At 39.9% G+C, this 108,062-nt stretch carries 93 protein-coding genes; 44 read left to right on the top strand and 49 right to left on the bottom strand.

Annotated features, from left to right (window positions below):
• The first annotated feature begins 150 nt into the window (after nt 1–150).
• The 4 genes from TW85_RS19695 (at nt 151) to TW85_RS19680 (ending at nt 2,033) form a co-directional block, all read left to right on the top strand.
• Nucleotides 151–540 carry a VOC family protein gene (locus TW85_RS19695; RefSeq protein ID WP_046018848.1) on the top strand — a complete coding sequence of 130 codons (390 nt, stop codon included), beginning with the start codon at nt 151–153 and terminating at the stop codon, nt 538–540.
• 124 nt (nt 541–664) lie between these two features.
• Nucleotides 665–1,084: a hypothetical protein gene (locus tag TW85_RS19690; RefSeq protein WP_046018847.1), complete on the top strand. Its 420-nt coding sequence runs from the start codon at nt 665–667 to the stop codon at nt 1,082–1,084.
• A 67-nt stretch (nt 1,085–1,151) separates the two neighbouring features.
• A complete protein-coding gene (locus TW85_RS19685; RefSeq protein WP_046018846.1) occupies nt 1,152–1,649 on the top strand; it encodes a cupin domain-containing protein in 498 nt (165 codons plus the stop codon).
• Nucleotides 1,650–1,682: 33 nt separating this feature from the next.
• A complete protein-coding gene (locus TW85_RS19680) occupies nt 1,683–2,033 on the top strand; it encodes a DUF2956 domain-containing protein (RefSeq protein WP_084616441.1) in 351 nt (116 codons plus the stop codon).
• An 89-nt stretch (nt 2,034–2,122) separates the two neighbouring features.
• Here the strand turns inward: TW85_RS19680 and TW85_RS19675 are convergent, their stop codons facing one another.
• Complete coding sequence (locus TW85_RS19675) at nt 2,123–2,620, bottom strand: heme-binding protein (RefSeq protein ID WP_046018845.1); 498 nt, start codon at nt 2,618–2,620, stop codon at nt 2,123–2,125.
• Nucleotides 2,621–2,777: 157 nt separating this feature from the next.
• Here TW85_RS19675 and TW85_RS19670 point away from each other — a divergent pair, with 157 nt between their 5' ends.
• Both TW85_RS19670 and TW85_RS19665 read left to right on the top strand, forming a co-directional pair.
• Nucleotides 2,778–3,452: a response regulator transcription factor gene (locus tag TW85_RS19670; protein WP_046018844.1), complete on the top strand. Its 675-nt coding sequence runs from the start codon at nt 2,778–2,780 to the stop codon at nt 3,450–3,452.
• Nucleotides 3,433–4,980 (top strand): HAMP domain-containing sensor histidine kinase, encoded by a 1,548-nt coding sequence (locus TW85_RS19665; RefSeq protein ID WP_046018843.1) that lies wholly within the window; start codon nt 3,433–3,435, stop codon nt 4,978–4,980. The genes TW85_RS19670 and TW85_RS19665 overlap by 20 nt, the downstream gene beginning before the upstream one ends.
• Before the next feature lie 140 nt (nt 4,981–5,120).
• Here TW85_RS19665 and guaD read toward each other — a convergent pair whose 3' ends face one another.
• The 5 genes from guaD to dbpA all read right to left on the bottom strand — a co-directional run bounded on the left by guaD (nt 5,121) and on the right by dbpA (nt 12,410).
• Nucleotides 5,121–6,422 carry a guanine deaminase gene (guaD, locus tag TW85_RS19660; protein ID WP_046018842.1) on the bottom strand — a complete coding sequence of 434 codons (1,302 nt, stop codon included), beginning with the start codon at nt 6,420–6,422 and terminating at the stop codon, nt 5,121–5,123.
• A 4-nt stretch (nt 6,423–6,426) separates the two neighbouring features.
• On the bottom strand, nt 6,427–8,793 hold the full coding sequence (gene xdhB, locus TW85_RS19655) for a xanthine dehydrogenase molybdopterin binding subunit (RefSeq protein ID WP_046018841.1): 2,367 nt from the start codon (nt 8,791–8,793) through the stop codon (nt 6,427–6,429).
• A complete protein-coding gene (xdhA, locus tag TW85_RS19650) occupies nt 8,786–10,228 on the bottom strand; it encodes a xanthine dehydrogenase small subunit (RefSeq protein WP_046018840.1) in 1,443 nt (480 codons plus the stop codon). The genes xdhB and xdhA overlap by 8 nt, the downstream gene beginning before the upstream one ends.
• A gap of 356 nt (nt 10,229–10,584) precedes the next feature.
• Entirely contained in the window at nt 10,585–10,965 is a 381-nt protein-coding gene (locus TW85_RS19645) for a hypothetical protein (protein ID WP_046018839.1), read from the bottom strand.
• Between the two features lie 59 nt (nt 10,966–11,024).
• On the bottom strand, nt 11,025–12,410 hold the full coding sequence (gene dbpA / locus TW85_RS19640; RefSeq protein ID WP_046018838.1) for an ATP-dependent RNA helicase DbpA: 1,386 nt from the start codon (nt 12,408–12,410) through the stop codon (nt 11,025–11,027).
• Between the two features lie 182 nt (nt 12,411–12,592).
• Between dbpA and TW85_RS25660 the strand changes: the two genes are divergently transcribed.
• Nucleotides 12,593–14,926 carry an EAL domain-containing protein gene (locus TW85_RS25660; RefSeq protein ID WP_052702317.1) on the top strand — a complete coding sequence of 778 codons (2,334 nt, stop codon included), beginning with the start codon at nt 12,593–12,595 and terminating at the stop codon, nt 14,924–14,926.
• A gap of 51 nt (nt 14,927–14,977) precedes the next feature.
• Here TW85_RS25660 and TW85_RS19630 read toward each other — a convergent pair whose 3' ends face one another.
• The 6 genes from TW85_RS19630 to TW85_RS19605 form a co-directional block, all read right to left on the bottom strand.
• On the bottom strand, nt 14,978–15,913 hold the full coding sequence (locus TW85_RS19630; RefSeq protein WP_046018837.1) for a LysR family transcriptional regulator: 936 nt from the start codon (nt 15,911–15,913) through the stop codon (nt 14,978–14,980).
• A gap of 82 nt (nt 15,914–15,995) precedes the next feature.
• On the bottom strand, nt 15,996–17,009 hold the full coding sequence (locus TW85_RS19625) for an oligopeptide/dipeptide ABC transporter ATP-binding protein (RefSeq protein WP_046018836.1): 1,014 nt from the start codon (nt 17,007–17,009) through the stop codon (nt 15,996–15,998).
• Complete coding sequence (locus TW85_RS19620) at nt 17,006–17,998, bottom strand: ABC transporter ATP-binding protein (protein WP_046018835.1); 993 nt, start codon at nt 17,996–17,998, stop codon at nt 17,006–17,008. The genes TW85_RS19625 and TW85_RS19620 overlap by 4 nt, the downstream gene beginning before the upstream one ends.
• 2 nt (nt 17,999–18,000) lie before the next feature.
• Entirely contained in the window at nt 18,001–18,942 is a 942-nt protein-coding gene (locus tag TW85_RS19615; RefSeq protein ID WP_046018834.1) for an ABC transporter permease, read from the bottom strand.
• Nucleotides 18,939–19,919 carry an ABC transporter permease gene (locus TW85_RS19610; protein ID WP_046018833.1) on the bottom strand — a complete coding sequence of 327 codons (981 nt, stop codon included), beginning with the start codon at nt 19,917–19,919 and terminating at the stop codon, nt 18,939–18,941. The genes TW85_RS19615 and TW85_RS19610 overlap by 4 nt, the downstream gene beginning before the upstream one ends.
• Before the next feature lie 54 nt (nt 19,920–19,973).
• Nucleotides 19,974–21,500 (bottom strand): ABC transporter substrate-binding protein, encoded by a 1,527-nt coding sequence (locus TW85_RS19605; protein ID WP_046018832.1) that lies wholly within the window; start codon nt 21,498–21,500, stop codon nt 19,974–19,976.
• 439 nt (nt 21,501–21,939) lie between these two features.
• Here TW85_RS19605 and TW85_RS19600 point away from each other — a divergent pair, with 439 nt between their 5' ends.
• From TW85_RS19600 to TW85_RS19585, 4 genes are all read left to right on the top strand, one after another.
• Nucleotides 21,940–22,548 carry an ACP phosphodiesterase gene (locus TW85_RS19600; RefSeq protein ID WP_046018831.1) on the top strand — a complete coding sequence of 203 codons (609 nt, stop codon included), beginning with the start codon at nt 21,940–21,942 and terminating at the stop codon, nt 22,546–22,548.
• A gap of 356 nt (nt 22,549–22,904) precedes the next feature.
• Nucleotides 22,905–23,885 carry a ribosome biogenesis GTPase YlqF gene (ylqF, locus tag TW85_RS19595; protein WP_046018830.1) on the top strand — a complete coding sequence of 327 codons (981 nt, stop codon included), beginning with the start codon at nt 22,905–22,907 and terminating at the stop codon, nt 23,883–23,885.
• Nucleotides 23,886–23,959: 74 nt separating this feature from the next.
• The gene (locus TW85_RS19590) at nt 23,960–24,340 is read left to right on the top strand and encodes a YacL family protein (RefSeq protein ID WP_046018829.1); all 381 of its coding nucleotides are present in this window, start codon (nt 23,960–23,962) and stop codon (nt 24,338–24,340) included.
• A 128-nt stretch (nt 24,341–24,468) separates the two neighbouring features.
• The gene (locus TW85_RS19585) at nt 24,469–25,056 is read left to right on the top strand and encodes a hypothetical protein (protein ID WP_046018828.1); all 588 of its coding nucleotides are present in this window, start codon (nt 24,469–24,471) and stop codon (nt 25,054–25,056) included.
• 89 nt (nt 25,057–25,145) lie between these two features.
• On the opposite strand, the gene TW85_RS19580 is transcribed toward TW85_RS19585, so the two are convergent.
• Both TW85_RS19580 and TW85_RS19575 read right to left on the bottom strand, forming a co-directional pair.
• Nucleotides 25,146–26,069: a lysophospholipid acyltransferase family protein gene (locus TW85_RS19580; protein ID WP_046018827.1), complete on the bottom strand. Its 924-nt coding sequence runs from the start codon at nt 26,067–26,069 to the stop codon at nt 25,146–25,148.
• Nucleotides 26,062–26,775, bottom strand: coding sequence for a 3-deoxy-D-manno-octulosonic acid kinase (locus TW85_RS19575; RefSeq protein ID WP_052702316.1), 714 nt, complete (start codon nt 26,773–26,775; stop codon nt 26,062–26,064). The genes TW85_RS19580 and TW85_RS19575 overlap by 8 nt, the downstream gene beginning before the upstream one ends.
• Before the next feature lie 143 nt (nt 26,776–26,918).
• On the opposite strand from TW85_RS19575, the gene TW85_RS19570 reads away from it, so the two are divergent.
• Complete coding sequence (locus TW85_RS19570; RefSeq protein ID WP_046018826.1) at nt 26,919–27,935, top strand: glycosyltransferase family 9 protein; 1,017 nt, start codon at nt 26,919–26,921, stop codon at nt 27,933–27,935.
• 32 nt (nt 27,936–27,967) lie between these two features.
• Here the strand turns inward: TW85_RS19570 and TW85_RS19565 are convergent, their stop codons facing one another.
• From TW85_RS19565 to TW85_RS19555, 3 genes are all read right to left on the bottom strand, one after another.
• The gene (locus TW85_RS19565; RefSeq protein WP_046018825.1) at nt 27,968–28,414 is read right to left on the bottom strand and encodes an Rrf2 family transcriptional regulator; all 447 of its coding nucleotides are present in this window, start codon (nt 28,412–28,414) and stop codon (nt 27,968–27,970) included.
• Between the two features lie 20 nt (nt 28,415–28,434).
• Nucleotides 28,435–29,598, bottom strand: a complete 1,164-nt coding sequence (locus tag TW85_RS26605; protein WP_046018824.1) for a methyl-accepting chemotaxis protein — start codon at nt 29,596–29,598, stop codon at nt 28,435–28,437.
• Nucleotides 29,599–29,870: 272 nt separating this feature from the next.
• A complete protein-coding gene (locus TW85_RS19555) occupies nt 29,871–30,830 on the bottom strand; it encodes a hypothetical protein (RefSeq protein ID WP_046018823.1) in 960 nt (319 codons plus the stop codon).
• Between the two features lie 195 nt (nt 30,831–31,025).
• Here TW85_RS19555 and TW85_RS19550 point away from each other — a divergent pair, with 195 nt between their 5' ends.
• A complete protein-coding gene (locus TW85_RS19550; protein ID WP_046018822.1) occupies nt 31,026–31,571 on the top strand; it encodes a DUF1285 domain-containing protein in 546 nt (181 codons plus the stop codon).
• A 67-nt stretch (nt 31,572–31,638) separates the two neighbouring features.
• Nucleotides 31,639–32,976 carry a DEAD/DEAH box helicase gene (locus TW85_RS19545; RefSeq protein WP_046018821.1) on the top strand — a complete coding sequence of 446 codons (1,338 nt, stop codon included), beginning with the start codon at nt 31,639–31,641 and terminating at the stop codon, nt 32,974–32,976.
• 135 nt (nt 32,977–33,111) lie between these two features.
• On the opposite strand, the gene TW85_RS19540 is transcribed toward TW85_RS19545, so the two are convergent.
• On the bottom strand, nt 33,112–33,339 hold the full coding sequence (locus TW85_RS19540; protein ID WP_046018820.1) for a hypothetical protein: 228 nt from the start codon (nt 33,337–33,339) through the stop codon (nt 33,112–33,114).
• Nucleotides 33,340–33,643: 304 nt separating this feature from the next.
• Here TW85_RS19540 and gcvA point away from each other — a divergent pair, with 304 nt between their 5' ends.
• Nucleotides 33,644–34,549, top strand: a complete 906-nt coding sequence (gene gcvA, locus TW85_RS19535; protein ID WP_046018819.1) for a transcriptional regulator GcvA — start codon at nt 33,644–33,646, stop codon at nt 34,547–34,549.
• 132 nt (nt 34,550–34,681) lie between these two features.
• On the top strand, nt 34,682–34,969 hold the full coding sequence (locus TW85_RS19530; RefSeq protein WP_046018864.1) for a pyrimidine/purine nucleoside phosphorylase: 288 nt from the start codon (nt 34,682–34,684) through the stop codon (nt 34,967–34,969).
• Between the two features lie 97 nt (nt 34,970–35,066).
• Here TW85_RS19530 and TW85_RS19525 read toward each other — a convergent pair whose 3' ends face one another.
• Nucleotides 35,067–36,806 carry a LysM peptidoglycan-binding domain-containing protein gene (locus tag TW85_RS19525; RefSeq protein ID WP_046018818.1) on the bottom strand — a complete coding sequence of 580 codons (1,740 nt, stop codon included), beginning with the start codon at nt 36,804–36,806 and terminating at the stop codon, nt 35,067–35,069.
• A gap of 59 nt (nt 36,807–36,865) precedes the next feature.
• Entirely contained in the window at nt 36,866–37,639 is a 774-nt protein-coding gene (gene gloB / locus TW85_RS19520) for a hydroxyacylglutathione hydrolase (protein ID WP_238326266.1), read from the bottom strand.
• Between the two features lie 98 nt (nt 37,640–37,737).
• Here gloB and TW85_RS19515 point away from each other — a divergent pair, with 98 nt between their 5' ends.
• Genes TW85_RS19515 through dnaQ form a run of 3 tightly spaced genes read left to right on the top strand, consistent with a single transcriptional unit; the run spans nt 37,738 to nt 39,622 of the window.
• Nucleotides 37,738–38,478 carry a methyltransferase domain-containing protein gene (locus tag TW85_RS19515; protein WP_046018817.1) on the top strand — a complete coding sequence of 247 codons (741 nt, stop codon included), beginning with the start codon at nt 37,738–37,740 and terminating at the stop codon, nt 38,476–38,478.
• The gene (rnhA, locus tag TW85_RS19510; RefSeq protein WP_046018816.1) at nt 38,475–38,912 is read left to right on the top strand and encodes a ribonuclease HI; all 438 of its coding nucleotides are present in this window, start codon (nt 38,475–38,477) and stop codon (nt 38,910–38,912) included. Before TW85_RS19515 ends, rnhA begins: the two co-directional genes overlap by 4 nt.
• 2 nt (nt 38,913–38,914) lie before the next feature.
• Nucleotides 38,915–39,622, top strand: coding sequence for a DNA polymerase III subunit epsilon (gene dnaQ / locus TW85_RS19505; RefSeq protein ID WP_046018815.1), 708 nt, complete (start codon nt 38,915–38,917; stop codon nt 39,620–39,622).
• Nucleotides 39,623–39,668: 46 nt separating this feature from the next.
• Here dnaQ and TW85_RS19500 read toward each other — a convergent pair whose 3' ends face one another.
• The 6 genes from TW85_RS19500 to TW85_RS26205 all read right to left on the bottom strand — a co-directional run bounded on the left by TW85_RS19500 (nt 39,669) and on the right by TW85_RS26205 (nt 47,218).
• Entirely contained in the window at nt 39,669–40,907 is a 1,239-nt protein-coding gene (locus TW85_RS19500; protein WP_046018814.1) for a GGDEF domain-containing protein, read from the bottom strand.
• Between the two features lie 276 nt (nt 40,908–41,183).
• The gene (locus tag TW85_RS19495) at nt 41,184–42,440 is read right to left on the bottom strand and encodes a hypothetical protein (RefSeq protein ID WP_238326265.1); all 1,257 of its coding nucleotides are present in this window, start codon (nt 42,438–42,440) and stop codon (nt 41,184–41,186) included.
• A gap of 18 nt (nt 42,441–42,458) precedes the next feature.
• Entirely contained in the window at nt 42,459–43,280 is an 822-nt protein-coding gene (locus TW85_RS19490; RefSeq protein WP_046018861.1) for an outer membrane lipoprotein-sorting protein, read from the bottom strand.
• Between the two features lie 10 nt (nt 43,281–43,290).
• A complete protein-coding gene (locus tag TW85_RS19485; RefSeq protein ID WP_046018813.1) occupies nt 43,291–45,648 on the bottom strand; it encodes an MMPL family transporter in 2,358 nt (785 codons plus the stop codon).
• Between the two features lie 146 nt (nt 45,649–45,794).
• Complete coding sequence (locus TW85_RS25655; RefSeq protein ID WP_052702315.1) at nt 45,795–46,394, bottom strand: TetR/AcrR family transcriptional regulator; 600 nt, start codon at nt 46,392–46,394, stop codon at nt 45,795–45,797.
• Nucleotides 46,395–46,627: 233 nt separating this feature from the next.
• A complete protein-coding gene (locus TW85_RS26205; protein ID WP_046018812.1) occupies nt 46,628–47,218 on the bottom strand; it encodes a CGNR zinc finger domain-containing protein in 591 nt (196 codons plus the stop codon).
• A gap of 94 nt (nt 47,219–47,312) precedes the next feature.
• Between TW85_RS26205 and TW85_RS19470 the strand changes: the two genes are divergently transcribed.
• Nucleotides 47,313–48,113 carry an alpha/beta hydrolase gene (locus tag TW85_RS19470; protein WP_046018811.1) on the top strand — a complete coding sequence of 267 codons (801 nt, stop codon included), beginning with the start codon at nt 47,313–47,315 and terminating at the stop codon, nt 48,111–48,113.
• A 111-nt stretch (nt 48,114–48,224) separates the two neighbouring features.
• Here TW85_RS19470 and hydA read toward each other — a convergent pair whose 3' ends face one another.
• The 3 genes from hydA to TW85_RS19455 form a co-directional block, all read right to left on the bottom strand.
• A complete protein-coding gene (hydA, locus tag TW85_RS19465) occupies nt 48,225–49,664 on the bottom strand; it encodes a dihydropyrimidinase (protein ID WP_046018810.1) in 1,440 nt (479 codons plus the stop codon).
• 81 nt (nt 49,665–49,745) lie between these two features.
• Nucleotides 49,746–51,233, bottom strand: coding sequence for an NCS1 family nucleobase:cation symporter-1 (locus tag TW85_RS19460; protein ID WP_046018809.1), 1,488 nt, complete (start codon nt 51,231–51,233; stop codon nt 49,746–49,748).
• Nucleotides 51,234–51,376: 143 nt separating this feature from the next.
• Nucleotides 51,377–52,612 carry a Zn-dependent hydrolase gene (locus TW85_RS19455; protein ID WP_046018808.1) on the bottom strand — a complete coding sequence of 412 codons (1,236 nt, stop codon included), beginning with the start codon at nt 52,610–52,612 and terminating at the stop codon, nt 51,377–51,379.
• A 504-nt stretch (nt 52,613–53,116) separates the two neighbouring features.
• Between TW85_RS19455 and TW85_RS19450 the strand changes: the two genes are divergently transcribed.
• From TW85_RS19450 to TW85_RS19395, 11 genes are all read left to right on the top strand, one after another.
• On the top strand, nt 53,117–53,755 hold the full coding sequence (locus TW85_RS19450; RefSeq protein WP_238326264.1) for a TetR/AcrR family transcriptional regulator: 639 nt from the start codon (nt 53,117–53,119) through the stop codon (nt 53,753–53,755).
• A 384-nt stretch (nt 53,756–54,139) separates the two neighbouring features.
• Nucleotides 54,140–55,273, top strand: coding sequence for a 7,8-didemethyl-8-hydroxy-5-deazariboflavin synthase CofG (gene cofG, locus TW85_RS19445; RefSeq protein WP_046018807.1), 1,134 nt, complete (start codon nt 54,140–54,142; stop codon nt 55,271–55,273).
• A 24-nt stretch (nt 55,274–55,297) separates the two neighbouring features.
• A complete protein-coding gene (gene cofH, locus TW85_RS19440; RefSeq protein WP_238326263.1) occupies nt 55,298–56,677 on the top strand; it encodes a 5-amino-6-(D-ribitylamino)uracil--L-tyrosine 4-hydroxyphenyl transferase CofH in 1,380 nt (459 codons plus the stop codon).
• A gap of 2 nt (nt 56,678–56,679) precedes the next feature.
• Nucleotides 56,680–57,660: a 2-phospho-L-lactate transferase gene (gene cofD, locus TW85_RS19435; RefSeq protein ID WP_046018806.1), complete on the top strand. Its 981-nt coding sequence runs from the start codon at nt 56,680–56,682 to the stop codon at nt 57,658–57,660.
• Nucleotides 57,657–58,325 carry a 2-phospho-L-lactate guanylyltransferase gene (gene cofC, locus TW85_RS19430; RefSeq protein WP_052702314.1) on the top strand — a complete coding sequence of 223 codons (669 nt, stop codon included), beginning with the start codon at nt 57,657–57,659 and terminating at the stop codon, nt 58,323–58,325. Before cofD ends, cofC begins: the two co-directional genes overlap by 4 nt.
• Nucleotides 58,306–59,091: a coenzyme F420-0:L-glutamate ligase gene (gene cofE / locus TW85_RS19425; RefSeq protein WP_238326262.1), complete on the top strand. Its 786-nt coding sequence runs from the start codon at nt 58,306–58,308 to the stop codon at nt 59,089–59,091. The genes cofC and cofE overlap by 20 nt, the downstream gene beginning before the upstream one ends.
• A 50-nt stretch (nt 59,092–59,141) precedes the next feature.
• Complete coding sequence (gene npdG, locus TW85_RS19420) at nt 59,142–59,813, top strand: NADPH-dependent F420 reductase (RefSeq protein ID WP_046018805.1); 672 nt, start codon at nt 59,142–59,144, stop codon at nt 59,811–59,813.
• A 126-nt stretch (nt 59,814–59,939) separates the two neighbouring features.
• Nucleotides 59,940–60,947, top strand: coding sequence for a TIGR03842 family LLM class F420-dependent oxidoreductase (locus TW85_RS19415; RefSeq protein WP_046018804.1), 1,008 nt, complete (start codon nt 59,940–59,942; stop codon nt 60,945–60,947).
• 264 nt (nt 60,948–61,211) lie between these two features.
• Nucleotides 61,212–63,716 (top strand): CHASE domain-containing protein, encoded by a 2,505-nt coding sequence (locus TW85_RS25650; protein WP_052702313.1) that lies wholly within the window; start codon nt 61,212–61,214, stop codon nt 63,714–63,716.
• Nucleotides 63,717–63,736: 20 nt separating this feature from the next.
• Nucleotides 63,737–64,150 (top strand): response regulator, encoded by a 414-nt coding sequence (locus TW85_RS19400; RefSeq protein WP_046018803.1) that lies wholly within the window; start codon nt 63,737–63,739, stop codon nt 64,148–64,150.
• A 29-nt stretch (nt 64,151–64,179) separates the two neighbouring features.
• A complete protein-coding gene (locus TW85_RS19395) occupies nt 64,180–65,877 on the top strand; it encodes a GGDEF domain-containing response regulator (RefSeq protein WP_238326267.1) in 1,698 nt (565 codons plus the stop codon).
• 122 nt (nt 65,878–65,999) lie between these two features.
• Here TW85_RS19395 and TW85_RS19390 read toward each other — a convergent pair whose 3' ends face one another.
• From TW85_RS19390 to TW85_RS19380, 3 genes are all read right to left on the bottom strand, one after another.
• Nucleotides 66,000–66,932, bottom strand: a complete 933-nt coding sequence (locus tag TW85_RS19390; RefSeq protein WP_046018801.1) for an exopolyphosphatase — start codon at nt 66,930–66,932, stop codon at nt 66,000–66,002.
• Between the two features lie 160 nt (nt 66,933–67,092).
• The gene (locus TW85_RS19385; protein ID WP_046018800.1) at nt 67,093–69,711 is read right to left on the bottom strand and encodes a cyclic nucleotide-binding domain-containing protein; all 2,619 of its coding nucleotides are present in this window, start codon (nt 69,709–69,711) and stop codon (nt 67,093–67,095) included.
• A gap of 26 nt (nt 69,712–69,737) precedes the next feature.
• A complete protein-coding gene (locus tag TW85_RS19380; RefSeq protein ID WP_046018799.1) occupies nt 69,738–70,343 on the bottom strand; it encodes a flavin reductase family protein in 606 nt (201 codons plus the stop codon).
• Nucleotides 70,344–70,507: 164 nt separating this feature from the next.
• On the opposite strand from TW85_RS19380, the gene TW85_RS19375 reads away from it, so the two are divergent.
• The 5 genes from TW85_RS19375 to yegD all read left to right on the top strand — a co-directional run bounded on the left by TW85_RS19375 (nt 70,508) and on the right by yegD (nt 77,402).
• Nucleotides 70,508–72,430, top strand: coding sequence for a PrkA family serine protein kinase (locus TW85_RS19375; RefSeq protein WP_046018798.1), 1,923 nt, complete (start codon nt 70,508–70,510; stop codon nt 72,428–72,430).
• 103 nt (nt 72,431–72,533) lie between these two features.
• Complete coding sequence (locus TW85_RS19370) at nt 72,534–73,826, top strand: YeaH/YhbH family protein (RefSeq protein ID WP_046018797.1); 1,293 nt, start codon at nt 72,534–72,536, stop codon at nt 73,824–73,826.
• Nucleotides 73,807–75,324: a SpoVR family protein gene (locus TW85_RS19365; RefSeq protein WP_046018796.1), complete on the top strand. Its 1,518-nt coding sequence runs from the start codon at nt 73,807–73,809 to the stop codon at nt 75,322–75,324. Before TW85_RS19370 ends, TW85_RS19365 begins: the two co-directional genes overlap by 20 nt.
• A gap of 117 nt (nt 75,325–75,441) precedes the next feature.
• Entirely contained in the window at nt 75,442–75,924 is a 483-nt protein-coding gene (locus TW85_RS19360) for a hypothetical protein (protein WP_046018853.1), read from the top strand.
• A 107-nt stretch (nt 75,925–76,031) separates the two neighbouring features.
• Nucleotides 76,032–77,402 (top strand): molecular chaperone, encoded by a 1,371-nt coding sequence (gene yegD, locus TW85_RS19355; protein WP_046018795.1) that lies wholly within the window; start codon nt 76,032–76,034, stop codon nt 77,400–77,402.
• A 64-nt stretch (nt 77,403–77,466) separates the two neighbouring features.
• Here the strand turns inward: yegD and holA are convergent, their stop codons facing one another.
• The 3 genes from holA to leuS are packed head-to-tail and all read right to left on the bottom strand — an operon-like array spanning nt 77,467 to nt 81,584.
• The gene (gene holA / locus TW85_RS19350) at nt 77,467–78,498 is read right to left on the bottom strand and encodes a DNA polymerase III subunit delta (protein WP_046018794.1); all 1,032 of its coding nucleotides are present in this window, start codon (nt 78,496–78,498) and stop codon (nt 77,467–77,469) included.
• A 32-nt stretch (nt 78,499–78,530) separates the two neighbouring features.
• Nucleotides 78,531–79,067 carry an LPS assembly lipoprotein LptE gene (gene lptE / locus TW85_RS19345; protein ID WP_046018793.1) on the bottom strand — a complete coding sequence of 179 codons (537 nt, stop codon included), beginning with the start codon at nt 79,065–79,067 and terminating at the stop codon, nt 78,531–78,533.
• A 60-nt stretch (nt 79,068–79,127) separates the two neighbouring features.
• Nucleotides 79,128–81,584, bottom strand: a complete 2,457-nt coding sequence (gene leuS / locus TW85_RS19340) for a leucine--tRNA ligase (protein ID WP_046018792.1) — start codon at nt 81,582–81,584, stop codon at nt 79,128–79,130.
• A 137-nt stretch (nt 81,585–81,721) separates the two neighbouring features.
• Here leuS and TW85_RS19335 point away from each other — a divergent pair, with 137 nt between their 5' ends.
• Both TW85_RS19335 and TW85_RS19330 read left to right on the top strand, forming a co-directional pair.
• The gene (locus TW85_RS19335) at nt 81,722–82,153 is read left to right on the top strand and encodes a hypothetical protein (RefSeq protein WP_046018791.1); all 432 of its coding nucleotides are present in this window, start codon (nt 81,722–81,724) and stop codon (nt 82,151–82,153) included.
• Between the two features lie 313 nt (nt 82,154–82,466).
• Nucleotides 82,467–84,023: a BCCT family transporter gene (locus tag TW85_RS19330; protein ID WP_052702311.1), complete on the top strand. Its 1,557-nt coding sequence runs from the start codon at nt 82,467–82,469 to the stop codon at nt 84,021–84,023.
• 69 nt (nt 84,024–84,092) lie between these two features.
• Here TW85_RS19330 and lnt read toward each other — a convergent pair whose 3' ends face one another.
• The 5 genes from lnt to miaB are packed head-to-tail and all read right to left on the bottom strand — an operon-like array spanning nt 84,093 to nt 89,487.
• Nucleotides 84,093–85,691 (bottom strand): apolipoprotein N-acyltransferase, encoded by a 1,599-nt coding sequence (gene lnt, locus TW85_RS19325; protein ID WP_084616439.1) that lies wholly within the window; start codon nt 85,689–85,691, stop codon nt 84,093–84,095.
• A gap of 6 nt (nt 85,692–85,697) precedes the next feature.
• Nucleotides 85,698–86,567, bottom strand: coding sequence for a transporter associated domain-containing protein (locus tag TW85_RS19320; RefSeq protein ID WP_046018790.1), 870 nt, complete (start codon nt 86,565–86,567; stop codon nt 85,698–85,700).
• A 12-nt stretch (nt 86,568–86,579) separates the two neighbouring features.
• Nucleotides 86,580–87,044 (bottom strand): rRNA maturation RNase YbeY, encoded by a 465-nt coding sequence (ybeY, locus tag TW85_RS19315; RefSeq protein WP_046018789.1) that lies wholly within the window; start codon nt 87,042–87,044, stop codon nt 86,580–86,582.
• Nucleotide 87,045: 1 nt separating this feature from the next.
• Entirely contained in the window at nt 87,046–88,098 is a 1,053-nt protein-coding gene (locus tag TW85_RS19310; RefSeq protein ID WP_046018788.1) for a PhoH family protein, read from the bottom strand.
• A 33-nt stretch (nt 88,099–88,131) separates the two neighbouring features.
• Nucleotides 88,132–89,487: a tRNA (N6-isopentenyl adenosine(37)-C2)-methylthiotransferase MiaB gene (gene miaB, locus TW85_RS19305; protein ID WP_046018787.1), complete on the bottom strand. Its 1,356-nt coding sequence runs from the start codon at nt 89,485–89,487 to the stop codon at nt 88,132–88,134.
• Between the two features lie 331 nt (nt 89,488–89,818).
• On the opposite strand from miaB, the gene TW85_RS19300 reads away from it, so the two are divergent.
• On the top strand, nt 89,819–90,919 hold the full coding sequence (locus TW85_RS19300; protein ID WP_046018786.1) for an HD domain-containing phosphohydrolase: 1,101 nt from the start codon (nt 89,819–89,821) through the stop codon (nt 90,917–90,919).
• Nucleotides 90,920–90,970: 51 nt separating this feature from the next.
• Here TW85_RS19300 and TW85_RS19295 read toward each other — a convergent pair whose 3' ends face one another.
• Nucleotides 90,971–92,194 (bottom strand): hypothetical protein, encoded by a 1,224-nt coding sequence (locus tag TW85_RS19295; protein WP_052702310.1) that lies wholly within the window; start codon nt 92,192–92,194, stop codon nt 90,971–90,973.
• 301 nt (nt 92,195–92,495) lie between these two features.
• Between TW85_RS19295 and TW85_RS19290 the strand changes: the two genes are divergently transcribed.
• A complete protein-coding gene (locus tag TW85_RS19290; protein WP_046018785.1) occupies nt 92,496–94,196 on the top strand; it encodes a methyl-accepting chemotaxis protein in 1,701 nt (566 codons plus the stop codon).
• Nucleotides 94,197–94,268: 72 nt separating this feature from the next.
• On the opposite strand, the gene TW85_RS19285 is transcribed toward TW85_RS19290, so the two are convergent.
• The 3 genes from TW85_RS19285 to TW85_RS19275 are packed head-to-tail and all read right to left on the bottom strand — an operon-like array spanning nt 94,269 to nt 98,346.
• Nucleotides 94,269–94,901 (bottom strand): RluA family pseudouridine synthase, encoded by a 633-nt coding sequence (locus TW85_RS19285; protein WP_046018784.1) that lies wholly within the window; start codon nt 94,899–94,901, stop codon nt 94,269–94,271.
• Nucleotides 94,902–94,906: 5 nt separating this feature from the next.
• Nucleotides 94,907–97,726, bottom strand: coding sequence for an RNA polymerase-associated protein RapA (gene rapA / locus TW85_RS19280; protein ID WP_046018783.1), 2,820 nt, complete (start codon nt 97,724–97,726; stop codon nt 94,907–94,909).
• Between the two features lie 5 nt (nt 97,727–97,731).
• Nucleotides 97,732–98,346, bottom strand: a complete 615-nt coding sequence (locus tag TW85_RS19275) for a YigZ family protein (protein WP_046018782.1) — start codon at nt 98,344–98,346, stop codon at nt 97,732–97,734.
• A 62-nt stretch (nt 98,347–98,408) separates the two neighbouring features.
• Here TW85_RS19275 and TW85_RS19270 point away from each other — a divergent pair, with 62 nt between their 5' ends.
• Nucleotides 98,409–99,770, top strand: coding sequence for a DNA recombination protein RmuC (locus TW85_RS19270; RefSeq protein ID WP_046018781.1), 1,362 nt, complete (start codon nt 98,409–98,411; stop codon nt 99,768–99,770).
• Nucleotides 99,771–99,826: 56 nt separating this feature from the next.
• On the opposite strand, the gene TW85_RS19265 is transcribed toward TW85_RS19270, so the two are convergent.
• The 3 genes from TW85_RS19265 to TW85_RS19255 all read right to left on the bottom strand — a co-directional run bounded on the left by TW85_RS19265 (nt 99,827) and on the right by TW85_RS19255 (nt 102,698).
• The gene (locus TW85_RS19265) at nt 99,827–100,993 is read right to left on the bottom strand and encodes a cation diffusion facilitator family transporter (protein WP_046018780.1); all 1,167 of its coding nucleotides are present in this window, start codon (nt 100,991–100,993) and stop codon (nt 99,827–99,829) included.
• Nucleotides 100,994–101,214: 221 nt separating this feature from the next.
• Nucleotides 101,215–102,117, bottom strand: a complete 903-nt coding sequence (locus TW85_RS19260; protein WP_046018779.1) for a recombination-associated protein RdgC — start codon at nt 102,115–102,117, stop codon at nt 101,215–101,217.
• A 2-nt stretch (nt 102,118–102,119) separates the two neighbouring features.
• The gene (locus TW85_RS19255) at nt 102,120–102,698 is read right to left on the bottom strand and encodes a thymidine kinase (protein ID WP_046018778.1); all 579 of its coding nucleotides are present in this window, start codon (nt 102,696–102,698) and stop codon (nt 102,120–102,122) included.
• 73 nt (nt 102,699–102,771) lie between these two features.
• Here TW85_RS19255 and TW85_RS19250 point away from each other — a divergent pair, with 73 nt between their 5' ends.
• Entirely contained in the window at nt 102,772–103,845 is a 1,074-nt protein-coding gene (locus tag TW85_RS19250; RefSeq protein ID WP_052702309.1) for a methyl-accepting chemotaxis protein, read from the top strand.
• A 24-nt stretch (nt 103,846–103,869) separates the two neighbouring features.
• Here TW85_RS19250 and ybfE read toward each other — a convergent pair whose 3' ends face one another.
• A complete protein-coding gene (gene ybfE, locus TW85_RS19245) occupies nt 103,870–104,199 on the bottom strand; it encodes a LexA regulated protein (protein WP_046018777.1) in 330 nt (109 codons plus the stop codon).
• 32 nt (nt 104,200–104,231) lie between these two features.
• On the opposite strand from ybfE, the gene TW85_RS19240 reads away from it, so the two are divergent.
• Nucleotides 104,232–104,441 carry a DUF2788 domain-containing protein gene (locus TW85_RS19240; protein ID WP_046018776.1) on the top strand — a complete coding sequence of 70 codons (210 nt, stop codon included), beginning with the start codon at nt 104,232–104,234 and terminating at the stop codon, nt 104,439–104,441.
• A gap of 59 nt (nt 104,442–104,500) precedes the next feature.
• On the opposite strand, the gene TW85_RS19235 is transcribed toward TW85_RS19240, so the two are convergent.
• A complete protein-coding gene (locus tag TW85_RS19235; RefSeq protein WP_046018775.1) occupies nt 104,501–106,534 on the bottom strand; it encodes a carboxy terminal-processing peptidase in 2,034 nt (677 codons plus the stop codon).
• Nucleotides 106,535–106,653: 119 nt separating this feature from the next.
• On the opposite strand from TW85_RS19235, the gene TW85_RS19230 reads away from it, so the two are divergent.
• Nucleotides 106,654–107,952, top strand: a complete 1,299-nt coding sequence (locus TW85_RS19230) for a M18 family aminopeptidase (RefSeq protein ID WP_046018774.1) — start codon at nt 106,654–106,656, stop codon at nt 107,950–107,952.
• Nucleotides 107,953–108,062 lie beyond the last annotated feature (110 nt).

Raw genomic sequence — 108,062 nt, 5'->3', positions numbered from 1 at the left:
CGTTAATTCTTTCACAGCCTCAGAACATGGGAACAAGACTTTAGATTTCTCAATTTAGTAAGTGTTGCTATTAGCGCTAAATGCAACCTTATACGTAATAAAAATACTGCTATAGTATGGGTTCAGCTATCTAACATGGAGGCGGTTAAAATGAAGTCAAATGCGGTTTGTTGGTTTGAGATTTATGTTAATGATATGGCTAGGGCGAAGACGTTTTACGAAACTGTGCTTGGGCAAGCGCTTACCCGTTTGGATAATCCAGAGGTAAAATCAGATTTCCCTCAACCTGAAATGTGGGCTTTTCCTATGGAGGAAGAGGCGGGCGCCAGTGGCGCAATATGTAAAATGGAAGGGGTTGAAGCGGGAGGTAATAGTACACTTGTGTATTTCAATTGCGAAGATTGCTCAGTAGAGCAAAGCAGAATTGAAACTGCCGGTGGTAAGTTAATTGCGCCTAAAATGTCTATTGGCGAGCATGGTTTTATCGCAATAGCTCAAGACCCTGATGGCAATAATATCGGCTTTCACTCTCTGAAATAGTTAACCATTTTTGTGAAAGCAAAGATTTGAAAAAGTGAAGTTTTGAGAAAGTTAAGACGTATTAGAAATGTAACGAGAGTGGCTAGTACTAGCCCCTTTTTCTTAATTTCTTAAGGGATTATGAATGCCTATGAAGATGCACTACAAAGGTGCTTGCAGCTGCAACCACTGGCAGCTTGAAATAAAAGTAGATAAACCTCTTAGTAAATTTAATCCGCGGGTTTGTGATTGCGATTATTGTCTAAGCCATCCATCAAGAATTATCAGTGATCCAAATATGAGAATTGAATTAGTTGGTGCTGAGGTGTTTATTAGTCAAACTGGAGACCAGTTGGCTAACTTCTATTATTGTAATCAATGCCATGATTTGTTGGTTGTAGGGTGTCATTTAAATGGCCAACTACGAGGTGCCGTTAATTCTGATCTGCTTCATTGCTCTGATCAACTAGATGAACCCATACAAATTCAACCTAAGCTATTGAGCTCGTCAGAAAAGTTAGAACGTTGGGGAAGCTTGTGGGGCGTGTTACATGGCGTCTCTTGAACTCATCGTACTCAAGCCTTAATCTACTTTGCAAATACTTCTCTTTCACTAAAGGAATGGAATTTTCATGTCTGCTTCAAAAAAAGATACCTACCTAGTTAAAAAATCTGAGATTGATTCGATGGAAGGCTTAGATAAAACCCATTTTCTAAACGTAAAAGCTAAGCGTAAGAATAAATCCCTTGGCGACTTGGCTGGCTTAACAGGCTTTGGATTTCATATTATTGAAATTGAGCCTAGCTGTGAATCGACAGAGCAGCATTGTCATTATCATGAAGATGAGTGTGTTTATATTCTAGAAGGGGAAGGTACAGCGGTTATCGGCGAAGAGTGTTTTGAAGTTGGTGTTGGTGATTTTATTGGCTATAGAGCTGGCGGGCTATCTCATACACTACTTAATACGTCAGATAACATGCTTAAGTGTATTGTCATAGGGCAACGCCTTGATCATGATGTGGCCGATTATACAAAATTGAATAAACGTATTTATCGCCAAAAAGGCCTGCCTTGGAGTTTGGTAGATATCGAGAATATAGCTACCCCTGTGGCAGGGAAGAAAGCATAATTAACTCAGTTTAAGACAGAATAAGGTCAGTTTGTGTCGAAGAAAAATAAAGTATCAAATGAAGTGGTTGAAGACGCTATGAAAATGGCAAAAGCAACTCAGAAACCTGGTCAAACGAAAGAACAAACTAAGTTGATTGCTCAGGGTATTCAAAAGGGTATTGAAGAGTATAAAAAGCGCCATAAACAAAAGGCTCGCGCTTTAGACAAAGAGAAGAATAAGTTACAGAAAAAGGCTGAGTCTCAAGCTCAAGCCAATACTGAACTTCCTGAAGAAGCTAGAGAAGCTGAAGTGATAATACAGCAGAGTAAGCTGGCTTGGGGTTTATTAGGCTTAAGTTGGGTTGGTTTTATCGCTTATCTAATACAATCAGGCCGTTTTTAAAACGGGCCTTTTAGGATTCAATTAAAAAGTCTTAAAGCCTTTTAATTATAGATAGGAGGCCACGCTAGGGGCCTCCATTATCTTTCTTTCTATTTCATCACTCTTTTAATCGCCGCTTCTGCGCATGCTACATCTAGGTGACCACCTGGTGCACCGCCAATGCCAATACCACCTACAATTTGGTCATTAATTTTTAATGGAATACCGCCAGCTAGGAACAATAAGTTTTCATCCATATTTTGTAATGGTCTAAGGACTGGCTTATCTTGAATTAACTTCATTAGGTTAGCTGTCGGTTGCTTCATGCTAACTGCGGTAAAGGCTTTTTGACGAGAGCTTTCAAGTGTATGTGTAGTTGCATTATTGTTTCTAAGTTGTACCAGTACACGGCCTGCTAGATCGACTACTGTGGTTGTCACGTTGTAGTTATCTTTGGCGCATTCACTCACACCAGTAACAGCTAGAGACATGGCTGTCGAAGACGATAGCTGAGTGAAAGTATGAGTTTGTTCTGACTCTTGTGCTGTGGCTAGGCCTGACATTAGAACTAGAGACACGCCTGTAATTTTCTTGATGATTGATTTCATATGACACATTCCCTCTTAAAGTGAGTATTGCTTTGAAGTTGGTAGCCAGTCTATCTGGCCCAGCTTGCAACCACCTTGCGCTAAGATTACAGCTTTGTAATGCAGTGATAGGCTTGAGGCGTGCTAGTCTTACAGGTTGCTAAGAAAGAGAGAATCTATGCGAATTTTAGTAATTGAAGATGACCAACATATCAGTAATTTTCTACAACTCGGCTTTGAAGAGCTCAACTACCAAGTCACTGTTTGTGCTGACGGTTATGAAGGTTACCAGTTAGCAAATAGTGAAGAATATGATTTGCTCATTTTAGATTTAATGTTGCCAACTTGGAGTGGTGAGAAAGTGTTGTTGCACTTAAGAGGAGAAGGTCATGACATTCCTATTATCATTCTCAGCGCAAAACACACAGTTGAAGAGAGAGTAAAAGGTTTAGAGTCTGGTGCGGATGACTATCTAATCAAACCTTTTGCTTTTGCCGAATTAGCAGCACGCTGCCACATCTTATTTACACGACAAAAAAAAGGACAAGTGACTAATCAACTTGTTTACCAAGGGCTTAAGCTAGATCTTTTGAGTCGTAAATTATATCGAGATGATAAGGAAATTGTACTCAAGCAAAGAGAGTTTGCTTTGATGCAGTTATTTTTACAGCAACCTGAGCGAGTATTTTCTAAAACTGTGATTTTAGAAAGCATATGGGGCTATCAGTTTGACCCTCAAACAAATGTGGTAGATGTGCTAGTTTGTAGGCTCAGAGCTCAGTTAGACAAAGATTTTGACTCTTCTTTGATTCATACCATCAGAGGAGTGGGTTATGTCCTTAAAACAGACTAGAGGTGAGAGTGTAAGCCAAGGTGGTATTGAAACAACGACTCGTCTTGCCCAAGGGCAGTTATTTTCCCGTTTTGTTCTCACCTTGATGCTTTGCTTTGTTGCTATTCAATTAATAGTGACGGCACTACTAATCTATCAACAAGACTTCCAAGCTAAGCAAATGATGACAAGTCTTAAGAGTGAGTATCAAAGGCTTTTGATTTTTGAGTCCAGCGATAAACTTGAGCATGTCCTGTTAAGTTATCCGGAAAAGCTGCTCGATAATTCCATGAGTGTTATTAAGCAGACAGGTAAAGTTAACCAAGATTTTATTGCTGGTGTAGCTATTGATCAAACACCTATTTCTCTCGACGCATTTCTTTTAACTGATTCTAGCTGGTTAGACTTTTTGCTCGCTCAACCTTACTTATCGATTAAATTAAGCCCCGAGAAAGCGCCATTAGAGGAAGGCAAACAAAAGGTAAATGATGTTGAGTATTGGTTGGTTTTAAATGTACCCGCTAAGCTTTCAGCCTTAATTGAAAAGTGGGTGTTTGTCGGTTTGATACTAGCGTTACTATCAATTCTTATTAGCTTTATTGTATGGCGTTTGATTGGCGACACTTTACAGCCTCTACATGCTTTAGCCAAAGGCTTAGATAATCATAAAGTAGGGCAAGGTGTATCAGAGCAAGAAGCGCTTTTAGATATGTCAGCTCTTTCTGTTGAGGCTAAATTACAAGAGAAACAACGTCACCATGCGAGTAAAGGGTTGGAGGCGCTAAACCAAGGTGTAAATCAAGTTATGTACAGCTTAAAGGGGGCAAACTTAAGTATGTCTCATACTTTAGACGCGATCGCACATGACTTAAGGACACCACTTTCCAGGATATTGCTTAGTACGGAAAAAGCTTTAGCTTCTTCTCACTCAGATCTTTCAGATGAAACTGTGTATCACAAAAATGAGGTCTTACGGCTGGTTGCAGCTTTATCTGATTGCGCTGAATCGGCATCACAAGCAACGGGGTTATTAACGACTCTGATGAAAATTAACGATGAGGCAATCGGGCGGCATGAGATAGTAAAAGATAGCGTCTCCTTAAAAGAGCTAAGTTTAAATGTTATGTCTTGGTATGAAGAAATAGCAGAAGAAAAGGGGATTGGGTTAAGTGCTAATCAAGTACCTGATATTGTTTGTCAAACAGATCCAAAACGCTTAACGCAAATACTGGTTAACCTTGTCGATAATAGTATTAAGTACAGTGAAAGAGGTGATGAGATTCAATTGTGTTGGGGTATGAAAGGCCATGATTGTTTTATCAGTGTGAAAGATACTGGTATAGGTATTGAAGCCGACAAACAAGAAGCGATATTTGAGCGTTTGTATCGAGTGGATCATAGCCGTTCACAATCGGGTTATGGTCTTGGATTGGCTATGGTTAAGGTTATGCTGGATAGTTTAAATGCCAGTATTAGCGTCTCATCAGAGTTGGGGGTAGGGAGTGAGTTTTGTGTTTTGCTTAGTCAGCCTTCCTCTTCTACTCGCTAGCTTTTAGAAAGATAAAGAGAAAGATAAAAAACGGTCAAACCGGAGAAAGTTTGACCGTTTTTATAGTTAGCTGTAGAGCTCAGTTAACTATTTTATTTTCGTTCTTAGCGTTAACTTGGTGTAAAAGTCGTGAACTTTAATTAACGTTTATGAACGCATTCGCCAGCAACAATAGTGTGAGAGATTGCTCTGTCATCACCAATTGTCATTAATACGAATAGGGTTTCAGCTAGCGTTTTAGATTGGGCTAAACGGTAATCTAGCAAAGGAGTGCCTTTGTAGTCTAAAACTAGGAAATCCGCTTCTGTACCTACTTCTAAAGTACCTACCTTATCTTCTAGCCTCAATGCTTTCGCACCACCAAGTGTTGATAAGTAAAGTGATTTAAATGGGCTTAGTTTCTCGCCTTGCATTTGAATCACTTTGTAAGCTTCATTCATTGTTTCAAGCATAGAGAAACTTGTCCCCGCGCCTACATCAGTACCTAGACCAATATTGACGTTGAACTCTTCCGCCTTGCTTAAGTTGAAGAAACCACTTCCTAAGAAAAGGTTAGATGTAGGGCAAAATGCTATGGCAGAACCAGTTTCAGATAAGCGAGTATATTCGTGATCGCATAAATGAATACCATGAGCAAATACAGAGCGCTCGCTTAATAAATTATGTTTGTCGTAAACATCTAGGTAGTTCTTTGTATCTGGGAATAATGACTGAACCCATTCACATTCGTTTTTGTTTTCAGACAAATGAGTGTGCATGTAGAGGTTGTCGTATTCTTCTAAAAGCTGCCCCGCTTTATAAAGTTGTTCTGAGGTACTTGTTGGTGCAAATCTAGGGGTAACCGCATAATGGTTACGACCTTTTTCATGCCACTTTTCGATCAGTTCTTTGCTGTCCTCATAGCTTGATTCTGGTGTATCAGTTAGGTACTCAGGCGCATTTCTGTCCATCATTACCTTACCGCAGATCATGCGCAGGTTGTATTGCTCAGACGTTTCAAAGAAAGCATCAACAGACTCTTTATGAACCGTACCAAATACTAGGGCGGTTGTTGTACCGTTGCGAAGTAGTTCTTTTAAGAATACATCCGCTACTTCCAGGGCATGGCTCTTTTCTTGAAACTTGTTTTCCGCTGGGAAAGTGTAGTTATTTAGCCAATCCAGTAACTGTTCACCATAAGAGGCGATCATACCCGTTTGAGGGTAATGAATATGAGTATCAATGAAACCAGGAACAATTAAAGAGTCTTTATGTTCACTAAGCTGCGCATTTGGGAAGTCTGGTAATAGTGTTTCTGCATTACCAAGCGCGATAATTTTATCGCCCTCGGTAACCAAAAGACCATCTTCAAAATACTCATACGACGCTTCAATTCCCACCTCTGCAGGGTCAGCTATGGAGTGTAAAATGGCCGAACGCCATGCTTTTAATTGAGTCGTCATAATCTTATAGCCCTTTCGCTTTTTCACGAAGCTTTTGAATACCCATCAGAACACGCTCAGGTGTTGCTGGTGCGTCAACTTCTGGTTGATACTTGTAATCTGCAACGGATGCGATCGCATCTTTGATTGCACACCAAGCAGCAATACCTAACATAAATGGTGGTTCACCAACGGCTTTCGAGTGATAAACCGTATCTTCTGGGTTTTTGCGGCTTTCAACTAGATTAGTACGGAAGTCGATCGGCATATCAGCAATCGCAGGTACCTTGTAGCTTGCAGGTCCTGATGTCATCAGACGGCCTTTATCATTCCAAACTAGCTCTTCTGTGGTTAACCAACCCATACCTTGTACAAAAGCACCTTCAACTTGACCAATATCGATCGCAGGGTTTAATGATTCACCCACATCTTGTAGCAAGTCAGTACGTAGGAACTTGTATTCACCAGTATAGGTATCTACTAGTACCTCACAGCATGCGAGGCCGTATGCATAGTAGTAGAAAGGACGACCACTTGCGCTATCACGATCATAGTAGATTTTAGGAGTCTTATAGAAACCTGTACTAGAAAGAGATACTTGGTTGAAATAAGCCAACTGAATGATTTCTTCAAAGGCCATGTAGTTTTCACCCGCTCGCACATGACTGTTGTTGAACTCAACTTGAGACTCTTCAACATTAAAGTGCTTAGCTGCAAACTCTACAAGACGTTGCTTGATAGTCAGTGCCGCATTTTGAGCTGCCTTACCATTCAAATCTGTACCAGATGATGCGGCTGTTGGTGAGGTGTTTGGCACCTTGTCTGTATTGGTTGCTGTAATTTCAATACGCTCAGCTTCAACTTGGAACACTTCAGAGACAATTTGTCTTACTTTGGTGTTCAAGCCTTGGCCCATTTCTGTACCACCATGGTTAATACGGATGCTGCCATCTGTATAAACATGGATTAGAGCACCAGCTTGGTTCAAGAAAGTGGCTGTGAATGAGATACCGAACTTAACCGGTGTCATCGCCAGACCTTTTTTCAGGATGCGACTTTCGGCATTGAAGGCTTTAATCTCTTCACGTCTTTCATAATAATCACTGCTTGCTAAGATCTCTTCTGTAATTTCAGGAAGAATATTGTGCTCAACAGTTTGGTGATAAGCCGTTTCATTACGGTCGTCTTTACCATAGTAATTGGTACGACGAACATCTAATGGATCCTTATTTAGATTACGGGCAATGGAATCCATAATTTCTTCAATCGGAACCATACCTTGAGGGCCACCAAAACCACGGTAAGCCGTGTTAGATGCGGTATTCGTTTTACAACGATGGCCATTGATTGTGGCATTCTTAAGGAAGTAAGCGTTATCAATGTGGAACATAGCGCGGTCAACGATAGAGCCAGAAAGGTCTGGTGAATAACCACAGTTACCTGCTAGATCAACTTCGATGCCTTCAATCATGCCGTCATTGTCAAATGCGACATCGTATTTAACGAAGAATGGGTGACGTTTACCTGTCATCATCATGTCTTCCATACGAGGCACACGCATTTTAGTTGGACGATTTGTTAAGCGAGCAATAACAGCGGACATACAAGCAGGTAGTGCTGCTTGCGTTTCTTTACCACCAAAACCACCACCCATGCGGCGCATGTCGATAACGACTTTATGCATATCTACGCCTAGTACACTGGCAACCAGTTTTTGTACTTCTGTTGGGTTTTGAGTAGAGCTGAATACCATCATGCCACCGTCTTCAGTCGGCATAACAGAAGCAATTTGAGTCTCTAGGTAGAAGTGCTCTTGACCACCAATATGTAACTTACCTTGAATACGGTTCGTTGCATTCGCTAGGGCTGTTTTTGAGTCACCTAAAACGTGCTGGTGGCTATCAAGTACAAAGTGTTTTTTCTCTAGAGCTTCTTCAACACACAAAACAGGCTCTAGATCTTCATATTCAATGATGGCTGCCATAGCGGCTTTACGCGCTGTTTCATGATCGTTTGCGGCAACCGCCAATACTGCTTGGCCATAGTATTCGACAAGATCATCAGCAAGCAGAGGGTCACCAGAAACAACAGGACCAATATCTAGGTTACCAGGAACGTCTTTTGCTGTAATCGCAATGGCTACGCCATCAAACTCATAACATGGGCTTGTGTCTATGCTAAGAATTTTTGCATGGGCACGGTCACTCATACGAGCATAAACATGTAATTGGTTTGGAAACTCTAATTTATCATCGATATAAAGCGCTTCACCACTTACTTGCTTGTCAGCACTGTCATGTTTGATAGAACGGCCAACACCTGTTTTAAGGTCTTTTTTAAAGATGGATTCTAGTTCAGCTTGTGTTTTTGTTTGAATGAATTGACTAGACATGAGCGGTCACCCTTGTTTGCGTGTAAGTAGATTGAGCAGACTCGGTTTCAACGAAGTATTTGCGAAGTAGATTTTGCGCACTCAAGGTACGGTACTCTTTAGACGCTCTGAAATCGGTGAGAGGGGTGAAGTCAGTGGCCAGTGCGGTACAAGCCAATTCAATGTTCTCTTCTGTATAAGCTTGGCCGATCAAGGCTTTTTCAGCATTGTCAGCACGCTTAGGGATACCTGCCATGCCACCAAAGGCAATACGCGCATCAGTTACAACTTTGTTTTCTACAGTGATATTGATCGCTGCACAAACTGCAGAGATATCATCGTCAAGACGCTTAGATAATTTGTAAGCTTTAAACTGATTAAGCTTGGCTTTAGGCACAAATACTTTTTCAATAAATTCGCTAGATTGCTGAACGGTTTTCTTATAATCCAAGAAATACTCTTCAATCGGTAGGCGACGTGTTTTGTCTCCTTGACGCAATTGAATATCTGCATTTAACGCGATTAATAATGGTGGTGTATCACCAATTGGAGAAGCGTTACCTATGTTGCCACCAAGTGTGCCTTGGTTACGAATTTGTAGTGAAGCGAAACGATGTAGTAGTTCACCAAAATCAGGGTATTCAGCAGAAAGTGCTGTGTAGCAATCAGACAAGGATGCAGCCGCACCTAGGATGATTTCATCTTCGGTACTCGATACTTCTTGCATGTCTTTTACATTACCGACATAAATGAGTTTACCGATAGGACGGTGGAACTGAGTTACTTCAAGAGCCAAGTCTGTACCGCCAGCTAATAACTTAGCATCTGGGTGCTCTAGATACATTTGAGCAAGTTCAGCTGTTGTTGTAGGCACTAGGCTTACTTTTTCACCATCAGAAAGCGATGCGCCACCGGCTGGAATTTGTTTCAGACGGTCAACGGTAGACACTTCAGTCGCATCAAAGAAATCCACTTCCTTTGTATTACAAGCTTGTTCAGCGGCTTCATAAATAGGGCGGTAGCCAGTACAGCGACATAGGTTACCAGCAAGGGCTTCACTTGCTGTTTCTTTATCATAGCCGTCAGTGTTTTTCTGCATTGCAAACATAGACATGACAAAACCTGGTGTACAAAAGCCACACTGAGAACCATGGCAATCGGCCATTGCTTGTTGTGTGCTGTGAAGCTTGTCGTCTTGTTTTAGGTCTTCAACCGTGATCAGTTGCTTGCCGTGTAGAGCTGAAACGAAAGTTAAGCAAGCATTAAGTGTGCGGTAACGTAATGCATCACCATCCAGTTCTGCGACGACAACTGTGCATGCCCCACAATCGCCCGATGCGCATCCTTCCTTAGTGCCTGTTTTGGAAACCTGCTCACGCAGATAATTCAATACGGTTAAGTTTGGATCAAGATTCTGCTCGCTGCGCAATTCCTGATTAAGTAAAAACTGGATCAAGGTGTATCCTCCTGTGCCTTTTTATGAGGATTCATGACTGTTGAATCACTCATAAATTATGACGTACTTTAGTTATTATGTATTTTCATTCTAGCTAAACATTGTCCGATCGGTCAAAGATTTTTGAGACTTTCTTTTTTCCTTATGTGAAAAAAATTGGTGATTTTTCACTTGGTGACTGACATGACAGGGGTATCATCTTGAATTTATTTGATTTTGCTTGAGATATGTCAAAAATGAATTTTTATAAATTTCTTATAAAAAAGAATGGTAATTCAGTTTTTGTTTAAAAAACGAAGGTTAAAGTTAGGTTTTGTATCTAAGAAGGCAAAAGTGAGCCTTCCTAGATAACTCAATTAGGCTTGGTGAGGGCGCTTAATGAGAGGGTATTTTCTGATGAGAAGTACAAGAAGAAAGACAATGGTAACGCCAAGAAGGTCGCCAGCAAAATCTGCCCACTCTCCATAGCGGTTAACATAGGGTTGAATGACTTCGATAACCCCGCCCCAAAAGGCGATAAAGAGGCAAATGAAAGAGAAGCGTCTAAAATCACCCGCCGCAGGCATAATTGCCCAAGCCGCAAAACCTAAAACGTGATGAAGCTTATCTGATCCTGGTGCTGAAGGGAGTTGTTCTGCAGGAAGCAGAGTTGCTAGGCTAATGCCAATCCAGCCAATCAAAAAGAGAGGGATTTGCCAGCGAGCATACAAGTTAAACAAGAAGTGAAATGCAGCCATAGATCATCCTTTATAAAACAGAGGCCCAGTTAATAGTATTAACCGGACCTGTTTTGCTATTAGCGTACGATGCGTACTTTAATCGTACGGCCTTTAATTTTCTTCGTTTGTAGTTCGCTGACCACATACTTAGCTTGTTTATTTGCTATAGCAACATAAGCTCGGCGATCGAAAACATTGATTTTTCCGACTTCGTCCTTAGCAAGGCCTACACCTGCTGTTAATGCGCCAACAATATCGCCAGGTCTTAACTTGTCTTTACGACCAGCATCAAAACAAATCGTTGTCATGCTAGGTATTAGACGGAATTCAGCATCATACTTAGGGTCAAGATCTAAATAGTCAGCTTGAATTTCAAACCTTTCTTCTATGTCTTTCACTTTATATGAGTCTTTATCTGTTACTAGGTTAATTGCAACCCCTTTATTGCCTGCACGCCCAGTACGGCCAATTCTGTGGGTATGAACATCGATGTCGCGTGTTGTGTCATAGTTAATGACAGTATCAACTTCTTTTACATCAATACCACGGGCAGCCACATCGGTTGCGACTAGAATACGACAGCTAGCATTACTAAATTGCACTAAGACCTGATCTCTGTCTCTTTGCTCTAGGTCGCCGTGAATCGCCTTAGCGCTGATCTTATGATCGACTAAGAAATCTGCAATTGTTTGACATTCAAGCTTGGTATTACAAAAAACAATTGCTTGTTCTGGATTCTGGTAACGTACAGCACTCATAAGCGCATAAGGTTTATCATCCTTATTACTCTTTACAAAGAACTGCTTAATATCAGGTTTTGATTCTTGAGTTGCTTCAACCTTGATGGTTTTTGGGTTGCGTTGGAACTCTGCGCTAATTTCGCCAATAGTTTCAGGGTAGGTTGCTGAGAACATTAGAGTCTGACGTTTCTTAGGTGTGCTTTCGACTAAAGTACGAATGCTGTCGACAAACCCCATATCTAACATACGGTCTGCTTCATCTAGAACCAAGGTGTTAAGACTGTCTAATCTTAAAGTGCCTTTGCGTACGTGCTCTAATAGACGACCCGGAGTACCTACTACAATGTGAGCGCCATGTTCTAGAGAGCCTATTTGTGGTCCAAATGGCATACCGCCACACAAACTTAGCACTTTAATATTTTCTAGAAAGCGGGCTGTTTTGCGTATTTCCTTACAAACTTGATCTGCTAACTCCCTTGTTGGGCACATGACTAAGCCTTGTACCCCAAAATAACGAGGATTAAGCTTTAGCAACATACCAATTGCGAAAGCTAAAGTTTTACCACTACCTGTTTGAGCCTGCGCTAGAATGTCATTATCTGATAGAATACTCGGCAAAGTCTCTGCTTGGATGGGCGTGAAGCTTTCAAAACCTAAATCTGATAATAGAGATGTGAGTTTTGTTGGAAGTTGTATATCTAAGTTATGGGAGAAGTTAGCCACAAATTACCTGAAATTTAATAAATGAAGGGATATTTGGCCAAAATGATATCAGATACTGCTAAATGAGTGGTGTGATATTTTAATTATCTAGCTAAAGATTCGCTATTTAATAGTGGATAGATTCTTGAAGCTGGCTTAATGTGTTATTTGAGACATTCAATTTTTAATTAAGGTGCTAAATTTTGTTGAAAGGGCGATATCTAAAGCAAGCTCATCTTGTCGTTTTTTTATTTGTATCCCTTTGCGCTCTTATTGTTTTATTTAGTCTACTGCGTGAAGACAATAATCGTATTGCAGCTAACCAGGAACAAGCTGGTCAGCAACTTAATGAATCTATTATCAATGCTTTGAATGGTTATGAATTAGAGGTTGCGGGTTTAGCTGCCTTATTTCATTCTAGTCAGTTCGTCTCGGCTCTAGAGTTTGATACTTTTAGCCAAACCTTGATCAACCACAAAAGAATCCCTGTCTATAACAGCTTTTATGCTGAGTCTGTATTAGCGACACAAAAGCAAAATTTTATTGCCGATCGAACTCAAAGGTCCAATGGCCCATTTCGAATTTTGCCTGAAGGCGAGCGCCCGCTTTACTTGCCGATTACTTACGCCTTTCCTGATAAGCGCTTTATTGGCGTAGATACTTTAGAAAAAGGGGTTTTCTTTCTTTATGAGGGAACCCAAGACTGGAATACACGACAAGCAAAACTGATCAAACCAAAAACCGCTAATGATAATTTTATCGTTAAACCAAGCCAATCTTCTAGCCTTTATGTGCTAAGTAAAAATGTTTATAAAGATGAGGCAAATAGAAGTAGTAATAAAGAAAATTGGTTAGGAGTCGTTGCTGTCTCCTTCGATATGAGTTCTATGCTACAGGCGATTAGCCTCAAGTTTGATCATGATTTGTTATTTCGCTTATCAGATATTACTGATTCAATTGAGGCTAAAAACTACTTTTACCGTTCCCATTCTGCCGATATTCCTGAGTGGTCAAAGCGAGAATTTGATCAAACACAAATTATCTACGGAGGTAGGATTTGGCTACTGGAGAGTAGCTACCTAGATACCAGTATTGCCTTATATGACTGGGGTTCTATTCTATTACCTGTTGTCGCATTACTTATTTTGGCGGTGTTTTTAAGTATTTATATTCGCAGTTTAAATTCGTCGTTTTTAGGCATGATGAAACGGGTAAATCATCAGTTAGAAATCGATGATTTAACGAACCTATATTCCCGATATTTTATTCATGAAAAGCTAGATAAAGCCATTTTAAAGAGCAAACAAAAGCAAGGTGATCTTGCTGTTATCTTTATGGATTTAGATCACTTTAAAACAGTGAACGAAGCTTTTGGTCATGAAGTGGGTGACAAGTTACTTAATAAAGTTGCCCAAAGGTTAACGTCGGTTTGGCCTTCTGATGCTGTACTAGGCCGTCTAGGTGGTGATGAGTTTTTAGCCTTCATAGAACTTAATGGCAAGATGAGCCATGATGATTTAAAAATTCTTTGCCATGAAGTGATTACCCAAGTTAGTCACAGTTATTTAATTGATAATCGTACTCTAACGATAGGTTGTAGTATTGGTGTTGCTCTATATCCAAACTTTGGCGACGATGCTATGACCTTGGTGAAAAATGCCGATATGGCGATGTACAAGGCTAAAGCTCTGGGGCGTTCTACTTACCATTTTTATGATGGTGATATCGGGGCTCGTTTAGCTCGTAATGTGAAGATAGAAACCCGTTTACGTTTAGCTATGCAGAATAGCCAACTAAGACTTTATTTTCAGCCTAAGGTAAATTTAGACACACTTGAATGTGTGGGGTTAGAAGCTTTGTTACGTTGGAATGATGAAGAGTTAGGCCCAGTTTCACCGATGGAATTTATTCCGATCGCTGAACAGTCTGGCATTATTCTGCCTCTTGGTGAGTGGGTAATAGAGCAATCATGTCGACAAATAGCTGCTTGGCAGTCTCAAGGCTTAACCGTTCCTCCTATTGCGATGAATTGTTCCGCTGCTCAACTAAAACGAGATGACTTTTTCTCCATCTTGCTACAAAACTTGAATAGCTATGATATCTCTCCTGATCAAGTTGAGTTAGAAGTCACCGAGTCTATGTTAATTGAAGACTCAGAACGTTGCTCTAAGCTATTACAGCAGGTGAGCCGTTTAGGTGTAAAGATCACCATAGACGATTTTGGAACAGGCTACTCTAGCTTGAGCTACCTAAAAGACTTACCTTTCAATTGTATTAAAATTGATCAGGTCTTCATTCGCGATATGATTGAAGATGTGAACCACGCAGCGATCACAGCAGCCATTATTAAGATGAGCCAAACATTAAACTTACAGGTAGTCGCAGAGGGCATTACCAGTCATAAGCAATTAGACAGGCTGCGTGAGCTAGGTTGTACGATAGGCCAAGGTTTCTTATTTGGGGAAGCATTCCATGCCGATCATTTAGCGATTAATGATGAAAAAATTAAACAGTCATTATTAGCTGAAGATGGCTAGTGAATAACAGAGTTTCTAAAGAAAAAAGGTGCTATTTAGCACCTTTTTTTGTTAACGGATGGGAGAGGTTTTTAGCTCATTAACCAGTTGTTGCCAGAAGGCGATGAGATTCGGGTTCTGATTAAAACGTGATTTATATAATCTGATTTCTAATGGAATATGCCATTGCTTTTCACCCGCTTGTACTACCTTGCCATATTCTAGGTTATCCGACATAAGACGCTCTGGTAACCAACCTAAACCAAAACCTTCCTTAACCATGGCCTTTACACTGACTGAGTGTAGGTTTTCACTCAAGGTTTGTAGTTGAGCAACCTCACGCTGACGCTGCAAATGATGTTGGATAACAGGCTGTAAAAAAGTACTTTCTGTATAGCTAATAACAGGAAGTGGTTTACGCCTTGAGCCAGGTAAGCTGTATTTTGCCTGACCGTCTTCGTCTGTTGCGCTATAAGGCACTAGGGTTTCTTGGGCAATCACAAGGTATTCATAGTTTTCTTCATCTAGGCCACGAACAAAGTTGATGGCAGGATGCCAGAAACAAAGCATTAGGTCACATTGCTTCTCAACCAAAGCATTCACGAAGTCTGCCGCCGCCCAAGAACTGGACTTCATATTAACGTCCATATCTAGGTTGATGCTTTGGCAAAAGGGCTCTAACCAATCCTTATAAAAGCTTAAGAACAAGGTTTGAGTCGTAACAAAACTAACCTGTGACTCTTCTTGCTTACGGATCTCTTGGCAACGCTCTTTCGCATCTCTTAATTGTCGGGTGATGAGTTCGGCACTTTGTAGAAAGACATCCCCAGCTGGCGTTAAAGACAAAGGCAGGGTATTTCTATCAATGAGAGTTACCTTCATCTCATCTTCAAGTAGTTTTATGCGTCGGCTAAATGTAGGTTGAGTCACATGTTGTTCGTCTGCCGCACGGGAGAAATGTCTCGTTCTTGCTAATGCAATAAAATCTTCAAGCCACCTTATTTCCATAATGAGGCCTCCAAAGATAGTGTGTCTTTATCATTATTATTTTCATTTAAAATTGTTAAACAAAAGAGAGAAAATTTAGTCATTAAATTCGTCCCTCTTCCATGGCATGACAAGCAACAGAGCTTAAGTCATCATGCAGTACCATTTTAGGTTCTTCGTGTTTGCAGCGCTCATTTACATGTGCACACCTTGCTTGAAACACACAACCTTGTGGTTTGTTAAAAGGGGTGGGCACCTCACCAACTAGACGAATAGGTTGGATAGAGTTGTCATCTAGTCTAGGTATCGCAGATAACAGTGCTTGAGTATAAGGGTGTTTAGGGCTCTTAAATAGGGTTTTGGTGTCTGCGAGTTCGCATACTTTACCCAAGTACATAACCGCAACACGGTTGGAAAAGTGCTCTACCACGGTAAGGTCATGGGTTATGAAAAGATAGGTTAAGCCTCGTTCTTCTTGTTTATCCATCATCAGGTTGAGAACCTGTGCTTGCACAGACACATCGAGTGCTGCTAGTGGTTCGTCAGCCACAATAAAATCAGGGTCTACAGATAAAGCGCGAGCAATACTTATACGCTGTCTTTGACCGCCTGAAAATTCATGAGGGTAGTAATCACTCAAGTCAGGGCTTAGATCGACAGATTCCATCAGCTTTGCCACTTTATAATCCACATCGTCTTGAGAGAGTTGCGGGTTATGGAAAGACACTGGCTCAGATAATGTTTGGTAGATTGTCATTCTTGGATTTAATGAAGCATATGGATTTTGGAAAATCATCTGCATGCTACGTCTAAATAGCATTCGTTGGCGTTCATTAAGATTATCAATGCGCTGATCTTGATAATGAATTTGTCCAGCACTTAGCGAGTTAAGGCCCATAATGACCCGTGCTAAGGTAGATTTACCACAGCCAGTTTCGCCAACAACGCATAAGGATTCACCTTTTTGAATGGTGAGGTTTACGCCATTTAGTGCATGTACTTGTTCTTTTTTACGGCTAACCTTGCCTTTATTAAAGCGGATTTCGTTAAGCCAACTTTGCTCAATATCAAAGCGCTTTTCTACTCCACTTAACTGAATTAACGGCGATTGTTTCATACTTCGTCGTACTCCGAAAATTCACTTAACATATCCTCAACCATGTAACAGGCTACGGTTGAAATGCCTGAATAAATATACCCTGGCTGTTCTACACTGCATTTCTCTGTCGCGTATTTGCATCTAGGATGAAAAGCACAACCACTAGGGCGATTCATGAGAGAGGGCATACTGCCGGTAATTTGGTTAAGCCTTTGCCCTGGCAGTGCCATTTGCGGTAAAGCACTTAATAAGCCTTGAGTATAAGGATGCTGTGGATCATTGATTATTTCTAGGGTCGGGCCTTCTTCTACAATACGACCTGCATACATAACCATGGTACGTTCTGCCACACGAGAGACTACGCCTAAGTCATGGGTGATCAATATTAGGGCGACATTACAGACTTCGCACATGTGTTTTAGTAGTTCAAGAATCTCAGCTTGAATGGTCACATCTAAGGCTGTTGTTGGCTCATCGGCAATAATGATGTCAGGGTTGAGTATCATGGCAATCGCGATAATAACCCTTTGTCTCATACCTCCAGAAAGCTCATGAGGAAACTGATCAAACCTGAGTTCTGGTGATGGAATTTGTACCTGAGCAAGTCTATCTATGGCTATCTTCTTCGCATCTTTTTTACTCATGGTCGTATGGCTGCGAATCGCTTCAACCATTTGCACGCCAACACTGATAACAGGATTAAGCGTCATCATGGGGTCTTGGAATATCATGGCAATACGCTTGCCACGTACATGTCTCAATTGACGATGAGACAATTGTGTTAATTCTTTACCATCTAGCTTAATTGAGCCCGACTCAATAAAACCAGGTTTGCTGATAAGGTTCACAATCGAGAAACCTAGAATGGATTTTCCCGCACCAGACTCACCCACAAGAGCAACTCTTTCGCCTCTTTCTAAGCTAAAGCTCACATCATAAAGAGCTTGCATAACGCCTGACTTTAAACCAAAGCAGACATTTAAATTTCTTACGTCTAATAAGGTCATAATTAGTCTTTGTAAATCTTTGGATTTAAGTGGTCTCTTAACCAATCCCCTAATAGGTTCATGACTAAGATAAGAAGGATCAAGGTTGCGCTAGGAATGATGCATATCCACCAAGCGCCAGAAAATACGTAGCTAAAGCCAATGGAAATTAATGAGCCTAAAGAAGGCTCAGAAACAGGCATGCCTAAGCCTAAAAAGGATAAGGCAGCCTCAGCCACAATCGCGTTAGCAATTTGAATCGTAAAAATAACTAATAAAGGAGACATGGTATTTGGCAAGATATGTTTGAACATAATACGCATAGGGCCAATGCCCATAATTCTTGCAGCATCTACATATTCTTTTTGCTTTTCCGCCAATACGGAGGCACGTATAGTTCTTGCAAAAAGAGGCCATTCAGCCAAACCAATAACAAGTATGAGCATTATCATGGCAAGTTGTTGGTAATAGTCACTGCCAAACAAGGTCTGAAATATAGCGAGAAAAACGATCGCAATCATCATGGTGGAGAAAGACAGTTGAATATCCGCACAACGCATGAAAAAGTTATCGAGTCTGCCGCCAGCGTAACCTGCAGTTAAACCAATAAAAATGCCTAATCCTGCCTGAATAATAACGGCTAATAAACCTATGCTTAAAGATAGGCGTGTGCCATATAAAATGGTGGAGAGTAGGTCTCTACCTTGGGCGTCTGTGCCTAATAGAAAGCGTTCATCACCACTTATCCAATAGGGGGCAATTTCTGAATTCTCAAGATCCATAAATTGAGGATCATAAGGATCAAACGGTGCGATGAGTGGAGCCGCTAGTGCAACCACACAATAGAAAATAAAGATAACCAAAGATAGAACGGCAAGTTTATCACTTAGAAAGCCATTCCAAATATGTTTCCATCTTTGTTTACTAATGGGTAGAAGAGACAACTCTTTAACTGAATACTTCATAGGCCATGACTCGCCAGTTTAACAGTAGGGTTGATATAGCCGTAGATTAAATCAACTAGGGTGTTTGAAATAACGAAAATAGCGCCTACTACAATAAGGTAAGCGGAAATAAGCGGACTATCTACTCGGTTTACGGCATCCAGAAATAAGCTCCCCATGCCAGGCCATTGGAAAATGGTTTCGGTCAAAATGGTATAAGCAACCAAAGTGCCTACTTGAATGCCACCAATGGTTATAATTGGCAACATGGTGTTTTTAAAGGCGTGCACAAAGTAGATACGTGCAGGTGACAAGCCTTTTGCCCAAGCATACTTTACATATTCTGAGTGCAGCACTTCTAACATCTCAGAGCGAATCAGCCTGACAAACATAGGCAGCAGAGCAATGGCTAAAGAGAAGCTTGGTAAGATCAAATGACTAAGTCCATCTAAGGTTAGAAAGCCTGTCTCCCAAATACCAAAGACTAAGACGGTATCGCCTCGGCCAAAACTAGGTGTCCACTGTAATTCAATAGAAAAGGTATAAAGTAAAAAGATACCGACAATAAAAATCGGAACAGACAAGCCAATGGTACTGGAGAACATTAAAAATCTGGCGAGTATGTTTTTAGGCCGAATGGCAGCAAAAATACCACATGGAATAGAGACCATAATAATGATGATAATTGCGGAAAAAGCGAGTTCAAAAGTCGCAGGCAGCTTTTTCAAAATGACATCTAATGCGGGCTCCTTATAAAAATAAGAGGTGCCAAAGTCTCCTTGTAAGACGTTTTTTGCATAGCGTGTGTATTGTTCAAACTTGGTGTCATTAAAACCTTGCTCTTGGCGTATTTGCTCTATCTCAGCAGGAGAGACGCTTTGCCCAACCATTTGTCGAACTGGGTCGCCAAGGCTGTCTTGAATGACAAAGCTGATAATGCTGATAACTGTCATCACCACACAGGCTTGTAACAATCTTCGTAATAAAAATATTAACATCTAATAATCGTTCTTTTTGGAATCTGTGGTTTATTAATAGAAGAGGCTAACGACTTAGTCTATGACAAGGTCACCTAAATAAGGCCAATCTTGAGAATTAATCACGTCTTTAATATTAACGTTTTGCTTAGCACCCCAAGCAAGGTGTTCCCATGCAATTGGAACAATCACAGCATCTTGCGCTATGGTTGATTCGATTTGCTGTAATAAGCGAATACGCTTTTCAGGGTTTAATTCACGATTGGCAGACTTAATACGATTATCTAGGTTAGGGTTACAATAGCCGTTTGCATTGTAGACACCATACCCCGTTTTTGCGTCTGGGCAGGCAATGATAAATTCAAAAATATTATTAGAATCTAGGGTGTCAGACTGCCAACCTAGCATCATAATGTCGGCTGAACGCTTATCAAACTCCTGAAAATATTGAGCTTTAGGTAAGGTTTTTAGATCCACTCTGATTTTAATCTTCGCCAGCATTGCTGTGATTGCTTGCGCTATTTTCTCATCATGAATATAGCGATTATTCGGCGCCATCATGCTGATTTTAAAGCCTTCTTCATAGCCTGCTTCACGCATTAACTGGCGTGCTTTATCTAGTTCAAAACGTGGAGTCAGTGAATCTAGATGGCCTAAGAAGTCATCAGCACTCAGTTGTGCTGCTGCTGTTCCAAAGCCTTTTAGTATTTTATCAACAATGATTTCTTGGTTGATGGCAAGGTTAATCGCTTGGCGAACTTTAGTGTTTTTAAGCTCTTCTCGGCGGTTTTGGTTAAGCTGTAGGAACAAAATTCGAGTACTTGGTAACGTCACTAATTGAATATTGCGACTGCGCTTAACTCTTGGCATATCTAAAGGTGAGATAGGAAAGATAAAGTCAACATCGCCAGAAAGAAGAGCTGCAAGCCTTGTTGCATCAGACTTGATGGTCGAGAATTCAATGCGATCAACATTGCCTTTACTTTTTGTGTCCCAGTAATTGGCATTACGAACAAATTCAATACGAGTACCAGGCTCTCGACTGGTAATAATAAAAGGGCCGGTGCCCGATAAGTTGCGGGAGGCGAAACTATTACCGAATTTAACTATGTCATCACGGCCTTGATAAAAATCTTTATCCATAGGGAAAAGGTAGGCCATCAAGTTAAGCAATAAAGGGGTTTGCTTATGGGTAATAATATCAATGCTATGACTGTTTCGTTTTTCGATGTGTTTGATATTGTCGAATAATGCCCGAAACTCTACCGATGATTTAAGGCGCTTTACCGTATAAATAACATCATCAGCGTCAAATTCATTACCAGAGTGGAAGTAAACCTCTCTACGAAGTTCGAAGCGTGTCGTTAGTTTATCGATACTCTTCCAGCTGGTGGCAAGGCGTGGCTCGAAGGTATGATCTTGTCTCCAGCGAAGTAGAGGATCGAAGGCTAAGTGAGATAGTTGTAATGTGCCTTGAGAAAGTTGCTCATGAGGATCTAATGAAGACGGATCAGCGTCCGTAGCCATATGAAGTGTTGCCGCATAACTAGCTGAACAAATTAATAAACTCAAAAGAGTGATGAAGCGTGCCACAACCTTCATTTCTTATCCTTAAATTTTAAATGACCAAAGGCAGGGGATTAGCCTATCTAAGCAGAAGTCGCTAAGGCTTTTATTATTTAAAGTGTGGAATAAATCACGAAATACATAGTGTAACTGAATGTTATATCAAGGTTATTATTCTAATTTTTATATTTGGTTGTAAAAATCCATTTAAACCAAGTCGCTAAATATAAGGTTTTGCCTGCCCCGACACCTTATATGTTAGATGAATAACAATATCGTTTTTCGAAAGACTTGCCAAGCTTTGAGCAGTTTCCTATGTAAAACAAGGTAATAAACCGTGACTTTAAGCCGAGAAAAGCGCATAAAGTCTTACATCATGTTTTTTCTTGAGAGCCACTCAGGCCGTTATACGCGTTTTTTTATGTCGTATTAATCACTTTAAATTTACAGTTTTTTTGCGACAAATAGGTTATTTATGAACTATCTGGCACACCTACATCTAGCAAAATTATCTAACACCTCCTATTCGGGCAGTTTAATGGCAGACTTCTGTCATGCTAACCAAATTCAGCTTTTACCTGAAGCAGTTCAAGATGGCATTAAACTTCACCAGTTTGTTGATAAGACATTTGATAGCCACCCTTTAAGTATTGAATTTAGGGCAGAACAAAAGATCGGCAGAAGACGTTTTGCTGGCATAGTGCAAGATTTATTAATGGACTATTGGTTGGTGAATAAATGGGCAGAATATAATGATGCCCCATTGCATCAGTTTTATGATGAGTTTATTCCTGACCTATTAGTGCATAAAGATCAGGCTAAGCCTGAGTTCCAAAGACTTGTTTTATCACTTAATGAGAATCGTTGGTTGCAGAGTTTAGGGACTTTAAAAGGTATTGAAAGAGCCTTGATGTCCATTATCCGCCCTTGGCGTTATGGCGAGCATTTATTACCTTTTTATCAGGCGCTTCCTTATCTTCTAGAGCAGAGTGAAACCTTATTTGATGGCATTTATCCAAAGGTGATATCTGATGTTAAAAAGGAAGTTGCCCGAACTAATGGCATAAAAAAAGCTAACCAGTAACCCTTACTGATTAGCTAGAAAGACATACCTTTGACATTATGTCTGATCGAGAGAACGCTCAGACCAACAAGGCCTCTTGTTCAGGGATGCACCTGCTGATCTGAGTAAAGCGAGTATAAACTTAGGTTAAATTACTGCTTTGATTTACATCATAGCTAATGACTTTGAGTCGATAGTCTTTATCTTAATGTCGTTTTAAGCCAATTTGAGCCGTATTTATTGATGAGTATCATGTGGTTTTGCTGCTGAATGAAATTACCTAGAAGGCCTAATGACAAGTGTTAGCGGCTTACTTCGAGCGGTTAGTGTGTTAGAATCCTGCGCCTTATATGTTTAGAAGATAAAAGGTGAGTTTAGTGAGCGTCCAGTGGTTCCCAGGGCATATGAATAAAGCCCGTCGTGAAATTGAAGATGTCATGACGCAGGTGGATATTGTTATCGAAGTGCTCGATGCAAGAATTCCAGATTCAAGCCAGAATCCTATGTTAAGCCAGCTCAGAGGTGATGTGCCAGTATTGCGTCTTTTGAATAAAAAAGACTTAGCAGATAAAGATCGTATCAGCACTTGGCTGGATCATTGGCAAGAGCAAGAATCAATCACAGCAAAACCTTTTTCAACCTTAGATAAGCAAGATCTTGCGAATGTTAAAAACTGGGTAGCTAAGCTTGTGCCTCACAGGGGCACAGCAGAAAAGCCGATTCGCGCCATGATTGCAGGTATTCCTAATGTGGGTAAGTCTAGTCTGATGAACGCTTTACTAGGTAGGCGTGTCGCTAAGGTTGGGGATGAGCCTGCTGTTACTAAATCTCAGCAAAAGTTAAAAGTTACTCCAGGTTTTGTCTTGCTAGATACGCCTGGTATTTTATGGCCAAAGATTGAAAATCCTAAAGCCAGCTATCGTTTGGCTGTCACAGGTGCAGTTCGTGATACGGCTATTGATTATCAAGATGTTGCCTTGGTAGGGCTTGAATTTTTTATTGAGCATTACCCTGATTATATTATTAGTCGATATAAGTTTAAAACTGGGCTAGGTACGGCGGATGAGGTGCTTGGTATTATAGGTTCGAAACGTGGTGCATTAAGAGCGGGCGGTGTGATTGATATGCATAAAGCTGCTGAAGTCTTTTTGCATGATGTACGCAGTGGTGCCATAGGAACCTACGTGATGGAAACACCAGAGATGATCTTAGAAGAAGAGCGTCAGGTTGAGATAGTTAAAGCGGAGAAAGAAGCCAAGCGTCAAGCTAGGTTGGCAGCTGCAGTTCCGCAAAGGCAACAAAGCCAAAACCGTACAGAAAGAACACAGGATATTCCTCCGGAAAGTTTGAAAAAATAATCCTTTTTAGTGAATTAAAAATAGCAATGAAGTTGAATAGAATAAGCGTAAAGCAAGGTGTAAGAGGTTAGGTTATGGACTATGAAATAGCATTTGATGATACAGAGCAAACCTACCGTATAGCGACTGAATATGAGTTTTCAGCGATAGCAGATTGGGTAAGTGAAGAGTTAAAAGAAAGAGAAGATATCCAAAAAGTATTGCAAAGTATCCACTTGGTTGACGCAGATACAGAAACACAGATTACCCAGCAAGGTGTCTATATTGTCAGCATAGGTGCAGAAGGTGTGAGCGTAAATCGCCAAGTTGATATGAGTGATGTTGGCGAAGAGATTAGTGCCATGTTTGATACTCAGAGTGATTTTTATCAAGCTTCAGATGAAGGTATTAAGTCTGAATGTGGTTTGGAAGATATGGTGGGTTTGTTAGAAGATTGGCATAACTTACTGTATTAAATATTTTTGTCATGCAAATTGTATGTAATTAATATTGTTCATGATCCTAGCTAAGTTTACACTTAGACTAAGTGGTTAAGATTTGAATCTTAGCCACATCTTTCTATTTTACGTTTTAGGGATTCAACATGCTTATCGAACTAGAAAAGGCACAAACTCGAAATAACCTAGTACGGATTTTTCGAGAAGAACTTGATGGTCCGGATAACTGGAGTGATGGATTCATTATTGATGCCAATGAAGAAATGGTGCTTCTACAACTGGTAGATGACAGCATCCGTTTAAATGGTTATCAAATTTTATTTTTAGAAGATATTAGCGACTTTGTGCATCCAGCGCCTTTTAATGATTTCCAGAAAAAGGTGTTAGAGCTTCGTGAAGAAGAAGCACAAAACCCTGAAATTGAGCTAGGTGACCTTAGCCAGATATTACTTGATATCAGTGAAGACTTTGGTCTAGTGACATTACATCGTGAAGAGCTTGAAAGTGACAGTTGTGAGATTGGTCGCGTTGTCAAAGCTGACGAAGTGAGTTTTGAATTAGAAGAGATTGGTTCTGATGCTCGCTGGTTCGATGAAACGTATGAATACGATTTGTATGATATTACTCGTATTGAGTTTGGTGGCGCATACGAAGAAGCACTACTTTTGGTTAATGATGATCTTGGTGAAGACTCATACGAACTTAACACCAGTCTAGAAGAAAGCGAACTATAAATTAGTTCTATTTTTGCCTAGACATAAAAAAAGCCCATATGGGCTTTTTTTATGTCTAGCATTCTTACCAAATTGTTTTTTAGAGAAATCTAATAAGGTGATTTAGCCTCAGGATCTTTTTGAGTTTTAAAGCGTCTATGAGTCCAATAATATTGTTCTTTTTTAGGTGCAATCACAGCTTCCATTTGTTGATTCATAATACGAGCATTATCAACATCATCACCCGTTGGCAAAGTATCGATTCTTTCTACTCTCATTTTATAGCCTGTTTCTGTTCTTCCATAATCGTATAAAAGAACCGGTGCTTTGGTCATGCTACAAATGCGTCCAATGTGAGCGATAGTCGCGCTTTCTCTGTTAAAGAATGGAGCGAAGACTGAATGTTTACGTCCATAGTCCTGATCAACTGCATACCAGATGATTTTATTGGCTTTTAAGGATCTAAGTACTTCTCGCATATTGCTACGTTCTATTGTTTTCTCGAAAATGCGTGATCTTTGTCTTTCCATGATAAAGTTAAAAACAGCATTGTTTTGTTGCTTATAGATAGGGTGGACGACAGCATAGCGAGACATCAAGTTTCCGCAAATATCCAGTGAAGAGAAATGTCCGCTAATAAAGACACAACCCTTACCTTCTGATAGGGCAGCATCTAAAACCTCTTGTCCTTCAAATTCAGCTTCAACTTTCAGTTCATCTGTTTTATGGAACCAGCTACTAAAGGTTTCAAGAAAACCAAAGCCCATACTCTGAAAGTGCTGTTTGCTTAAGGCAAGCTTTTCATCTTGAGGCATTTCAGGATAACAAATGGTTAGATTCGTCATGCAAATATGGCGACGTCGCTTAGCAACCAAGAATAAGAATTTTCCGAGTAAATGACCTAACTTTTTCTGGGCACCAAAAGGAAGGTGGCCAAGAAGCCAAGCTAAGCCCATGAAAATCCATGTAGGCCAATGTTTAGGTGAAAGTAATTGAGTGAATGGAACTGACTTTTTTGAGTTCTTTTTAGCCATGATAGCCTTCTAATAATAATTGCCAGTGTGTCGGTTCGAAAAGAAACTTAGCATGTTTTCCTGCTTCCTTTTCAAACGAACGCTTTAGTCTTTGTAAATTGGCTTCTTGCCACTGTGAGTTGACACTTCGCTGTTGGCATTTATCAAAGTCGATAAGCCAAACTTTACCGCTTTTATCTAGCATAATGTTGTGACAGTTTAGATCAGTATGGTCTATGCCTTTTTCATGAAAGCGTTTAATCGTTTTGCCAATTAATGGCCAGTCTAGGGCCGCAGCTTGTTCCTTATCCATCAAGCATGAAAAGAGTTCGTCTGCGTCTGGGATAAGTTTGGTAATGATTTCTGCTTGATAGTGTAGACCAGAGCGCTGACAACGGCCTGCAATCGGCTCAGGGACAGGTAGGTTAGATTCCAGCATAAACTCTAAAAGGGCCAACTCTTGATAAGGGCGAGTTTTTTTGAAGCCGCTAAAGAAAAACTTAAACTGAGTTAATTTTGCAATTAAGCCACCGCGACGATAGCGCCTTAGAACAAAGTTTCCTTTTGCCGTATTTAAAAACCAAACGGTTCCTCTGCCTGACGCCGTGCCTTTAACTGCATCTTGAGACTGCCAATAATCCACTGAAAACCAGTCATCATTAACGGCTAAATCAGGGTTGCTGATAAATAAACGATCGGGCCCCGGTTTGGTTTGCTCTATTGGCATCTTTTCTACTCTGTTTCGATGAAGTCACACTTTTGTCGATAGCTATTCTATAATAAGCCACTTTTTAACGCAGCAAGACTTTGTTAAACAATAAGTTTTTTAGTTAAATGCTAGATAAAATTTGGATGGGGAAGCGAAAATAAATGAAATTATCTGAAAATGCCAAGATAGCCATAGTGCGTTTATCAGCATTAGGTGATGTCTGTCATGCTATGTCAGTTGTCACTGCGATTCGAAAACGCTACCCAAATGCTGAGATTACTTGGATAACAGGTAAGCTAGAAGCCGACTTAGTTAGTATGATGCCTGATATCAAAATAGTGACTTATCAGAAATCGTCTGGTTTAAAAGGCATGTTGGCTATTCGAAAGCAGTTTATTAATGAATCTTTTGATGTTTTGTTACACATGCAGTGGTCCTCTAGGGCCAGTTTGTTGACTCGCATGCTTAAAGCTAAAACACGCATTGGATTTGCTAAAAGTCATTCCCGTGAAAAACAGCATTGGTTTGTGAATACCTTAGCGCCTGAACCAAGAGGCAGACATGTACTGGATACCTTGATGAGCATGGCAGAGGCAATCGATGTTCCCCATGCAAAGCCCAGTTGGCAATTAGAGGTGCCAAAGCGCCAAACTGAGTTACCGAATGATTACATCATTATTAACCCTTGTGGTTCTAAGGTGACTAAGAACTGGACGTTAGAAGGTTATCGTAAACTGATTGAACACCTTATCTCAAAAGGGGAGAAGGTTGTTTTAACGGGTGGACCGACCAAAACGGAAATTGAATTTGTGAATGCTATTGCTCAAGGTTATGAGCTGGATAATCTAGTTGGTAAAACAAGTATTAAAGAGTTAACGGCTGTGATTCGAGATGCCAAGCTTATTATTAGTCCAGATACTGGGCCTGCGCATATTGCTACAGTTGTGAATACGCCTATGGTGGGTTTGTATGCCTTGTCTAACCCTGAAAGAACTGGCCCTTATTATGGGCAAGCATCTGTGGTGAGTGTGTATCAAATGCTAGCTGAGAAAGAGTATGGTAAACCTATATCAGACATTCCTTGGGCCTCTACTGTTCATGATCCAGAAGCTATGTCTTATATCTCTTATGAGGCTGTACTTGAAAAAGTAAACAATGCACTTGAAGATTTAAATTAAAGACTAACGTGCTAATTAACTAGGATAGAAGGCTAATTAAGGCCTTCATCTTGTTCAGCCTGCCATAGGGGGATGAGCTCAGGCTTATTCTGAACAATATCCGCTAGAGAATATTCTTCCATCTTGGTGAGAAATGCTTCCATAGCTAAGGCCAGAGCTTGTTTTAGCTCACAACAGCTGGCTATTTGGCAGGCTGGTTTAGAGCAATTAACCGCATCAAGGTGATTCTCTAGCTCTCTAATTACTTTGCCAATATTAATGTCTTCTGCCTTTTTGGCTAATCGAATGCCACCATTTTTACCTCTGATGGATTGTACATAACCTAGCTTAGTTAGCTGGCCTATCACCTTTACAAAATGGTTTTGAGAGGCATCATAAACTTTGGCTACCTCAGGCACACTGCTTAATTGCTCAGCTGGAATGCTGGTGAGATACATAAGAGTTCTCAAACCAAAATCTGTGAAGGCAGTTAGTCTCATTTAATTGAATTAGCTCTTAGTTAAAGTGTGAATGAACTCAGCTTACTGACTAACCCAGCACTGATCTCATTAAGCCTATGTCCTTGGTATTGGAGCTGCTCACAGTCTTTGCTGTTTGAATGAGATAGGTTCTGAAGCAAGTTAATATGTTGAGAAACCTCAGTTACCATCTTATGAACTTGCATTAGGTCAACGTCGTTATGCTGGTTTTGCTGACCAATGATAGCTAAAATACCATTTAAGTGCTTGCTTGCAATAGCGATTTGTTCTCGGCTACTCATAGAGGTTTGAGACAAATCAGTTAAGTTTGAAGACTGTCTTTGTATTTGTTCCCCTGCCTCTTTCACCGCTGTACTGATAGCTTGAACAATTAAGTTAATTTGATTCAGACTGTCTTGAGTAGAGAGAGCAAGCTGTCTAACTTCATCTGCCACCACGGCAAAACCACGACCATGTTCGCCTGCTCTCGCGGCTTCAATTGCAGCATTCAAAGCCAATAAATTGGTTTGGTCGGCCAGAGTATCTATTACGGAAACAACACTGCCTATGGATTTTGCTTGCTCAGAGAGGGACTCAAATTTATTACTTAATTGGTTGCTGCTCTCAATGTAATTATCAATTATGTTAGCCATTTCAGACATTGAGCTGGTGGACTCTTCTAAACCTCTTTGAGTGTTTTGTACTTCTCGCTCAGTCTGCTCCGCCCTGTGTTGTAACAAAAGAGATTGTTGGTCTAGTAATTCACATTTATCAGCGAGAGTTTGTACACTTTCGTCTTGGCTTTGGATACGATTGACTAGGTCTTGATTTCGGTTGGCGAGTTCATCCGCCACATCATCACAGGTATGAGCCTGCTTTTGAATATCGGTTAGGGTGTCTCTAACATTCAGCCTAAATGAATCAATCACTTTTAGTATTTTTCCCATCTCACTGTTGTATTGGCTATTAACACTACAAGCTTGGGATAAATCTTTTTTCTCGAATGCTTTCATGTATTGAGTTATGCCATGTAGTGCATCTACTCCCCAATACTTCTCATCGATATCATGAATTACCAAAAGTACCACAACGACGTATTGTAGTACTTGCGAGTAGGTTTCTTGGGTGAAGAAGAAAGCATTAATAAATAAACCAATGGCACCTAACCAATGAATAAAACGCATTCTAAAAAAGAGTGATTGCATAAAAATATCCTACTTTAAGTCTTTGCTTGCTTGCCTGATTAAAGTTTGAACAGGCATTGAATGATGCAAGAATATATAACATGCATTTCAAATGTAAGTTTAAAAATATAAGAAATAACCTTTCTTACTGGTTGAGTTAAAGGGTTATGTCGTTGAATTTTTAGAAGGGGGTGAGAGGTGAGCAAGAAAGAAAAAGGGCGGCTGCATAACCTGCAGCCGCCCTTAGGCAGACAAAGGAATTAAGTAATTAATCTCTATAATCTTTTAAAGGATTAAGCCTCTAATGATCTTTCTGCTAGCTTTAAGTCTAGTGTTGCTTTGAGTAATTTATAAAGGCGAATAGATGCATCAATTTCATCTTTACGGTTGGTTAAACTTTCTATGTTTAAACCAAGCGGTATGCCTAAAGGCAAGGCAGTTTCAATAATTTGTTCAAGAGCATTTCTGCACACTTTAACTGACTCAGCAAGAGGGTCTTTAGCATCCAAAATACGATGTTTGGTTGCCTCTGGAACAGAGATGCCTAACCATTCCATAAAGTCTAAGGTTTTAGCACTACCACATGGAGTGAAAGTTAAAATTAAACGCTTAGGCTTAATACCTCTTTCTTTACAAGTGCGTGCATAACGGCTGATTAGGTCAATGGTTGCCTGTGCATTATAAACCGCTTGAGAGATAAAAAAGTCACAGCCAGAAGCCGATTTATTGAAAATACGTAAATGCTCATCACCTTTAACAGCGTGACGTTCTGCTATCGTTACACCACCAAGATGATAAGGATGATTATGTTTTTCTAATGTTTTGTATGCCTGACTTAGGGGAAGTTTAATATCACCATCCGAAGAAGGTGAGCCAACAAGTACGATGTCTTTAATACCGTATTGAGTCCAAGAGTCGTCTAACCATTGGTTAAACTCTTGTTCTGATCGTGCTGAAACGCTTTTATAAGTGATAACAGGTAAGTCTGAACCTTCACGTAGGCGCTTAGACCAAGCTCTTGGGTCTTGAGTTGACATAAAAGGGAAAGGGCGCGGCTTGTCTGTTCTGCTACTCTCATCTTGAATATCGTACACAATTAAACCATCAACTTCGACTTCGCTAATACGCTGTAGCAACTTGGCAGAAATTTCAGCTAATTTGTCTTCTTCGACAGAAGATCTTGGCGGAGTTGTGCCGATTAAATACACGCCACGATTAGGGTCTTGAAATTTACTGCTTAACTTGGAATTCATTCAACTCACCTTTTGACCCTATCTAGTTGTTAATTTTTCTAAACAGGGTGATAAACTATTTAATAAGGCCATTTTATCAGTGAATTGAATTCAAGATCATCCCATTCTGTTTGAATAATATTGAAGTTGAGGTGAATGAGACTAATCCTTTCTGATTTAGCCTGAGTAATTTAATTAATTATAAAAGAGTAGAGCATGTTAGATGTTTCGCAATTAGCCGAATATGGCAATGATAATTTGCCACCTGTGCACCTTTGGAAGCCAGATGCATGTGGTGATATGGATATGTTGATCAAGGCTAATGGACAATGGTGGCATGAAGGTAGTCCAATAAAACGCCCTGCTATGGTAAAAATGTTTAGCCGTATTTTGTGGCAAGAAGAGGGTGAGCACTTTCTCGTCACACCTGTTGAGAAAGTGAGAATTCAGGTTGAAGATGCCCCATTTCTTATTACTCATATGAAAGTAGTTAAACGTGATGAAGGTGAGTCATTAGAGTTTATTACCTCAGTGGGAGACCTCCTAGTACTTGGAGAAGACGATATCAGCTTATGGATGGATGATTATCAGGGAGAAGCTCACCCTTATATTTCTGTACGCTATGGTATGAAAGCTTTGGTTCATAGAAATATTTTTTATGATTTGGTTGAGCTGGGAGAAGAAGTTGAAATTGATGGTGAGCTACATCTTTGTGTGAAAAGCAAAGAGCAATATTTTAGTTTAGGAAAGCTAGAGGATTAGGGCTTTTGACAATGGCTTAGGATATAATGCCTCAATTCATATTTAGGTTTTTATTGAGGTTCTGTCTTTGCAATTTTCTGATTTTGGTTTTGATGCCCGTATTCTACAATCACTTCGCCACTGGGGCTTTGACTCAGCGACACAAATCCAAGCCCAAGCGATTCCCGAAGCCATGGCTGGGCGTGATTTACTGGCATCTTCAAAAACAGGTTCAGGAAAAACACTGGCGTACCTAATACCTGCGTTACACCGTGTTTATCGTGTTAGAGCCTTGTCTAACAAAGATGCTCGTGTACTGATTCTCGTGCCAACCCGCGAATTGGCAAAGCAGGTATTTTCTCAATTAAGGCTATTAGTGGCCAGCAGTAAGTTGAAGACTGCCCTTATTCTTGGGGGTGAAAACTTTAACGATCAAATTAAAGATCTACAGAAAGATCCTCAATTTATTGTAGCCACACCTGGTCGTTTAGTAGATCACCTAAATCAAAGAAATATGTTCTTAGATGGGCTTGAGTTACTTATTCTTGATGAAGCAGATCGTATGTTGGATTTAGGTTTTGCAGATCAACTTAAACAAATTGATGATGCTGCTAGCCATCGTTTGCGCCAAACATTATTTTTCTCTGCAACCTTAGACAATACAGAAGTCAACGAAATTGCTCAAAGGCTGTTGAATGAGCCTTCGCGAGTAGCAGTAGGTGCAGGAACAGATGTCCATAGTGACATCAAACAGAAGTTTTATCTTTGTGATCACCTAGATCATAAAGAAGCGATTTTGACTCACACTTTAGAAAAGGAAACTATTAAACAAGCCATTGTTTTTACGGCGACTAAGTTAGACACAGTTCGCTTGGCGAGTCTATTAGAAGAAAATGGTTTTACTACTCAAGCGTTAAATGGTGATCTAACGCAATCTGCTCGTAATAAGGTTATGGACAGCTTTGCTCGTGGTCACTTTCAAATATTGGTGAGTACAGATTTAGCATCACGTGGTTTGGATATTGCCAATGTTTCTCATGTGATTAACTTTGATATACCCAAACACAGCGAAGAGTATGTTCATAGAACAGGCCGAACAGGTCGTGCTGGCTTTCAAGGCGACGCCTATTCATTGGTAGGGCCAAAAGATTGGCATAATTTTAAAGCGTTAGAAGCTTTCCTATCTCGCACTTTTAGCTTCAATACCATAGAAGGTTTAGAAGCAAGCTTTAAAGGCTTAGCACCTAAGAAGGTCTTTAAAAAGTCGAAAAAACCTCAAGAGAAGAAAGTGAAAGCAGAAACGAAAGCGCCAGTAAAACGTCGAGGTCCGAGTAAGACAAAACTTCATACTAATAGCCAAGATGGTTTTGAACCTTTCAAAGTACCTAAGAAAAGTAAAGGTATTGCCTTAGACGATAAGGAATAATAGAAAAGACAGCTAAAAGGATAAGTACAGACAGGATGTCTATTAAAAAGAAGTAGTAAAAGCAGAGAGTTTATTAAGGTAGGAAAATAGAGTATTAAAGTAAGAAGCTATAACTTGCTTAGGTCGCGACTGCCCCTAAGCAGTTTGGGTCTTGCTTAGGGATAGTGCTGGTAGTGCTTTGGTGAAAAGACTTTTAATTGCAGTTGCTGCGGCTTTAAAAGTGGCTTTAACTGCCATTGCACGCATTTGTCTTGCACGGTTTTCGTAGTAGATAAAATCTATGTTGTTATCTAATTTAGCGTAAGTTTCAGTTGTTTGGTTTAGGCTGAAAGGGGCTAAACTATCGTATGTTGCTTTGTCCATTGTGTGCTCCAAGTAGTATGTTTTGTTGACATGCATATAGTAAAAATTTTAGTCGAAATTAACAAAGTATCCTTTTTCACGTCATTGATGAATTAATTTCACCTATTTGTAGATAGGGCGTTTTTTTTAGTGAAAAGTGTGTTAAAAATGACCTATAACTAAAGTATAAAACGGCATTTAAACTAAGGAGCCTGCGAATAAGTCCTCCCGCCTCAGCGTGTGGGTAAACACCGCTAGATTTATGGCGAGGAGCGCAACTTAATCGCAGGTTCCCTAGATTCCTCATAACTATGGAGTTTGAGATATTAATCGTTTACCCCCTTTAAATACGCTACGTTGCTTTGAAGCAGCTGCCCGTCACGGTAGTTTTATTAAGGCTTCCCATGAACTTTCTGTTACGCCTTCTGCTGTGAGTCATCAAATCAAAGCGCTTGAAGAGTTTTTAGGGATAGAGTTATTTTTAAGGACAAAACGAAAAGTACTCTTGACTGAAGCAGGAGCTGATTACCTAGAGCCGATAGCCTCAATATTTCGGCAGCTTGATGAAGCCACGACTGACTTGATTAATAAGCAGTCTTTAGGGGGGATTTTACGTTTAAGTGTTGCTCCAGCCTTCCTCTCTCGTTGGCTCATGCCAAGAATGGAGAGTTTTCAAGATCAATATCCTGATGTACAACTTGAATTAAACGCTTCTTCCGGCCTTGTTGATTTCTCGGCGGGTGATATTGATATGGCTATCTATTTTGGTGATGGTGATTGGCCTGATGTTGAAAAGCAATTTTTAAGAAACTCTGCCTTAGCACCTGTTTGTAACCCTAATCTAATCAAACCTCATCAACCAATCCGTACGCCAGATGATATGCGCTTCTATCCATTGCTGCATGTGGCCAAACGCAAAGAAGAATGGCACAGCTGGCTTAAGCAGAACGGCCTACAACCAAAGTTATTCCGACGTGGTGTAATGTTCTCGAATGGTTCCTTAACGGCAGCAGCGGCGGCTCAGGGGTTAGGTATAGCCTTAGCTGATCCAAGTTTGGTCGCTCCAGAGATTCATGAGGGCACTTTGCAGGTATTGTTTGATCAACATCTTAAAACACAAAGTGCTTTTTATATCGTCAATCAGAAAGATCGTAAAATGGCCCAACCTATGGAGGCTTTTAGGTCTTGGGTCATTGAACAAATGACGGACGAAAGTGACAGTGAGTTTTAGATTTGAAAATTGTCAGAACTGTAGAATATCTTATTGATTTTGATGATGAATTTGGTTTAAAAAACCATGACCTTAAAGTCTAAAAACCGTATTCTTGATGACAGAAAATTTATCAATTCATGGGAGAAAAAAATGTCTGAGCTTTCAGTAAATAGCTATTTTGACAATCAGGTAAAATCCATTGCACTAGAGAATGCAGAAGGTGTGTCCACAGTCGGTGTTATGGCTGTTGGTGAATATGAGTTTGGCACGTCACAAAGAGAATACATGACAGTTGTATCTGGTCTGCTAACCGTTAAATTGCCTGGTGCTGAAGGTTGGGTTGAATTTAAAAAAGGTGAAACCTTCATTGTAGAAGCAAACCAAAGTTTTGGTGTTAAAGTGAGCGAACAAACTGCTTACCACTGTCGCTATGAATAAGCATTTATTGGCTTAGATTAGAAACAAAAAATGCGCCTTAGGGCGCATTTTTATTGGGTTGTAGCAGCTAAACTATTAAGTTAGCTTGACTAATGAATTAGCCAGCGACCACATTGATTAACAAGGTTAATCTGTCCCCAGGTTGAACATATTTCTGCCCAGTTACCTTTGGATTCCATTTCTTAATATCAGCCAGTTTTACTCTAAACTTACCAGCCACTTTCGCGAGTGAGTCACCTGGTCTAATGGTGTAGATAATTTTCTTAGTTACACTACGACCAGTGCTGTTGACACGCTTTTCACCTTTTAACCAAACAACCAGTTTTTGGCCTGCAAATAACGGGTCTTTTAAGCCCATGTTATTCCAGCGTGCAAGTTGCTTAGAAGTGGTTTTATACTTTTGCGAGATTTTCCAAAAACTGTCACCCGATTTAACTACATAGTTAATTTTTATGCGGTTTTGACTTGGTGAGCGATTTTGCTTCGCTAGTAATCTTTGGTGAGAGCTTAATGTGTAGCTTTCAATCTTGCTACCTGCAACAGGTATCATTAACTGCTGGCCAACACGAATAAGGGTAGAAGACATCTTATTCACGTCTTGTAGTACGTTTACCGTTGTATTGTGTTGTTTAGCGATTAAAGCCAAGTTATCGCCAGACTCAACAGTATAACGAACCCAGGTAACGCGTTCATCAGCAGGGATAGAAACCAGCTTGCTTCGGAATGTCTTAGCCTTATCTACTGGGATCAATAATCTGTGAGGGCCTGTTGGAGAAGTTGCCCATTGGTTGAAACCAGGGTTTAGAAGGTAAACTTCATCAATACTGATGCCAGCCATATTCGCCGCTTGTGCCAAGTCGATTTGGCCACCAATATTGACTATTTCAAAATATGGCTCATTTGGCATGTCTTTTAGCTGGTAGTTATATTTTTCAGGATTTTTGAAAAGTTTACCAAGAGCAAGTAATTTAGGTACGTAAGCTCGGGTTTCTTTTGGTAGCTTAAGTGACCAGAAGTCAGTTGGCTTACCCGCTTTTTTATTACGACGAATCGCACGAGAAACTGTACCTTCACCTGAGTTATAAGCAGCAAGAGCGTGTAACCAGTCACCTTTAAACATCTTGTTCAAGCGAGTAAGGTAAGCAATAGCGGCACGGGTAGAGCCGACAATGTCACGACGACCGTCATACCACCAATCTTGAGCTAAACCATAACTACGACCAGTTGATGGAATAAACTGCCAAGGGCCTGATGCGCGACCATGGCTGTAACCAAATGGATCAAATCCACTCTCCACAATAGGTAGTAACGCAATCTCTAGAGGAAGGTTCGCTTTTTCTAGCTCTTCAACAATAAAGTATAGGTAGCGAGAACCACGACGTGAAACACGGTCAAGGTAACTTGGGTGTGAAACAAACCACTTTAGTTGGCTAGAAATTCTAGGTTTGTTCAGCTCTAGGTCAAGCGCAAAACCAGATTGCATACGTTGCCATAAATCTATCGGTGGAAGAGGTTCAGGAATGACTTCTTCTACAATCGCTTCGGCTTCTACTTCAGCTTTTTCAGTATCAAGATTGGCCAATTCCTCAGGAAGTGGAATATCGTCAATAACTGCTGGCGACATGGCAACATCGCGAGTATCTAGAGGGAAAACCAGTGCATCTTCTGTTTGATTGTTTTCATCAGAAGAGTCAATTACATTCGCGTCTAGATTAGACGTGGCTGTATTTTCCGCATCGATCGCTTGGGTTCCTGCTTGATCTTGCTCACTGGTTAACGATTGGCAACCGGTTAACGCAAGGCAAAATGTTGCTGCAATAAAAGTTTGTTTAGTCATCTAGTCATTTTTAGTTGGCAAATTTCGACACATTTTATAGTGCAAACCACTCAGGTCAACTAAAAGCTGTCTTTTGCTTTACGTATTTGTGTAAACCTTGCATCTTTTGTCTTGCCTACTTCTTGATCTAATTGCTTAGCTGCATTGTTCGAAACTTGATCAATGTGAGCTCGAAGAAAGGGATTAACCTCTTGTTCTATAGAAATTTTTGAAGGGAGAGTGGGTAAGTTTTGAGCTCGTAAATCTTGGCATTCTTGCTCATATCTAATTAAATTTTCGTTATTTTCGTCGAGAGAAAGGGCGAAAGAATAATTTGCTAAAGTATATTCATGAGTGCAATAAATTAAGGTGTCTTGAGGTAATTGAGCCAACTTTTCCAAAGAATCCAGCATCTGCTTTGGGCTACCTTCAAATAATCGACCACAACCGCCACGAAATAATGTGTCTCCACTAAAGAGAATCTTGTCCTCTTCTTGGCTTGAGCTGAAATAGCATAAATGATCGAGTGTATGTCCAGGAGTCGCTATGACTTCAAATTCACGACCCAGTACTGAAATAGTATCACCATCGACTAAAGCTTGATCAATAAGCTTCACCAAGTGCGCAGGGCCCGCGACATGGCAATTAAACAGCTTTTTAAGCTTTGCAACGCCACCAGTATGGTCAGGATGATGGTGAGTAATTAAAATGCCTGCCAAGGTCAATTTATGTGCTTCAAGATAAGCGAGCACAGGTTTGGCATCACCCGGGTCCACAACCCAAGCTTGTGAGCTATCATTGTCGGTCAAAATCCAGATATAATTGTCGTTAAAGGCTGGAATGGGATGAATCAAAATAAATCTCACTTTTCAGGTGTCAAATGGGGAGAAAATTACTCGTTTAAGTTATCCTATCAAACTGAGTAATGATACAGGTCAGCAGAGTAAATTGTATGGCGGACAAGCAAGTTAGGCAATTTTTCCAGCAATGGTACCAGTCTGAGCTCGGCCAAAATGTATTAAAGCAAGAAACAGAATTGTTAGATCGCCTGCTAAAAGAAACAGTGGGTTATTATCTTTTGACGCAAAGTCCGCTTAAACAGTTGGATATCTCCCATTCACTTCTTCGTACCAAGCTGATGATAGCTCCCTGTCTTGAATTGGGTGCGCCGGATAACTTGATCGTAGCTAACTCTCACGAATTGCCAGTCGAATCTGATGGTATTGATGTTCATATCTTGCATCATACGCTAGAGCTGTCTGAAGACCCTCATGGAGATCTGCGTGAAGCGGCTAGAAGCCTATTGCCAAGCGGTAAACTCATTATTGTGGGTTTTAACCCTTGGAGCTTTTGGCGAGCAAAACAGCTTTTTTCAAGCCGAGGTTATGCTCCTTGGTGTGCCAAATTTATTGCTATGAAGCGTTTGGAAGACTGGTTGAAAGTAGCAGGTTTAACATTAGAGAGTACAGATTACCTGTGTTATACGCCTCCTTTTAAATCAGCGGCATGGCAAGCGCGTTGGCAGCCTTTAGATTCTTTAATGTCTATGTCAAAGCTAGCGCTTGGCGGTGTTTATGTTATTACCGCCACAAAACAAACCCATAGACTTATTCCACATAAACCACGTTGGCGAAGAGCTTCTGTTCGAGTAACTCCGTTAAGAAAGCCAACGGTGAAAGAGATTAAACAGTGAAACACGTAGTAATTTATACAGATGGTGCTTGTAAAGGAAACCCAGGGCCTGGTGGTTGGGGGGCTTGGATTACCTTTGGTGAACATGAAAAGCGCCTATGTGGTGGTGAGAATGACACAACCAATAACCGCATGGAATTAAGTGGAGCAATAGAAGGCCTCAAAGCGCTGACTGAAGCCTGTAAGGTAACTTTATATACTGACTCCTCTTATGTACAAAAGGGGATTACACAATGGTTAGCAGGCTGGAAAAAGAAAGGTTGGAAAACAGCATCCAAGCAATCTGTAAAGAATAAAGACTTATGGCAAGCTCTGGATGATGAATGTCAAAGGCATGATATAGAGTGGAAATGGGTGAAAGGGCATGCGGGTATCAAGGGAAATGAAATTGCTGATGAACTTGCTAACCTAGGCATAGAGAAGATAAGAGATTAATTATGAGACAGATAATTCTAGATACGGAAACAACGGGTATTGACCCAAAGCAGGGCCATAGAATTATTGAAATTGGTTGTGTAGAAATGGTGGACAGGAAGCTCACCCAGAATCACTTCCATGTATATATCAATCCAGATCGTCAAGTTGAAGAAGAGGCTTTTCAAGTTCACGGAATTGGTGATGAATTCCTCGCCGATAAACCGAGATTCCATGAAATAGCACAAGACTTTTTAAATTATATTCAAGGGGCTGAGCTTGTTATTCATAACGCGCCCTTCGACGTAGGCTTTATCGATCATGAGTTTGCAAAGCTAGGCAACTTCCCTAAGGTTGCAGACATTTGTTCTGTTTTTGATACTTTAGCTTTTGCTCGAAATAAGCATCCGGGGGCTAAGAATAACCTTGATGCTTTATGTCGACGTTATGGTATTGATAACTCTCACCGTGAACTCCACGGAGCCTTATTAGACTCTGAGATCTTGGCTGATGTTTACCTATTAATGACCGGTGGGCAAACCAGCTTAGGTTTAGGTGATGACGACGATGACATGATGGGAGGAGCTGCCTTAACGATTAAACGATTAAGCCCAGATAGACCTATGTTAAAAGTGCTAAAAGCAAATGATGCTGAATTAGAGCTTCATAATGAAAGGCTTGATCTAATCGAGAAAAAGGCGGGTAAAGTACTCTGGCGTGACCTTAATTAGGTTTTTATAAGGTCACATGGCTTAGTTGTTTTAGTGAATAATGTGATTACTCGGTAATCGCATTTAACACACAAATTTGATTACGACCATTTTGTTTTGCTTGATAAAGCGCTTTATCTGCGGCTTCAAATAATTGTTTACAGTCAGATTGAGAAACCTTATCTGCTTCAATATGCGCCACTCCAAAGGTCGCTGTGATTGAAAAGTTTGATTGCTCATTTAAGGTGAAACGGTTTTGAGATAACTTTGTTTTAACTTGTTCTAGCAAAAACTCACATTCTTGTTGGCTTTTATTGTTAAAGCAGATCACAAATTCATCACCGCCAAAGCGGCCGATAATATCTTTCTCCCCTAATGTGTCCATTAAAATCTGAGCGAAGCCAGTTAACGCTTTATCGCCCGCCTGATGACCCAGTGAATCATTAATGCCTTTAAAATGGTCTAGATCACACATACATAAATTGAAAGCAAGCTTATCTTGTTTGTGTTGTAGCAATGCTTGATCAAATAGATCAAAAAAGTAACGTCGGTTAATCAATTTAGTTAACGGGTCATAATGGGCGAAGTAGTTAATTTCTTGTGTGGCGGCATCTCGGCTAGCCATGATTTTAACTATCATATAGAGCAGTAATGTACCTAATAAGAAGGAAGAAATATTAAGTGTCACCGTACTTCTGATGACTTGGTTTTCATGTTCTTCAACTTCTTCAGCTGCTTCTTGAGTAAATCTTTGTAGGTCGTCTCTTAAGTCGATTAGCTCTCGTCTTAGTTCCACTTCTTCACTATTAAGTAAGGTAATTAAGGCAGGGTGATACTCTCCTTGGCTGGATTTAAGCGCCTCCATCATATCGATTACTTGGTAATGGTATTGTGTATGTTCCAAGCTGATTTTATTGAGTGTCGTGATAACACGTGACATCTGATCACGCATTATTTGGCGGCTGTCCGTTAACATAGGCTGAATAAAGGCAATCAGTTCATCAATGGTTTGTTCGAACTTTTCACCGCTCCTGATAAAACTGCCTTCAAGAGTGTCTAATACGATTAATCTGTGATCTTGGCTTAGCTGATGTAGCTTTTCGATCAATAAGGTTTGCTCAAATTGACGATCAATCAGAGGTAGTAGCTGAGAAATAAGAGGTAAATCACGGTTAGCAACATCGTAAAACTCATCTTTAATCTGCTGCATTTTGAAGAATGAAAAAAGACCATTTACAACAATGAGTAGGGCAATGAGAAAGCTCAAAAGAAAAATGAGCTTGTTACTTTTACGATAGTTGATCATGTCTTTTTAAAGGTGCTTATTTTGGCTGCTAGTTATGGGAAAGTGAGCCATAAAAATGCTAGCTCGTATTTAAATAAAGCGCTGCCAGTTATGCTTTATAAACAATATTTTGCAGCCCAAGTTTAAACTAAAATATTTAAAATGATATGGCATTCATAAAAAAGCAAAACTTCTCCATAAAGCGCGGATAGAGAAAGGGAGGAAAAAACGAGTTAAGGGATGATGGAGAAAGAAAAAACTCATTCACTAAGGGGAGAAGTGAATGAGTTTTTAGCATTAAAAATAGCGTCTTACTTCAACTTGAATGTAGTCATCATTGCGTAATTGATAGCTGCTATCTTGTGTATCTGTATTGGTGAAAACTCTTGCTTGAGTTTCGATAAACCAATCGTCATTTAGTCGGCGGCTGCCTTCTAAGCTGATAAATTGGCTTTGATTATCAAGGTCGAAACTGATGCTTGAGATAACCTCAGTTCCTTCAATATCATTAAGTACCCATCGAGTCCCTAAGGCTAGGTCATTCTGATTAACTGTTGCTTTATCGCCATGCCTATCGTCGAATTGATACTCAACAAAAACACCTAAGTCTGAGACAGATTCGTTGATGCCAACATAGGTATATTCAAAGCCACCCACAGCGGCAGTATTTCTATCATCGCCTTTATACTTAATAGAAATACCTTCTAATTTGAATAACCAATCTTCATGAATCGCTTGAACATCTAAGCCGGTTTGCTGAATCTGGGCATAATAAGGCGCAAGTCCTATGACCTGATTGGAAGAGTTAGTAATGGTTTGAAATTGGGGATCTCTTGAGGTGCCAATAAATTGGCTTAAACCCACATCCCAATCCCCATAGACTTGAGACCATCTTGCAGCAAAATCAATATGCTCATCTTCTTTAGATGACTGATATCTAACCGCATCTGTATCTACTCTAAGTTCGCTTCTTAATCGACCATCACTACCGGTGAAAGTACGCTCGCGAAAGCCAAATAGAGCAAAGGCTTCAAAGGTACCCCAGTCTCTTTCCATCAAAACGCTAAGCATAGGCTGGCCAAGTTTATCCTCGCCATCTATGTCCTCTACGGCATCATCTTGGTTGACGATATCCACTAGGTGTAGTGTTTCAGTAACCCCCCAGAATACTTTGCGTACACCAGCGTAAACTTCGTAATCTTGATAGCCGCGCCAAACATAAAGTTCACGAATATCTAGGTGGCTTCTTTCACTATCTTGCTCGTCATAACGGCCAAAGGTTGTTGCAACAAACCTTTTGTTTCCATCATCCCAGTCACGGTAATACTCAAGATTAAAGGCAGTGGAAAGGCTGCTGTCATCTTGTCCAGAATAAAGGGCATCCTGGGGGAAATAACGAGCTTCCAATGCACCATAACCTGTCAATTCACTATAGGTATCCTCATACTCATCAGCCATAAGGGCTGATGAGTAGTTTAGAGACAGTAAACTGGCAAGAGTAAGGGCCGCAGCAGGTAATTTTTTTACTTTTAATAAGGGCTTCAAACTCATCATCTTTATCTCTCGTTAAGGTTACTTAGCGCGAGCTAAACTGTTTTTTGTGAAATCTTTTTCACGGAAGCCATTGGAGAATTTCCAGCCTTGGTAGTTAAGCTCAGTTGATTTACCTGTTTGGTGGTTAATCATTAGCCAGTTATCAGCGCGCCAAAACTTATTCTCATATTGATTGTAATTAGACAAGGTAAGTGTCTTTAATAGGTCTGATTTACGATCATAAAAATCAATCTTAAAAGCACGATATTCTTGTGTATCTATCCACACATTTTGTACCGAGTAGCCAGACTTAGGATCAACTGGATCTCTTTCTATGACAAAGTGATCACGGCCATCAAGAGTTTCATTGCGTAGGTACTTATAGGTGTATTTCTCGACTTCTTGTGAAGAGATGTCTTCGAAAGCAAACTCACTGCCCATGAAAGGGCCAGACTTGTTGCTAGATGAAATACGTTTTACACGCTTTAGAGCGGGTAGGTAAAGCCATTGGTCATCCGAAGTGGTCTTATGAGTAAAAGATAAAAAGGCGGTGCCTTTCACATCTCTTGGGTTGTCAAAAATAATGAGGGCTTTATCGCCATCATTATCTTGCTCTAGGGTTTTGCTGCGCATACGACGAACACTTTCTTCACCGTATTTGTTTCTAAGAACCATGGTCATCTTGGTTGAGTTATCTGCAAAACCAAGATCACGTTTGTCTGCTTCAATTGCTATGTCTAGCCCTTTTTGTTCAGCAGGAGATAGGTCTGCTGCTACAAGGAAAGTGCTACCGAAGAATAAGCTACCCGCAACGGCTAAGGTGCTTAATTTAGTGGTTTGACTATTAAATATCTTTTTCATTTTATTCACCTTAGTTTGCTGCTGTGAAGCGAGTGTTTGAATCATTTGATGCGTTTTCTTCTTCTGTTTTATAGGCTTTCTTGTCCAGTTTTAATAACAGAACAGGTAACAATAAGAAGTCAGCGATTAATGCCATAACGATAGCGATAGCGGTTAATACCGCCATATTTGAATTCATACCGAAAGATGATTGAGCCAGTACGCCAAAACCTGCAACCAAGATGACAGATGTTACTATGATGGCAACACCCACCGATGAAAACGCATAACGTACAGCTTTTTCGGCGGACATACCTTGACGACGAACCCTTAGATACTTACTTAAGAAGTGGACCGTATCATCTACAACAATACCCAGTGCCATACCCGTTACCATGGAGACAGCGACATTCACTTCACCAACGAGTAGACCCCAAAGGCCGAAGGCAAGTGCGGCAGGCAGTAGGTTAGGGATAAGACTCAAGAAACCTAGTTTGACGCTACGAAGCGCGATGCCAATCAATAGGGAGATAAGAATCATAGCGACCCCAGTACCTACTAGCATGCCTTCAATGTTTCTATCGGCAATGTAGGAGAACATGATCGCAGGACCTACGCCATATGCGGTAATACCTGCATTATCTTGCAGCCATTGAGTACCACGTTCTGCAATCGCTTTAAGCTGAGTCGAGCCAAGATCTTGCAAAGACACAACAATCTGAGTGGAAGACTTACTTACATTAACCTGATTGTTAAGATCCAAGCCGTATGGCAAAGATAGCTCGTAAAGTAGTAGGTATTGAGCTGCGAGTTCTGGATCTTCTGGTAAACGGTAGTAGCTTTCATCATCCCCATGAAGGTTCATGTTAAGACGTTTGAATGTATCACTAATACTATTTACATGGATAACTTCAGGCTGAGTACGTAGCCAAGTTGTAAAGTTATCTAGTTTAGCTAGGAAAGCAGGGTTGCTGATGCCATTATTTTCACCGCTATCTAGAGAGTATTGCAGCTGATAAATACCAGTCAGTTCGTCGGTGACAAAGTCGGAATCAACACGGAAATCTTGAGTCTCATCAAAATAGCCAATGAAATTATCTTCAAGTTTGTTCATTTGAATTGAGCTAACAAGCACTAGGGTAATCAGGCCAGAACCCAGCAGGATCTTTCTTTGATTATTAATAACATAGTCCGCAAGCTTATCCATGCTAGTACCAATCGATGTGCTGCTTTTCGTTGCTTTAGCAGGCAAGATAGCCATCAATGCAGGTAGTAGCGTTACCGATAAGAAGAAGGCCATCATAACGCCAACGGCTGTGATATTACCTAGATCGTGAAACGGCGGTGCATCACTAAAGTTCATAGATAAGAAGCCGATCGCAGTCGTTACCGATGTTAAGAAAACAGGGCCAAGGTTTACCTTGATACTTTCTCTTAGAGCATCATGTTTATTTAAACCACTTCGCATACCTGCGAACATGCTGACTAATATGTGGATAGAGTCGGCGACAGCGAGTGTCATAATAATAGTGGTTGCAGAAGCAGAAGGCGGTGTTAGTTGAACGCCAAAGTGACCAGCGAATCCCATTCCTGCCATCATAGAAAGCATGATAACAATAACAGCGCTGACAGTTGCGCTAATAGAGCGAACAAGAAGATACATGATGGCAATGATAACCAAGTACATGATAGGTACTAAGGTAGACATGTCTTTCATGGTTGCTTCAAAGAAAGCATTAGACAGCATTACCATGCCAGTTAAGCGTACATTTACATCATATTTAGCTTCTATTTCTGCTGCTAACGCTCGGGCAGCATTCACTGCTTGAGGCGCTTCATCGAGCGATTTTTGTGGCATTTGGAAGGTAATATTAACGCCAGAGACAGTGCCCTCTTTGTTAACAATACGATCAGCCAGCAGTGGCTCACTTAATGCAACTTGCTTTAATAGCTGAAGATTAAGCGCATCGATATCTTTTGCACCTGTTACCAAGTCTTCAACAATCAGGTCATCTTCTTCAGCATAGGTGTGCTGGAAGTTGCTAATTGAGTCCACTCTTAAGGCGAAAGGCAGTAACCAAGACTTTTCAGTTAGCTCTTCTACTGCGGCTAACGCGTCGTTAGAAAAAGCATTGTTGTCTTTTGGCTCGATCGCAAAAAGGACATTATCTATCTTTGTATAGGTACGTTGTAGCTGTTCAAACTCTTGTAGTTGCGGGTTATCTTCACTGAAGAATACGCGGTAATCATTGTTAAAAGCTAACAGTCTAGCCCCACTTGCAATGAATAAGGTAATCAAGACAGATGCGATGAGCACCAGCCAGCGATTACGTATAAGCCAATCCGCGTAGCGGCTAGCCCAATCTGATGTTTTCTGTGAAGGTTGCATTTTAATTGCTCCTACAAGGTGTTAGAGTAATCTATACCAACCGCTCGGTATGTTATTGGCTAATCATTCCGACCGTTCGGTATGTGAAAAGTTAAATAAAAACACCTATTAAGGTGTTTTTATAAAGGGAATCTTTTTTGTAACGACTAAAGTTTTAACGTTCTAAGGTATTCGATAAAGGATTCATGAAGCTTCAACATACATTCGGATGAGCGACAGCTTTTAACTATGCTACCTATGCCTTGAAAGCTTGAAATGATAAACCAAGCTGTCTGTTCCACTTTTAAATCCGGTTTCAAAGTATTGTTTTCTATGCCTTTCTCAATGGCTGTCATCAATAGGTCGCAATGAGTTTTGTACATATTTGAGGTGCACTGTTGAAAGCCTTCATCTGTCGCAGACATTTCTTGTGAAACGCTGTTTACAGGACATCCTTTCATTATGTCATCGATTGAACAATGAGCTTGGAACCCAGCTAACATAAGGCGAATACCTTCAACCATGTCGTCATAGGCTAGTGCTGTACGCCAATGGCCCAAATATTCTTCAGCATAAACTTCATCAAATACTGCATAGCCGAGTGCTTGCTTATTAGCAAAGTGGTGATATAGCGCACCCTTAGAGACTTCGGCTTTTTCAAGAATTTTAGAAAGGCTAGCTGCTTTAAAACCATACAAGCGCATCTCTTCAGCAGACACCTCTAAAAGGTGACGACGGGTTGCTTCTGAATCACGAGAGTTTGACATAAAAAAACCTATACCTTGAATAAAGTGAAGTCTACAAACCGATCGGTCGGTTTGCAAGTGTTAAATCTTAAAAAAACATCAAATTCCATTATACAAAAAGTTAAGCCTTTGTTTTAAGTAGATTAGAAAAAGTGACATTTTTGTCACAAATAAAGGCTAAAAGCCCTTATTTCGTGCAAAATCTCTGACATCTTGATCACAATTGATGAGATATAGTACGGATTTTCTTCTTATTATTCAGTGTCTATGGTTTGGCGCTTACGAAAGTATTCTGACTTTTCTCTGTTGCCGCAAGTGCTCATACGGCACCAACGTCGTCCTCGACCTCGGCCGGAATTCAAAAATAACCATGTGCAACGGCCACACTCTCTTAGCTTGCTAATATCTTGAGTTCTTAAAAAGTTGTCTAAGGACAGATAAAGCGTGTCTACTAACCCGTTTGAAACCTTGGTATTTGATTGCCACTGATACTGGTTGTTTTCTCTAACAAAAGACGCACGGGATATGGCCGCCTGAATACCAAGTTCAATCGGTTTAGGTATCTCATGATTTGTTGGCCTTGATAATAAGTCTTTGAACATGACATGGAATGCTTCTCTAATCATATGAAGCTCTATTAAAGCCGCGTTAGACTCAGCTTGGCCATATTTGTGCAGGCTTGCTTTATGCTGAGCATTAAAAAGAGGAGAAAGCTCGATCCAATTTAAAAAACTTTGCCAATCATGAATATGACTAACTAATCGGCTTTTATCTTGATCCTCGACTGTATTAATGAAATCTAAGATGGGGTGCCCACCAATAAAACTATCCTGTGTTTTTAACATGCTCAAGTAACCTATTAATTCGAAATAACGGTTGTTGTTAGTCTTTTATCATTATAACCTTTAAATTCAATTTAATGGTTTTTTAGAGGTCCATATGCTTAATTTACCTAATCGCTTTCTTTTTGAAGGGCAGAGTGTGGCTTGGGGTGTTATAGGAGAGGGTAAGCCTTTAGTGCTTATCCATGGAACACCGTTTTCATCTCAAGTTTGGCGAAAGATAGCGCCTTTACTTGCCAGTAAATTTAAAGTGTATTTTTTTGACCTACTGGGCTATGGCTTATCTGAAAAGTCTGATGATCAACAGGTTTCCCTCGAAGTGCAAAATAGACTGCTGGTGGCTTTGTTAAATGAGTGGGAACTGACGGAGCCTGAAGTGCTTTGTCATGACTTTGGTGGTGCCACAGCGTTACGTGCTTACTATCTAAATGGCATAAGGTATGCCAAATTAACCATTATTGATCCTGTTGCAATTGCCCCTTGGGGGTCTCCTTTTGTGCAGCATGTGCGAAAGCATGAAGCGGCTTTTAGTGGTTTGCCTGAATTTGCTCACAATGCATTATTAGCTGACTATCTACAAACATCTGCATACTCAGAGCTTATGAAAGATGCGCTTGAAGTTTATATGACACCTTGGCAAGGAAAAGAAGGGCAAGCGGCATTCTATCGACAAATTGCGCAAATGGATCAGGTTTACACGGATGAAATAGAAAACCTTTATCGGCCGATGGACAATGTTCAACTACTTTGGGGGGAGAAAGATGAATGGATACCTCTTTCACAAGGTAAACGCTTTGCTCAGATGGTGGCCAATAATCAATTGACTGTCGTCCCTAATTCAGGACACCTCATGCAAGAGGATGCGCCAGAGGCCATTATTGCAGCACTTTTGCTCTAAACCTGATTAGTAGGTTCCTTACTTGAATAAAGCGATAATGACGAAAAAAGCCACTCAAATTAATCAGGTTAAACTTGAGTGGCGTAATCTTATTGCTATGCTGTAATTTACTTAGCGTTCTACGGATTTCGCTTCGTTTAGTTGGTTTTTCTTAATGATGGAATCGTAGTAGCCGGCGAAAGTTGGACGTTCAAAGTGCTTACCGTCCCCAGGTTGGGCTAACAATTCTCCTTCGTGCCAAGCTAGCTTGCCGTTACATATGGTTGAGGTTGCACAACCATTTACAGTCATGCCTTCAAAGATATTGAAATCAATTTTAGACATCTGGGTATCAACACTTAGGGTCTTACTCGAATTTGTATCCCAAATAACTAGGTCAGCATCAGAGCCAACAGCGATAGCGCCTTTTTGTGGGTAGATATTGAATATCTTAGCTGTGTTGGTTGAGGTAATAGCAACAAACTCATTTGGTGTCAGTTTGCCTGCGTTAACACCTGTTTCCCAAAGTACCGCTAAACGTTCTTCAACCCCCGCTGTACCATTTGGAATTTGAGTGAAATTATCTTTACCCATGGCTTTTTGTTCTGCACAAAAAGCACAGTGGTCCGTCGCTGTGGTATGTAGCGTGCCAGATTGAATCCCTTTCCAAAGTGCATCTTGGTGGAATTTAGGTCTGAAAGGAGGGCTCATTACATGAGCGGCTGCTCGGCCCCAGTCAGAATCTTGATAAACACTGTCATCAATTACTAGGTGGCCAGCTAGACATTCACCATAAATAGTATGGCCAGAGTTTTGTGCATACTGAATGGCATCGACCGCTTCTTTTGTCGAAACATGTACTAAATAAAGTGGCGCGCCTAACGTGTTAGCAATACTAATTGAGCGGTTGGCCGCTTCACCTTCAACCGAAGATGGGCGAGAAAGTGGGTGAGCTTCAGGACCCGTAATACCTTGTTCTAATAATTGTTGCTGAAGGTGATAAACCAACTCGCCGTTTTCGGCATGTACTGTTGGCATGGCGCCTAATTCTAAACAACGACTAAAGCTTGCTACCAAGATATCATCGGTCGCCATGATGGCATTTTTATAGGCCATGAAGTGTTTAAAGCTATTTACACCATAGTTCTGGGTTAGCTCTGCCATTTCTTCTTTAACACTTTCATCCCACCAAGTAATGGCAACGTGAAAACTGTAGTTCGCATGGGATGACTGGGCCCAGTCTTGCCATTGGTGGTAGGCTTCAATTAAAGACTGCTGAGGACTTGGGATAACAAAATCTATAATAGACGTTGTACCACCTGCTAAGGCTGCTGCTGTGCCTGCTGCAAAATCATCTTTTGCTACCGTCCCCATAAAAGGCAATTGCATATGAGTATGGGGATCTATACCTCCAGGCATAATTAACTTTCCACTGGCATCGACGACTTGTGTGTCTTTATCAATTTCTAAGTCTTGACCTATTGCGGCAATTTTACCGTCTTTACAATAAATATCTGCTTGATAGCTAATTTCGTGAGTGACTATGGTTCCGCCTTGTATTAGTAAGGACATGGCTTCTCTCCCTAAGAGCAATTAAAGAATAGGGCACCTAATACAACGAATGAATAGGTGCCTAATTTGATAAAAGATGAATTATTGAGCTGAGGTTGCACCATCAGATATGGCTTGGTTTTGCTGTTGACCTGCGACAAAGTAATAAATAACGGCACCAGAGATGGCACCAGTAAACCAACCGTAGCTATAGAACCAGGTCAGTACATCAAAGGTTAATGAGATAACAGTGACGGCTACAGGCAGGCAGAAGGCAATAAAGCCAGCGCTATTAAACAAAGGGTATTGATTGTCTTTGCTATAAAGAGAAACAAGATCCAGTTGTTGGCGTTTGATTAGGAAGTAATCAACCATCATGATGCCAGCGATCGGGCCTAATAAACTTGAGTAGCCCAGTAGCCAGTTAGAATACATACTCTCAACACTGACATCTGAAACAATCCAGCCCATCTTTTTCATCAGTTCCCAGCCCATCAGCAGAATACCGACAACCCCTGTCATTAATACGCCACGTGTGTGGTCTATGTATTTAGGCGCAATGTTTTGAAAGTCATTCGTTGGTGATACTACGTTAGCTGCGGTATTGGTTGAAAGGGTGGCAATAATGATTAGGAACATAGCAATAGCAACCCAGAATGGGCTGTCTATTTTACCAATAAGACTGATAGGGTCTGATACGGTTTCACCAACTAGGTTAACGGATGCTGCGGTTAAAACAACGCCGAGTGCAGCAAAGAAGAACATAGTAATAGGTAGGCCTATGATTTGACCTATGATCTGGTCTTTTTGTGATTTTGCATAGCGACTAAAATCAGGGATATTAAGAGACAGCGTCGCCCAAAAACCTACCATGGCGGTTAAGCCTGCAAAGAAGTAGCCCCAAAAGCCAGCATCCGCTGGACGATTGGCTGGAATCGCAAGTACTTCTGAAATCGATACTTTATCGCTGGCCCAAAACATCAACCCAAGACCGACCACTAATAAAAGAGGAGCAGATAATGTTTCAAGCCACTTAATAGATTCTGAGCCTTTTATAACGATGAAAATATTCAAAGCCCAGAATATAAAGAAGCCAATTACTTCTCCTACAGAGCCTAGGCTTGCCCAGCTATCTGAAAAAGAGGAAAAGAGTAGATGTATCGCTAATCCGCCAAACATGGTTTGAATACCGAACCAACCGCAAGCGACAAGACCTCGGATTAAACAAGGAATATTTGAGCCAACTATACCAAAGGAAGAACGTAATAAGACAGGAAAGGGAATACCGTATTTGGTACCAGCAAAAGCGTTTAATGTGAGTGGTAAGAGTAGAACGACATTAGCAAACAAGATGGCTAACAAGGCTTCGGTAACAGATAAACCAAAATAAGCAGTTAATACACCGCCAAGGGTATAGGTTGGAACGCAAATAGCCATGCCCACCCAAAGGGCGGCTATGTTTACTTTATTCCAAGTTCTTTCTTTTACTTTGGTGGGCGCCAGGTCGGCATTATAATAATCACTTTTTTCTAGATCTGGCCCCACTTGGAGCTCATAAAAATCATCTACTTTAACTGACTTACTGGACATGACACTTACCTCATAATCGTTAATTGGATGTGACAAAAACTACCTATTGAGCAAATCTATTTTCTTACGGTTAACCCTCAGATTTGTTTGCTTTAAAGGTAAACCCCATGCAATTGCCCCATGGGGTTGTTAAGCAGACGTTTTTATTGCTCTGCAATACGTTTACTTGCTTCTAGCATTGTGTGTAACAGTACATTGGCACCTGCTTCACACTCTTCTAAAGTGGTTGATTCGGCTTCATTATGGCTAATGCCGTTGAGGCAAGGGGTAAAAATCATCCCAGTTGGAACGAGATCCGCCATGTAGCAAGCGTCATGACCTGCACCAGCATAAATATCCATGTGAGAATACCCCAACATTTCTGTTGCCGCTTTAACATCATCAGAAGCATTAAATTCGACTGGTGCAAAATACCAAAATGGATCTACTTCAATTTCAATATTACGCTCTAGTGAAACTTGCTTACAAAAAGCGAGTAATTCCTGATGCATGGTTTCAAGTACGGTGGGGTCAGGGTTTCTAAGATCAGCACTAAAACTGACGCGTCCTGGAATGGTATTACGTGAATTTGGATAGACATCCATATAGCCAACTGTACCTAACCCATTTTCGTGACGGTGGGCTATTTTCTCCATTTCACTGACTATCATGGCGCTTGGAATAAGGGCGTCTTGTCTGAGGTGCATAGGTGTGGTGCCTGAATGGGATTCACGACCTTGAATTTTGATGTTGTACCAGCGAATACCTTGACCTAAACGGACAACGCCAATGCTTTTCTTTTCATCTTCTAGAATGGGGCCTTGCTCGATATGGGTTTCAAAAAAAGCACCTAAATGACGGCTACCTGGTTCATCTTGACCTTTGTAGCCAATACGCTCTAGCTCATCACCCAGTCTTATGCCGTTAACATCGGTTTTATTTAATTCGGTTTCTAAATCAAAGCGGCCGACATAAACCCCAGAACCTTGCATGGCCGGTTGAAAGCGAGAGCCTTCTTCATTTGTCCATACGGAGAATTCCATGGCTGTTGGGGTTTGAATATTGTTTTCATGTAAGGTTCTAAGCACTTCAACACCAGCAAGTACACCAAACACACCATCAAACTTACCACCTGTGGGCTGAGTATCTAAATGACTCCCAGTGCCAACAGCGGGAAGAGAAGGATCTGCTCCTTCACGACGAGCAAAGACATTACCCATCTTATCAACACTGATTTCGCAACCTGCTGTTTTACACCAGCTAACGAACAAATCCCTTGCTTGACGATCTAGGTCTGTTCCTGCGAGGCGGTTACAACCTCCTTTCTCTGTGGCACCAAATTGTGCCATTTCCATTAAAGTGCTCCATAAACGATCACCGTTAACTCTTAAATCATTCATCTTCTTTCCTCAACTCAGTCTCAATTTATATATTTTTTATTTTAGTTTTTAAAATAAATTAAAGTCTTCCAGTTCCCATGCAATGCAAGGTAAATAGGGGCTTTAAGGCAACTTATCTTTAATATTTTAATTTACCAAATGGTCAAAAAAACATTCAAAAAAATATGACTCGATTTCAATATTTAATTGGAGTCTGATTTCACAAAGCTAAATCTATGCCAAAAATAAGTTTGATTAAAGTGATGAGCTTTTTACTCAGTGTGAGTTAATAAACTTTAAAATTTATTTAAGCGTTAATCAACTCTATGGATTCGATATAATTAATAAATTAAAAAATATTAATCTTTAGTTAACGGATTACTTAATTAAAAGAAAATAGTTTATAGAAAAGGAATGGCTAATATTCTCTTAGGCGGCGTACTATCTGACTATTTCGAAGGCTTGAAGTATGCTATGTTTGCGGCAATTTCGCATCATTGATACATATTTAGGACACTCTGTCTGATGATAATGAAAACACCACGAAAGCCATCAAGTAACCGAGTATTACTTGAAAATCGAATTTTACGTGCTGCAGAGAAGGCGTTTGCAACCAAGGGTTTTAGTGGAACCTCTATGGAATCCGTGGCGGACTCTGCCGGAATATCGAAACAAAATCTCATTTATTACTTTTCATCCAAAGAGGCGCTTTACCACAAAGTGTTGCAAGTTATTCTAGATTTGTGGGTCGAGAAAATGGTGTTTAGTGATGATGAAGATGCTTCACCAAAACAGGTTATCGAATCCTATATTATTGAAAAGCTTGCACTTTCTAGAGACTACCCTGATGCCTCTAAAGTATTTGCACATGAAATAATTAATGGTGCTCCCGTTTTAAAAGATTATATGGTGAGCCATCTTAAGCCTCAGTTTGAACGAGATGTACAGTTGGTTAAGCGTTGGATTGCAAAAGGGTTGATTGATCCAGTTGAACCTGAGCATTTGTTTTTTACCATTTGGGCGTCGACTCAAACCTATGCAGACTTTTCGATTCAGATTCAACTACTGATGGGTAAAACCAAGCTAGAAGCGGATGACTTTGACGTAGCGGCTAAGTTCTTATCAAACTTCGTGCTTAAGGCCCTAGGTGCACAAAACGAATAATTTTTTGTTTTCTCTCTTCAGCTAGAGAATTCTCGCATTTTATCTTATCAAATTGCTTTTTTTAGTATTTAAAATTAAAGACTAAAAAAAGCAAAAAAACCTTCAAAATCAAATTCTTCTTTTAAAAACTAAATGTCGGTTTCCTATTTTTCGTGTTATTTAATTTGGTTATTAAATTTACGTTATTCTGACATTTAAATAAAAACTTTCTCGCTCTCGATTTAAGAAAACACTTTACCTTCAAAAAATAATTGTGTTATTTATAAAATTATACCAAATGGTAAAATTTTTTATTTAACGAAAAATCTTATTTTTTTAGATCTTATATTCGTTATTAGGTAAGAGTTGAAATACCTTGTGACCATATAGTTTGAGGGTGAGTAAATGCTTAAAAGAAGTGAGGCTTTACAGCTAGAAGGGATTACAGGACCTGATTTGTTCTCCTTGTGCCAAAATGCAGGGCGAATCAGGGATGAGCACTTTGGCAGAGTGCTCACCTATTCTCGAAAGGTATTTATTCCACTGACCAATATGTGCCGTGATACCTGCGGTTATTGCACTTTTGTTAAAACACCAAAATCTGGTGAAGGCAATATTATGTTGCCAAGTGAGGTGCTAGAGACAGTTTTAAAAGGTCAAAAACAAGGCTGTAAAGAAGCGCTTTTTAGTCTGGGAGAAAAGCCAGAAGCAAGGTATCGCTATGCTAAGGATAAGCTTGCTATGTTGGGCCATGACGCCATGTTGGATTATGTGCGAGAACAAGCCCAAGCCGTTTTAGAGAAAACTAGCTTACTACCTCACATCAATGCGGGTGCCATGAGTTTAGCTGAAATGCGAGCGTTAAAACCCGTAGCGGCCAGCATGGGAATGATGATTGAGAGCACAAGCAAACATCTAATGAAAAAAGGCCAAGCCCATTTTGCCTGTCCTGATAAAGAGCCCGAGATACGCCTGAATACGCTGAAATATGCAGGCCAACTAGATATTCCCTTTACCACAGGTATTTTGATTGGCATAGGTGAAACCTGGCAAGACAGAATCGATAGCTTACTCGCTATTAATCAAATCCATCAGGAATATGGCCATATTCAAGAAGTCATAGTGCAAAACTTTAGAGCAAAAGCTGGCACTGAAATGGCAAAGCACCCTGAACCCGATTTAGATGATATGCGCCGCACCCTCGCATTAGCGCGTTTAATTTTAGATCCGTCTATTAGCTTACAAGCACCACCAAATTTAGAAGAAAGATATGGCAGCTATGTGTCTGCTGGAATCAATGATTGGGGTGGTATTTCTCCAGTTACTCAAGACTTTATTAACCCTGAGAGGGCATGGCCACAAATTGATAGTTTGGCAGAAGCTTGTCGTGGTTTGGGTTATGACTTGAAAGAAAGGCTAACCGTATACCCGCAATATTTGGATGAAAAGCGTGGCTATCTAGATCCTGCATTAGCATCGAGAATGCCTTTCCTTGCAGCACAAAATGGGCTAGCAGCAGAGCAATGGAAAAACTTTTAATTGGTTATGAGAGAGAAATTTAAAATGAAAAATAATAATCTAATCAATGCTCAACAGACAGAATCAACGTCAGCTTTATTTCACTTTGAGCAAACTGAGAAACAAAAAGATGCCAGTAGAGACTCACTTATACCCATTAGCAAAGATGCTAGACACCAATTTTTATTAGCCTCAAATGCTGCCTACGCCAAACAATCTAAGCAGCTCGTCGCCAAACTTAAAACGATAGATTTACCTACTGCGGAAATACTTTATCAGGCGCTAAAAGGGCAAGAAATCAGCGTGGAACAAGGGACTTATTTATTTAAGGCTGAGCAGAGTGAGTATCAAGCTTTATTGGAAACGGCAGATTTAGTGAGACAGCAAAGGTGTGGGGATGACGCAAGTTTTGTCATCACTCGCAATATCAACTTTACCAATGTGTGCTACATGGGCTGCCGCTTTTGCAATTTTGCTAAAACAAAAGAGCAAGAAGGTGCTGAGTTTTTAAGCTTTGATGAAGTTGCAAATCGAGCTGAAGAAGCTTGGAACCGAGGAGCGACAGAGGTTTGCATTCAAGGTGGTTTACATCCTGATATCGATAAAGACTATTATAAAAACCTTATTATCGCTGTTAAAAAACGTGTTCCTGATATCCATATCCATGCTTTTTCTCCTTTTGAAATTTGGTATGGGGCTAAAAAAGCGCGTATGACGCCGCAAGCCTTTTTGACTGAATTAAAGGCTGCTGGTTTAGGTTCTATGCCAGGCACTGCTGCAGAAATCTTAGATGTTGAAGTACGTAAGCAATTAACTAAAAACAAACTAACCACGGAAGACTGGGTCACCATTATTAAAGCGGCCCATGAAGTTGGGGTGAAAACTACTTCAACCATTATGTATGGTCATGTTGACCAGCCTCACCATTGGGCTGCTCACCTAGGTTTACTAAGAGATATCCAAAAAGAGACCGGAGGAATTACCGAGTTTGTGCCTCTAGGTTTCATCCATTATGAGACCAAACTTTATAATGATAACCCTGATTTAGTTCGCCCAGGGCCGACTCGATTAGAGCATTTTAAAATGCATGCCGTGGCGAGACTTATGTTGCAGGGCCATATAGATAATATCCAAGCGTCTTGGGTAAAAATGGGGCCAGAAACTGCGACTCAAATGCTACAGGCTGGGGCAAACGATCTGGGCGGCACCTTGATGAACGAAAGTATTTCTCGTGCTGCTGGCGCCAAACACGGTCAGGAAGTTGTGCCTGAAATGATGGTTGATAATATTCATAAAGCCGGTCTGAATGCCACAAGACGTAGCACTTTATATCAAACCTTAGAAAGATATCCTTCTCCTAAGCATGCTCTTAATACCAATATTCCTAGAGCATCTGAGCAGATTGACCTCTTGGGGGTGGTTTAATTATGTTAAATCACACATCCCATAAAGGGCTGAATGTTTTGTTATTAGCAGGTGGCGTTGGTGGTGCAAAAGCTGCTGAAGGGCTAGCTAAAACAGGACACAAGGTCACAATTTTAGGCAATATTGCCGATGATCAAGAGTTTCATGGACTATGGGTATCGCCAGATATCGATACATTGGTTTATAGCCTTGCAAATGTGATTGATAGAAACCAAGGTTGGGGACTGAGCGGAGAGTCTCATCGAGTATTAGATAGACTTGAAAAGCTGGGTGCGGATACTTGGATGTCACTTGGTGATCTTGATTTCGCCACCCATATCTATCGCACTCAGGCTCGCAAAGAAGGTGTACCTGCTTCTGAGATCGCCGTATCAATCGCTCAAAGTTTTGGTGTCAAAATCCCCATACTTTTGCCGACTAATGAGGTGGTTCAAACTCAAGTAGAAACGGAAGATGGCTGGCTTTCATTTCAAGAATATTTTGTTAAAAAACGCTGCCAGCCTGATGTTAAAGCCATTCGTTTTGAAGGCATTGAGCAGGCGAAACCTACTCCTGAAGCCTTAGCCGCTATTGCAGAAGCTGATGTCATTGTATTTGCGCCAAGTAATCCGATTGTCAGTATCACACCAATTCTTAATGTGCCAGGTATCAGGGAGGCGATTAAAGAGAGTGCAGCGAGAAAAGTGGCCGTTTCTCCTTTTATTGCGGGTAAAACGGTGAAAGGGCCAGCAGATAAAATGATGGCAAGTGCTGGTGTGGACGATGGGCTTTTAGGCGTTGCTCAACTCTATCAAGGCTTGGTTGATGACCTTGTAATTGATACCCAAGATTCTGCTTTCATCGACTTGCTAACTCAGATGAAATACGGGGTTCTTAGTCGTAACATCTTGATGCAATCCCTTGCCCAAAAACAAGCTTTAATGGCTGACGTTGTGAACTTTGCTTCTTCGAAATTAGATACTAATTTGCAGGTGGCAGGATGAAGACGATCAATCTTGTTATCCCTATGAAGGCACCAGCAGAGTCTAAACAGAGATTGAAATCAGCTTTAGGTCGGGATCAACGTTTCAAGCTTGCAATCAGCCTTTTTGAGCAAACACTGGCTTTCTTTCATCAACACTTTAATCACCTTCCTATTTTAGTGGTGACAAGTTCTGACTTGATCGCGAATTTAGCAAGACGATATGAGGCTAATGTTTTGCTTGAGGAGCAATCTGATGGTCTTAATTTAGCCTTAGAAAAAGCAACTCAATGGAGCATAGAGCAAGGCTTTGCTAGCCAGCTTATTTTACCTGCGGATATTGCCTGTCTAAAAGTCGAAGAGATCGAGAAATTGCTTCATTTTGAGATGGGTAAACAAGGCGTTGCTATTGCAGTTGCTAAGGATAAGGGGACCAATGCTTTATTGTGTTCTCCCCCAGATGCCATTCCTTTTTGCTTTGGATTTGAATCTTCAAAGGCACATCAAATTGAAGCTTTAAATAAATCCTTAGATTGTCATTTATTAGACCTTCCATTTCTCGGTCAAGATGTTGATTTACCTGTAGATCTTGCTTATCTAAAGGCGCCTTTGGATGCTTTGAATCGCATCAATTTAATCTCTAAAAATACCTTGATAGGAGGGCAATATGCCAATCTCAATGGATGAAGAATTAAGTGTTTTTAGACTGCCAAACCTTGCTGATTTTAAGCCAGGTGATGATGCAGCACTCGCTATTATAGAAGCGGTTAATCAGCTCGAATCGCCACTGCAAGAAGGTGATATTTTGGTGATTGCGCACAAGATGGTGTCTAAATGTGAAGGTGCTGTTGTCAATCTGCATGAGGTTAAAGCTAGCCAAGATGCGATTCAGCTAGCCAAAGAAGTGAACAAAGACCCTCGAAAAGTAGAGGTGATCCTATCTCAATCTAAGCGCATTGTGAGGGCCATTAAACGCCCTGATCAGGAAGAAGGTGTGCTTATCGCTGAGCATAAACTTGGTTTTATTTGTGCCAATGCAGCGGTAGATGAATCAAATGCAGATGAGGTAAATCAGTTAATAACCTTACCTGAAAATCCAGATAAAAGTGCAAGAGAGATTTGCCAACGCCTTGAAGAGGCATTTGCCTGTCGTATTGGTGTGGTGATCAGTGACACTTTTGGAAGGCCATGGCGTTTGGGCCAAACCAATGTGGCAATTGGTCTTGCTAATGTGCCCGCTATTACTCACATGCTTGGAGATCAAGATGCCTTTGGCCATGAATTAAAGGTGACAGCCCCTGCTTTTGCCGACGAATTAGCAGGCGCATCGGGTCTTTTAATGAGTAAGAGTGGTAAGTGTCCCGTCATTATTTTTCGTGGTCTAGAGTGGCAAGCCGAGGATAGTCATGCCTCTGATTTGATCAGGGCAGCAAATGAGAACCTTTTTAAATAATCGCAAATTTTAATAAACAGTGTTGAAGACAATCAATGTGAGGGTAAAGGATGAGTATTGCAATTATTGGGGGCACAGGGCCTCAAGGTAAAGGCTTGGCATTACGTTTTGCTAGAGCTGGAATTGATGTTGTTTTAGGTTCTCGTGATGGTGAAAAGGCGGCTAAAGATGCTTCCCAAATGAGTGAATTGTTGCCAGCGGGTAGTGCCAGTATTTCGGGTATGGGCAATATAGAAGCGACTCAAGCGGCTGAGGAGATGGTGATTTTTGCCGTGCCTTTTAGTGCGCATGAGGCAAGCTTGTTGAGTTTGAAGCCTCATTTAGCAGGCAAGATATTAATCGATATTGTAGTTCCTCTGGCTCAAGGCAATCCAAAAGCGGTTGATATGCCTTCTGAAGGGTCTGCGACCGAAGCAGCGCAAGCACTTTTGGGTGAGGATATTCCTGTTGTCGGGGCTTTGCATAATGTCTCTGCTGTGACCCTCAATGATTTAGAACACGAGATAAATTGTGACGTTTTAGTTTGTGGTAACCAACTTGCTGCTAAGAAAAAAGTGATGGCACTGATTGATGTATTGGGTGTACGCACCTATAACGCTGGCCTTGCTGATAGTGCTCGTTGTATTGAGGCAATTACGCCGATTTTAATTCGTTTGAATATTTCTAAGGATGTGCCTTTTTCACATGCGGGTATAGGGGTGCTGCCACCTCAACATGACTAGATAACTTAGTTGTGCTGACAAAGGTATTTAACGGCTTTTGACATTATTCAAGAGTGGAACAGATTGTTAGACGTAAATGTAAGTAGATGAAAACAATAAAAACTTGAAGACAAAGAGGAATAAAGAATGGAATTTGGTATTACTTTTAAAGGCTTCGTGAGCCCAAATCGTGCTAGAAATTTAGTGAGACAAGCCGAAGAAGCAGGCTTTGATTATTGCTGGTTCTATGACTCTCATATTTTGTGGCGTGAATCATTTGTTGCTATGGCTATGTGTATGGAGCATACAAAAACCATGCGTTTTGGACCTTGCGTAACTAACCCTAATATTAGAGATTGGTCTCTTTCTGCTAGCCTTTATGGCAGCTTGGCAGCGCAAAGTGGCGGCCGTTTTGATATTGGCTTAGGCCGTGGTGACTCATCTATGAGGGTAATGGGTAAGAAGCCAGCACCTTTGGCTCGTGTGGCTGAATTTACACATAAAGTAAAAGCCATGGTTCGCGGTGAAGAAGTTAGTTATGGAGAGTGTGAAGAGCCTGTTAAACTACCTTGGGCTGATGGCTATGAGTTACCCGTTTGGATTGGTGCATATGGCCCTAAAGCCCTTGCTACTGCAGGTGAAGTGGGTGATGGTGTCATTTTGCAAATTGCTGAACCCAGCTTGATCACATGGTTTAAAGACCAAGCTATTACAGCGGGCGAAGCTGCCGGTAAAGACATGTCTAACTTTAAAGTTCAGGCTGCTGCTCCTGCTTATTTCGGTAAGATGGAAGATTGTGTCGAACACACTAAATGGTTCCCAGCTATGGTAGGTAACCATGTGGCAGATATCGTTGAGAAATATGGTGCTGATTCGGGGCTTGTGCCAAAGAGTCTAACGGATTATATCGAAAACCGTAAAGGTTATGATTATTCAAAACATGGTCAAAGTGATAACCCTTATCTAGATTTCATCTCTGAAGATATTGTTAAAAGTTTTTGCGTTTTAGGCGAGGTGGATGATCATATTGCGAAAATTCGCAATCTTGAAGAAGCGGGGACCACTCAGTTTAATATCTATTTAGATAATGGTGATGAAGAAAACATCATTGCCCAATACGGTAACCACATTATCCCTGAATTTAAAAAAGGGTAAGTTCTAAGCTTTCTTGCTTATGTGGCACTGTCATTTTAATAGCAGTGCCACTTTTCCTCTCTTCATTCCTGCTTGTTTATTCCCAAAGCGTTAACCTCTTGTTGTAGATATATAATTTTTTGTAATTCCACGGCATTAAATCCTTCCTATCAATGTGTTTTTTTAAATCCCTACTAATATTTACTAAGACAAAAAAATTTTGATTGTCTTAGATAAGAAAACTTTATCAGGCATTTAAAAAGAAAGGCTTAGTTAAGGCTGTTTATGATAAAGAAGTCAGAAAATGCGTTACATAAAGGCAGTGGGAAACTACATTGGTACCACTGGTTAGTTGTTGTTTTATCTCTCGTTTTAACCTTGAGTGCTTGGCAAGTGACATCTCGTCTAGCGGATCAGAAAAGTCAGATCCAATTTGATTTCCAGTCAGACCTTTTGGTCGAACTCGTAAAAGAAAGAATGCTGAAATATGAAGATGCTTTGTGGGCCGGTGTTGCTGCCATACACTCCCAAAACAAAGTTGTTAATACTAAAACATGGAATGCCTTTGCTAACGCTTTATCGATTGAAGAAAAGTACCCAGGTATTAATGGTATTGGTGTTATAGATTATGTCGCACCCGATAAGTTGGATGATTATCTTGAAGAACAAAGACAACTTAGGCCTGATTACCAAATTTACCCGACCCACGATAAAAATGAGTATTGGCCAATTACCCATATAGAGCCTGTTAAACTCAATAAAAAGGCTGTGGGTTTAGATATGGCCCATGAAAAAAATCGCCACACAGCCTCGATAAAAGCGAGGGATACCGCATCGGCACAGATTACTGGGCCGATTATTCTCGTTCAAGATGCGAAAAAAACGCCGGGATTTTTGTTTTTCGCACCTTACTATCAATTTGTTCAGCCCCCTAACAGTATTCCTTTAAGACGCGCATCTTTTATCGCTAATGTCTATGCGCCTTTTATCATGGAAAACCTTATGCGAGGCACACTAAAAAATGAAAATCGACTTGTTAACTTTAAAATCAGTGATGGGGAAGACCTTCTTTATGATGAGTTAAAGCCAAACTCTGAAGGATATGATGTGTCTCCTTTATTTTCGAAAACATTTGAAGTTGATATGTATGGCCGTAGTTGGACTTTTGAAATGCAATCAACAATACTCTTTCGGCATCAAGTTTCGAATGATCAACCTATGATGATTCTAATAGGAGGTATTAGCATTGATATTATGTTGCTTATTCTATTCATTGTACTGGCCAGATCGAATAAAAAAGCCATTCTTTATGCGGGTGAGATGACCCGCGAATTGAAAGTGAGTGAGAAAAAGCTCACAACAACCATTAATAGTATGCGTGACATACTCATTACGATTGATAACTCAAATAAAATTCTAAGTTTTAATAAAGCAGCAGAAATTGCATTAGGACTTAAAGAGTCTGACGTGATTGGTCAAGACATATCCGTGGTACCTGATCCTAACCTAGTTACATCAGATAGTGTTGAGAAACATTACTTAAATGTGAAAGGTAAGCACACCTACGAAGAGAAAAAAGTTATTAATGTTGCTAACAAAGAGGGACGGTTGTTACCTATAGATTTAACCATTACTAAAGCCAGTTCAAATTCTACTAATTATTATATTGTTCTTATTCGTGACCTATCGAATGAAGTGAAAATCGAGAAAGCATTAGAAAGTTCTGAGGCCTTATTGGATACGGCCGTGAATGCTTCTTCAACTGGATTTGCTATTTTAAATCTAAACCTAGAATTTATTGAATTAAATAAATCGATTTGCTCATGGTTAAGTTTTAATCGGAGCGACCTGATAGATGAAAATTTTAATAAGATATTATCGAATGAAGGCTCTTTGATAATTAATGACATGATAAAAAATATGCTAAAGCGTAAGCAGTCTTCTATTCATGTTGAAAGTCAATTTATCAATAAAAATGGCAGCTATATTTGGGGCTTACTGACCGCAGCATTAGTAATTGATAAAAATAATGTTATTTCTAATATTGTTATTCATATTGTAGATATTCAAAAAGAAAAAGAGCTTTTACAAAACCTCATTCAGCAAAATAAAGCATTAGAGAAGAGCAATGCAGACCTAGAGCAGTTTGCCTATATAGCATCTCATGATTTGAAATCGCCATTAAATGCAATTCAACAACTGGCTCACTGGATTGAAGAGGACTGTGAGAAAGTCTTACCAGAAGAGTCTAAAAATCACTTAAGCCTGATGATAGGCCGATCTAGCCGTATGATAAGGCTTTTAGATGATTTACTAAATTACTCCCGTGTTAGTCGCTATGAATATAAATATGAAGCACTTGAGTTAAAGCACCTTGTTTCCGATCAGTTTAGTTTAATTGATAAACCAGATGAATTTACGTGTATTTCATCTAACTCATATTTATTAATTCCTAGGGTGCCATTTGAAATTATTATTCGAAATATATTATCTAATGCTGTGAAACATCATGATAAAGATAAAGGTTTAATAGAAATTAAATTTAATAAAACCGATACAGATCAAATTATTACAGTTACCGATGATGGTCCAGGTATTCCACCGGAAATGCATAAAAAAGTATTAGAAATGTTTCAAACACTTAAACCTAGGGATGATGTAGAAGGAAGTGGTATGGGGCTAGCTTTAGCGAAAAGAATAATCAATCACTACAATGGTGATTTATCCATTGAATCCGATGGTGTGAGAGGGACGTCTTTTATTATTCGTTGGCCATTACCCAATCAATAACGCTTTAAATTGAGGTTAAAATGAGTATTACAATTTTATTAATCGAAGATGATGATGTTGATGCGATAGGAATTAAAAGAAGCTTTGTGAAAGTTGGGTTAAAAAATGAAATAGTAAGAGCAAAAAATGGTAAGGAAGCTCTGAGTTTATTGAAAATGGGAGTTGTAGGTTATCCTTTTATCATTCTCTTGGATTTAAATATGCCAATGATGGATGGGTTAGAGTTTTTAACTTATTTACGTGAGTATGAGAAATTTAAACAAAGCATAGTATATGTTCTAACGACGTCAAAATCTGAGCAAGACATTGCGCTAAGTTTTGATAAAAATGTGGCAGGTTATTTTATCAAAAATGAAGTTGGAACGGGTTATGATTCCATTGTTGAATTCTTAGGGGCTTACATGAAAATTGCCCATTTTCCTAAATCAGTGTAACCACTGTTTTTAAGGAAGTCATCTTGAATGTGTTGATTGTAGATGATGATAAGGTTGATCAGGAGCTTGTCTTAAGAGCACTTAGGAAGAGCCACTTAGATGTTTCTATTGATACAGCTAAAACGGTCGATGAGGGTCTCGATCTCTATCAAGAGCATTCTTACGATATTATCTTGCTTGATTATCGTATGCCTGAACGTGATGGCACAGAGATGATTTATGAACTTACTCAGTTACCTACAAGTTCAAATACTGCGATTGTTATGATGAGCTCGTCAGAAGATGAGCAGCTTGCAATAGATTGTTTAAAAGCTGGTGCACATGACTTTTTAATGAAATCTGAAGTAACAGGTGTCAGGTTAAGGCGGGCAGTACTTCAAGCGAAAGCGCGATTTGAGTTAGAGCAGCAGCTAGCCGAAAGTTATAAAAAAGTTAAGATTTTGGCTGAGTCTGACCCTTTAACAGGTCTTTCTAATCGGGCTTACTTCGAACACTCCTTAAGAATCAATATCGTTAACAACATTCGAGATAAGCATAAAATTGCTCTTTTATTAATTGATTTAAATAATTTGAAATTCATTAATGATACCTATGGTCATGATGTTAGTGATAGGTTACTGCTATTAGTTGTTGATAGTATTAAATCTTGTCTAAGAGGCAATGAACTGTTTGCAAGGCTAGGTGGTGATGAATTCAGTATTTGCTTATCTAACCTAGATACAGCTGAGGACGCCAGTAAGGTTGCTACTCGTGTGGTTGAAACCTTAACCAAGCCATTCTTGATTAATGAATCTGAAATCCACTCAACAGCCAGCGTTGGCATCTCAATTTATCCCGATAACGCCACAGATTTTGAAGAACTTTTTAAACAAGCAGATATTGCTATGTATCGAGCGAAGAAATTAGGCCGAAGCCGAGTTTGTTTTTTTGAAGAAGAGATGCAAGAGCAGTTTTATTTACGTGCACTATTAGAGAAAGAGTTAAAGCAAGCTCAAGAGTTAAGGCAATTTTTGTTACATTATCAACCCATACTTAATCCTAAGAATAAGACGTTATTTGGCTTTGAAGCTTTGATACGCTGGGGAGTAGATGGTCGCTTACGCTCACCACGAGACTTTGTACCCGTTGCAGAACAAACTCAACAAATGGTTAGTATTGGACGCTGGATAATAAAAACAGCTATCTCTTCTTTGGGTAAATTTAATCAAGGCAGGGAAAACTTGCTGGTGATGACTATCAACTTGTCTACTATCCAGTTTCACGATGTTAAATTAGTGGATTATATTCAAAAGTGTCTAATTGAATATAAGGTCGCTCCTAGTTTAGTTGCATTTGAGTTAACTGAGAGTGCTTTTTCCGAAAAATCACATCACTCAATTAACATTATCAGAGAGCTAGATAAGTTGGGCTGTAAAATCGCATTGGATAACTTCGGCAAAGGCTCTTCTTCTGTTAACCATTTGAAAAAGTATCCTATTTCTTTGATTAAACTTGATCGTTCATTAATGCCGAAAAATCTAAATGACAGCCAAAATATGGCTTTAATCAAGGGGCTAACTGTCATGTTACAGCTGTTAAAGCGTGAGGTAGTTGCAGAAGGTGTCGAGACGGAAGCGCATATTGCCGTGTGTTCTGAACTTGGTATTAACTTGATGCAGGGCTTTTATTTTTCTGAAGCTAAAGGCTATGAGGAAATAGTGCAGGATTATCTGCAATTAGATGATTAAGCTCATTTATAAGTTTACTTCAAAATTGAGGCTTATTGATCCTGATACAAACCTGATAGAGCTATCAGGTTTGTATTTGCAGATTTTAACTAGCAAGCTTGTGATCTAATCACTTTCTTATCCTAGCCATGTTGATTAATGGTTTTAATAATATCCGCTAACGCTTGATCTGCTTCTTCATTTGCTACTTGGCAAGTACCTGCATTCATATGACCACCGCCATTATAGGCTAGGCATAATTCACCCACATTGGTGTTAGAGCTTCTATCTAGAATGGATTTACCGATTGCAAAAACCGTGTTTTGCTTTTTTAGGCCCCATAGTTTATGGATAGAAATATTACAGTTAGGGAAGAGTGCGTAGATGATAAAACGGTTAGTTGCATAAATCGTTTCTTCATCTAGAAGGTCAAGCACAACCAGGTTGTCATGACGTGTCGCACAACGGCGAATTTGCAACTTAGCTTGTTCATCATGATGACGATAAAGCTCGACTCTTTCTTTCACATCTTCCAGCTCTAGAATCTGTTCGATGGTATGGTTCTTACAATAGTCGATTAGCTTCATCATAAGCTGGTAGTTAGAAATACGGAAATCTCTAAAACGACCTAAGCCTGTTCTCGCGTCCATAATGAAGTTAAGCAATACCCAGTCTTGTGGGTTAATGATTTCTTCCTCAGAGAACTGGGCTGAATCGCCTTTATCAACCGCGTCCATCATATCAATTGAGATGCTTGGGAATTTCTTCCAACCACCATAATAGTCGTATACCACTCTGGCTGCCGATGGCGCGTTTGCATCTATAATATGGTTTTTAATATCCGCATCATTTCTAACTGTTTCGCTTAAGTGGTGGTCAAAAGCCAGATGACAACCCGCCACATAAGGTAGGTTAGTGGTGATGTCGTTTTCTGTGATTTCTATTTTCCCATCCTGCATGTCTTTAGGGTGAACAAATAAAATATCATCAATAATATCAAGGTCTTTTAAGAGGACGGCGCAGACTAAACCATCGAAATCACTACGGGTAACAAGGCGAAATTTTGTTTCAGACATGATGTTTTCCAAATAGTTGTATAGAGAGTGCTACTTTCATATAGATTAAAGAATATAGTGAGTTCACCATACAAACAATATAATAATAGTTAAATTCAAATTTCATTCATTTATATAAGGTATTGATTTATATAAAGAGAATATCTATAAAAAGTCATGTTTATTTATGAAAAATAAAGTTTTCAAATGCTAATAAATGTTGACTCAACACTTCATATCCTTTTTTGTTTAAGTGTAATTCATCATCGCAAAAAAGTTCAGTTTTTAAGCTTTTATCCTGTTTGATAAAGGCTGAGTAAATATCGATAAATTCTGTATTGGGCCTAGTGAAAGCCAATCTCTCCAACAATTTATTCACTTCAATGATTTCTTCATGATGCTTCATCCTAGCTGGGCTTGGTTTAACACTGACAAGTGCAACAGGAAGGTCTGAAAAGTGTTGATCAACTTTTTCTAACAGCTGAATATAGTGCTCTGTGATCTGGTTATAACTTTGTCGGTTACCTATATCATTATCACCTAGGTAAATAACCAATGATTTTGGCTGACGAGCTACCACTAAACGCTCAAAATAATAGACACAAGCTTCAAGCGTTGCGCCACCAAACCCAAGATTTACTGTGTTTATATGGCCTAGATTATGTCGTAGGTCATCCCAGAGTTTGAAGGTAGAAGAACCATAAAATGCGACTGCTTGGCTTTGATTGGATATTTGCGCAAGCTGACTTTCTAGGGCTCTCACGTCCGATTCGAACTCAGCTTCAACTTGATTGAGCTTTAACATATTAGAGCGATATCCGGGCTGGTGGCTCAAAGAAGGCGTAATGGCTATTTCTCTAGCAAGCTGCCTAGCTTCATTAACATAGCCTTTAAATTCACTTTGATATTTCTTCAAAAACTTAGAAAGTGCATCTTTGCGGGTAAGATTAACTCTATCCGAAAGTTTAAATGCAGGCTTGATCACGACAGAATATATGGTGTGATCGACTCGCTTATCAAAGTTTGCAACGGCAATAGGTACAATCCAAGGTTCTTCATTTAACAGGTTTGATTGAGTTAAAGAAAAGGCAGACTCACCAAAAGTAGAAGGAGAGTCTTCCGTTGAAAAACGCGCGCCTTCAGGGGAAATAAGTAAAGGGATATGATCATTGATGACATTCGTTGCATCTTGAAGAAAGCTATTATTTGCCGTGTCATCCTGGCTTAATGATTGCCAACTATCAACAAAGATATGGCCAAACTTGTGGTAATAATCGTCCCGCCAGTATTCATTTTTTTGGCTACGACCAACGACCCTTAACCCTGTCACACCATACTGGTTATCTATGATTAAAGAGCTTATAAACTGAGCATCTAAAGGAAAGTTAAAACCGTTAGGTAAGGTGGTGCTTTCAGCATTGGCTAGGTGGTTATATATAAACAGGCTACCCGCTTTTTTGGGAAGGTTTTCTAAACCTTTAATTACATAAGGGACTTTTTCAAAGGCTTGCTTAAATAGTTGGGCATTCTCACGCCTGATATCCATTTTAGGGGTATCTGAGTCCAGTTCTTTGACTCTGTCGTAGGCCTTTTGTAATTGTAGATAAAATCCATTTTCTCTTTGCACATCTTTTAAAATATCAAGACACATGCCGGCAATGGTTTTTTCTAAAGCACTGCCAAAGTGAAGGCTTTGATATAAGAGGCCAAAGGCTTCATTTGTGGTGATCTGGCTCTTAAGTAGTTCGCTGATTTTATATAAGGGTGAGCTGACCGATAATAGTGCCGCATTTTGTGCAATAACATTACTTACGGCTGTGACTTCGTTATTAAGGGTTTGGGATAAGAGCCTCATCCTTGCTGCCAACAAATGTGTACCGACTAACCAAATTAAGCGATACCAGTACTTATGTTTAATCTTAGGTGACATCTCTAACAGTTGATCTAGCTTTTCTTGGGAGATATACAAGATGCTGCTATCTCTGGAAGCTATGATAGAAGTTCGATTATTAATATTTTGATTTGGCGCTGTCCAACTAAGTACAGTCCCCCTTCGTGATATCGTTCGTGTGGTTAAGGTTCTGCCTTTATTTGTTTGGTAACTAACAATGACCTTACCCTTGATCAAAAGGTATAGGCCATCTGATACTTTTTCTTGTTGGCTAATAATATCGCCTTGATTCACTAAGAAAAAACTACCAGATTTACTGAAAATGCGTTTTTCTTGTTGGTTAAAGCCTTCAAAAAATGCGCTCGACTTAATTAAGTCAAACGCCTCTTGGGCAGAAAATTTATGATGACTAGTTGGTTCTAAGGGTCTCGTTTCATCAAAGGCTAAACTTTCGTTCGAGAAAAATGGGCGTGTTTGGTTTTGAACCTCTTCTAATACGGGCAGGCAAGAAGTATAGATAAATGACAAGATATCATTGCCGAACTCAGGGTTTTGATTAATTAAGGTGGTGAGGGGCTGTATTGGCAGCCTTAGTAACTGTGTTTTTTTATTCGCTATGTAAGTTGTTGTATAGCGAGCAGGTGATCTAAATGCAGACCAGCCTATGGGAGTGTTCTTGATTTTGACACTGCCAATATTGTGCTCAACATTATTTTCTTTTAGTGGAATAAGTGTGCCGAGTTCCCCAGATAGAAGAAAATATAAATGCTGGCCAATATCAAACTGCTTAACTAAATACTCATCTTTTTCCAGCTCTATAATGTCGGCAATTTGAATTAAACTGCTAATGACTTCTGGTGCTGCTTTCTCAATAAAGGGCAGTTGCTTAATTTGCCTTGTTAAATTCACAGAACGTCCTCTTCTTATGACTAAATTTAGCTGGGTCTTTTAAGGGTTAGTTTTTCATTTAAAACACCATAATCACTACCGCCTAGTCGACTTAGGGGCGATAAACCTAAACTATCTATAAAATATCTGCCTTCGGCTTCACTTAGGATTGAATCTTCAACATGAATGTTCAGCACTTCTAGATAGCAGGCACTTTGGTTTTCACTTAGTTGATGTACATCATATAAGCGACAGTGCATGGCAACTTTAGCATCCGATAATCTCGGTAAATTTGGGCTAAAAGGGGTGAGCGTTAACCCTTGTTCACTCACTTCTGACTGACCATACTTTAAGGTTGCTGCACTTGTATTAACATCTTCTGCATTTTGCACACTAGGAATATGCAAAATGCATTCTTTATCTCTTAATAAGTTGGTTTTTGTATCTTTGTTCAGGTTTTTTTCTTTGTTACCTATGGAAACTACCAGTAAAGCTGGCTCTGAGCTTAATGCGGCAAAGTAAGAAAAAGGCGCTAGGTTGAAGCTGTCTTCTTCATTCGCTGTCAGTATCCATGCTATGGGCCTAGGTAACACTGTTTGAGTGATTAAATGGTACCTCTGATTTGCCGACATTTTTTCTAGTTCAAAAATCATACTTAGTTTCTCAATTGAATCCCGATATCTAACATTATTCTTTTTGCATCAATTTGTTAATAGACTTGCCGAAGTTTCGGACTGTGCTAAACCTTAGTTATGGAATCAACAAAAACTTTGCCAATAATAGGCAAAGAGTAATCTTGATTATAGGGGACAATAACATGAGTATATTTGACCATGTTCAATCTCGTTATGATTCTCAGCAAGACGAAGAGATGTCATTAGACGAATACTTGAACCTATGTAAAACGGATGTTGGTGCGTATGCAACACCTGCGGAGCGCCTGCTAAAAGCCATTGGTGAACCTAAGATCATAGATACATCAAAAGAACCTAGGTTAAGCCGAATTTTTTCGAACAAATTAATTAAACAATATCCAAGTTTTGAAGCTTTTTACGGTATGGAAGAAGCAATAGAAAGGATAGTTGCTTTTTTAACACATGCTTCTCAAGGCTTGGAAGAATCAAAGCAGGTTCTATATCTGCTTGGGCCTGTTGGGGGTGGTAAATCCTCGCTTGCTGAAAAGCTAAAAGAATTAATGCAAAGTGTTCCTTTCTACGCGATTAAAGGATCACCTGTTTTTGAATCGCCTCTGTCTGTATTTGATGTCAGAGAAGATGGCGATATTCTTAATGAAGTCTATGGTATTCCAAGACGTTACCTTAAAGGTTCTATGTCACCATGGGCAACAAAACGACTAACCGAATTTAACGGTGATATTAGCCAGTTTAAAGTGGTTAAGGTCTATCCTTCTATTCTTCAACAAGTGGCTATATCAAAAACAGAACCTGGTGATGAAAACAACCAAGATATATCTGCATTAGTAGGTAAGGTTGATATTCGTAAGCTAGAGTTCTTCGAGCAAAATGATGCTGATGCCTATAGTTTCTCTGGCGGCTTATGCCGAGGCAACAGAGGTATCATGGAATTTGTGGAAATGTTTAAAGCACCTATAAAAGTGCTGCATCCACTTCTAACGGCTACCCAAGAAGGTAACTACAATGGTACTGAGGGGTTAGGTGGTATTCCATTTGATGGCATTATCTTAGCTCACTCGAACGAATCTGAGTGGCAATCATTTAAGAATAATAAAACCAATGAAGCTTTCATCGATAGGGTATATACCGTCAAGGTGCCTTACTGTACTCGTGTCTCTGAAGAGATGAGTATTTATCAGAAGCTTTTGGAGCATAGCTCTCTTAAATCGGCACCTTGTGCTCCAGATACATTAAAAATGCTTGCTCAGTTTACTGTCTTATCTAGGGTGAAAGAGCCTGAAAATTCATCAGTTTACTCAAAAATGAGAATCTATGATGGTGAAACATTAAAAGATGTGGATCCAAAAGCGAAATCTTTGCAAGAGTATAAAGATGCTGCTGGTGTTGATGAAGGGATGGATGGCCTATCAACTCGTTTCGCGTTCAAAATTTTATCTAAGGTGTTTAACTTTGATCCAATTGAAGTTGCTGCTAACCCAGTTCACCTTATGTATGTTCTTGAGCAGCAAATTGATCAAGAGCAGTTTGACCAAGAACGACATGATAGATATTTAAGAAGTTTGAAAGAGTATCTCGCTCCTAGATATGTCGAATTTATCGGTAAAGAAATCCAAACTGCTTATTTAGAGTCTTACTCTGAATATGGGCAAAATATTTTTGACCGATATGTAACTTATGCTGATTTCTGGATTCAGGATCAGGAATACCGTGATCCTGAAACTGGAGATATTTTAGATAGAGCATCAATCAATGATGAGCTTGAAAAAATCGAAAAACCAGCGGGCATTAGTAACCCTAAAGACTTCAGGAATGAAGTGGTTAACTTTGTTTTAAGGGCGAGAGCTAATTACAACGGTAAGAACCCATCTTGGTTAAGTTATGAAAAACTCAGGATAGTGATTGAGCGCAAAATGTTCTCCAATACGGAAGACTTGTTACCTGTTATCTCATTTAGTGCGAAATCTTCGACCGAAGATAAAACCAAACATAATGAGTTTGTGAAACGTATGGTGAAAAGAGGTTATACCGAGAAACAGGTGAGACTACTTTCTGAGTGGTACTTGAGAGTGCGTAAGTCACAGTAAAGAAAACCCAACAACACTTCCTATGTTGGAAGTGTTGTTAGCCTATTTCAGGCATTGGTGAGAAACCAGTGTCTCTTCTTTAAGCTGCATAGGAGGTGAGCCCATGTCTTATATAATTGACCGCCGCCTGAATGGAAAGCACAAGAGTAGTGTCAACCGACAGCGATTTTTACGCCGTTACCAAAAGCATATTAAAAAAGCGGTAGAAGAAGCTGTTAACGAAAGAAGCATTAAAGATTTGAACCGTGGTGAAAAAATCACCATACCACAACAGGATATACACGAACCTTCTTTTGGTCATGGCCAAGGAGGAACTGGCTCCATTGTTCACCCAGGTAATAAAGAGTTCAACACTGGAGATCGTATTCCAAAGCCACCTAGTGGTGGAGGGCAAGGCAGTGGTTCGGGTGATGCCAGTGATCAAGGGGAAGGGGAAGACGATTTTGTTTTTCAAATCTCACAAGAAGAGTTTCTCGACTATGTTTTCGAGGACCTTGAATTACCTAACCTTTTGCAAAAAGAATTAAAAGAAATTAAAGAGTTTTCTTTAAAACATGCGGGTATCGTATCAGACGGTACACCATCTAAATTGAACATAGTGCGTTCTATGCGAAATGCTCAAGCACGCCGTATTGTTATGAGTAGAAGTTCAAAACGGCTTTTACTTGAAATTGAAGAGCAGATTGAAGAAATTGAAAAAAAAGATGCTGCTCTTAAAGATGAAAGCTTGCTGAAAGAATTATTATTACAAGCTGAACAGTTGCGTCAAAAAATTGATAAAACCCCTTTTCTAGATAGCTATGACCTTAGATACAACCATCATGTCAAAGAGCCTAAACCAAGTAGTCAGGCGGTTATGTTCTGTATTATGGATGTGTCGGGTTCTATGACCCAAGAAACTAAGAATATTGCTAAACGCTTTTATATTCTCTTATATCTATTTCTTCGCCGTAATTATGAAAAAATAGAAGTCGTCTTTATTCGGCATCATACGAGTGCAAAAGAAGTCTCTGAAGAAGAGTTTTTCTACTCAAGAGAGACTGGTGGCACCATAGTGTCGAGCGCACTCAAGCTTATGGATAAAATCATTCAAGATAGATATCCATCCAATGCTTGGAATATCTATGCCGCTCAAGCTTCTGATGGTGATAACTGGGATGATGACTCTGATACTTGTCGTAAAATCTTGGAAGAATCCATTATTGATCAGGTGCAATATTTTACCTATATCGAAATCACACCAAGAAACCACCAGAGCCTTTGGTATGCTTACGAGCAGGTTCAAAATACACACCCTAGCTATTTTTCCATGCGCCACATTACAGACCTGACCGATATTTATCCGGTATTTAGAGATTTGTTCCAAAGGAGGTTGCATGAGTCAAGCCAAAAATAAGCGGAATTTCTTGTCAACAGGATCTGATTGGACATTTGATTTAATAGAAACCTACGACAAAGAAATCGGCAAGATAGCAGCAGAGTTTGGTTTGGATACCTACCCAAACCAAATTGAAGTGATTAGTTCTGAGCAGATGATGGATGCTTATGCGTCTGTTGGTATGCCATTGGGCTATCACCATTGGTCATATGGTAAGCAATTTTTAGATGTTGAACAAAACTATAAGCGCGGCCGTATGGGGTTAGCTTATGAGATAGTGATTAACTCTTCTCCTTGTATTGCTTACCTTATGGAAGAAAATAATATGATGATGCAGGCCTTGGTAATTGCCCATGCCTGTTATGGCCATAATTCTTTCTTTAAAGGAAATTACCTTTTTAAAACCTGGACAGATGCAACGGCTATTATCGATTACCTTGTATTTGCGAAGAAGTATGTTCAAGAATGCGAAGAAAAATATGGCATAGAAGATGTTGAGCTTACTTTAGATTCATGTCATGCCTTGATGAACTTTGGGGTAGATAGGTATAAGCGTCCTGTGCCTCTATCAGCAGAAGAAGAAAAAGCGAGAGTTTCTGAAAGAGAGCATCAATTACAACAGCAAGTTAACGACCTTTGGCGCACTATCCCTAAGTCTGATAAGCCTGGAGATGGTGAAGATATTAGAGAGTCTTTCCCTAGCGAGCCTCAGGAAAACCTACTTTATTTTCTAGAAAAACACGCGCCTCTTTTAAAACCATGGCAACGTGAATTAGTTCGGATTGTGCGCAAAATGGCGCAATATTTTTATCCTCAAAGACAGACTCAGGTAATGAATGAAGGATGGGCGTCATTCTGGCACTACACGCTTGTTAATAGCTTATATGACAAAGGCTTAGTAGAAGATGGCTTTATTCTAGAGTTTTTACAGTCGCATACGAATGTGGTTTATCAACCTTCTTTTGATTCTCAGTTTTACTCTGGCATTAACCCTTATGCTCTTGGTTTTGCTATGTATACCGATATTAAGAGAATTTGTGAAAACCCAACACAAGAAGACAGGGAGTGGTTTCCTGATTATGTTGATAAGCCTTGGTTAGAGGTTTTAGATTTTGCTATGCGTAACTTTAAAGATGAGAGCTTTATATTGCAGTTCTTATCACCAAAGTTAATGCGTGATTTCCGCTTTTTTGGCTTAGAAAATGATGTGTTAGATCCTTTTGTTGAAGTTAAAGAAATTCACAATGACGAAGGCTATCGTTTACTAAGAGACAGATTGGCACAACAGTACAACTTGAGCTATCGAGAGCCTAATATACAGGTGCAAAAAGTAAACATTTTGGGAGATAGGAGCTTAGTATTAAAGCACACTATGAATGGTGATCGACCACTTAATGAGGATACAGTTGAAGTGTTAAAGCACTTTAGACGTTTATGGGGGTTCGATGTTAGGTTGGAATCATGGGGCAAAGATGGCTTAGTAAAAAGCTATACCTGTACCGACGATTCAGAGTAAAACAAACTGAGTAAACTAACTAGGGGAAAGTATTTAATGTCTGATGCTTTCCCCTTGATTCTCTTCCCTAGAATGTGATCTCATTTGTTGTTTAATATCTTGAGCAACATTTCTTTTATGAATAAACCCCAAATAATTGATGCCATTGTTAGCATGCTTGAAAAGCGGTTTGAAACTGCCGCGGCAGCAGCCCTTCAAGCCTATGAAGCGGCTACGGATAAAGAAACTGTCGCAGAAAATAAATACGATACATTTGGTTTAGAAGCTTCCTATTTAGCCCATGGGCAATCTCAGAGAGTGATTGAATGTGAGAATGATTTAAAACACTTTTTAGCTACTGATTTTAAGGTATTTAGAGAAGATGATGAAATTGCTATGGGGGCTTTGATCCGCTTAACACATGACTCGGGTAAAGTGATGAACTGTTTCATATCGCCTTGTGCTGGTGGACAAGCATTTGAGTGTGGTGAAATGAATGGTATTTTGATCACACCTAATTCACCTATGGGGAAATCGTTAATGGGATCCTTCCTTGAAGATGAAATAAAAGTGGCGATTGGCCATGAGACCAAGTACTACGAAATTACCTACCTTTGCTAATTTAATATATTTTTAAGCTGTCCATAGATAAACACTCGAATCATTTTTTTAGCTATGTTATTTTGCCCGCCCATTTTTTAAAACGAACTGTATAGGCTGATAAATAAATGATAGCTGGATTTGACTATGGTACTTCTAATTGCGCGATATCAGCTATTTCAGGTGACACTCAAGAGGTTGGCCTTGTTGAGTTAGAGCAAGGTAAATGCTTTGTACCTTCAACTTTGTATGCTCTAGAGCGTGAACTGATTGTTGAATCTGTGGCGCTGAATATTAAAGATGCCAACTATAAATCTGAGTTTCTTCAGAATCGTAAGAACCAGTTAAACATGGCTCAAAGGGTGAGGCGAGAAGCTGATATACAACAGGATGAGCAAAGCTTGTTCTTTGGGCGTGATGCTTTTGCCCAATATTTAGCTCAGCCTGATGAAGGCTACTTTGTAAAATCTCCTAAATCTTTCTTAGGTGGAAGTGGCTTTAGAGCAGAGTTCATTCATTTCTTTGAAGATGTTGTGACTGCTATGATGCAAAACATTAAGCAGCAAGCAGAGCAGAGTTTAGGCCACGAATTACTTCATACAGTTGTTGGTCGTCCTGTCAATTTTCAAGGCATTAATGCGGATAACGCTAACCGACAAGCGTTAGATATTTTAACAACCTCAGCTAAACGTGCTGGTTTTAAGTCTGTTGAGTTTCTGTACGAACCGATTGCTGCAGGTTTAGCGTTTGAGAGCCGTCTAGAAGATGATAAAACCGTATTAGTAGTAGATATTGGTGGTGGTACGAGTGACTGTGCCATGGTTCGTATGGGTCCAAATTACCGTAATAAACTTGATCGTTCAGCTGATTTTCTTGGTCATACAGGTGAAAGAGTCGGCGGTAATGACTTGGATATTCAACTAGCAGGCAAAAACCTTATGCCTTTATTTGGTATGGAATCTAGCTTGAAAAACGGTCTTCCTATGCCAACGCAAGTTTTTTGGGATGCGGTAACAACTAATGACGTAAGTGCTCAAGCAAGTTTTAATAGTTTGCAAACACAAGTACATCTTGAGCAAATGTATCGTGATGCGAAAGAGCCAAATTTATTAGAGCGTTTTATAAACTTGCGAGAAGAAAAGCAAAACTTTCATCTTGTTAGAGATGCAGAGCAATGCAAAATTGCTTTGTCTGATAATTTGATTCATACCTTAGATTTAGATTATGTTGAATCTGGCTTAACTTGTGATGTTTCTCGTGACAGCTATGCGGATCGCATTCAGCCTCCTTTAACAAAAATGCTGAACCTAATGGAAGATGTAGTAAAGCAAGCTGGTGTACAACCGGATCTTGTCTTTGTGACTGGTGGTTCTGCTCAATCACCAGTGATTAGAGAAGCAATTGCTCAAAGGTTAGGACAGGTTGAGATTCTTGATGGGGATCATTTTGGTAGTGTGGCCGCAGGGCTAGGAGTCTGGGCTAACAAAATTTACGCCTAGGGAAGCTGCTATTATCTTAAACCCTTTAACGTGATATTAATGTTAATGGGTTTAAGCTATTAAGTCATGATTCTATATCGAGTTCGGTCTGCACCGCTTTAACACCACAAAACATCATCACTAGGTTTCTCATGCCAGTATCTATATCTAGGGCGTGAAGACCCTTAATAGTTTGATCAACTAACGCCATATAGCGCTGCATATAGTTTAAAGTATTAATATTATGACGGCTTAGGGCACTTTCATAAAAAGGGATACGCTTGTCCCAAATTCTTTGTTTTTGGCAGGCCTGCCTAACTGGCATGCTGGTACTTGCTTGAACCAGTTTATCTAATGTTTGTATCTCGCGATTCAGTAACCAAAGTAGGATGTTGTTATCAACCCCTTCAGCACTTAATTGCTGTAAGCAGTGTAATGATTCTTTCACTTTACCCATGAGAATTCGATCACTTAAATCATAAACTGAATAGCGACTACTATCAGAAACAGATTCAGCTATCATTTGTTCATCAATCTTGCTTCCAGGACCATGGGTTAAGACGAGTTTTTCAAGCTCTTGTGATAGAGCAAGTAGGTTGCCTTCATTACGCTCACAGATCAAAGCAGCGGCGTCACGAGTCAGACTTAGCTCTAAACTAGTGGCTCTCTTTTGTAGCCATTGACCAAGGCGGTTGCTTTCAACAGGCCATATTTGAACAAAAACACCTTGTGATTCAAGCTTGGTGAACCACTTAGTTTTTTGGCTGCGGCCATCTAATTTAGGTAAGGTAAGCAAAATAATATTATCTGTGCTTAGTTCATTTCCTAATTGAGTTAAGGCTTTAGTATGTTTCTCTGAAAGTTTGTCAATTTGTATATCGAACAGACGCTGAGAAGAGAATAGAGACAGAGCTTGGTTTTCTTGGATAACTTCTTGCCAATCAAACTGGGCATCAGCGACAAATCGTAAGCGCTCGTCTATGCCCTTGCTTGGGAGTATACGGCGAATAGCATCACTGGCTTCTTGAACCAACAAAGTTTCATCACCAGAGATAATATAAATCGGGTGAATTTGCTTATTAATCGTTTGTTCAATTTGCTCTGTTTTAACTTTCATCTAATGGTTTTCTTAAGCTTATTCTGCTGATGTTATAAAGGGGAATAAGCGAGGTCGTTTACTAGCTGTTTTGCTAGATCTTCCGCCATATCTTGCATTTGCTCTTTATTGTAAGCAAGCACAGTATCGTCGCTGGCATCCTGATTAGATAAGGTTCTTGATAGGGTTACTATGCGAGGCCCATACAAAGATTTTCCAGTATTATTACGAATAAAGTAACTTACCTTTAAGGTTCTTTCTCTTTCAGTGACATCATTATTGCTAGCGGTTGATAAGGCTCTATCGGTAAAAGTGATTTTTAGGACTTTTAGTTCAAGTACTGAATCATCAACTTGGGCATCTTCATCAATAATGGAAACATCAGCAAGAATAAGCGCTTTATTAAGCGATTGATTAAAACTTGGCATCTCACTTTGGGAGTTAAGTTTAAGATTTTTAAGGGCAAGAGGGATGGGCACTTGTCCTTTTAGATGGAAACCACATGCACTAATGAATAGTGCAATAAAACCAATGATGAATGCTTTCGTACTGAATGATATGGATTGCTTTTTGAGCTGAGTAAAGGCCATTTATTTATCCCAATATAGAATGAGAGAGGGTGAGAAACAGATTCTCACCCTCTAGCCGTACTAGTTTGCGACTATGTTTACTAGTCGACCAGGTACTACGATGACTTTGCGAACAGTCTTGCCTTCAATAAACTTAATAACATTTTCGTTAGCAAGTGCTAAGGCTTCAATTTCATCGTTGCTTGCATTGGCAGATACAGACATTTCTGCGCGTTTTTTACCTAATACTTGGACTACGATTGTAAGCTCATCTTTGATAAGAGCGCTTTCATCAACTTTTGGCCAAGGCGCATCTACAACGTTAGTCTTATGACCTAGTGCTCCCCATAACTCGTGAGAAATGTGTGGCACGATTGGAGAAAGACATAAGGTTGCAGCTTCTAGTGCTTCTTGCTCTACCGCTAATCCAAGCTCTGATTTGTCTTCGAACTTGCTGATTTCATTACATAATTCCATCAGTGCAGCAATAGCCGTATTAAAGGTCTGACGACGTTCAATATCATCTGTCACTTTTGCAATGGTTTCATGTGTTTTACGTCGTAGCGCTTTTTGGTCTGAGGTTAGCTTGCTTGTATCAAGTTCACCGACTGTACCTGCATTAGTGTGGCGGTAAGCCAGAGACCATAAACGGCGTAGGAAACGAGAAGAGCCATCAACACCCGCATCATTCCATTCAAGTGATTGCTCTGGCGGCGCAGTGAACATGATAAATAGACGTACTGTGTCAGCACCGTACTTCTCAATCATTTCTTGAGGGTCCACTGTGTTGCCTTTAGATTTAGACATCTTAGTACCATCTTTATTCACCATACCTTGAGTAAGTAGGCGTTTAAATGGTTCGTTAGATGTGACTAGACCTGCATCACGAAGTAGTTTGTGGAAAAAACGAGCATAAAGTAAGTGCAAGATTGCGTGTTCAACACCACCGATATATTGGTCAACAGGAAGCCAGTAGTTTGCTTCTTCTGTTAGCATCATCTCATCACTTTCAGGGCTGCAATAACGAGCATAATACCAAGAGGATTCCATAAAGGTGTCAAAGGTATCTGTTTCACGTTCAGCCGCCATGCCATCAAACTCAATGGCAGAAAATTCTGGGTTGTTTTTGATTGGAGAGTTAACACCATCCATCACAACGTCTGTTGGAAGTTCAACAGGCAGTTGATCTGCAGGTACGGTTTTAACTTCGCCATTTGGCATGTTAATCGTTGGGATTGGTGTTCCCCAATAACGCTGACGGCTAACACCCCAGTCACGCAGACGGAAGTTAACTTTAATGTCACCTATACCTTGGGTTTTCATCCATTCACTTACCGCCTTAAATGCAGCACTGAAATCTAAACCATCAAATTCGCCAGAATTACATAGAATTCCTTTTTCTGTGTAAGCAGCTTTAGTTAAATCAATCTCTTCATTTGCAGCTGTGATAACTTGCTTGATTGGTAAACCATAGGCATTTGCGAATTCAAAGTCTCTTTGATCGTGAGCGGGTACAGACATTACTGCGCCTGAACCATAATCCATCAAGACAAAGTTAGCGGCATAAACTGCAATTTCATCACCAGTAATTGGATGAATGGCTTTAAAGCCAGTATCCATACCTTTTTTCTCCATTGTCGCCATATCAGCTTCTGTTGTAGAAGTCTTCTTACAGTCAGCAATAAAGTTTGCAAGCTCTGGGTTTGTCTCAGCGGCTTCTAGAGTAAGAGGGTGCTCTGTTGCTACTGCCATGTAAGTCACACCCATAATTGTATCTGGGCGTGTTGTGTAAACACTGATTCTATCTTCGTTCTTGTCACCTTTGCCTTTGATTGCAAAGCTGAACTCTAACCCTTCTGAACGACCAATCCAGTTACGCTGCATGGCTTTTACTTTTTCTGGCCATTCATCTAGTTGATCTAGATCGTCCAATAACTCTTGTGCGTAATCTGTAATACGGATGAACCATTGTGGAATTTCTTTTCTTTCAACTGTTGTACCACAACGCCAGCAACCACCATCTTCAACCTGCTCATTAGCTAGTACCGTTTTATCATGTGGGCACCAGTTAACTGCTGAAGTTTTTTTGTACGCCATGCCTTTTTCAACAAGTTGAGTGAAAAACCATTGTTCCCAACGGTAATACTCTGGTGTACATGTCGCAATTTCTCTATCCCAGTCATAACCAAAACCAAGTTGCTTAAGTTGGTCTTTCATATAAGCAATGTTTTCTTTGGTCCATTTGGCTGGCGCAGTTTGGTGTTTGATCGCTGCATTTTCAGCAGGAAGACCAAAAGCATCCCAACCCATAGGCTGGAGAACATTTTTACCCTGCATACGCTGGTAACGAGAAATAACGTCACCTATGGTGTAGTTACGCACATGACCCATGTGAAGACGACCACTTGGGTATGGGAACATGGAAAGGCAATAGAACTTTTCCTTGTTGCTATCTGCAACCGCTTTAAATACTTTATTTTCGTCCCAGAATGACTGAGCGATACTTTCTATGTTTTGCGGATTATATTGTTCTTGCATGACGGTAAAATTGTCCCATTTTGGCTTGATAAGAGCGCTTTAGATTCAAGCCTAGTGTTAATTATCGATAGAATTGTTAATTGTGAGCTATTTTATATAGATGAGGCACTAATTAGAAGGCACAAGAGGGTCTAGTTATGAAATCAGATAAAAAAGAAAGCAAAACCAATGAGGGAATCGTAAAAGAGACACGAAAAACACTGGAAGCGGCTAAATCATGGGTGGTTGATGATGCACATCTTGCTACAGCATATTGGCATCATAAGATGGGATACATGGAAGCTTGGGTGTCTGCTCATTGGCATTTGGTACTTGAAAAGGGGCATGATGCACTAGAAGATCTTGAAGAAATTGAAGACTTAGGTTTGTTGTGGTTGGTTGATCATGTTAATCAAAACCCAGTTCCTTTAGCCCATTGTCATACGGCAGGTAGTCGTTGTGAAGCAGGAGAGTATTTATGTATGTCTTGCAATCAAAATCAGACATTAGAAATAAGTACTGAATTAGAGGTTTGTGATAACTGCGGTTATGGTGTGTTCTCAAATCACCCTAAGTCTGCTGAAGAATGATTTAAATCACAGTTAGGCTCACATTTTACTAGATGAGACTCATCTGGTGAACCAGCTTGAATTGATGGAAGACAAAAGCCCTAAAACATCCCCCCAAGGTTTGCACAGATAACCTTTGCTATATTACTCTTGCTCTTGAAAAATGGTTTCAAGGATAGAAACTGCCGCTATAAATTGAAGGATGCCTCCTCTTTGTTATCCCTTGCTGCCATTTCATGTCGGCTAAGCCGAGTTCTCAGCTTTCTATCCCCCTAAAATTTATGTGCGGCTGAATAGAGCATGTTTTTTATGCTTGTTAATAAGGATATTAATTATGAAAATGAGCCAACCGCAAAATGTTGCGGTCATATCTCAAAGCGCAAAGCCTAGAGAAGCGTATTTTAACCTTGCTAGGTTTAACCCTGTTTTACTCTTATCTTCTGCTGTCATACTGACTGTCTTACTTGTGTGCCTCTTTGCTCCTGAATGGGCTAAAGGTATTTTTGTGGGAGGTAGACGTTGGTCTGTGATACATCTTGATTGGCTCTTTATGCTAAGTGCAAATCTATTGCTTAGCTTTAGCTTAGTCTTGGCTGTTTCGCCTTTAGGTAAAAGAAGGTTAGGTTCTGAGTCTGTACAGTTTTCAAATTTCGCATGGTATTCAATGATTGTAATGACAGGCGTTGGCTTAACCTTGGTATTCTGGGGAGTAACCGAGCCTGCTGCATTTTATACTGATTGGTGGGGAGTGCCTTTTAACCAAGAGGCGAGGAGCCAGGAAGCGGAGAACCTGGCATTGGCTGCCAGTTTATACCACTGGGGCTTACATCCTTGGGCTATCTATACTGTCATGGGGCTAGCCATTGCTTATGCTACATATAACAAGGGCTTACCTTTAAAGTTTAGTTCTATTTTTTATCCATTTTTAAAACAACAAACACACAGGTTAAGTGGAAATGTGCTTGATACCTTGGCTGTGGTGGCAACCGTATTTGGGGTTGCCACCACTATGGGACTAGGGGCAAGACAAGCGGCTAAATCCTTAGAATATTTATATGCCATACCTAATACCCTGATCAGTCAGAGTGTTTTGATTCTTGTTGCAAGTCTTCTTCTCTTTTTAGTTATGCACTTGGGGTTAGTAAAAGGGATTAAAAAATTCAGTTTGGCTAATTTGATTTTAGCTTGTGTATTTGCGCTTGCGCTAGTTATGTTAGCTGGCTTAACTAATGCCTTGTCAGTGTTAGGTATTACGGCTTTTGAGTATGCGAACAACTTTATTGCCTTCAGCCAGTGGTCAGAACGAACTGATCTTAAGTTTTTCCATGGCTGGACTATTTTTTATTGGATTTGGTGGTTTTCTTGGGCGCCTTTTATTGGTTTGTTTATTGCCCGAATTTCAAAAGGTCGCAGTATTAGAGAATGTGTTTTTGCAATTCTTATTATTCCAAGTCTGTTTTCATTGTTTTGGTTTAGCGCTATAGGTGGTATTGGTCTAGAGCAAATATCTCAAGGCATTGGATCGATAATGGAGCCGAGATTATCACCAACTACTGCCTTATTTAAAATGTTAGAAATATTGCCATTTACTCAAGTGCTGGCTTTTATTGGAATAGTGCTTGTGCTGATTTGCTTTGTATCTACAAACAATGCGTCTGTCTATTCGCTTGAGTTGTTAACAAGAAATACTAAGCAGATTAGAAGCAAAAAAGTGAGTCAGTTTTGGGTTCTAATTCAAGTTTGTGTTGCATTAAGCTTATTAGTGTTTGGTGGTAAAAAAGCCCTTGAATCAGCCCAATCAGCATCACTACTTATAGGTGTTTTATTATGCTTTCTGCTGTTAATTGCCAGTGTAGGTTTGATTTATAATCTCAAAAAAGACAAGCTCTAGAGTCCATTAGACTGACAAAAAATGCCAATAAAAGAAAAGCCAAGGTTAAAGCACCTTGGCTTTTTAGCTTCAATCTTTAGCTTTGATTACGTAATAGAGTAGATATAAAGCTATGAGTGAAAAAAGGAAACTCAGCACAATGAGGTTGCCGTAAGTAACATAGGGAGTAATACCTTTTAAAAGTTTTACGTCTGCAGTTAGGCTTGAGCGAGTAAATTGTGGTAGCTGTTTTATAATGTTGCCTTTCTCATCCATAATTGCCGTAACACCGGTATTTGTTGCCCTGATTAAATATCGGCTACTTTCTTTGGCTCTAAATTGAGCTATCTGTAGGTGTTGTAAGGGTCCTATGGACTCACCAAACCAACCATCATTGCTCACCGTTAATAAGACATCACTGTCTCTCACCATATTTCGCACTAGGTCTGGATAAACAATTTCATAACAAATAAAGCTAGATATTGCCCATTCGTCAATTTGTAAGCTTGGTTGGTTAATCTCCCCTTTTTGGAATGAGGTCATTGGTTGTCCGAAGATATCAAAAACTGGACCGAGTAAATCTTGAAAGGGAATGTACTCGCCAAAAGGAACAAGTTTTTGCTTAAGGTATAAGCCAAAACCATCACCGAATGTCCAAAGGCCATTATAGAAACTGCCTTGGCCAATGTCTTTATCGGGGGATTGAGTAAAAACAGGAACACCCGTGATTAAGCTGGTATTAGACTCTTTTAATACTTTATCGAACGGGGCTAAAAAGGGTGCCACTTGATGATGTAAATAGGTGATGGCGGTTTCTGGCCAAACAATGAGGTCACTATCAAGGTGCTCTAGACTTGCTGCCTGATAATAGTCGAGAGTTGGCCCAGCGTTCTCGGGTAACCACTTTTCATCCTGCTTAATATTGCCTTGAATTAAGGTTGTTTTTAACTTGCCAATTTCCTGACCAAATTCGATAGGGGTGTTGTGAAGATACAAGCTTGTTCCCCACGCAAGCAATATTGTAATACCTAAGAGGGATTGTTTTTTTAATCCCTCAAAAAAAGCGGCGGCAGGGAAACTAAAGGTCAAAATGGCGAGGCTGGTTAACAGCCATATCCCACCAATAGGTGATAACTCGAATGCCCACGTTGTATGTAAGCTATAGCCAGGTAATAACCAAGGGAAACCTGTAAATAAAGTACTTCTCAGGTATTCAGATAAAAGTAGGCTGACAGTGAAAACGAGACTAATTGGCCAGTGTTGAAATCTTGTTATGAGTTTCCAAGTTAGGCTGAAGGCAAGTGCATAAAAGCTTGCCAATACAGCGACAAAGGCGAGAGTAATCAGAACTGAGAGGAGCCAGCCTATTTGCCCATAAGTGGCAATACTGACATAAACCCATGAAATACCAGCGCCAAAAAAACCTAACCCTAACGCGAGACCACTTCTAAAAGCTGTTTTTAATGTATCTGCTTGTTTGATAAACCAAATACTAGAACAGATGCTAATGGCATAAGCTGGCCAAAAATTAAAGGGAGCGAAGGCTAATACGCCAAAGACACCGCTTAATAAGGCAAATAAGTAATTAACTTTATTGCCATATTTTGCTTTGCATTGGTTAATGAGCTCGCCACATTTCGTTAGCAGATTAAGAGGAAATGTATGAGTTGTTAAACGTCCATGTTTCATTATTAATTAGGCAAAATCTTCAGCTTCAGGAAAAGTCACCTGTAACGTTTTCACACGACGACCATCTGATTTCACAACTGTGAAGTTAATATCGTCAATTGCGATTTCCTCTCCACGACTTGGTACATGGCCAAACTGTTGAACTATAATGCCGCCAATAGTATCAAACTCTTCTTCACTGAATTGTGTTTTAAAGTACTGGTTAAAATCTTCAACCGCATAAAGTGCTGGTACATGGTATGTGCCCGGAGACTCAAGCTTTTGCACATCTTCATTTTCTAACTTGTCAGTTTCATCTTCGATTTCACCAACAATCTGTTCTAGAACATCTTCGATTGTCACTAAACCAGAAACACTGCCATATTCATCTAATACAATCGCCATGTGATAGCGCTTGGTACGAAACTCATTTAACAGTACATTTAAGCGTTTACTTTCAGGAATAAAGTTAGCTTCTCTTAATCTTTCTAAAAAGTCTTCATTAGTGACTTCGCCTTCATTAAAAAGAAGAGGAAGTAAATCTTTTGCTAGTAATACACCTAATATTTCATCGGAATCTTCACCCACAACAGGAAAACGCGAGTGTGATGATTCAATGATTTTTCTCAAGGTTGTTTTTGGGTCATCATCTGACTTGACTACCACCATCTGAGAAGGGGGGATCATTATGTCTCTTACTTGAACCTCGGATACCTCAAGTGCGCCTTCGATAATTGTGAATGCATCCTTGTCGATAACTTCTGATTGAACAGAAGCTTCCAGTAGATTGATAATATCTTCTCTACTTTTTGGTTCATCATTAAAAGCCTGACTTAGGCGCTCAAACCATGATTTTGGCTGTTGATCGTTTGAGGGACTCGATCGGTCTTCGCTCATAGTAGTCTGATCTCACTCATTTATCAGATAGGGATTAGGAATGTTTAATTGCGCTAGTATGCTTATTTCTAAGCTTTCCATTTCTTGCGCATCATCTTCATTTATATGGTCATAACCAAGTAAATGCAAGGTACCATGAATTACCATATGTGCCCAATGATGAAATAAGGTTTTATTTTGATCTTTTGCTTCAAGTTCAACAACCTGCTTGCAAATGATGAGATCACCCAAAAGTGGGATTTCTATTCCTTCGGGCACATCAAAAGGAAAAGACAATACATTGGTTGATTTGTCTTTTCCTCTATATTGATGGTTAAGCTGTTGGCTTTCTTCTTCATCAACAATACGCACTGTTAATTCGAAAACAGTGCCGTTTTGAGAAAGTGCTGGTGCAATCCAGTTTGCAAAGTCTTGTTCACTGGGTAGGTTATCAGTGTTCTCACTTGCAAGTTGTAAATCGAGATCTAGGTTTGTCATCTTATTCACTGTCTGCATTTAGCATTTCTGCTTTTTCTTGTTGAGCTTTGATATTGGCTGCTTTTTTTGCTTCGCGCTCTTTTTCTTGCTCTTCATCAAAGGCATCATAAGCTTCAACAATGCGTTGTACAAGTGGGTGTCTGACAACATCCATTGAACTAAATTGAGTCATGCTAATGCCTTTGACATTATCCAAGACGTGCATGGCATGAGCTAGTCCAGACGAGGTGCCTCTTGGTAGATCAACCTGAGTTCTATCACCAGTAATAACGGCGGTTGAACCAAAGCCTATACGAGTCAAAAACATCTTCATTTGTTCTCTTGTCGTATTTTGAGATTCATCAAGAATAATAAATGCATTATTCAGTGTTCGTCCACGCATGAAGGCTAAAGGTGCAATTTCAATAACATTTTTCTCAATAAGCTTATCAACTAGTTCAAAGCCGAGCATTTCATACAAGGCGTCATAGAGAGGGCGTAAATAAGGGTCGATTTTCTGGGTAAGATCACCCGGCAAAAAGCCTAGTTTTTCACCTGCTTCTACGGCAGGACGAACCAACATAATTCGTTCGACTCTATCGCTTTCTAATGCTTCTACTGCGCAAGCTACTGCTAGATAGGTTTTACCTGTACCAGCAGGGCCAATACCAAAATTAATATCATTCTGGCGGATTTGCTTAACATAGCCCTGTTGGTTACGACCTTTTGCCTTTACATGTAGTTTACGTGTTTTAATTGTTTGGAATTCAGGTGTGCTGTCTTTTGACGATAAAGCCTCTACCGCAGATTCTTGTAAAAACAAATGAATCATTTGCGGGCTTAAATCGGCTTCAACCAATGCTTCACGGTACAAATTTTCAAGCAAGGTTTTACAGCTTGATAAAGCCTTTTTATCAGCACCTGTGATGGTAAAAAGCTCTCCACGATAACCTATCTCTACTTCAAGTCTTTCTTCGATAAGCTTTAAATTACTATCAAGTTGACCACAAAGGTTAGCGAGTGCTGCAGCTTGTGCAGGCTGCAGTCTTGTATGTAGGGTTGCTAGTGTGTCCAAGAGTTACCTTAAAACGAAAATGAATGTTAAAAATTAAGCTAGTTCAAACTCTAATTCTAGTTCAGAGCTGATCATCTCACCTAATAAAGAATTAGGATAAGCGTTAGTGATAATAACGTCTGCAAATTTACCAACAAGCTGAGGTTCGACAGCCGAGAAGTTAACAATTCGGTTGTTTTCAGTTCTACCTTGCATTTGTCCTGGGTCTCTGGGCGAATAGCCACTGACAAGAATACGTTGGGTTGTGCCTATCATAGCTTGGCTATAGTCGTAGGCATGCTGTTTGATACGACGTTGAAGTATCGCTAGGCGCTGCTTTTTCACGTCTTCAGAAATGTTATCTTCTAAATCAGATGCTGGAGTGCCTGGTCTTTGGCTGTAAATAAAGCTAAAGGAGTGGTCAAACCCGATTTCTTGAATCAGATTCATAGTATCAATAAAGTCTTCATCGGTTTCGCCTGGGAAGCCAATAATAAAGTCTGACGATAAGCTAATCCCTGGGCGCGCTTCTTTAATTCGATTAATTTTATCGATATAAGATTGTCTGTCATGACCGCGTTTCATTGCTTTTAGAATGTTGTCAGCACCGCTTTGAACAGGCAAGTGCAAGTGGCTGACTAGTTTTGGAATGTTTCTAAACGCTTCTATTAAGCTGTCAGTAAACTCAACCGGGTGAGATGTTGTAAATCGAATACGTTCCACCCCATCAATTTGAGCAATTGCACTGATAACATCTGCAAGATCAGACTCTATGCCATCTGCGTCTGTACCTCTATAGGCGTTTACATTTTGGCCAAGTAGGTGGATTTCACGAACACCTTGTTCTGCCAGCTGCATTACTTCAACAAGTATATCTGTGAAAGGCCTGCTTACTTCTTCGCCACGTGTGTAAGGTACAACGCAGAAAGTACAGTATTTACTACAGCCTTCCATAATAGATACAAATGCTTCAGCGCCCTCAACCTTTGGTGCTGGAAGGTGGTCAAACTTTTCAATTTCAGGAAAAGTGACATCCGTAATAGGGATGGAATTCGCCGCAGCATCAACCATTTCTGGTAATTTGTGTAAAGTTTGAGGGCCAAAAATCATATCAACATGTTTGGCCCTTTTACGGATTGAGTCACCTTCTTGGCTGGCAACACAACCACCAACGCCAATCTTTAAATCTGGATTCTTATCTTTTAGCTTTTTCCAGCGACCAAGTTGATGGTAAACCTTATCTTGTGCTTTTTCTCGAATAGAACAGGTGTTTAAAAGAAGCACATCTGCTTCTTCTGCGTTATCTGTAAGCTCCATTTCGTGACTATCGCCAAGTAAATCTGCCATACGAGATGAATCATATTCATTCATTTGGCACCCATGGGTCTGGATGAAAAGTTTTTTTGCCATTGTGATGTTAAGAACCGCGTAATTAATCTAGATAAAAAGGTGTCAGTTAGACTTGGTCGACATTATATGGAGCTTTGCTTTAGAAACCTAGACTAGAATACTAAACATTGTGTTTTTCTTAATATTTATGAAATGGGTCTTCATTAGGGTCGCTAGCTTGAACTCCTTATAAATTGGCTATTTATATGATGATTAAAATAATTATGTGTTTTGGATTCGCCTTTTAGTCGTGTAAAAACAAGAAAAACTACACATTAAGATCTAGTCTTGAAATATAAGAATAGGATTATAGGTATCAGTTTTCTCATTTTATCTGAATGGTGGATCTATTATGGGGCAAGTAGTTTGCAAAAACTTTTCTTCTTTAGATCATGAACTAAAGAAAGATTTGGTTGAATGTTATAAGGAAGCTCAGTTAGAAATTGAGGAAATTATCAATGATATTGAGGATCAGGGGTTTGCTTTTGATAAGTTAGATACGCTATTTAGATCACTGCATAGCATGAAGGGGAATTGCTCAGTATGTTTTCTTGACCCTCTTGTGGAGGTGCTTCATAAGTTAGAAGAAATCGTTGATGGAATGCGAGGAAGGTACATTGCTTATACCGTTTCCTTGGGTGAGTTAACGAATACTGTCATTGAAGAGGTTGGCGAAATCCTGCTAGAGATTTTTAATTCTCATGTCGTTGAAGATAATCAATTAACTTTAATGAGAGAAAAGCTGACCGAGTTATATGATTTAGAAGATGATGCTTTAAGGGAGAGTAAAGCAGAAGAAATATTGTCACTTTTGACAACGGAAGAGAGTCAAGATACTAAAGATGAGGATAAGGATGCCCTATTAGTAAAAGTTGAATTTACAACTGAACAAAGTAACGACATTGAACAGTTTAAAGCCTTGTCAGCCAAGCTAAATCGATTATTAGGTTACTCTCCTGAAAGAGGTGAACGAATCGTGAAATTGTGTCTCTTGATCAATAACGATTTAGCTAACCCTGTTGATGCTGCTCAATTAAGCGCCGCCGCTTATATGCATGGTATGGGGAGAGCCTTAGTGTTAAAAGCCCGTGATGATGAGCAAGCGAGAATAGCGGCAGAAAAAAACCATCCCATTGTAGGAGCCAAACTTTTAAGTAAGCATCCAGGGTGGGAGGAGGCTGTAGTGATTGTTAAAAGTCATGAAGAGCGCTTTGATGGGACGGGTTTTCCAGAAGCCTTAGTTGGTTCTTTAATTCCACCAGGTGCTTTTGTTTTGTCTATGGCGGTTAAATTCATTGATCTTGTTTGGGGCGCTTCGGGCAATGAATATAAATCGAGCGCTATGAAGGCAGTACAAAAAATTAACTTCGAGAGTGGGAAGCAATTTCCGCCTCATTTTATTGATGTGTTTAATCAAACGATTAGAAAAGTGTTAGTCGCCAAAAATCGGTAAGCATGAAAAAAGCCAGCAGTTTGCACATGCTGGCTTTTTAAAAGTGCAGAATTATTGCGGTAAAGCTTCTTGATCAGCTAAATCTTGAGTTAACTTATCAATCAAAGACTGCTTTAAAGTAAGCTGTTGTTGTAAAGACTCGATTCTTTCTCTGAGTACTTCCTGTTGTTTGTTTGCTTCAGCTAGAGATGTTTCCTCTTGGCTAAGCTTGTTTTGGCTAGCTTCAAGTTTTGCTTTTAAACTGGCTACTTCATTTTCAAGTCGTGTCGCATTATCTGTATTGGTTAGCTCTTCAATCAGGTCGACAATCATATCTTTCTGAACGCGTACAGGTTTGTCTCTAAAGTCTGATCCATCGATTGCTTTAGATATTTCAAGTAAACGGTTTTCAACTTCCAGAGCAACCGCTTCAAACTTAAGGTTAGAGGTAGATCTTAAACGCTGAACTTCATTGGCAATTTGTGTCGTGTGATCAATTTCAAACTTCACTTTTTTAGTCGCAGCAAGAATAACCTCTTGGTTACGTGCATTATTTTCTACTTCGCTGGTCGCCAAGGTCAATTCTGCTGTTACCTTGTTATAGCTAATAGGGGCGAGTGTTGCTATACCACTTTTCTTAAGTTGAGCCGCTTCTTTTTCTAATGGTTCGATGTTTACTTTAAGAACGACTCTTATTTCAAGTTTTTTTGCTGTATTTAAAAATGCTGCCTGTTTGTTTTGAGCATCACCAATATCGTTATCCGCAACATAGGCAAATAAGGCAACATAGGCATTTTTAACGGTACGGTAGTTTTGTTTGAAATGTTTTTCCGCTTCAATGCTATCAAGGTATTCCATCTGATCAATTGAATCTGCCAGAATAGTGTCTGCCTTGTCTTTCAAGTCAAGTAGCTTGGCATGATTGACTTTTACGATAGCTAATTTTTCGTTGTACTCTTCAGCATAAGTACCAGATGAGAAAATAGAGTAATCTTTTACTGCTTTAGCTGGGTCATCAGCAAAGTCTTCATAAACATCAACCGCTTTTGCCCAAGAGCTTAATGTTTCTTTGTAAATGCTTTTTGAATATAGCTCTAGCGGTTCAATTTCCTTCATCTTGCCTAACCAAAGCTCATAATCAGCTTTGGCTGTATTATAAATGCTTTCTGCCTGAACGCTTTCATCCACAGGCGAAATACTGCCAGCAACTTCTGCAGGTTTAGTGCTTGAGCTTCCACATGCAGTTAAGGCGGCACCAGTTACAATGACTAATGCACATTTTTGAAATTTGTTCATATCATATCCCTAAAAAAGACATTTTATTCTTGGTTGATTTAGTAAAGGTTAACATTCTGAGACAAATGATTAAAAAGATATTTGATTATTTCTAGTGCTTATAAGTTAATGCCGATAAAGGCTTTAATCAAGATAGATTTTAACCCTAGCTTTAAATGTATAAGCTTTTAAATGTCCCGTGAAGAAGTTATAAAAAATTGTTTTAAGAGAGTTTCATTAAATTACATAAAATTAGCCAGTAAGTGCCTTGACCTTAATTTTTTCTTCTATTTTTAGTAAATGGATGTAAAAGGATGAGGCTATGCAAGTATATACAAAGAGTATTCTAGTTAAGTTGTTTGTTCCCGTTATTCTGATATTTATCATAATGGGAATGGTGCTAGTAACTTACTTTTCTTCTGCTATGCGGGAAAATGTTGAAGATAGTGCGTTACCTTCTGCTATTAGCACGGTGCAACAATATAAGACCATTCGTGGTTACTATACTAATAATGTTGTTAAGAAGGTGCTAGCTGGATCTGATATGAGACCGCACTTTGAACACAAGTCTAATGCTAATCAAATACCTTTACCTGCCACCTTTATACACGATCTTAGCGAAGAATTTTCAAAACAAGGCATGACACTAAAGTTATATAGCCAATTTCCTTTTCCAAACCGTAAAAACCGTCAACTTGATGAGTTTGGGTCTCAGGCTTGGTCTCAGCTCAATGATGATCCAAAAGCGACAGTTAGTCGGGTCGAAACAATTGATGGACGTGAGGTTGTTCGTGTTGCTCTAGCCGACACCATGACACAGCAAGGCTGCGTTAACTGTCATAACTCACATCCTGATACACCTAAAGTTGGTTGGAAGTTGGGGGATGTTAGAGGTGTACTTGAAGTTCAAATCCCAATAGATGAACAGATAGCGGCAGGCAATGCGCTCAATCTAAATCTAGTTAGTTTCTTAGTGATTACTCTTATTGTCTCTTTATTAGCACTTATGTTTACCTTTAAGCGTTTGGTTACTGTCAGACTAAACAGTGTCAGCCAAGCTTTACAAGGGATAGCAGACGGGAAAGGTAACCTCTCACAAAGACTTGATGTTTCTGTTAATGATGAACTTGGTGCAATTTCTACCGCGTTTAATAGTTTTATGGAGAAAATGGAAGCTTCTTTAAATGTGGTTGCTAGTCAAGTTGGAGGACTTGTAAACACTTCAAAATCTTTAGCGGGTGTTGCAGAGCGCTCACAACAAGGAATATTAAGGCAACAAGAAGAAACAGACTTAGTTGCAACTGCTATGAATGAAATGACGGCTACCGCCCAGCAAGTTGCGGAGTTAACGTCTAGTGCGTCCCAGAGCGCGCAACAAACGCAAATTGACGCAGAAAAGGGTAAGCAAGTTGTCGTCTCGAATATGCAAGCGGTTCAGGCATTGTCGAAAGAAATGCAATTGTCTGCTGATGTTGTCACCAAACTTGAGGCTGATAGTCAAAATATAGGTGGAGTGCTAGATGTGATTCGGGGTATTGCTGAACAAACTAATTTATTAGCACTGAATGCTGCAATAGAAGCTGCAAGGGCAGGAGAGCAAGGGCGTGGTTTTGCAGTGGTAGCAGATGAGGTAAGAACTCTAGCAAGCCGTACCCAAGCGTCTACTGAAGAAATACAGACAATGATCACACGACTTCAGGATGGAGCGAAAGAAGCAGTAACTACCATAGTAAGAGGGAATCAAAGCTTAAATTCAAGTTTAGAAAATGCGGATGAAACAAATGCTATGATTGAGAGTATTGCTCAATCAACAAAAAGTATTTATGACCTCAATAGTCAGATAGCAGCGGCGGCAGAAGAGCAGACTAGGGTAAGTGACGAGATAAACCGTAATATTAGTAACATTGTGGATGTCGCGGAAAACAACACCCATGATACTGAGCAATTATTAACCTCAGTAGATAAAATTGCTGATGCGGTTAAGTCTGTGAATCAACAATTAAAAGGGCTATCAGACGATTAAAATTAAACTAAATAAGGTACTTATTAATGTTAATAAGTGCCTTATTTGATAGGTCGATTAAAAAGAGAAAACTTAAAAAGGGCAAACCGCGATAAATTTAAGCCAAGCTGTAGTGAAAGGATGGCTAAACTCAAGGCGATAAGCGTGAAGGTGGAGACGTTCATCCGCTTTTGAACACATATCATCATAAAACTCATCACCTAAAATAGGGTGGTTCATACTCTGCATATGTACCCTTAGTTGATGTGACCTGCCTGTGATAGGAAAAAGGGCGACTCGACTATTTCTTCTGTCCCGATTAATTAGCTTCCAGTGAGTTGTTGCTGTTTTCCCCCACTCTCTATGTACCATTTGCCTTGGGCGATTAGGCCAATCACAAATAAGTGGTTTAGAGATAGTGCCTTCTTGAGCTAGAACCGGGCCTCTTAAAACTGCTCGATATTCTTTCTGAACACGTCTTTCACGAAAGTGTTCAGACAAACGTTTATGGCATTCCAAGGTTTTTGCCACAATAATTAGACCAGAAGTAGCGTAGTCAAGACGGTGTACCGCATGGGCTTCTCCAAATAGAGTAAAAGCCCTATGCGTAATACTGTCTTGTTTTTCTACCCCGCGTCCTGGAACAGATAAAAAGTTCGCTGGCTTATTAATAACAGCGAACCATTCATCTTCATAGAGAATATTGAGCATCTCGTTTGCAGGCATATTTACTAAGGTTTTGTTGTCAAAATAATGCGTATCGCATCTAGGCGAATCTGGCAATCATCAATACGACTCAAACCTTCTTGTAAATTGTTTTCTAGGCGCTCAAGCTCATCATCTTTGATTTGATTGTTTTGCTTCTGCAATTCGATCAAACGATCAAGTTCGCCTTGCCACTTTCTTTGGTACTCTTGCTTAGCTTGCAAAATGATTGGCCTTGCTTGTTCATGAGCATTTAGTTGGTGGTTTTGTAGTAATTCAATTAGGTCTTTACGTAATGCAGCCACCCATTGTTCAGCAACGCGGTTAGGTACACTTTTTAGACGATCTGCCCACTTTTCTGGAGTGAACTGATTATGTAAAAATTTACCGTTAGCATCTGATAGTTGCCAAATAGGTGTCATAGGTAAAGACTGGCTCAATTTCAAACGAGGGTGCGCACTTGCTTCAATCACAAACAGGCTTTCTATTAGGACTGTGCCTTCAGGTAAGGCTGCAATCGGCATAGTTGAGGCTGTCAGTTTGCTTGAGTCAAAAGTATGGACTTCATCCATCAGCATAGAAATTAATGGGTGTTCCCATGTGGCAAAAGCAACATCTTCTCTCTGGCTTGCTTTACGGCGATTTAAGACTAAGGTTTTGCCTTCTTCTTCAATGCCTGGCAATGCTTCTAACATCATATCGGTAGAAGGGCGGATGAACCATTCGCTTTCATCACCTTCTTTTTCAATGCGGTCAGTATGGATGTTGAATGCATGGGTCACTTTTTCGATATATTCATCTAAGCCTACTGATGCGTTCTCTTCTATATTATCAATCAGCTCTTTTGCTCTTTCTGGGCGACAAGACGTCATTTCGAGCAGGCGATTTCGTCCTTGATCGAGCTGAAGTAATAGCGCTTGGTGGTAAGCTTTAGCTTCAGAAATTAAGGTGTCGTCATCGTCATTACCTTGTAAGAAACTGGCTAAGTTGTCTTTAAAAGTGTGATTAACTTTGTCGCCACAAGGTGTCGTATGACAGAAAGCATTCAAGGCAAGGTGATACCATTGATAAAGCCTTTCTTGCACTGTGCCTTCTATATAAGGCACATGAATTTTGACATCTTGGGTTTGGCCAAGTCGATCCAGACGACCAATGCGCTGCTCTAATAAGTCTGGGTGTTCAGGTAGATCATACATAACCAAATTATGACTGAACTGGAAGTTACGACCTTCACTGCCTATTTCAGAGCACACGAGTACTTGCGCTCCTTCAGGATCTGCAAAGTAAGCTGCTGCCCTATCTCTGTGAATAAGTGGCATTTGTTCGTGGAAATCTGCACTTTGAAAGCCTGCAAAAGTGAGTTGTTCACTCAGCCATTGAGCCATGTCTGAACTATGGCAAATAACTAAAACTTTATCGGCTTGGCATTCTAAAAACTCTTTTAACCATTCCCAACGAGGGTCTTCGCCCCATTTAGCTTGCTCTAAGCTATTTTGTGGAAAGACGGAGTCTTGGCTATAACTATGTGCTGGGTTTACTGCCAAAGGGTAATGGTTAAGTATTCTGTCTGGGAAGCCACCAATTGCCGCACGTGTATTACGGAAAACCTCACGGCCAGTTCCATGGCGATCAATAAGCCAACTAATGGCATCTTGCACAGCGGTCTCAAATGTCGCTTGATCTTTTACATTTAAAGACTGGAACCACTCTTTTGAACTGACTTCTTTTAAATATGGTGCAAACCATTTGTCCCAATCAGGACTTGTTTCTGGTTCTTTGCCTTGAGTTAAAGGCAAAAGTTGCTCAGCAAGAAGAGCCGCTTGTTTAAAATCTGCTTGCTGCTCCTGATACTGCGAGAAACTATGGTAGCTTTCTGGATCTAGCAACTGTAGACGAGAGAAATGTTCTTCTTCACCTGTTTGCTCTGGTGTAGCACTTAATAGCAATAAAGACTCTGACTTAGCGGCTAGGGCCGCTGCGAGCTGATAACCATTGCTTGGGGCTTCAGGGCTCCAGCTTAAGTGGTGTGCCTCATCGATAATTACCATGTCCCAATCAGCGCTTAACATTTGCTGAGCGGCTTTCCCATTACCTGCCACCCAATCAATAGGAGCAATGACAAGAGGTTGTTCTTCGAATAAGTTAGCGTCTTCATCCCAGCTTTCTTCGTAAGCGGCTTCATTAATTAATGAAAAATGCTGATGGAAGCGGCGTAACATCTCAACTAACCACTGATGCTGTAAATTAGTTGGAGTTAGGATGAGTGCGCGTTTACATAGACCGTTCAGCATTCTATGGTGAAGGATCAAGCCCGCTTCTAATGTTTTACCCATGCCCACTTCGTCACACAATAGGGCTCTTGCTTTAGGGCGGTTTGCAATATCATGAGCGAGATAAATCTGGTGAGGAAGCAGCTCTGCTTTTAACCCCATTAAGCCTCTAACTTCAGAACTTGCTAGTTTAGACTGATGATTTAATGTTTGATGGCGAAGGTCAAACCACATGCGTTTAGCAGGGGATAATGATAGTAAGGCATCGATTTCATTTTTATCATTGCGTGGGAATTGAATGATAGATTCCTCTATCCAATCATCGCCAATAAAATATTCAACAAGGCCGTCAATCTCTCTTACATCTTCAATAACAAACGCTTCATCTTGAAAGTAAAGCTCATCGCCTTCTGTCAAAGTACGTCTGACAAGGCTAGTTTGGGATACAGAGTAGTGTCGATCAATTTCTGACTCTGCAAAATGCACAGTGAATGATTTGGATTCTAACTCTACTATCATGCCGACACCTAGATCAGGTTCGTTACGGCTACTCCATCTTTGTCCAGTTTGGTACATATTAATTATTCATCCAGATTTGTAAGGGTCAAACTGCCTTGACATAAATTCGTCAAGGTAGTTTTCTGTTCTATCCAAGAGTTAGGTATGACAGCTAAATCAAAAATAATATCTGTATCAAAGTGTTTATTAATGACATCAATATCACTTTGTTCTAACCAATACTCTACCTTGCCTAATAAAGCGTAGGATATTTTTAGCTGTATATTATCCCTTGGAAAAATTTGTTGAGTTTGAGTGTTTGTTAGCGCTTCTTGTACCGCTTGGCTGTAGGCGCGAACTAATCCTCCAGCTCCGAGTTTGATACCACCAAAATAACGCGTAACAACGACACAGGTTTCGCCAAAATCTGAGTGTTGTAATACGTTTAACATGGGCTTTCCTGCCGTTCCTTTTGGCTCACCATCATCGCTTTGATCCCATAAATGTACATTGTTTGGGTGGCCTGCGATAAATGCTGAACAATGGTGGTTGGCATCTGGAAAGGTTTCTTTCACGCTTTGTATAAATGCTTTAGCCTCTGCTCTCCCTTTGGTACGGCATACCTGAGTGATAAATTGACTTTTTTTGATAATAAGATCAAAACGCTGAGGCTCAGTTGGGCTTAAGAAATAATCCATGTACACTTGAAAAATTAGTTTTGATGATTGATTTGTATAAGATTTTAGCAGGTGGCAAGTAAATGAATAATGATCAAGTTGCAAACATGATCGAGCCTTTTTCTTTGGCGATGACAGGCTTTTTTGTTGGGGTCATTCTTTGCATCGTGCTTTTTTTCGCTATTGTACATTCAATGCGGCGTAAGTGGCAGCTTGAGAAAGAAAAAAGTGAACAAGAATTACTAAAGCAGGTGGAAGTAAATCAAGAACTTGATCGAAAGTTGTTACATCAGTCCGAACTAATTCACTCAATGGAAAAAGAAGCGCTGATACTAGAGCAGCAATTCGCTGCGGCGCAAACAGTTTGGCAAGAAAAAGATACCTTGTTTCAATCGCAAAAACGTCAGATGGAAGTAGAGTTTAAACAGTTGGCGCAAGACATAATGCAGCAACAGCAAACTAAAATGTTATCTGAAAATGAAAAGCAGTTAGGTTCTTTACTGAACCCATTAGGCAGCCAAATTAAACATTTTCAGGAAAAGGTTGAGCAGAGTTATCAGGCTGAGGCAAAAGAGCGTTTTTCCTTAGTTCGTGAGATTAAAAATCTGCAGCAACTGAATCAACGAATTAGTGATGATGCGGCAGGGTTAACGCAAGCTCTAAAAGGTCAAAATAAAATACAAGGCGGTTGGGGAGAAGTTATTCTTGAGCGTGTATTGGAACGTTCAGGGTTAGAAAAGGGAAGGGAGTACCTAGTGCAGGTGTCTACCACAACTGAATCTGGAAGGCGTCTTCAGCCTGATGTGATTGTAAACTTACCTGAAGGTAAGCAAATTATTATAGACTCTAAGATGGTACTTATTAGCTATCTTGCCTATGTAGAAGCTCAAACAGAAGAAGAAAAGCAAAAGGCGTTAAAACAGCACCTTGAATCTATCAAACGTCATATTAAAGACTTAAGTGGTAAGGCATATGAAACCTTGCCTGGTGTAAAGAGCTTGGACTTTGTTCTCCTGTTTATTCCCATCGAAGCGGCTTATCTGTTGGCGATACAGGCGGATGCTAATGTATTTAGTGATGCCTTTGATAAAAATATTATTGTAGTTGGGCCATCGAACTTATTGGCAACCTTAAGAACTATTCAGAACATTTGGCGAAATGAAAAGCAAAGTCAAAATGCGGTCGAAATTGCTAAGCAAGCAGGTGCTATGTACGACAAATTTGTTGGCTTTGTTCAAGATATGGATGATGTTGGTAATCGTTTAGATATGGCAAGGAAAGGTTATGATAATGCCATGAATAAGCTTAACTCTGGACGAGGTAACTTGGTAGTTCGAGCTCAGCAATTAAAGGTGATGGGAGCGAAAACCAATAAACAAATCCCTGACTCGCACCTTGAAGAGTCTCAGACAAGTTTAGCGATAGATGACAATAAACTTGAATGAGATGCTATAAGGAATCTGCTTAGCTCTTAATTGTGTTCTAAGTAGCTGCTATTTGCTTAATCATTGCTTGAGAGCTCATCCTGAATGTTCCAAAGCAAGTTGACTGATTTAGCATAGCGAATATTCATGCTGTCCATCTCTACACTAGCAGTGGCTCGTTCCATGGATTCATTTTCTCTAAGAGATTTTGCATAGGCTATCAAGCTTACTTCAAGGCCTGAATCTAGGTAGTCGAGTTTAACCTTAGTTAAGTCGATATAGTGCTTATGTGACCGCATAAGGAAGCCCAAATCTGCGAGTATTTGATTTCTCGCAGGCAACTTTGCAATGGTTTGTTTGATTGTTTCATCATTCGCTAAAGAGTTTAAATCTATGTGAATAAGAATGTCTTCAACCTTTGTATTATGTTGGCGAATTTTGCTTGATACTAGTTCCCCTAAATAATGGCCTTCACTAGCACTAATATGTTTATTCACTTCTAAACGCATATCTAAATAGACTTTACCTGCCATGGTTCTTGCTCTGATATTACTTGGCACTGCAAGTGGTTCTATACTCTTCGCACATTCAATAATGCTATGCATTGTTTCTTTGTTTGGTGCTGTATCTATCAGTTCGGCCAATGTTTTCCAAATGGTGGTAATAGCGATCTTAGAAATAAGTAATGCAATAATAATGGCTGCAATTTTATCTAGCCAAGCATGGCCTAAATAAGTTCCTAGCATACTCACTAATACAATGAGTGAAGAAAGTGAGTCAGTGCGGCTATGCCAAGCATTAGTAATGAGTAATTGGCTCTGTATTTTATCGCCCGCTTTTTTTGTGTAAAAGAAAATGCCTTCTTTGCAAATGATGGTGGCAATCAGAGTACCGACGCCTAGCCAAGTGATTTGTGCAGCACTATCTCTTAGCGCTGAGTCTAAACCTATGCCAACAGCTACTAATAATAGGATGAAGCCAAGTAGCAGATTACCTAAAGATTCAAACCTAAGATGGCCAAATTGATGGTTTTTATCGGGTGATTGGCGAGAAATTTTGAAACTAACAAGTACCATTAAGTCTGTGAGTAAATCTGATAGGCTGTGTATGCCATCTGCCATTAAGGCTTGTGAACCTGAAATACTGGCAGCAAAAATTTTTAAGAGGCCTAACAAGGCATCAACAGCACCACCTAATAAGGTTACTTTTTGTGCAAGCCTTTGTTCCGTTTCGATTTTATTCATTTTATTTGATTAATTTTTAAGGTAAGGTGAGTTAAGAAGGTAAAAAAATAGTTTATAAATTGCTTGCATTAAGAGGGATGCTAGAGCTGCTCTAGCTTGCCTGTATTTCTCCCCAACTTATCCACCTAAACTGTGGAAAAGCTAATAGCTGTGTGCTTAATTCTAAGAACTTTCATTTATAAGCTGAACTATATGAGTATAGTTCAGCTCTTTGTCCTTGGTTACTTCTCTTGTATGTCAAACCAAAGTTTGTAAGAGTCGTAAAACTGGCGCAGTTCAAGAGACATAAGTGCAAAGTTTGCATCTAAATCTGAAAGACCGCCGCCTTGAGAGTCATTAAAAGCTTGCTCTTTAATTGTGTCATCGAACTTGATCTTACGTAACGATAAGTCGTCATGAAGCACGAAATTAAGTTTTTCAGTCCATTTCAAGGCTAGGCTTTTTACTCGCATTCCTTGTTCTATATGGCGAGTAACATCTTCAGATAGAGGCTCTAATGCTTTAAAGCGAATGCTTGCTTTCTCTTCAGAGCCATCTTGAATCTCACATTCTTCACCTGTGTTTAGGCTTGCAGGGAGCTCATTCTTTAATAGCCAGTTACTCATTAAGCCGCTTGGAGACTCTTGTGCCATGAGTGGTGCCATGGGGAAGCTGCCAAGTGTAGTTTGAAGTTGCTTGAATAGAAGCTCTGTCATTGACGCATTGGTACTGTTGATTACCAGTAATTTGGCTTCCATATCCAAGTATGCCCAAATATCTGAGCGTTTTGAAAAGGCTTTCGGTCTTAGGGTGAAAACAAGCTCATCTTTAATGTCTGATTTTTCTTTACGACCAACTTTACGACCTTCCATTAATTCAATTTCGGAGATCTTGGTTTCTAGCTCTTCCCTAACGACAGATGAAGGTAGCACCTTCTCTTCTTTGCCAGCTCTAATAAGAAGGCATTTGTTGCTAGCAAGGTACCATTGCTCACTATTTCGAATTAAAGGCATCCAGCCAAAAGAGTATTCATCTTGACTGCCACACTCTTTTAAGGGGAAATCAGCAAGCTTGTCTATTAACTCGTTTGTATCAATTGCGTCTGTATCTGTTAACTGAAAGAACTGTACGTTTTTAAACCACATAATTAATCTACAACCGCCTCTTTAAAATGTTTACGGCAAACAGAAATGTAACGACTATTGCCACCAATCTCGACCTGTTCCCCCTCACGTAGTGGGTTACCATCACCGTCAATACGTATCACCATGGTTGCCTTGCTTCCGCAATGGCAAACAGTTTTAAGTTCAATTAACTTATCGGACCAAGCCAGTAATGCTTTACTGCCTTCAAACAATTGACCTTTAAAGTCAGTTCTAATGCCAAAAGCTAAAACGGGTATTTTAAGTTTATCGACCACCTCAGATGAGGCATAAACTTGAGCCTCAGTTAAAAACTGGGCTTCATCAATTAAAATGCAATCAAGTTTACTTTTATTTGCAAGTTGGCGGACTTCTTCCAGTAAATCTGTGTCAGGTTTAAAGGTTTGAGCGTCTGCTGCAATGCCTATACGAGAGGCTATTTTACCGATAGCTTCCCTATCATCAATGGCGGCAGTAAATAGTAAAGGTGTCATACCTCTTTCTTTATAGTTATGTGCAGACTGTAATAAAACGGTCGATTTGCCGGCATTCATGGCCGAATAATAAAAATACAATTTTGCCATAGGTTTATATATATCAAAGTGTTAGTTTAGTTTGGTTGCAGAGTATAACAAATACACCATGATAGGGGATTATATGTGGGGAAAAGCGAAACAAGTTACTGAATTAGAGTCAAAACTTGAAGCGAGTCAGTTAGATTGCGCCGGTTTGTCGACAGAACTTGATCAATTACAAGGTAAATACCAGCAATCACTTGCTGAGTTAGAAGACTTGTTAACCCGTAGGAAGGTGTCACCATTAGAATCTATGTATTTAGAGGCTATGTCTCCTTTTGATACTATGCGTGAATCTTTATCCAATAGTTTGGTGGATTTAAGCCAAGAGAAAGAAAATCTGGCTGATTTTAGCGAACTTGCTGACAGTAGTAATGCAGCAATGCAAACTCTTGAGACTGAAATAAAACGTATTCAAGACGGTGCTCGTGAAAGTAATGAGAGTGTTACTGAGTTGAAAACACTTGCGAGTAACATTACGCAATTTGTTGGAATTATTAGCGGTATTTCTGAGCAAACCAACCTTCTTGCTTTAAATGCTGCGATTGAAGCTGCCCGTGCGGGTGAGCAAGGCCGTGGTTTTGCTGTGGTAGCGGATGAAGTAAGATCCTTGGCACAAAAAGCTGGCGACGCAAGTTCAGAAATTGCGCAATTAGTTGAGTCCATTGAACGCAATACTGGTATTGCCGATGGTCATATTAACCTTGTGGTATCTGGTTGTAATAAATTAGTTGAAAGTACAGACGAAACCTTTAAAGGGGTTAAGACTGTTTTCAATAAGGCATTAGATACGCAAACAACTGTGAATAAGCAGAGTGTTCATTGCATGCTACATACGGCAAAAATGGATCATATGGTTTGGAAGGCTGATGTTCATCGTCATTTTGTTGAGCAATCATTGAGCTCTCATCATGACTTTGCTGATCATACTCAATGTCGTTTAGGGCAGTGGTATGAGGGTGAAGGGCGTGCTTTGTTTGCTGGTAACCATTCTTTTAAGCAGTTAGGTGAAGTACATGCAGACTTCCATCAACATGGATTGGCTGCTGTAACAGCTAAACAGGATGGGGAGCTAGAAAAAGGTATTGAACATCTTGCGAAGATGGAAGCTTCAAGCCGCCGAGTGGTTGATTTACTAACCCAGTTAGAATCTTAAGTTATTGACTAAGGCCCATCTCATTTATGAGGTGGGCTTTGTGTTTTCCGCTTGCTCTTGAGTTACTTTAAGTTGTTTCTTTGTTTTTGGCTTTGAATGCGCAAGAGAAACCTGCTGTACAATCCATTCGGCTCTTTTGATGCCTTCAAGTTCACATAATTGATCAAGCATTTCTAATACATTGCTTTCAAGTGTAATTTCTACGCGTTTAAGTCCCTGTTGCTTTTCTTTAAGTCGTTGATTTCGTTTATTTGTTTTTAATTGGTCTTTTCTTGTTAATGGACGAGTCTTAGGTCGGCCTCGTGTTTTTGAAAATAAATCTATAGTATTGCGGTCTGAAGAAGATTTTGCCATTTGAATATAATATCTGAGGTCGTTAGATTGTTATGGAAATAGAAGAAATAGAATCCATTATGTTGACAGTTTGTGTAACTGGCATTGTGATTTTTATGGGCTTTATTATGGTTGATTTAGCGCGCAAATCCAATGCTGGAAAGCTAGGAACTTTTGTTATTCTTGGTGGTTTGGGTTTAGGTGTGCTTGGGTTTGTGATGAAAGGTGTGATAGTAGAGTTAATTTTAGGGGTTAAGCTGTAGCCCTGATTTAACAAGAAATGACCCGTCACTTAGGTACGAGTCATTTCATATGTTAAGGATTACTGATTTTGCTGGCGTTGATTCATGCCGATAAAATCTAACAAGATTTCAGACGCTTCTTTAGAGTAAATATCTTCTGCATCTTCATCATTGATATCGTCTAATGATGTGATGAGCTCTAGCCCTAGGGCTTCACGGCGAGTATTTTCTCTATTTAACTGAGTCTCTTCGCTTTCTTCCCTTTGCTCAACTCTGTTAGTTTCATTTAATGAAATAGCGCTAAATCTATCTGATTGTTCCTTTATCTGATCAAGCTGCTCACTTAGGGCAATAAAGTTAGGGTTCTTTTCTACCCTTTGATTATGGCGTTGCTCCAACTCAGGTAAAAAGTTTGGAATGTCCCAATACACTGGATAACGGGTTTCCATGATTTTGTCCCAAGGCAGTGGGTTATCTAATGCGCTTTCTCCCACGCTGTTTTCATCTAGCATAGATGGAAAGGCGATATCAGGCATAACACCTTTATGCTGCGTACTTTCACCAGAAACACGATAGAACTTAGATTGAGTGATTTTAAGTTTACCTTGATCAAGATCTTGCAGTATTTGCACTGTGCCTTTACCAAAGGATTGGCCGCCTAAAATAAGGCCTCTACCATAGTCTTGAATTGCACCTGCTACGATCTCAGAGGCTGATGCACTCATTCTATTAATAAGCACAGCCATAGGGCCACTGTAGGTTACGCTTCTATCTTGATCGCCCAAGATGCTCACTCGACCTGCAGAATCACGGATTTGAACCACAGGGCCTGCTGGAATGAAAAGGCCTGTTAATGCATTCGCTTCTTGAAGTGAGCCACCGCCGTTGTTTCTAAGGTCAAGAATTAGGGCGTCAATACCATCTTGTCTTAGTTCTTCTATAAGGTTTTTAGTGTCTCTTGTTGAGCTCTTGTAATTACGGTCTCCAGCTTTAATTGCTGCGAAGTCTGAATAGAAAGTTGGTAGCTGAATAACGCCTACTTTATAGGTTTCACCATTTCTTTCGACTTCGACTATCTCTTTTTTGGCTGATTGATCTTCTAGTTTTACTTTTTTTCGTACTATCGTAATAATCTTATTGCTTTGGCCATCACTGTTAGAAGGGATTATTTCTAATAAAACTTTCGTGTCTCTTTCGCCACGTATCATATCGACAACATCATCCAGGCGCATGCCGACAACATCGATCATCTCTTCGCCTTCTTGGCCTACAGCAACAATCTTGTCATTTGGTTTAAGTTCACCCTGATTGTCTGCTGGGCCTGCTGGAACGAGCCTAACAACTTGTGTGTATTCGTCTTCTTGTTGTAGTACTGCGCCTATACCTTCAAGCGACAAGCTCATATTAATACTGAAGGTTTCAGAGGCTCTTGGGGCAAAGTAACTGGTGTGAGGATCAAAGGCTTCAGTGATTGCGTTAGCAAAAATTTGATACACATCAATTGAATTAGTTTGCTCCACTTGGTGCAATTGGTTGGTATATCGACGAGTTAAAGAGGTTTCAATTTTATCTTCTTCTTGGCTGTTTAGGCGCAAAGTAAGTGCTCTGTTCTTGATACGCTTGCGCCAAGTCTCTTGTAGCTCTTGTTCTGTTTCTGCCCAAACGGCTTGATCTGGGTCTGCGTTGAAGGTCTCTTCTTTGTCAAAATTAAATCCTTCAACCATGCTAGGCATAGCGTCAATAACCTGATTTAGTCTGGTTTCAACTCTTTGTGAGTAAATGTTATATATGACGAACGCATCGCTAACATCCCCAGAAGTAATTGCGTCATCAAAGCGATATCTGTATTTCTCAAACTGCTTGATATCTTCAGCTAGGAAAAAGCTTTTACTCGGGTCTAAAGAGTCTATATAGGCATCAAATGCGAGGCTTGAAATTCGATCATCGACTTGAGTTTTGTTATAGTGAATGCCTTCTAACATTTCGACTAACTGAATGGATACTTTTTTATACTCAGCTGGTGGCTTAAGTTCGTCAAAAGCCTGAAGTGAAGGTGACGCTAACGCACACCCTGTGAGAAGGCTTAACAATAATCGTTTATATTTTCTCGGCATATTTGTCTCTTTAAAGTTGAGTCTGGCGCATGTTGAAATCATATTAGACTCATTCGTTTATGGCCAGCTAATCTACGCAAAACTATTAATTATTTACTTAATTTTGTACAAAGGAAGTTATGGAAAATCAATCTTTTAATGCCTCATTGTTATCTTTTTTAAAGGCATCACCCACTCCGTTTCATGCAACTACTAGTATGAAGACAGCATTAGTTGAAAAAGGTTTTGTTGAACTAAAAGAAAATCAAGATTGGAACATTCAAGCTGGTGGTCGTTATTTTGTGCGCCGTAATGCTTCTTCCATTATTGCATTTACTACACCAAGCCTTGATTTTCATAAAACTGGCTGGCGCATGATGGGGGCTCATACAGATAGCCCTTGTTTGAAGCTTAAACCAAATGCTCACGTCAATAGATATGGGTATGATCAGTTAGGGGTTGAGGTTTATGGCGGTGTATTAAGACACACTTGGCTGGATAGGGATTTGTCTATCGCTGGACGTGTAAGCTTTAGCCAGTCTAATGGTGATATTGTAAGTCGTCTGATTGATTTTAAAGACCCAATTGCTGTTATTCCTAACTTGGCAATACATCTTAACCGTGGCGTGGTAGAAGGGTTTAGTGTTAATCCGCAAGAAGAGTTGCTACCTATCCTTGGAATGGGGGATAGTCAATTTGAGCTTGAGGAAATGATTAAGCAGCAACTAGAGAAAGAGTATTCAGATCTAGATGTTTCTAAAATTCTTGATTTTGAATTAAGCCTTTATGATCACCAAGCACCAGCGCTGGTTGGTTTGAAGCAGGAGTTCATTTGTTCGGCGCGATTAGATAACTTACTCAGTTGTTTTGTTGGTATGGCAAGCTTGTTAGAGGCAAGTGATGAAAGGCCGAGTCTGTTAATTTGTACTGACCATGAAGAAGTCGGTAGTCTTTCAACAAGTGGGGCGAATGGACCTTTTTTAGAAGATGTATTGCGACGCCTGTCTCCAGAGCCTGCCCACTATGTGCAAGCAATGAATCAATCTATGATGATTTCTGCTGATAATGCTCATGCTTTGCACCCAAACTATGCTGCTAAGCATGATAAATTGCATGCGCCTTTAATTAATTCGGGTGCAGTCATCAAGGTGAACTCTAATCAAAGGTATGCCACAAACAGTGAAACAGCGGCTGTTTATAAAAAGCTTGCAGCAGCTGAAGGTTATCAGGTCCAAACTTTTGTCGTACGTAGTGATATGGCGTGCGGCAGTACGATTGGGCCAATTACGTCTGGTGAAGTGGGTGTACCAACTTTAGATATTGGCTTGCCTACCTTTGCTATGCACTCAATTCGAGAGCTTGCAGGCAGTCAGGATGCCATTGGCCTTTATCGTGTTTTAAATCGCTTTTTAAAGTTAGAGACACTGATTAGTGAATAACTTTCTGGACAAATTAAAAGGGCGCTGTATGCGCCCTTTTTATTTGTTTTTTATGTCCCGTCCTGAATAAGGTTGCCACTTCCCAATTCATCATTTGGAGAGTGTTATGC

Origin of the sequence: Marinomonas sp. S3726 (assembly GCF_000967665.1) — a bacterium.
GTDB lineage: Bacteria > Pseudomonadota > Gammaproteobacteria > Pseudomonadales > Marinomonadaceae > Marinomonas.
The sequence above is the reverse complement of the archived record's forward strand: the minus strand, read 5'-3'. Positions and strand labels throughout refer to the sequence as shown.

Bases quoted from the DNA above. Each gene is read 5' to 3' on its own strand.
- TW85_RS19695 (WP_046018848.1), top strand. From the start codon at position 151: ATGAAGTCAAATGCGGTTTGTTGGTTTGAGATTTATGTTAATGATATG.
- TW85_RS19690 (WP_046018847.1), top strand. From the start codon at position 665: ATGCCTATGAAGATGCACTACAAAGGTGCTTGCAGCTGCAACCACTGG.
- TW85_RS19685 (WP_046018846.1), top strand. From the start codon at position 1,152: ATGTCTGCTTCAAAAAAAGATACCTACCTAGTTAAAAAATCTGAGATT.
- TW85_RS19675 (WP_046018845.1), bottom strand. From the start codon at position 2,620: ATGAAATCAATCATCAAGAAAATTACAGGCGTGTCTCTAGTTCTAATG.
- TW85_RS19670 (WP_046018844.1), top strand. From the start codon at position 2,778: ATGCGAATTTTAGTAATTGAAGATGACCAACATATCAGTAATTTTCTA.
- TW85_RS19665 (WP_046018843.1), top strand. From the start codon at position 3,433: ATGTCCTTAAAACAGACTAGAGGTGAGAGTGTAAGCCAAGGTGGTATT.
- guaD (WP_046018842.1), bottom strand. From the start codon at position 6,422: ATGACGACTCAATTAAAAGCATGGCGTTCGGCCATTTTACACTCCATA.
- xdhB (WP_046018841.1), bottom strand. From the start codon at position 8,793: ATGTCTAGTCAATTCATTCAAACAAAAACACAAGCTGAACTAGAATCC.
- TW85_RS19645 (WP_046018839.1), bottom strand. From the start codon at position 10,965: ATGGCTGCATTTCACTTCTTGTTTAACTTGTATGCTCGCTGGCAAATC.
- TW85_RS19630 (WP_046018837.1), bottom strand. From the start codon at position 15,913: ATGGAAATAAGGTGGCTTGAAGATTTTATTGCATTAGCAAGAACGAGA.
- TW85_RS19625 (WP_046018836.1), bottom strand. From the start codon at position 17,009: ATGAAACAATCGCCGTTAATTCAGTTAAGTGGAGTAGAAAAGCGCTTT.
- TW85_RS19620 (WP_046018835.1), bottom strand. From the start codon at position 17,998: ATGACCTTATTAGACGTAAGAAATTTAAATGTCTGCTTTGGTTTAAAG.
- TW85_RS19615 (WP_046018834.1), bottom strand. From the start codon at position 18,942: ATGAAGTATTCAGTTAAAGAGTTGTCTCTTCTACCCATTAGTAAACAA.
- TW85_RS19610 (WP_046018833.1), bottom strand. From the start codon at position 19,919: ATGTTAATATTTTTATTACGAAGATTGTTACAAGCCTGTGTGGTGATG.
- TW85_RS19605 (WP_046018832.1), bottom strand. From the start codon at position 21,500: ATGAAGGTTGTGGCACGCTTCATCACTCTTTTGAGTTTATTAATTTGT.
- TW85_RS19600 (WP_046018831.1), top strand. From the start codon at position 21,940: ATGAACTATCTGGCACACCTACATCTAGCAAAATTATCTAACACCTCC.
- TW85_RS19590 (WP_046018829.1), top strand. From the start codon at position 23,960: ATGGACTATGAAATAGCATTTGATGATACAGAGCAAACCTACCGTATA.
- TW85_RS19585 (WP_046018828.1), top strand. From the start codon at position 24,469: ATGCTTATCGAACTAGAAAAGGCACAAACTCGAAATAACCTAGTACGG.
- TW85_RS19580 (WP_046018827.1), bottom strand. From the start codon at position 26,069: ATGGCTAAAAAGAACTCAAAAAAGTCAGTTCCATTCACTCAATTACTT.
- TW85_RS19575 (WP_052702316.1), bottom strand. From the start codon at position 26,775: ATGCCAATAGAGCAAACCAAACCGGGGCCCGATCGTTTATTTATCAGC.
- TW85_RS19570 (WP_046018826.1), top strand. From the start codon at position 26,919: ATGAAATTATCTGAAAATGCCAAGATAGCCATAGTGCGTTTATCAGCA.
- TW85_RS19565 (WP_046018825.1), bottom strand. From the start codon at position 28,414: ATGAGACTAACTGCCTTCACAGATTTTGGTTTGAGAACTCTTATGTAT.
- TW85_RS26605 (WP_046018824.1), bottom strand. From the start codon at position 29,598: ATGCAATCACTCTTTTTTAGAATGCGTTTTATTCATTGGTTAGGTGCC.
- TW85_RS19555 (WP_046018823.1), bottom strand. From the start codon at position 30,830: ATGAATTCCAAGTTAAGCAGTAAATTTCAAGACCCTAATCGTGGCGTG.
- TW85_RS19550 (WP_046018822.1), top strand. From the start codon at position 31,026: ATGTTAGATGTTTCGCAATTAGCCGAATATGGCAATGATAATTTGCCA.
- TW85_RS19540 (WP_046018820.1), bottom strand. From the start codon at position 33,339: ATGGACAAAGCAACATACGATAGTTTAGCCCCTTTCAGCCTAAACCAA.
- TW85_RS19530 (WP_046018864.1), top strand. From the start codon at position 34,682: ATGTCTGAGCTTTCAGTAAATAGCTATTTTGACAATCAGGTAAAATCC.
- TW85_RS19525 (WP_046018818.1), bottom strand. From the start codon at position 36,806: ATGACTAAACAAACTTTTATTGCAGCAACATTTTGCCTTGCGTTAACC.
- TW85_RS19515 (WP_046018817.1), top strand. From the start codon at position 37,738: ATGGCGGACAAGCAAGTTAGGCAATTTTTCCAGCAATGGTACCAGTCT.
- dnaQ (WP_046018815.1), top strand. From the start codon at position 38,915: ATGAGACAGATAATTCTAGATACGGAAACAACGGGTATTGACCCAAAG.
- TW85_RS19500 (WP_046018814.1), bottom strand. From the start codon at position 40,907: ATGATCAACTATCGTAAAAGTAACAAGCTCATTTTTCTTTTGAGCTTT.
- TW85_RS19495 (WP_238326265.1), bottom strand. From the start codon at position 42,440: ATGATGAGTTTGAAGCCCTTATTAAAAGTAAAAAAATTACCTGCTGCG.
- TW85_RS19490 (WP_046018861.1), bottom strand. From the start codon at position 43,280: ATGAAAAAGATATTTAATAGTCAAACCACTAAATTAAGCACCTTAGCC.
- TW85_RS19485 (WP_046018813.1), bottom strand. From the start codon at position 45,648: ATGCAACCTTCACAGAAAACATCAGATTGGGCTAGCCGCTACGCGGAT.
- TW85_RS25655 (WP_052702315.1), bottom strand. From the start codon at position 46,394: ATGTCAAACTCTCGTGATTCAGAAGCAACCCGTCGTCACCTTTTAGAG.
- TW85_RS26205 (WP_046018812.1), bottom strand. From the start codon at position 47,218: ATGTTAAAAACACAGGATAGTTTTATTGGTGGGCACCCCATCTTAGAT.
- TW85_RS19470 (WP_046018811.1), top strand. From the start codon at position 47,313: ATGCTTAATTTACCTAATCGCTTTCTTTTTGAAGGGCAGAGTGTGGCT.
- hydA (WP_046018810.1), bottom strand. From the start codon at position 49,664: ATGTCCTTACTAATACAAGGCGGAACCATAGTCACTCACGAAATTAGC.
- TW85_RS19460 (WP_046018809.1), bottom strand. From the start codon at position 51,233: ATGTCCAGTAAGTCAGTTAAAGTAGATGATTTTTATGAGCTCCAAGTG.
- TW85_RS19455 (WP_046018808.1), bottom strand. From the start codon at position 52,612: ATGAATGATTTAAGAGTTAACGGTGATCGTTTATGGAGCACTTTAATG.
- TW85_RS19450 (WP_238326264.1), top strand. From the start codon at position 53,117: ATGATAATGAAAACACCACGAAAGCCATCAAGTAACCGAGTATTACTT.
- cofG (WP_046018807.1), top strand. From the start codon at position 54,140: ATGCTTAAAAGAAGTGAGGCTTTACAGCTAGAAGGGATTACAGGACCT.
- cofH (WP_238326263.1), top strand. From the start codon at position 55,298: ATGAAAAATAATAATCTAATCAATGCTCAACAGACAGAATCAACGTCA.
- cofD (WP_046018806.1), top strand. From the start codon at position 56,680: ATGTTAAATCACACATCCCATAAAGGGCTGAATGTTTTGTTATTAGCA.
- cofC (WP_052702314.1), top strand. From the start codon at position 57,657: ATGAAGACGATCAATCTTGTTATCCCTATGAAGGCACCAGCAGAGTCT.
- cofE (WP_238326262.1), top strand. From the start codon at position 58,306: ATGCCAATCTCAATGGATGAAGAATTAAGTGTTTTTAGACTGCCAAAC.
- npdG (WP_046018805.1), top strand. From the start codon at position 59,142: ATGAGTATTGCAATTATTGGGGGCACAGGGCCTCAAGGTAAAGGCTTG.
- TW85_RS19415 (WP_046018804.1), top strand. From the start codon at position 59,940: ATGGAATTTGGTATTACTTTTAAAGGCTTCGTGAGCCCAAATCGTGCT.
- TW85_RS25650 (WP_052702313.1), top strand. From the start codon at position 61,212: ATGATAAAGAAGTCAGAAAATGCGTTACATAAAGGCAGTGGGAAACTA.
- TW85_RS19400 (WP_046018803.1), top strand. From the start codon at position 63,737: ATGAGTATTACAATTTTATTAATCGAAGATGATGATGTTGATGCGATA.
- TW85_RS19390 (WP_046018801.1), bottom strand. From the start codon at position 66,932: ATGTCTGAAACAAAATTTCGCCTTGTTACCCGTAGTGATTTCGATGGT.
- TW85_RS19380 (WP_046018799.1), bottom strand. From the start codon at position 70,343: ATGATTTTTGAACTAGAAAAAATGTCGGCAAATCAGAGGTACCATTTA.
- TW85_RS19375 (WP_046018798.1), top strand. From the start codon at position 70,508: ATGAGTATATTTGACCATGTTCAATCTCGTTATGATTCTCAGCAAGAC.
- TW85_RS19370 (WP_046018797.1), top strand. From the start codon at position 72,534: ATGTCTTATATAATTGACCGCCGCCTGAATGGAAAGCACAAGAGTAGT.
- TW85_RS19365 (WP_046018796.1), top strand. From the start codon at position 73,807: ATGAGTCAAGCCAAAAATAAGCGGAATTTCTTGTCAACAGGATCTGAT.
- TW85_RS19360 (WP_046018853.1), top strand. From the start codon at position 75,442: ATGAATAAACCCCAAATAATTGATGCCATTGTTAGCATGCTTGAAAAG.
- yegD (WP_046018795.1), top strand. From the start codon at position 76,032: ATGATAGCTGGATTTGACTATGGTACTTCTAATTGCGCGATATCAGCT.
- holA (WP_046018794.1), bottom strand. From the start codon at position 78,498: ATGAAAGTTAAAACAGAGCAAATTGAACAAACGATTAATAAGCAAATT.
- lptE (WP_046018793.1), bottom strand. From the start codon at position 79,067: ATGGCCTTTACTCAGCTCAAAAAGCAATCCATATCATTCAGTACGAAA.
- leuS (WP_046018792.1), bottom strand. From the start codon at position 81,584: ATGCAAGAACAATATAATCCGCAAAACATAGAAAGTATCGCTCAGTCA.
- TW85_RS19335 (WP_046018791.1), top strand. From the start codon at position 81,722: ATGAAATCAGATAAAAAAGAAAGCAAAACCAATGAGGGAATCGTAAAA.
- TW85_RS19330 (WP_052702311.1), top strand. From the start codon at position 82,467: ATGAAAATGAGCCAACCGCAAAATGTTGCGGTCATATCTCAAAGCGCA.
- lnt (WP_084616439.1), bottom strand. From the start codon at position 85,691: ATGAAACATGGACGTTTAACAACTCATACATTTCCTCTTAATCTGCTA.
- TW85_RS19320 (WP_046018790.1), bottom strand. From the start codon at position 86,567: ATGAGCGAAGACCGATCGAGTCCCTCAAACGATCAACAGCCAAAATCA.
- ybeY (WP_046018789.1), bottom strand. From the start codon at position 87,044: ATGACAAACCTAGATCTCGATTTACAACTTGCAAGTGAGAACACTGAT.
- miaB (WP_046018787.1), bottom strand. From the start codon at position 89,487: ATGGCAAAAAAACTTTTCATCCAGACCCATGGGTGCCAAATGAATGAA.
- TW85_RS19300 (WP_046018786.1), top strand. From the start codon at position 89,819: ATGGGGCAAGTAGTTTGCAAAAACTTTTCTTCTTTAGATCATGAACTA.
- TW85_RS19295 (WP_052702310.1), bottom strand. From the start codon at position 92,194: ATGAACAAATTTCAAAAATGTGCATTAGTCATTGTAACTGGTGCCGCC.
- TW85_RS19290 (WP_046018785.1), top strand. From the start codon at position 92,496: ATGCAAGTATATACAAAGAGTATTCTAGTTAAGTTGTTTGTTCCCGTT.
- TW85_RS19285 (WP_046018784.1), bottom strand. From the start codon at position 94,901: ATGCCTGCAAACGAGATGCTCAATATTCTCTATGAAGATGAATGGTTC.
- rapA (WP_046018783.1), bottom strand. From the start codon at position 97,726: ATGTACCAAACTGGACAAAGATGGAGTAGCCGTAACGAACCTGATCTA.
- TW85_RS19275 (WP_046018782.1), bottom strand. From the start codon at position 98,346: ATGGATTATTTCTTAAGCCCAACTGAGCCTCAGCGTTTTGATCTTATT.
- TW85_RS19270 (WP_046018781.1), top strand. From the start codon at position 98,409: ATGAATAATGATCAAGTTGCAAACATGATCGAGCCTTTTTCTTTGGCG.
- TW85_RS19265 (WP_046018780.1), bottom strand. From the start codon at position 100,993: ATGAATAAAATCGAAACGGAACAAAGGCTTGCACAAAAAGTAACCTTA.
- TW85_RS19260 (WP_046018779.1), bottom strand. From the start codon at position 102,117: ATGTGGTTTAAAAACGTACAGTTCTTTCAGTTAACAGATACAGACGCA.
- TW85_RS19255 (WP_046018778.1), bottom strand. From the start codon at position 102,698: ATGGCAAAATTGTATTTTTATTATTCGGCCATGAATGCCGGCAAATCG.
- TW85_RS19250 (WP_052702309.1), top strand. From the start codon at position 102,772: ATGTGGGGAAAAGCGAAACAAGTTACTGAATTAGAGTCAAAACTTGAA.
- ybfE (WP_046018777.1), bottom strand. From the start codon at position 104,199: ATGGCAAAATCTTCTTCAGACCGCAATACTATAGATTTATTTTCAAAA.
- TW85_RS19240 (WP_046018776.1), top strand. From the start codon at position 104,232: ATGGAAATAGAAGAAATAGAATCCATTATGTTGACAGTTTGTGTAACT.
- TW85_RS19235 (WP_046018775.1), bottom strand. From the start codon at position 106,534: ATGCCGAGAAAATATAAACGATTATTGTTAAGCCTTCTCACAGGGTGT.
- TW85_RS19230 (WP_046018774.1), top strand. From the start codon at position 106,654: ATGGAAAATCAATCTTTTAATGCCTCATTGTTATCTTTTTTAAAGGCA.